This window comes from Streptomyces sp. NPDC051217 (genome assembly GCF_044455465.1).
Taxonomy (GTDB): Bacteria; Actinomycetota; Actinomycetes; order Streptomycetales; family Streptomycetaceae; genus Streptomyces.
Genome location: NZ_JBITEV010000001.1, coordinates 1 through 112,841, shown reverse-complemented (window position 1 = coordinate 112,841; position 112,841 = coordinate 1). Strand labels below are relative to the sequence as shown.

The 112,841-nt window shown below is 69.7% G+C and carries 107 protein-coding genes, 6 pseudogenes and 1 riboswitch (1 of these 114 running past the window's edge); of the genes and pseudogenes, 47 read left to right on the top strand and 66 right to left on the bottom strand.

Translation table 11 applies throughout. From position 1 onward, the window contains the following. Positions 1-442, top strand: partial view of a LysR family transcriptional regulator gene (locus ACIBBB_RS00565; protein ID WP_398977240.1) — the 3' end only. It extends 479 nt beyond the left edge of the window; the window shows 442 of its 921 coding nt (coding positions 480-921); its start codon lies off the left edge, out of view; it ends in the stop codon at positions 440-442. On the opposite strand, the gene ACIBBB_RS00560 is transcribed toward ACIBBB_RS00565, so the two are convergent. From ACIBBB_RS00560 to hemG, 3 genes are all read right to left on the bottom strand, one after another. Continuing rightward, positions 439-951 carry a DUF664 domain-containing protein gene (locus tag ACIBBB_RS00560; RefSeq protein ID WP_398977238.1) on the bottom strand — a complete coding sequence of 171 codons (513 nt, stop codon included), beginning with the start codon at positions 949-951 and terminating at the stop codon, positions 439-441. The genes ACIBBB_RS00565 and ACIBBB_RS00560 overlap by 4 nt on opposite strands. Positions 952-1,286: 335 nt before the next feature. Further along, entirely contained in the window at positions 1,287-2,003 is a 717-nt protein-coding gene (gene hemQ / locus ACIBBB_RS00555; protein WP_398977236.1) for a hydrogen peroxide-dependent heme synthase, read from the bottom strand. A 4-nt stretch (positions 2,004-2,007) separates the two neighbouring features. Continuing rightward, a complete protein-coding gene (hemG, locus tag ACIBBB_RS00550; protein ID WP_398977234.1) occupies positions 2,008-3,489 on the bottom strand; it encodes a protoporphyrinogen oxidase in 1,482 nt (493 codons plus the stop codon). Between the two features lie 159 nt (positions 3,490-3,648). On the opposite strand from hemG, the gene ACIBBB_RS00545 reads away from it, so the two are divergent. Continuing rightward, positions 3,649-4,641: a DUF4349 domain-containing protein gene (locus ACIBBB_RS00545; protein WP_398977232.1), complete on the top strand. Its 993-nt coding sequence runs from the start codon at positions 3,649-3,651 to the stop codon at positions 4,639-4,641. A 70-nt stretch (positions 4,642-4,711) separates the two neighbouring features. Continuing rightward, positions 4,712-6,094 carry an FAD-dependent oxidoreductase gene (locus ACIBBB_RS00540; RefSeq protein WP_398977230.1) on the top strand — a complete coding sequence of 461 codons (1,383 nt, stop codon included), beginning with the start codon at positions 4,712-4,714 and terminating at the stop codon, positions 6,092-6,094. A gap of 6 nt (positions 6,095-6,100) precedes the next feature. On the opposite strand, the gene hemE is transcribed toward ACIBBB_RS00540, so the two are convergent. Then, positions 6,101-7,192: a uroporphyrinogen decarboxylase gene (gene hemE, locus ACIBBB_RS00535; protein WP_398977227.1), complete on the bottom strand. Its 1,092-nt coding sequence runs from the start codon at positions 7,190-7,192 to the stop codon at positions 6,101-6,103. A gap of 91 nt (positions 7,193-7,283) precedes the next feature. On the opposite strand from hemE, the gene ACIBBB_RS00530 reads away from it, so the two are divergent. From ACIBBB_RS00530 to ACIBBB_RS00510, 5 genes are all read left to right on the top strand, one after another. Continuing rightward, a complete protein-coding gene (locus ACIBBB_RS00530) occupies positions 7,284-7,958 on the top strand; it encodes a DUF3000 domain-containing protein (protein WP_398977225.1) in 675 nt (224 codons plus the stop codon). A gap of 211 nt (positions 7,959-8,169) precedes the next feature. After that, a complete protein-coding gene (locus ACIBBB_RS00525; protein ID WP_023537917.1) occupies positions 8,170-8,829 on the top strand; it encodes a response regulator transcription factor in 660 nt (219 codons plus the stop codon). An 87-nt stretch (positions 8,830-8,916) separates the two neighbouring features. Then, positions 8,917-10,200, top strand: a complete 1,284-nt coding sequence (locus tag ACIBBB_RS00520) for an HRDC domain-containing protein (protein WP_398977223.1) — start codon at positions 8,917-8,919, stop codon at positions 10,198-10,200. Positions 10,201-10,766: 566 nt separating this feature from the next. Then, positions 10,767-11,987: a thiolase family protein gene (locus ACIBBB_RS00515; protein ID WP_398977221.1), complete on the top strand. Its 1,221-nt coding sequence runs from the start codon at positions 10,767-10,769 to the stop codon at positions 11,985-11,987. Beyond that, positions 11,984-14,110 (top strand): 3-hydroxyacyl-CoA dehydrogenase NAD-binding domain-containing protein, encoded by a 2,127-nt coding sequence (locus ACIBBB_RS00510; RefSeq protein ID WP_398977219.1) that lies wholly within the window; start codon positions 11,984-11,986, stop codon positions 14,108-14,110. The genes ACIBBB_RS00515 and ACIBBB_RS00510 overlap by 4 nt, the downstream gene beginning before the upstream one ends. Positions 14,111-14,186: 76 nt before the next feature. Here ACIBBB_RS00510 and ACIBBB_RS00505 read toward each other — a convergent pair whose 3' ends face one another. Next, complete coding sequence (locus tag ACIBBB_RS00505) at positions 14,187-15,194, bottom strand: winged helix-turn-helix domain-containing protein (protein WP_398977217.1); 1,008 nt, start codon at positions 15,192-15,194, stop codon at positions 14,187-14,189. 166 nt (positions 15,195-15,360) lie between these two features. Here ACIBBB_RS00505 and ACIBBB_RS00500 point away from each other — a divergent pair, with 166 nt between their 5' ends. Then, entirely contained in the window at positions 15,361-15,660 is a 300-nt protein-coding gene (locus tag ACIBBB_RS00500) for a hypothetical protein (protein ID WP_398977215.1), read from the top strand. Beyond that, on the top strand, positions 15,657-15,782 hold the full coding sequence (locus ACIBBB_RS00495; RefSeq protein WP_398977213.1) for a hypothetical protein: 126 nt from the start codon (positions 15,657-15,659) through the stop codon (positions 15,780-15,782). Before ACIBBB_RS00500 ends, ACIBBB_RS00495 begins: the two co-directional genes overlap by 4 nt. Positions 15,783-15,851: 69 nt before the next feature. Here ACIBBB_RS00495 and ACIBBB_RS00490 read toward each other — a convergent pair whose 3' ends face one another. Then, positions 15,852-16,895: a hypothetical protein gene (locus ACIBBB_RS00490; protein ID WP_398977211.1), complete on the bottom strand. Its 1,044-nt coding sequence runs from the start codon at positions 16,893-16,895 to the stop codon at positions 15,852-15,854. A 215-nt stretch (positions 16,896-17,110) separates the two neighbouring features. Here ACIBBB_RS00490 and ACIBBB_RS00485 point away from each other — a divergent pair, with 215 nt between their 5' ends. Further along, on the top strand, positions 17,111-17,503 hold the full coding sequence (locus ACIBBB_RS00485; RefSeq protein WP_398977209.1) for an NTP pyrophosphohydrolase: 393 nt from the start codon (positions 17,111-17,113) through the stop codon (positions 17,501-17,503). Here the strand turns inward: ACIBBB_RS00485 and ACIBBB_RS00480 are convergent. From ACIBBB_RS00480 to ngcE, 10 genes are all read right to left on the bottom strand, one after another. Next, the gene (locus ACIBBB_RS00480) at positions 17,479-19,053 is read right to left on the bottom strand and encodes a glycosyltransferase family 39 protein (RefSeq protein ID WP_398977207.1); all 1,575 of its coding nucleotides are present in this window, start codon (positions 19,051-19,053) and stop codon (positions 17,479-17,481) included. The genes ACIBBB_RS00485 and ACIBBB_RS00480 overlap by 25 nt on opposite strands. A gap of 50 nt (positions 19,054-19,103) precedes the next feature. Next, positions 19,104-20,567, bottom strand: a complete 1,464-nt coding sequence (locus ACIBBB_RS00475; RefSeq protein ID WP_398977205.1) for an amino acid permease — start codon at positions 20,565-20,567, stop codon at positions 19,104-19,106. 191 nt (positions 20,568-20,758) lie between these two features. Beyond that, complete coding sequence (gene dxs, locus ACIBBB_RS00470; RefSeq protein WP_398978742.1) at positions 20,759-22,690, bottom strand: 1-deoxy-D-xylulose-5-phosphate synthase; 1,932 nt, start codon at positions 22,688-22,690, stop codon at positions 20,759-20,761. 244 nt (positions 22,691-22,934) lie between these two features. Continuing rightward, positions 22,935-24,227, bottom strand: a complete 1,293-nt coding sequence (locus ACIBBB_RS00465) for a sugar ABC transporter permease (protein WP_398977203.1) — start codon at positions 24,225-24,227, stop codon at positions 22,935-22,937. Continuing rightward, on the bottom strand, positions 24,224-25,012 hold the full coding sequence (locus tag ACIBBB_RS00460) for an ATP-binding cassette domain-containing protein (RefSeq protein ID WP_398978740.1): 789 nt from the start codon (positions 25,010-25,012) through the stop codon (positions 24,224-24,226). Before ACIBBB_RS00460 ends, ACIBBB_RS00465 begins: the two co-directional genes overlap by 4 nt. 192 nt (positions 25,013-25,204) lie before the next feature. Beyond that, positions 25,205-26,317: a sugar ABC transporter substrate-binding protein gene (locus ACIBBB_RS00455; protein WP_398977201.1), complete on the bottom strand. Its 1,113-nt coding sequence runs from the start codon at positions 26,315-26,317 to the stop codon at positions 25,205-25,207. Between the two features lie 121 nt (positions 26,318-26,438). Then, positions 26,439-27,638, bottom strand: coding sequence for an ROK family protein (locus ACIBBB_RS00450; protein WP_398977199.1), 1,200 nt, complete (start codon positions 27,636-27,638; stop codon positions 26,439-26,441). A gap of 413 nt (positions 27,639-28,051) precedes the next feature. Beyond that, on the bottom strand, positions 28,052-28,975 hold the full coding sequence (locus tag ACIBBB_RS00445) for a carbohydrate ABC transporter permease (protein ID WP_398977198.1): 924 nt from the start codon (positions 28,973-28,975) through the stop codon (positions 28,052-28,054). After that, entirely contained in the window at positions 28,975-29,904 is a 930-nt protein-coding gene (locus ACIBBB_RS00440) for a carbohydrate ABC transporter permease (RefSeq protein WP_189106543.1), read from the bottom strand. The genes ACIBBB_RS00445 and ACIBBB_RS00440 overlap by 1 nt, the downstream gene beginning before the upstream one ends. Before the next feature lie 48 nt (positions 29,905-29,952). Beyond that, positions 29,953-31,401: an N-acetylglucosamine/diacetylchitobiose ABC transporter substrate-binding protein gene (gene ngcE / locus ACIBBB_RS00435; RefSeq protein ID WP_398977196.1), complete on the bottom strand. Its 1,449-nt coding sequence runs from the start codon at positions 31,399-31,401 to the stop codon at positions 29,953-29,955. 662 nt (positions 31,402-32,063) lie between these two features. On the opposite strand from ngcE, the gene ACIBBB_RS00430 reads away from it, so the two are divergent. From ACIBBB_RS00430 to ACIBBB_RS00415, 4 genes are all read left to right on the top strand, one after another. Further along, a complete protein-coding gene (locus ACIBBB_RS00430; RefSeq protein ID WP_398977194.1) occupies positions 32,064-35,906 on the top strand; it encodes a GH92 family glycosyl hydrolase in 3,843 nt (1,280 codons plus the stop codon). A 94-nt stretch (positions 35,907-36,000) separates the two neighbouring features. After that, on the top strand, positions 36,001-36,165 hold the full coding sequence (locus tag ACIBBB_RS00425; protein ID WP_398977193.1) for a helix-turn-helix domain-containing protein: 165 nt from the start codon (positions 36,001-36,003) through the stop codon (positions 36,163-36,165). A 3-nt stretch (positions 36,166-36,168) separates the two neighbouring features. Continuing rightward, positions 36,169-36,708 carry a DUF5753 domain-containing protein gene (locus ACIBBB_RS00420; RefSeq protein ID WP_398977191.1) on the top strand — a complete coding sequence of 180 codons (540 nt, stop codon included), beginning with the start codon at positions 36,169-36,171 and terminating at the stop codon, positions 36,706-36,708. Beyond that, positions 36,705-36,908 carry a DUF397 domain-containing protein gene (locus ACIBBB_RS00415; protein WP_398977189.1) on the top strand — a complete coding sequence of 68 codons (204 nt, stop codon included), beginning with the start codon at positions 36,705-36,707 and terminating at the stop codon, positions 36,906-36,908. The genes ACIBBB_RS00420 and ACIBBB_RS00415 overlap by 4 nt, the downstream gene beginning before the upstream one ends. Positions 36,909-36,955: 47 nt before the next feature. On the opposite strand, the gene ACIBBB_RS00410 is transcribed toward ACIBBB_RS00415, so the two are convergent. The 5 genes from ACIBBB_RS00410 to ACIBBB_RS00390 all read right to left on the bottom strand — a co-directional run bounded on the left by ACIBBB_RS00410 (position 36,956) and on the right by ACIBBB_RS00390 (position 43,533). Continuing rightward, positions 36,956-37,285, bottom strand: a complete 330-nt coding sequence (locus tag ACIBBB_RS00410; protein WP_398977187.1) for a hypothetical protein — start codon at positions 37,283-37,285, stop codon at positions 36,956-36,958. Positions 37,286-37,303: 18 nt separating this feature from the next. Next, a complete protein-coding gene (locus ACIBBB_RS00405; RefSeq protein WP_398977185.1) occupies positions 37,304-39,028 on the bottom strand; it encodes a hypothetical protein in 1,725 nt (574 codons plus the stop codon). Positions 39,029-39,296: 268 nt separating this feature from the next. Beyond that, positions 39,297-42,011, bottom strand: coding sequence for an aconitate hydratase AcnA (gene acnA / locus ACIBBB_RS00400; RefSeq protein ID WP_398978738.1), 2,715 nt, complete (start codon positions 42,009-42,011; stop codon positions 39,297-39,299). A 312-nt stretch (positions 42,012-42,323) separates the two neighbouring features. Further along, positions 42,324-42,944, bottom strand: a complete 621-nt coding sequence (locus tag ACIBBB_RS00395; protein WP_398977183.1) for a dihydrofolate reductase family protein — start codon at positions 42,942-42,944, stop codon at positions 42,324-42,326. A 91-nt stretch (positions 42,945-43,035) separates the two neighbouring features. After that, positions 43,036-43,533 (bottom strand): helix-turn-helix domain-containing protein, encoded by a 498-nt coding sequence (locus tag ACIBBB_RS00390; RefSeq protein ID WP_398977181.1) that lies wholly within the window; start codon positions 43,531-43,533, stop codon positions 43,036-43,038. A gap of 182 nt (positions 43,534-43,715) precedes the next feature. Here ACIBBB_RS00390 and ACIBBB_RS00385 point away from each other — a divergent pair, with 182 nt between their 5' ends. From ACIBBB_RS00385 to ACIBBB_RS00370, 4 genes are all read left to right on the top strand, one after another. Then, on the top strand, positions 43,716-44,468 hold the full coding sequence (locus ACIBBB_RS00385; protein ID WP_398977179.1) for an SDR family oxidoreductase: 753 nt from the start codon (positions 43,716-43,718) through the stop codon (positions 44,466-44,468). Positions 44,469-44,574: 106 nt separating this feature from the next. Continuing rightward, complete coding sequence (locus ACIBBB_RS00380) at positions 44,575-44,775, top strand: DUF4236 domain-containing protein (RefSeq protein ID WP_398977177.1); 201 nt, start codon at positions 44,575-44,577, stop codon at positions 44,773-44,775. 169 nt (positions 44,776-44,944) lie between these two features. Then, positions 44,945-46,474 carry a UDP-N-acetylglucosamine 1-carboxyvinyltransferase gene (locus tag ACIBBB_RS00375; protein ID WP_189106532.1) on the top strand — a complete coding sequence of 510 codons (1,530 nt, stop codon included), beginning with the start codon at positions 44,945-44,947 and terminating at the stop codon, positions 46,472-46,474. A gap of 371 nt (positions 46,475-46,845) precedes the next feature. Continuing rightward, complete coding sequence (locus ACIBBB_RS00370) at positions 46,846-47,301, top strand: GNAT family N-acetyltransferase (RefSeq protein ID WP_398978736.1); 456 nt, start codon at positions 46,846-46,848, stop codon at positions 47,299-47,301. A 154-nt stretch (positions 47,302-47,455) separates the two neighbouring features. Here the strand turns inward: ACIBBB_RS00370 and ACIBBB_RS00365 are convergent, their stop codons facing one another. The 6 genes from ACIBBB_RS00365 to ACIBBB_RS00340 form a co-directional block, all read right to left on the bottom strand. Continuing rightward, a complete protein-coding gene (locus tag ACIBBB_RS00365; RefSeq protein WP_398977176.1) occupies positions 47,456-48,868 on the bottom strand; it encodes an aldehyde dehydrogenase family protein in 1,413 nt (470 codons plus the stop codon). Between the two features lie 143 nt (positions 48,869-49,011). Then, positions 49,012-49,461, bottom strand: coding sequence for a nitroreductase/quinone reductase family protein (locus ACIBBB_RS00360; protein ID WP_398977174.1), 450 nt, complete (start codon positions 49,459-49,461; stop codon positions 49,012-49,014). Between the two features lie 268 nt (positions 49,462-49,729). Next, positions 49,730-50,635: an AraC family transcriptional regulator N-terminal domain-containing protein gene (locus ACIBBB_RS00355; protein WP_398977172.1), complete on the bottom strand. Its 906-nt coding sequence runs from the start codon at positions 50,633-50,635 to the stop codon at positions 49,730-49,732. 547 nt (positions 50,636-51,182) lie between these two features. Continuing rightward, on the bottom strand, positions 51,183-51,530 hold the full coding sequence (locus ACIBBB_RS00350) for a DoxX family protein (RefSeq protein WP_398977170.1): 348 nt from the start codon (positions 51,528-51,530) through the stop codon (positions 51,183-51,185). A 69-nt stretch (positions 51,531-51,599) separates the two neighbouring features. After that, the gene (locus ACIBBB_RS00345; RefSeq protein WP_398977169.1) at positions 51,600-52,916 is read right to left on the bottom strand and encodes an FAD-binding oxidoreductase; all 1,317 of its coding nucleotides are present in this window, start codon (positions 52,914-52,916) and stop codon (positions 51,600-51,602) included. Beyond that, a complete protein-coding gene (locus tag ACIBBB_RS00340) occupies positions 52,913-53,812 on the bottom strand; it encodes an LLM class flavin-dependent oxidoreductase (protein ID WP_398977167.1) in 900 nt (299 codons plus the stop codon). Before ACIBBB_RS00340 ends, ACIBBB_RS00345 begins: the two co-directional genes overlap by 4 nt. Before the next feature lie 67 nt (positions 53,813-53,879). Between ACIBBB_RS00340 and ACIBBB_RS00335 the strand changes: the two genes are divergently transcribed. Both ACIBBB_RS00335 and ACIBBB_RS00330 read left to right on the top strand, forming a co-directional pair. After that, positions 53,880-54,236, top strand: coding sequence for a winged helix-turn-helix transcriptional regulator (locus tag ACIBBB_RS00335; protein ID WP_398977165.1), 357 nt, complete (start codon positions 53,880-53,882; stop codon positions 54,234-54,236). Positions 54,237-54,719: 483 nt separating this feature from the next. After that, positions 54,720-55,007 carry a hypothetical protein gene (locus tag ACIBBB_RS00330; RefSeq protein WP_398977163.1) on the top strand — a complete coding sequence of 96 codons (288 nt, stop codon included), beginning with the start codon at positions 54,720-54,722 and terminating at the stop codon, positions 55,005-55,007. 71 nt (positions 55,008-55,078) lie between these two features. On the opposite strand, the gene ACIBBB_RS00325 is transcribed toward ACIBBB_RS00330, so the two are convergent. Beyond that, the gene (locus tag ACIBBB_RS00325; protein WP_398977161.1) at positions 55,079-56,722 is read right to left on the bottom strand and encodes a hypothetical protein; all 1,644 of its coding nucleotides are present in this window, start codon (positions 56,720-56,722) and stop codon (positions 55,079-55,081) included. Positions 56,723-57,099: 377 nt separating this feature from the next. Here ACIBBB_RS00325 and ACIBBB_RS00320 point away from each other — a divergent pair, with 377 nt between their 5' ends. Further along, positions 57,100-57,855 (top strand): class I SAM-dependent DNA methyltransferase, encoded by a 756-nt coding sequence (locus ACIBBB_RS00320; protein ID WP_398977159.1) that lies wholly within the window; start codon positions 57,100-57,102, stop codon positions 57,853-57,855. Positions 57,856-57,901: 46 nt separating this feature from the next. Here ACIBBB_RS00320 and ACIBBB_RS00315 read toward each other — a convergent pair whose 3' ends face one another. Together ACIBBB_RS00315 and ACIBBB_RS00310 are read right to left on the bottom strand one after the other, a co-directional pair. Next, a complete protein-coding gene (locus ACIBBB_RS00315; RefSeq protein ID WP_398977157.1) occupies positions 57,902-59,143 on the bottom strand; it encodes an MFS transporter in 1,242 nt (413 codons plus the stop codon). Between the two features lie 361 nt (positions 59,144-59,504). Continuing rightward, positions 59,505-60,626: a ferric reductase-like transmembrane domain-containing protein gene (locus tag ACIBBB_RS00310; RefSeq protein ID WP_398977155.1), complete on the bottom strand. Its 1,122-nt coding sequence runs from the start codon at positions 60,624-60,626 to the stop codon at positions 59,505-59,507. Positions 60,627-60,952: 326 nt separating this feature from the next. Between ACIBBB_RS00310 and ACIBBB_RS00305 the strand changes: the two genes are divergently transcribed. The 11 genes from ACIBBB_RS00305 to ACIBBB_RS00255 all read left to right on the top strand — a co-directional run bounded on the left by ACIBBB_RS00305 (position 60,953) and on the right by ACIBBB_RS00255 (position 67,223). Next, the gene (locus ACIBBB_RS00305; RefSeq protein WP_398977153.1) at positions 60,953-61,492 is read left to right on the top strand and encodes a DJ-1/PfpI family protein; all 540 of its coding nucleotides are present in this window, start codon (positions 60,953-60,955) and stop codon (positions 61,490-61,492) included. A 69-nt stretch (positions 61,493-61,561) separates the two neighbouring features. Further along, complete coding sequence (locus tag ACIBBB_RS00300) at positions 61,562-61,876, top strand: gas vesicle protein (protein ID WP_398977151.1); 315 nt, start codon at positions 61,562-61,564, stop codon at positions 61,874-61,876. Between the two features lie 64 nt (positions 61,877-61,940). Then, positions 61,941-62,408, top strand: coding sequence for a gas vesicle structural protein GvpA (locus ACIBBB_RS00295; RefSeq protein ID WP_398977149.1), 468 nt, complete (start codon positions 61,941-61,943; stop codon positions 62,406-62,408). A 3-nt stretch (positions 62,409-62,411) separates the two neighbouring features. Beyond that, a complete protein-coding gene (locus ACIBBB_RS00290; protein ID WP_398977147.1) occupies positions 62,412-63,125 on the top strand; it encodes a GvpL/GvpF family gas vesicle protein in 714 nt (237 codons plus the stop codon). 52 nt (positions 63,126-63,177) lie between these two features. Then, a complete protein-coding gene (locus ACIBBB_RS00285) occupies positions 63,178-63,435 on the top strand; it encodes a gas vesicle protein GvpG (RefSeq protein ID WP_189106506.1) in 258 nt (85 codons plus the stop codon). A gap of 26 nt (positions 63,436-63,461) precedes the next feature. Next, positions 63,462-64,061 (top strand): hypothetical protein, encoded by a 600-nt coding sequence (locus tag ACIBBB_RS00280; RefSeq protein WP_398977145.1) that lies wholly within the window; start codon positions 63,462-63,464, stop codon positions 64,059-64,061. Continuing rightward, positions 64,058-65,194 carry an SRPBCC family protein gene (locus ACIBBB_RS00275; protein WP_398977143.1) on the top strand — a complete coding sequence of 379 codons (1,137 nt, stop codon included), beginning with the start codon at positions 64,058-64,060 and terminating at the stop codon, positions 65,192-65,194. The genes ACIBBB_RS00280 and ACIBBB_RS00275 overlap by 4 nt, the downstream gene beginning before the upstream one ends. A gap of 37 nt (positions 65,195-65,231) precedes the next feature. Continuing rightward, positions 65,232-65,684 carry a gas vesicle protein gene (locus tag ACIBBB_RS00270; RefSeq protein ID WP_398977141.1) on the top strand — a complete coding sequence of 151 codons (453 nt, stop codon included), beginning with the start codon at positions 65,232-65,234 and terminating at the stop codon, positions 65,682-65,684. Next, positions 65,681-66,505, top strand: a complete 825-nt coding sequence (locus tag ACIBBB_RS00265; RefSeq protein ID WP_398977139.1) for a GvpL/GvpF family gas vesicle protein — start codon at positions 65,681-65,683, stop codon at positions 66,503-66,505. The genes ACIBBB_RS00270 and ACIBBB_RS00265 overlap by 4 nt, the downstream gene beginning before the upstream one ends. Next, positions 66,502-66,792 carry a gas vesicle protein gene (locus tag ACIBBB_RS00260; RefSeq protein ID WP_398977137.1) on the top strand — a complete coding sequence of 97 codons (291 nt, stop codon included), beginning with the start codon at positions 66,502-66,504 and terminating at the stop codon, positions 66,790-66,792. Before ACIBBB_RS00265 ends, ACIBBB_RS00260 begins: the two co-directional genes overlap by 4 nt. 47 nt (positions 66,793-66,839) lie before the next feature. Next, a complete protein-coding gene (locus tag ACIBBB_RS00255) occupies positions 66,840-67,223 on the top strand; it encodes a gas vesicle protein K (protein ID WP_398977135.1) in 384 nt (127 codons plus the stop codon). 16 nt (positions 67,224-67,239) lie between these two features. Here the strand turns inward: ACIBBB_RS00255 and ACIBBB_RS00250 are convergent, their stop codons facing one another. From ACIBBB_RS00250 to ACIBBB_RS00240, 3 genes are all read right to left on the bottom strand, one after another. Next, positions 67,240-67,683 carry an Asp23/Gls24 family envelope stress response protein gene (locus ACIBBB_RS00250; RefSeq protein ID WP_398977133.1) on the bottom strand — a complete coding sequence of 148 codons (444 nt, stop codon included), beginning with the start codon at positions 67,681-67,683 and terminating at the stop codon, positions 67,240-67,242. 153 nt (positions 67,684-67,836) lie between these two features. Further along, positions 67,837-68,379, bottom strand: coding sequence for a DUF1707 domain-containing protein (locus ACIBBB_RS00245; RefSeq protein WP_398977131.1), 543 nt, complete (start codon positions 68,377-68,379; stop codon positions 67,837-67,839). Positions 68,380-68,428: 49 nt separating this feature from the next. Next, the gene (locus tag ACIBBB_RS00240; protein ID WP_398977129.1) at positions 68,429-68,995 is read right to left on the bottom strand and encodes a hypothetical protein; all 567 of its coding nucleotides are present in this window, start codon (positions 68,993-68,995) and stop codon (positions 68,429-68,431) included. A 110-nt stretch (positions 68,996-69,105) separates the two neighbouring features. Here ACIBBB_RS00240 and ACIBBB_RS00235 point away from each other — a divergent pair, with 110 nt between their 5' ends. Then, the gene (locus tag ACIBBB_RS00235) at positions 69,106-69,339 is read left to right on the top strand and encodes a hypothetical protein (protein ID WP_398977127.1); all 234 of its coding nucleotides are present in this window, start codon (positions 69,106-69,108) and stop codon (positions 69,337-69,339) included. An 88-nt stretch (positions 69,340-69,427) separates the two neighbouring features. Here the strand turns inward: ACIBBB_RS00235 and ACIBBB_RS00230 are convergent, their stop codons facing one another. The 7 genes and pseudogenes from ACIBBB_RS00230 to ACIBBB_RS00200 all read right to left on the bottom strand — a co-directional run bounded on the left by ACIBBB_RS00230 (position 69,428) and on the right by ACIBBB_RS00200 (position 75,972). Next, positions 69,428-69,628: a ferredoxin gene (locus ACIBBB_RS00230; RefSeq protein WP_398977125.1), complete on the bottom strand. Its 201-nt coding sequence runs from the start codon at positions 69,626-69,628 to the stop codon at positions 69,428-69,430. A gap of 179 nt (positions 69,629-69,807) precedes the next feature. After that, positions 69,808-70,389, bottom strand: a complete 582-nt coding sequence (locus ACIBBB_RS00225) for a TMEM165/GDT1 family protein (protein WP_398977123.1) — start codon at positions 70,387-70,389, stop codon at positions 69,808-69,810. Positions 70,390-70,720: 331 nt separating this feature from the next. Continuing rightward, a pseudogene (locus ACIBBB_RS00220) lies at positions 70,721-71,293 on the bottom strand (DUF2252 family protein); the annotation flags it as partial. A gap of 26 nt (positions 71,294-71,319) precedes the next feature. Continuing rightward, a complete protein-coding gene (locus tag ACIBBB_RS00215; RefSeq protein WP_398977121.1) occupies positions 71,320-72,783 on the bottom strand; it encodes an MFS transporter in 1,464 nt (487 codons plus the stop codon). Between the two features lie 305 nt (positions 72,784-73,088). Further along, a complete protein-coding gene (locus tag ACIBBB_RS00210) occupies positions 73,089-73,685 on the bottom strand; it encodes a TetR/AcrR family transcriptional regulator (RefSeq protein WP_398977119.1) in 597 nt (198 codons plus the stop codon). A 72-nt stretch (positions 73,686-73,757) separates the two neighbouring features. Further along, positions 73,758-74,438 carry an ABC transporter ATP-binding protein gene (locus tag ACIBBB_RS00205; protein WP_398977117.1) on the bottom strand — a complete coding sequence of 227 codons (681 nt, stop codon included), beginning with the start codon at positions 74,436-74,438 and terminating at the stop codon, positions 73,758-73,760. A 73-nt stretch (positions 74,439-74,511) separates the two neighbouring features. After that, positions 74,512-75,972, bottom strand: a complete 1,461-nt coding sequence (locus ACIBBB_RS00200) for an ABC transporter permease (RefSeq protein WP_398977115.1) — start codon at positions 75,970-75,972, stop codon at positions 74,512-74,514. A 149-nt stretch (positions 75,973-76,121) separates the two neighbouring features. On the opposite strand from ACIBBB_RS00200, the gene ACIBBB_RS00195 reads away from it, so the two are divergent. After that, the gene (locus tag ACIBBB_RS00195) at positions 76,122-76,517 is read left to right on the top strand and encodes a nitroreductase/quinone reductase family protein (RefSeq protein WP_398977113.1); all 396 of its coding nucleotides are present in this window, start codon (positions 76,122-76,124) and stop codon (positions 76,515-76,517) included. A gap of 98 nt (positions 76,518-76,615) precedes the next feature. Here the strand turns inward: ACIBBB_RS00195 and ACIBBB_RS00190 are convergent, their stop codons facing one another. The 5 genes and pseudogenes from ACIBBB_RS00190 to ACIBBB_RS00170 form a co-directional block, all read right to left on the bottom strand. Continuing rightward, positions 76,616-76,741 carry a hypothetical protein gene (locus tag ACIBBB_RS00190; RefSeq protein WP_398977111.1) on the bottom strand — a complete coding sequence of 42 codons (126 nt, stop codon included), beginning with the start codon at positions 76,739-76,741 and terminating at the stop codon, positions 76,616-76,618. A gap of 66 nt (positions 76,742-76,807) precedes the next feature. Further along, positions 76,808-77,836, bottom strand: a complete 1,029-nt coding sequence (locus ACIBBB_RS00185; RefSeq protein WP_398977109.1) for a LacI family DNA-binding transcriptional regulator — start codon at positions 77,834-77,836, stop codon at positions 76,808-76,810. After that, positions 77,833-80,271 carry a glycoside hydrolase family 2 protein gene (locus tag ACIBBB_RS00180; protein WP_398977107.1) on the bottom strand — a complete coding sequence of 813 codons (2,439 nt, stop codon included), beginning with the start codon at positions 80,269-80,271 and terminating at the stop codon, positions 77,833-77,835. The genes ACIBBB_RS00185 and ACIBBB_RS00180 overlap by 4 nt, the downstream gene beginning before the upstream one ends. Before the next feature lie 126 nt (positions 80,272-80,397). Next, complete coding sequence (locus ACIBBB_RS00175) at positions 80,398-80,820, bottom strand: RidA family protein (RefSeq protein ID WP_398977105.1); 423 nt, start codon at positions 80,818-80,820, stop codon at positions 80,398-80,400. Further along, positions 80,817-80,984, bottom strand: a pseudogene (locus ACIBBB_RS00170) (acyl-CoA dehydrogenase family protein); the annotation flags it as partial. The pseudogene ACIBBB_RS00170 and the gene ACIBBB_RS00175, both read right to left, overlap by 4 nt. 21 nt (positions 80,985-81,005) lie before the next feature. On the opposite strand from ACIBBB_RS00170, the pseudogene ACIBBB_RS00165 reads away from it, so the two are divergent. The 3 genes and pseudogenes from ACIBBB_RS00165 to ACIBBB_RS00155 all read left to right on the top strand — a co-directional run. Further along, positions 81,006-81,497: pseudogene (locus ACIBBB_RS00165) on the top strand (2-aminobenzoate-CoA ligase); the annotation flags it as partial. Between the two features lie 43 nt (positions 81,498-81,540). Next, positions 81,541-82,371, top strand: coding sequence for a PaaX family transcriptional regulator C-terminal domain-containing protein (locus ACIBBB_RS00160; RefSeq protein WP_398977103.1), 831 nt, complete (start codon positions 81,541-81,543; stop codon positions 82,369-82,371). A 43-nt stretch (positions 82,372-82,414) separates the two neighbouring features. After that, positions 82,415-82,888 carry a hypothetical protein gene (locus ACIBBB_RS00155; protein WP_398977101.1) on the top strand — a complete coding sequence of 158 codons (474 nt, stop codon included), beginning with the start codon at positions 82,415-82,417 and terminating at the stop codon, positions 82,886-82,888. On the opposite strand, the pseudogene ACIBBB_RS00150 reads toward ACIBBB_RS00155, so the two are convergent. Both ACIBBB_RS00150 and ACIBBB_RS00145 read right to left on the bottom strand, forming a co-directional pair. Further along, positions 82,875-83,338, bottom strand: a pseudogene (locus tag ACIBBB_RS00150) (bifunctional salicylyl-CoA 5-hydroxylase/oxidoreductase); the annotation flags it as partial. The gene ACIBBB_RS00155 and the pseudogene ACIBBB_RS00150 overlap by 14 nt on opposite strands. Continuing rightward, a pseudogene (locus ACIBBB_RS00145) lies at positions 83,338-84,055 on the bottom strand (enoyl-CoA hydratase family protein); the annotation flags it as partial. The pseudogenes ACIBBB_RS00150 and ACIBBB_RS00145, both read right to left, overlap by 1 nt. 381 nt (positions 84,056-84,436) lie before the next feature. Here ACIBBB_RS00145 and ACIBBB_RS00140 point away from each other — a divergent pair. After that, the gene (locus tag ACIBBB_RS00140) at positions 84,437-84,853 is read left to right on the top strand and encodes an ATP-binding protein (protein WP_398977100.1); all 417 of its coding nucleotides are present in this window, start codon (positions 84,437-84,439) and stop codon (positions 84,851-84,853) included. Here ACIBBB_RS00140 and argF read toward each other — a convergent pair. The 10 genes from argF to ACIBBB_RS00090 all read right to left on the bottom strand — a co-directional run bounded on the left by argF (position 84,842) and on the right by ACIBBB_RS00090 (position 97,777). Continuing rightward, complete coding sequence (gene argF / locus ACIBBB_RS00135; RefSeq protein WP_398977098.1) at positions 84,842-85,903, bottom strand: ornithine carbamoyltransferase; 1,062 nt, start codon at positions 85,901-85,903, stop codon at positions 84,842-84,844. The genes ACIBBB_RS00140 and argF overlap by 12 nt on opposite strands. Before the next feature lie 186 nt (positions 85,904-86,089). Then, a complete protein-coding gene (locus ACIBBB_RS00130; protein ID WP_398977096.1) occupies positions 86,090-87,322 on the bottom strand; it encodes an arginine deiminase in 1,233 nt (410 codons plus the stop codon). A 116-nt stretch (positions 87,323-87,438) separates the two neighbouring features. After that, complete coding sequence (locus ACIBBB_RS00125; RefSeq protein WP_398977094.1) at positions 87,439-90,090, bottom strand: polynucleotide kinase-phosphatase; 2,652 nt, start codon at positions 90,088-90,090, stop codon at positions 87,439-87,441. Beyond that, positions 90,087-91,592, bottom strand: coding sequence for a 3' terminal RNA ribose 2'-O-methyltransferase Hen1 (locus ACIBBB_RS00120; protein ID WP_398977093.1), 1,506 nt, complete (start codon positions 91,590-91,592; stop codon positions 90,087-90,089). Before ACIBBB_RS00120 ends, ACIBBB_RS00125 begins: the two co-directional genes overlap by 4 nt. A 30-nt stretch (positions 91,593-91,622) precedes the next feature. Continuing rightward, on the bottom strand, positions 91,623-92,567 hold the full coding sequence (mmuM, locus tag ACIBBB_RS00115; protein WP_398977091.1) for a homocysteine S-methyltransferase: 945 nt from the start codon (positions 92,565-92,567) through the stop codon (positions 91,623-91,625). A 37-nt stretch (positions 92,568-92,604) separates the two neighbouring features. Next, the gene (locus ACIBBB_RS00110; protein WP_398977089.1) at positions 92,605-93,555 is read right to left on the bottom strand and encodes an LLM class F420-dependent oxidoreductase; all 951 of its coding nucleotides are present in this window, start codon (positions 93,553-93,555) and stop codon (positions 92,605-92,607) included. Positions 93,556-93,657: 102 nt separating this feature from the next. Beyond that, complete coding sequence (locus ACIBBB_RS00105; RefSeq protein ID WP_398977087.1) at positions 93,658-94,143, bottom strand: DUF6099 family protein; 486 nt, start codon at positions 94,141-94,143, stop codon at positions 93,658-93,660. A 176-nt stretch (positions 94,144-94,319) separates the two neighbouring features. Then, complete coding sequence (locus ACIBBB_RS00100; protein WP_398977085.1) at positions 94,320-94,751, bottom strand: nucleotide pyrophosphohydrolase; 432 nt, start codon at positions 94,749-94,751, stop codon at positions 94,320-94,322. Between the two features lie 25 nt (positions 94,752-94,776). Beyond that, positions 94,777-95,181, bottom strand: a complete 405-nt coding sequence (locus ACIBBB_RS00095) for a cell division protein SepF (protein WP_398977083.1) — start codon at positions 95,179-95,181, stop codon at positions 94,777-94,779. A gap of 130 nt (positions 95,182-95,311) precedes the next feature. Beyond that, positions 95,312-97,777, bottom strand: a complete 2,466-nt coding sequence (locus tag ACIBBB_RS00090) for an ATP-binding cassette domain-containing protein (RefSeq protein WP_398977081.1) — start codon at positions 97,775-97,777, stop codon at positions 95,312-95,314. Between the two features lie 291 nt (positions 97,778-98,068). On the opposite strand from ACIBBB_RS00090, the gene ACIBBB_RS00085 reads away from it, so the two are divergent. Then, positions 98,069-98,356 carry a hypothetical protein gene (locus tag ACIBBB_RS00085; protein ID WP_398977079.1) on the top strand — a complete coding sequence of 96 codons (288 nt, stop codon included), beginning with the start codon at positions 98,069-98,071 and terminating at the stop codon, positions 98,354-98,356. Here the strand turns inward: ACIBBB_RS00085 and ACIBBB_RS00080 are convergent. Genes ACIBBB_RS00080 through ACIBBB_RS00070 form a run of 3 tightly spaced genes read right to left on the bottom strand, consistent with a single transcriptional unit; the run spans position 98,344 to position 100,431 of the window. Further along, positions 98,344-99,291 carry an NAD-dependent epimerase/dehydratase family protein gene (locus ACIBBB_RS00080; protein WP_398977077.1) on the bottom strand — a complete coding sequence of 316 codons (948 nt, stop codon included), beginning with the start codon at positions 99,289-99,291 and terminating at the stop codon, positions 98,344-98,346. The genes ACIBBB_RS00085 and ACIBBB_RS00080 overlap by 13 nt on opposite strands. Then, positions 99,288-99,929, bottom strand: coding sequence for a TetR/AcrR family transcriptional regulator (locus ACIBBB_RS00075; RefSeq protein WP_398977076.1), 642 nt, complete (start codon positions 99,927-99,929; stop codon positions 99,288-99,290). The genes ACIBBB_RS00080 and ACIBBB_RS00075 overlap by 4 nt, the downstream gene beginning before the upstream one ends. Before the next feature lie 52 nt (positions 99,930-99,981). Beyond that, entirely contained in the window at positions 99,982-100,431 is a 450-nt protein-coding gene (locus ACIBBB_RS00070; protein ID WP_398977075.1) for an ATP-binding protein, read from the bottom strand. 166 nt (positions 100,432-100,597) lie between these two features. Here ACIBBB_RS00070 and ACIBBB_RS00065 point away from each other — a divergent pair, with 166 nt between their 5' ends. Together ACIBBB_RS00065 and ACIBBB_RS00060 are read left to right on the top strand one after the other, a co-directional pair. After that, on the top strand, positions 100,598-101,443 hold the full coding sequence (locus ACIBBB_RS00065) for a helix-turn-helix domain-containing protein (RefSeq protein WP_398977073.1): 846 nt from the start codon (positions 100,598-100,600) through the stop codon (positions 101,441-101,443). Then, positions 101,440-101,679: a DUF397 domain-containing protein gene (locus ACIBBB_RS00060; RefSeq protein WP_398977071.1), complete on the top strand. Its 240-nt coding sequence runs from the start codon at positions 101,440-101,442 to the stop codon at positions 101,677-101,679. Before ACIBBB_RS00065 ends, ACIBBB_RS00060 begins: the two co-directional genes overlap by 4 nt. A 59-nt stretch (positions 101,680-101,738) precedes the next feature. Here ACIBBB_RS00060 and ACIBBB_RS00055 read toward each other — a convergent pair whose 3' ends face one another. After that, on the bottom strand, positions 101,739-102,263 hold the full coding sequence (locus ACIBBB_RS00055) for a hypothetical protein (RefSeq protein WP_398977070.1): 525 nt from the start codon (positions 102,261-102,263) through the stop codon (positions 101,739-101,741). A gap of 218 nt (positions 102,264-102,481) precedes the next feature. Between ACIBBB_RS00055 and ACIBBB_RS00050 the strand changes: the two genes are divergently transcribed. The 5 genes and pseudogenes from ACIBBB_RS00050 (at position 102,482) to ACIBBB_RS00030 (ending at position 107,316) form a co-directional block, all read left to right on the top strand. Next, positions 102,482-103,468 carry a phosphotransferase gene (locus ACIBBB_RS00050; protein WP_398977068.1) on the top strand — a complete coding sequence of 329 codons (987 nt, stop codon included), beginning with the start codon at positions 102,482-102,484 and terminating at the stop codon, positions 103,466-103,468. 380 nt (positions 103,469-103,848) lie between these two features. Next, positions 103,849-105,126 (top strand): YeeE/YedE family protein, encoded by a 1,278-nt coding sequence (locus tag ACIBBB_RS00045; RefSeq protein ID WP_398977066.1) that lies wholly within the window; start codon positions 103,849-103,851, stop codon positions 105,124-105,126. Between the two features lie 32 nt (positions 105,127-105,158). Next, positions 105,159-106,004, top strand: coding sequence for an alpha/beta fold hydrolase (locus ACIBBB_RS00040; RefSeq protein WP_398977063.1), 846 nt, complete (start codon positions 105,159-105,161; stop codon positions 106,002-106,004). A gap of 37 nt (positions 106,005-106,041) precedes the next feature. Then, a pseudogene (locus ACIBBB_RS00035) lies at positions 106,042-106,357 on the top strand (ArsR/SmtB family transcription factor). Then, positions 106,354-107,316 carry an SRPBCC family protein gene (locus ACIBBB_RS00030; RefSeq protein WP_398977061.1) on the top strand — a complete coding sequence of 321 codons (963 nt, stop codon included), beginning with the start codon at positions 106,354-106,356 and terminating at the stop codon, positions 107,314-107,316. Before ACIBBB_RS00035 ends, ACIBBB_RS00030 begins: the two are co-directional and overlap by 4 nt. 267 nt (positions 107,317-107,583) lie before the next feature. On the opposite strand, the gene ACIBBB_RS00025 is transcribed toward ACIBBB_RS00030, so the two are convergent. The 5 genes from ACIBBB_RS00025 to ACIBBB_RS00005 form a co-directional block, all read right to left on the bottom strand. Continuing rightward, complete coding sequence (locus ACIBBB_RS00025; RefSeq protein ID WP_398977059.1) at positions 107,584-108,327, bottom strand: transglycosylase SLT domain-containing protein; 744 nt, start codon at positions 108,325-108,327, stop codon at positions 107,584-107,586. Positions 108,328-108,331: 4 nt separating this feature from the next. After that, positions 108,332-108,524, bottom strand: a riboswitch (cyclic di-AMP (ydaO/yuaA leader). Positions 108,525-109,016: 492 nt separating this feature from the next. Continuing rightward, positions 109,017-110,231 (bottom strand): ketosynthase chain-length factor, encoded by a 1,215-nt coding sequence (locus tag ACIBBB_RS00020; protein WP_398977057.1) that lies wholly within the window; start codon positions 110,229-110,231, stop codon positions 109,017-109,019. Then, complete coding sequence (locus tag ACIBBB_RS00015; RefSeq protein ID WP_398977056.1) at positions 110,228-111,499, bottom strand: beta-ketoacyl-[acyl-carrier-protein] synthase family protein; 1,272 nt, start codon at positions 111,497-111,499, stop codon at positions 110,228-110,230. Before ACIBBB_RS00015 ends, ACIBBB_RS00020 begins: the two co-directional genes overlap by 4 nt. Continuing rightward, entirely contained in the window at positions 111,496-111,825 is a 330-nt protein-coding gene (locus ACIBBB_RS00010) for a TcmI family type II polyketide cyclase (protein ID WP_398977054.1), read from the bottom strand. The genes ACIBBB_RS00015 and ACIBBB_RS00010 overlap by 4 nt, the downstream gene beginning before the upstream one ends. Positions 111,826-112,004: 179 nt before the next feature. Beyond that, on the bottom strand, positions 112,005-112,841 hold an 837-nt coding region (locus ACIBBB_RS00005; RefSeq protein ID WP_398977052.1), incomplete at its 5' end, for a biotin/lipoyl-containing protein.

The following is a 112,841-nucleotide window of genomic DNA, read 5'->3' as shown; positions in this document are numbered from 1 at the left end:
GCTGGCCGGCGAGCCGATGGTGCTGCTCTGCCACCCCGGTCACCGGCTCGCGGGCGCGGCCGAGGCGCGGTGGGCCGATCTCGCCGACGAGGTCTTCGTGGACTTCCACCAGGACTGGGGAGCCCGTGGCCTCACGGACCGCGCCTTCGAGGCCGTCGACGTCGAGCGGCGGGTCGCCCTGGAGGTCAACGACGTGCACAGTCTGATCGAACTGGTCGGGCACGGCCTCGGCATCGCCGTGGTGCCCCGCCCGATCGCCCGCAAGGACCAGGCGGCCGCGCTCAGTACGGTGCCGCTGGCCGGGGCGGAGAGCGGCCTCTGGGAGGTCTCGGCGGCCGTCCCGGAGGAACGCCGCACCGGCCCGGCGGCCCGGGAGCTGCTCTCGTACCTGACGCGCCCGGAGGCGGACGACGTGCCGGAGACCGGGGACGACACGCGCTAGGGCCGCTGCAGCCAGCCCTTGATGAAGGCGGCCTGGCCGACATGCTGGAGATCGTCGGAGATGACGCTGACCAGGCGCACGCCGAGGGTCACGGCCGGGACCCAGTTCCGGTCCACGACGCGTGCGTAGTCGGCGTCCTCAAGCGTCCCGATGTACGTGACGGTCCGCTCGTGAACGGCGTCGTGGTATTCCACCAGCGCCTCCCCCGTGATCCCGCCGACCGCCGCCACGTCCTTGGGCGAGTGCCCGTACCCCGTGGCGTGCCGCGAGAAGGGAAGTTCGAACCGGCCCGTCCAGTCCTGTGCGATCCACACCTCGTCCGTCCCCGCGGCATCGGCGACGTGATCGTCCTGGATCCGGGTGAGATGCCAGACCAGCCAGGCGATCGAGTTCGCGCCCTCGTCGATGCGTACGGCGAGCGCCTCGGGGGAGAGCCCGTCGACCACCTCGTGGACGGTGTCACGGATCCGGTCGAAGGCGTCGATGAGCAGGTCACCGCTCGTGGTCATGGCACGCTCCACTTCTGTGCATCCCGATCCCGCGCTCCCCGGAGGGCCCGTGCAAGCACAACTCCGGGCCCACCGGTCGCGATCGGCGAAGCACGGGCAACTACGGGGAAGAAAGCCGAACTTCCCCGTGATTCACCGCGTCTGCGCAGGTCGGCGACCGGTGCGACCCGGAGCCGGACCCGGTGTCGCTGGACGAGAGGTCCGGCCGCGGGCTGCCGCCGGTCGTCTGATCTTCCGGGTGGGACGACCGGGCCACCCGAGGGCGGACCCGGCCGTCATGCAGTTGTGCGATCACGCTACGCGGATCACGGTCCGCGCCTGTGGATCAAGCGTGGTCAGGCGAGTCCGTCGACCAGGTCCGCGACCGACTTCCGGCGGCCCGTGTAGAACGGCACCTCTTCCCGTACGTACAGCCGTGCCTTCGAACCCCGCAGATGACGCATCAGGTCGACGATACGGTCCAGTTCGTCGGCCTCGAAGGCGAGAATCCACTCATAGTCACCGAGCGAGAAGGATGACACGGTGTTGGCGCGGACGTCCGGATATCCACGGGCCATCTTTCCATGGTCGGCGAGCATCGTACGCCGCTCCTCGTCGGGCAGCAGATACCAGTCGTACGAGCGCACGAAGGGGTAGACGCTCACGTAGTCGCGCGCCTTCTCGTCGGCCAGGAAGGCCGGCACGTGCGACTTGTTGAACTCGGCGGGGCGGTGCAGCGCCATGTTCGACCACACGGGGTCGAGCGTCCGCCCGAGCTTCGTGCGGCGGAAGAGGTTGTACGCGCCCTGGAGCTCGTCCGCGGTCCCGGCGTGCCACCAGATCATCAGGTCGGCGTCGGCGCGCAGCCCGGACACGTCGTACGTGCCGCGCACGGTGATGTCCTTGGCGGCGAGCTGGTCGAACAGCTCCTGGACCTCGTCGGCGTAACCGGCCCGGTCCTCCGGCAGCAGATCGCGCAGCTTGAAGACGGACCACAGCGTGTAGCGGATCACGTCGTTGAGGTCCTTGGCCTTCTTGCCCGCGTTGGGGGTCTTGTCTGGTGCGGAAGTCATACGGCTATTCTCCCGCGCCCCGATCCGTGCCCCGCGCCAGGGTCGGCGTCGCCATGATCTCGTCGGCGGCGCGCCGGGCGCTCGCGATACAGGCGGGGATGCCGACACCGTCGTACGGGGCGCCGCAGACGCGCAGTCCGGGGAGTTCGGCGACGGCCTCGCGGATGCGTGCGACGCGGGCGGGGTGGCCCACCGGGTACTGGGGCAGGCCCCCGATCCACCGGGTCACCTCGGTGGCCACGGGCCGCGCGGCGAGCCCGGTGGCCGCGCCGAGGTCGCGCAGGGACGCCCCGACGAGTTCGGCGTCCTCGTGCTGGAGCCGCTCCTCCTCGCCGTACCGCCCGATGGACGTACGCAGGACGAAGAGGTCCGGCGCCGACTCGGCGACCCAGCCCCACTTACGGGTGGAGAACGTCGCGGCCTTGATGGTGCGGCCGTCGACGGGCGGCACGAGGAAGCCGCTGCCGTCGGGCAGGCCGGGCAGGTCCGTGAGGGCTGCGCGGCGGAAGGCCATCGTCACCAGCGCCATGGAGGCGTACTCGATCTCCGCGAGTCCGGCGGACGCGGCGGGTGACTCGTGCGCGAGAAGGGCGGAGGCGGACCAGGCGGGGTTGGCCAGGATCACCCCGTCGGCGGCGACGATCTCCCGCTCGGTCCGGACCGCCCAGCCGTCGGCGGTGCGGGTGAGGGCGAGGACGGGCGTCCGCGTACGGATGTCTCCTCCACGCGCCCGTACGGCATCGGCCACGGCGCCCGGCAGTCGGCCGACGCCGCCGTCGATACCGGCGAACACGGCGTCGGTGCGCGGATTTTCGGCGGCCTTGGCCTGGACGGCGCGGACGGCGTCGAGCAGTGAGCCGTGGGTGCGGAGCGCCTCGAAGAGCTGGGGGACGGCGGCGCGCATGGAGATGCGGTAGGCGTCGCCCGCGTAGACGCCACCGAGCAGCGGCTCCACCAGCCGGTCCACCACCTCGTGGCCCAGCCGCTCCGCGACGTACTCGCCGATGGACACGTCATCGCCGACGGCCACCGGGCGGAGATCCCGCTCGCGGTCGATCCTGGCGACGCCCTCTGCGGAGAGCAGACCGGCGAGGGCCGAGGCGTCGGCCGGCACGCCCATCACATGGCCCTTGGGCATGGTGTGGAGCCCGCCGCGCGACCAGACTGAGGCGGAGGTCGTGGCGGGCCGCTGGAGGCGCTCACCGAGCCCCACGGAGCGTGCGAGGGCGACGGCCTCGGGGCGGCGCGCGAGCATGGACTCGGCGCCGAGGTCGACGGGGGCGCCCTCGATCTCGCCGGCCCGGAGTTTGCCGCCGAGGCGGTCGGTCGCCTCCAGGAGCGTCACACGGGCCCCGGCGGACAGCAGCCGGTCGGCCGCGGCGAGACCGGCGATGCCGCCCCCGATGACGACGACATGGGGCGTACGCGCGGCGTCCGGCACAGATGTGGCGTCGGGTGTGGGCGCGTGATTCGGACTGCTCACCATGGCCTCCACTCTCTCAGACCACCTGCGGACCGGCCTTCACGGCCCGGTCCGTACCGAGTCCCGACCGTGACCGCTTCGCGACCGGAAAAACGCAACCCGCACCCCCGCCCGTCCGTCGAACCCCCGATATCAGCGCTCGGCTTCTTTGGGGGGACCGACATGCGTGCACTTCCCGCGTTCGCGGCAGCACTTCTCACCGTTTCACTGGCCCTGGCGGGGTGCAGTGCGGGCGGTTCGGACAGCGGAGACATGAAGGCCGACAGCCAGGCCGGACCGGCGAGGGGCGGGCAGGGGGCCGCCGCCCCGGAGGCGGCGGCCGACAAGGGAAGCGAGCAGCTGGCCGAGAAGGGGACGGAGGCCGGCGCGGACTCGGCGACGACCCATGTGATCCGCACCGCCTCCCTCTCCGTGGAGGTGAAGAGCGTGACGAAGGCGCTCGCCACGGCCCGTTCGGTCGCGCTCGGGGCGGGCGGCGAGATCGAGGACGAGACCACGGAGCGCATCGATGACACTCATGTGACCTCGAAGGTCGTGCTGCGGGTCCCGGAGGCGGAGTACGACTCCGTCCTCAAGGAACTCGCGGGCACCGGAAAGCTGTTGGCGCGCACGGCGAACGCGAAGGACGTCACCGAGCAGGTGGTCGACGTGAAGAGCCGTATCGCGACGCAGCGCGCGAGCGTGACCCGCGTACGGGATCTGATGGACCAGGCCGAGGACATCACGGACGTGGTGGCCCTGGAGACCCAACTGAACAATCGCCAGGCCGAGTTGGAATCCCTGCTGGCCAGGCAGGCGTCGCTCGCCGACCGGACGACCATGGCGACGGTCACGCTCGACCTGAGCGAGGAGACGAAGGAGAAGGAGGAGGGGGACGACGACCCGGGCTTCCTCGACGCGCTCGGCGGCGGCTGGGACGCGTTCGTGTCGATGCTGCGGTGGACCGTGGTCGTGCTGGCCGCGATCCTGCCGTTCGCGGCGGCGCTGGCGGTGCTGTACGTGCTGTGGCGGCTGTTCGGCGTGCGGCTGCTGGGCCTGGGGGCACGGCGTACGCCCGTCGCGACCCCGGCACCGGCACCGGAGCCCGCGGCGGCTCCCGCCCCGGACCCCGCACCGGCGCCGGCGCAGTCGCCGGACGCGGGCAAGCAGGACTGAACCGGCGCCTCCGCGTAGCGTCTGTGTGCGGGGTACGCGGTACCCCGCACACATCCGAAGGGGACGCGCAATGGCAGCGGAGCGCTTGGTGGTCATCGGCGGCGACGCGGCGGGAATGTCCGCCGCGTCGCAGGCCCGCAGGTTCAAGGGGCCCGAGGAGCTGGAGATCGTCGCCTTCGAGCGCGGCGACTTCGCCTCGTACTCGGCGTGCGGCATCCCGTACTGGGTCGGCGGCGACGTCGAGCGGCTGGACGACCTCATCGCCCGCACCCCCGAGGAGCACCGGGAGCGCGCGATCGATCTGCGGATGCGCACCGAGATCGTACGGATCGACACCGGGGGCGGTCGGGTCCTGGCCCGGGATCTGGACACCGGGACCGAGTCGTGGACGGGCTACGACAAGCTGGTGATCGCCACGGGCGCGCGACCGATCCGGCCCCCGCTGCCGGGCATCGACGCCCCCGGCGTGCACGGTGTGCAGACCCTCGGCGACGGACAGGCGCTGATCGAGACACTGGCCCGCGCGGACGGCGGCGGACGCGCGGTCGTCGTGGGCGCGGGATACATCGGCGTCGAGATGGCGGAGGCACTCCTCAAGCGCGGTTACGAGGTCACCGTCCTGCACCGCGACGAGCAACCGATGGCCACGCTGGACCCGGACATGGGCCGCCTGGTCCACGAGGCGATGGACGGCCTCGGCATCACGACGGTCGGCGGCGCGGCCGTCTCCAAGATCCTGACCGGCGACGACGGCCGGGTCAGGGCGGTCGTGACCGACGACGCCGAGTACCCGGCGGACGTCGTCGTCCTCGGCATCGGTGTCCGCCCGGAGACGGCGCTCGCCGAAGCCGCCGGTCTGCCGCTCGGCCCGCACCGCGGGCTCCTCACCGATCTGTCGATGCGGGTACGCGGCCACGAGAACATCTGGGCGGGCGGCGACTGCGTGGAGGTGCTGGACCTGGTCACGGGCACCACCCGCCATATCGCGCTGGGCACGCACGCCAACAAGCACGGCCAGATCATCGGCGCCAACGTGGGCGGCGACTACGGCACGTTCCCGGGCGTCGTCGGCACCGCCGTCAGCAAGGTCTGCGACCGGGAGATCGCCCGGACGGGGCTGCGCGAGAAGGACGCCCGCGCGGCGGGGCTCCAGTACGTCTCGGCGACCATCGAGTCCACCGGCACCGCCGGGTATCTGCCGGGGGCGCCGCTGATGACGGTGAAGATGCTCGCCGAACGCCGGTCGGGCCGGCTGCTCGGCGTGCAGATCGTGGGCGCCGAGGGCGCCGCGAAGCGGGTGGACATCGCGGCGGTCGCCCTCACGGCCCGGATGACGGTGGAACAGATGACGGCTCTGGACCTGGGCTACGCGCCGCCGTTCTCACCGGTCTGGGACCCGGTCCTGGTGGCGGCCCGCAAGGCGACGGCCGCCGTCAGGAAGGCGGGCTGGTGAGGCGATCTAGCGTGCGGTCCGGGTGTGGACGTACTCGACGAGGCGTGTCAGCGAGTCCGGGTCCATGGCCGGGAGCACCCCGTGCCCCAGATTGAAGATGTGCCCCTCCAACCCCTTGGCGGCGTCGAGGACTTCGTCGGTCTTCGTCTCCACGGCCCGCGTGGGGGCGAAGAGGACCGCCGGGTCGAGATTGCCCTGGAGCGCCTTGCCGGGGCCGACGCGACGGGCCGCCTCGTCCAGCGGTACGCGCCAGTCGACGCCGACGACGTCCGCGCCCGCCTCTCCCATCAGGCCGAGCAGTTCGCCCGTACCGACACCGAAGTGGATACGCGGCACGCCGTATCCGGCGATCATGTCGAAGACCTTGGCGGACGCGGGCATGGCGGAGCGCCGGTAGTCGGCGGGGGCGAGCGCGCCGACCCAGGAGTCGAAGAGCTGTACGGCGCTGGCGCCCGCCTCGATCTGCACCTTGAGGAACGCGCCGGTGATCTCCGCGAGCCGGTCGAGCAGCTCGGCCCAGAGTTCCGGGTCGCCGTAAATCATGGCCTTGGTGTTCTCGTGGTTACGGGACGGCCCGCCCTCCACGAGGTAGCTCGCGAGGGTGAACGGGGCGCCCGCGAAGCCGATGAGCGGGGTGGACCCCAGCTCGGCGGTGAGCATGCCCATCGCCTCGGTGACGTAGTGGACGTCGTCCGGCGTCAGGTCCCGCAGCTGCGCGAGGTCGGCGCGCGAGCGAATGGGATGTGCGACGACGGGGCCGACGCCCGGCTTGATGTCGAGGTCGACCCCGATGGCCTTGAGCGGGACGACGATGTCGCTGAAGTAGATCGCGGCGTCGACCCCGTGCCTGCGTACCGGCTGGAGCGTGATCTCGGTGACCATGTCGGGCCGCATACACGACTCCAGCATCGCCGTGCCCTCGCGCAGCTTGCGGTACTCGGGCAACGACCGGCCCGCCTGCCGCATGAACCACACCGGGGTGTGCGGCACGGGCTCCCGCCTGCACGCCTTCATGAAGGCGGAGTCGCGGGTGGCGAGTGTCGCCGCTGTCGGCGCGGTCTTCGTCGGCTGGCCCGAGGGGCGGTCGTTGGCGCTCACGCCCAGAATCTTCGCATGTACACAGAAGCGGCCGCCCCGGGCCGGGTGTCCTTCACCGCACGGGACGCTCGTTCCGCCTACTCTTCCCCGCATGGCTGCGGCTCAGGGACAGTTTTCTGATCATTCCAACGGCGTCGGCGATACGGGGGGTACGGAGGGGGACTCCGTCCCGTCCGCGTTCCGACTGGCCGTCGAAGCTTTGCGGACGGCGCGGCTGCGCCCCGAGATGGAGATCGACCCGACCAAGCCTCCTCAGCGGCTCGCACCGCACGCGTACGCGCTGGAGGCGGCGGTGGTCCAGGGGGACGACGACCTGGCCGACGGCAGGCTCGTCCTGCTCCACGACCCGGACGGACACGACGCCTGGCAGGGCACGTTCCGGCTGGTGACGCTCGTGCGGGCGGAGCTGGAGCCGGAGATGGCGGCGGACCCGCTGCTCCCGGAGGTCTGCTGGTCGTGGCTGACCGGGGCGCTCGAAGCGCGCGGTCTGTCGTACGGGGAGCCGAGCGGCACGGTCACCCGCGCGGGGTCGCACTACTTCGGCGGGCTCTCCGAGCGCCGTCCGGCGACCCAGATCGAGATCCGGGCCTCCTGGACGCCGCGCGAGGGCATGGGCGGAGTCCCGGACACGGCAACGCACTTGGCGGCCTGGTGCGATCTGCTGTGCCAGCTCGCGGGGCTGCCTCCGGCGGCTCCGACGGGCCCGACGGAGCCGGGGGCGGGCGTGGTCTCGCTCCCCCAGCGCCGGGGCCCCCAGGCTCGCTGAGGGGTGGCTGAAATCCGCGCTCCGGGGAGGGGCCCACTCGCAGGATGATCGATCGCGCATCCGAATTGCCCGAATTGTTACTCATCAATTCGTGATCATTCTCTAAAGGCGGGACCGGTTGCTGCCGAAGAGGTCAATGACCCTTCAAGCACGGTTCGCCCCCGGCTTCATCCCCAGAGCCGGCCCGTCCCGCACCTTCCCAGGAGGCCTGGTGTCCGTTCTCCTCGAGCAGCCCGCAAGCCTGGTCGCCTACCGCCCGAACAAGCCGACGGCCATGGTCGTCGTGGCCGACCCTCGCGTCCGCTCCACCGTCACCCGCCATCTGTGGGCTCTCGGAGTACGCGACGTCATCGAGGCTTCGTCCATCGCGGAGGCGCGTCCCCGCGTCGGCAATCCACGCGACATCTGCGTTGCCGACGTCCACCTGCCCGACGGTTCCGGGCTGACCCTGCTGTCCGAGACCCGGGCAGCAGGCTGGCCCAACGGCCTCGCCCTCTCCGCAGCCGACGACATCGGCGCGGTGCGCAACGCCCTCGCGGGCGGCGTCAAGGGCTACGTCGTGACCGGTACGCGCACGAACATCGGCCACCCCGGCCGCCCCGGCGCCGCCCCCATCGGCGCCGGACCCCGCATGCACCGCCGCCCCCCGGGTTCCCCGAGCCACCCGGGCGGCTACCGCGAGCTCTCCGGCCGTGAGGTCGAGGTGCTCAGGCTGGTCGCCGAAGGCCAGTCGAACAAGGCGATCGGCGTCTCCATGGGCCTGTCGGCCCTGACCGTCAAGAGCCACCTCGCCCGCATCGCGCGCAAGCTCGGCACGGGCGACCGGGCGGGAATGGTCGCCGTGGCCCTCCGTACCGGAATCATTCACTGACCGGTTTCACCCTCCCCACCGGCCGCATCGCCCGCCGACGGAACGTTCCGTCGGCGGGCGGCGTCCGTTCACAGATACCCTTGACACGTGACCGACGCCCAAGAGACCGCAGCAGACCCAGCACTGCGAACCACCGGGGGCGCTCCCCCGGCCGACGTCGAAACGGCGCCGATCCCTTTGTTGGAGCCTCGCGAAGGCATTCCGCCGGTGGTCGCCACCGAAGAAGCGCTCGCCGAGGTGATCGCTTCCTTCGCCGCGGGCACCGGCCCGCTGGCCGTCGACGCCGAGCGGGCGTCCGGCTACCGCTACGGGCAGAGCGCCTACCTCGTACAGCTGCGCCGCGAGGGCGCGGGCACCGCGCTGATCGATCCCGTCGGCTGCCCCGACCTCTCGGCCCTCGGCGATGTCCTCGCCGGTACGGAGTGGATCCTGCACGCCGCGACGCAGGACCTGCCGTGCCTGAGGGAAATAGGCATGCGCCCCACGCGGCTGTTCGACACCGAGCTGGCGGGACGGCTCGCGGGCTTCCCGCGCGTCGGCCTCGGCGCGATGGTCGAGAATGTTCTCGGGTTCGCCCTGGAGAAGGGCCACTCCGCCGTCGACTGGTCGACCAGACCGCTCCCCGAGCCGTGGCTGCGCTACGCCGCGCTCGACGTCGAGCTGCTGGTCGATCTGCGCAACGCGCTGGAGAAGGAGCTGGACCGGCAGAACAAGCTGGACTGGGCCTGGCAGGAGTTCGACGCGATCGCCTCCGCCCCGCCGCCGCCCCCGCGCAAGGACCCGTGGCGCCGTACGTCCGGTATGCACAAGGTCCGGCGGCGCCGGCAGATGGCCGTCGTACGGGAGCTGTGGAACGCCCGCGACCAGGCCGCGCAGCGACGCGACGTGTCCCCCGGCAAGGTCCTCAGCGACGGGGCGATCATCGAGGCCGCGCTGGCACTGCCGCTCAGCGTGCACGCCCTCACCGCGCTGCCCGGCTTCGGGCACCGGATGGGGCGGCGCCAGCTCGAACAGTGGCAGACGGCGATCGACCGGGCGAAGGCGCTGCCCGACGCGGAGCTGCCGCAGCCCGGACAGCCGCTGAACGGTCCGCCGCCGCCGCGCTCGTGGGCGGACAAGGACCCGGAGGCGGCGGCCAGGCTCTCGGCGGCCCGCGCCTCGGTGACGGCGCTGGCGGAGCGGCTGAACATGCCGCAGGAGAACCTGATCACGCCTGACACGGTGCGGCGGGTCTGCTGGGAGCCGCCGGCGGAGCGGAGCGTGGAGGCGGTGTCGGCGGCGCTGGCCGCGCACGGCGCGCGGCGGTGGCAGGTGGAGCAGGTGGCGCCGCTGCTCACGCGGGCGCTGACGGCGACGGCGTCCACGGGCTGACGGGGCGCCTCCGGCGCGGGCTGGGTCGGGGTGGGTTGCCGGGTTGCGGTTGTCGGCTGACGGGCGGGGTTCGGGGTCTCCGGAGGGGTATGTCCGGACGGCGTGATTTACGGCGCGTGCACCGCTCGTTGGACCCGAGGGGACGTTCTTGTTCACGCGCCACAAATCAGCCTGAGTGTCCGAACACACCCCTCCTACGACCCCGCCCCCTCACGCCGCCGCGTGGTGCTGTTCCCACCCGCTCCGGTCCGCGGGTTGGAGGGGACGCGCAGAGGGCGTGTCCGGACACCTGGGCAGATTTGTGCCGTGTGGACCTGCCGGTTTCCCTGGGTCCAACGAGCCTTGCCCGCGGCGTAAATCACGCTGTCCGGGCATGACCACGGAGCGGCACCCGGACACCGGCCGCGACCACCCCCAGCCCGGCCGGCGCTTGAGGCCGACCCCGGCGCACCGTGACCCGCAGAACACCCTGTCGCTCTGGGCAGTGCGGTTACCCGCAAGTAGCATAGGATTCGACAGAGCGTGCCCGCAGCAGAGCCACCCCCGCACCCTGGAGGAGAGCCATCGTGCCTCGTACCGTCAGGGATGTCGTCTTCGTCGACGGCGTCCGCACCCCGTTCGGCAAGGCGGGCCCGAAGGGCATCTACCACGAGACCCGCGCCGACGACCTGGTCGTGAAGGCGATCCGGGAGCTGCTGCGCCGCAACCCGGACCTCGACCCCGCGAAGATCGACGAGGTCGCCATCGCCGCGACCACCCAGATCGGCGACCAGGGCCTGACCATCGGCCGTACCGCCGGCATCCTCGCCGGGCTTCCGCAGTCCGTGCCCGGCTACTCGATCGACCGCATGTGCGCGGGCGCGATGACCGCCGTGACGACCACCGCCGGGTCGATCGCCTTCGGCGCGTACGACATCGTCGTCGCCGGCGGTGTCGAGCACATGGGCCGCCACCCGATGGGCGAGGGCGTCGACCCGAACCCGCGGTTCGTCTCGGAGAAGCTCGTCGACGAGTCCGCCCTCTTCATGGGCATGACCGCGGAGAACCTGCACGACCGCTTCCCGCACATCACCAAGCAGCGCGCCGACGAGTACGCCGTGCGGTCGCAGGAGAAGGCCGCCAAGGCGTACGCGAACGGCAAGATCCAGCAGGACCTCGTGCCGGTCTCGGTGCGCCGCACCAGCCCCGAGGGCGGCGAGACGGGCTGGGGCCTGGCCACCGAGGACGAGCCCATGCGCCCCGGGACGACGCTGGAGTCCCTGGCAGGGCTCAAGACCCCCTTCCGCCCGCACGGCCGTGTCACAGCCGGCAACGCGGCCGGTCTCAACGACGGCGCCACCGCCTCGCTGATCGCTTCCGAGGAGTTCGCACGCGAGGCCGGGCTGCCGGTCAAGATGCGCCTCGTGAGCTACGCGTACGTGGGTGTCGAGCCGGAGGTGATGGGCTTCGGCCCGATCCCCTCGACCGAGAAGGCGCTGGCCAAGGCCGGTCTGTCGATCGGTGACATCGGTCTGTTCGAGATCAACGAGGCCTTCGCCGTGCAGGTGCTGGCCTTCCTCGACCACTACGGCATCGCCGACGACGACCCGCGCGTCAACCAGTACGGCGGCGCCATCGCGTACGGCCACCCGCTGGCTTCGTCCGGCGTACGGCTGATGACGCAGCTGGCCCGGCAGTTCGAGGAGCAGCCGCAGGTCCGCTACGGCATCACCACCATGTGCGTCGGCTTCGGCATGGGCGCGACGGTCGTCTGGGAGAACCCGCACTTCGACGGAGGAAACAAGTGAGCACCGCTGAACTCCTGAAGGGCGCGGCCGAGCTGTTCCCGGACGAGGTCGTCACCCAGGCGCAGGTACGCCACCTCGAACTCCCGGGCAAGGTCGGCACGTTCGCGCTCATCACGCTGGACAACGGCCTGGACCACACGAAGCCGACGACGTTCGGCCCGCAGTCGCTGGCGAATGTGGACGCGGCGATCACCCAGGTCGAGGCTGAGGCTTCCGAGGGAAGGATCGTGGGTGTCGGTGTCACCGGCAAGCCGTTCATCTTCGCCGTCGGCGCCGACCTCAAGGGCGTCGAGCTGCTGAAGCGGCACGAGGACGCGCTGGCCATCGGCAAGGGCGGCCACGACGTCTTCAAGCGGCTCGCGGGCATCGCGGTGCCGACGTTCGCGTACTACAACGGCGCCGCGATGGGCGGTGGCGTCGAGATCGGGCTGCACTGCTCGTACCGCACCGTCTCAGCGGTTCTGCCCGCCTTCTCGCTGCCCGAGGTCTTCCTCGGTCTCGTCCCCGGCTGGGGCGGCTGCACGCTGCTGCCGAACCTGATCGGCGCCGACCGCGCGGTCACGGTGATCATCGAGAACTCGCTCAACCAGAACAAGCAGCTCAAGGGCGCGCAGGTCTTCGAGCTGGGCATCGCAGACGCACTGTTCGAGGGCGCGGACTTCCTGGAGCAGTCGCTGCTGTGGACCGCGTCGGTGCTGAGCGGCGAGCTGACGGTGGAGCGTCCGGAGATCGACCGGGGCGAGGCGTGGGACCAGGCCGTGGCGCGCGGCCGGTTCGTGGCCGACTCCAAGGTGCACGGCGCGGCCCCCGCCGCGTACCGCGCGCTGGACATCATCGCCGCCGCCAAGGACGGTGACCTCCAGGCCGGTTACGACGCCGAGGACACCGCTCTCGCCGATCTGATCATGGGCGGTGAACTGCGGTCCGGGATCTACGCGTTCAACCTCGTGCAGCGGCGCGCCAAGCGCCCGGCGGGCGCGCCGGACAAGGCGCTCGCGCGTCCGGTCACCAAGGTGGGCGTCGTCGGAGCCGGCCTGATGGCCTCGCAGTTGGCGCTGCTGTTCCTGCGCAGGCTCGAAGTCCCCGTCGTGCTGACGGACATCGACCAGGAGCGGATCGACAAGGGTGTGGGTTACGTCCACGCCGAGATCGACAAGCTGCTCGGCAAGGGCAGGATCAACCAGGACAAGGCCAACCGCTACAAGGGCCTGGTCACCGGAGTCCTGGAGAAGGCCGACGGTTTCGCCGACGCCGACTTCGTCATCGAGGCCGTCTTCGAGGAGATGGGCGTCAAGCAGAAGGTGTTCGCGGAGGTCGAGGCGGTCGCCCCGGCGCACGCGATCTTCGCCACCAACACCTCGTCGCTGTCGGTCTCCGAGATGGCGTCGAAGCTGAAGAACCCGGAGCGGCTCGTCGGCTTCCACTTCTTCAACCCGGTGGCGATCCTGCCGCTGCTGGAGATCGTGCGCGGTGAGCAGACGGACGACGCGTCGCTGGCGACGGCTTTCGGTGTCGCGAAGAAGCTCAAGAAGAGCGCGGTGCTGGTGAAGGACGCCCCGGCGTTCGTCGTCAACCGCATCCTCACCCGCTTCATGGGCGAGATCCAGAACGTCATCGACGAGGGCACGCCGGTCGACGTGGCGGAGCGGGCGGTTGAGCCGCTGGGTCTGCCGATGTCGCCGCTGGTGCTGCTGGAGCTGGTCGGACCCGCCATCGGTCTGCATGTGTCCGAGACCCTCCACCGCTCGTTCCCGGACCGCTTCACGGTCTCGCCGAATCTTGCGGCCGTGGTGAAGGCGGGCAAGCGGGGCTTCTACGTGCACGATTCCGGGCGGCCGGAGCTGGACCCGGAGGTCGTGGCGCTGCTCAAGCAGGGCGACAGCGTGCTGACGGAGGACCAGACCCGGGCGCGCGTGCTCGACGCCATGGCGCAGGAGATCGGTCTGATGCTGGAGGAGGGCGTCGTCGCCGAGGCCGAGGACATCGACCTGTGCCTGCTGACGGGCGCGGGCTGGCCGTTCCATCTGGGCGGCATCACGCCGTACTTGGACCGGGAGGGCGTCTCGGAGCGGGTGAACGGGAAGAAGTTCCTGGCCCCGGGTGTGGCGAGCGTCCCCGTGTAGCGGGTACGGCCAGCTGACGCGTCGGCCGGGCCGGGCGCGAGGGGTGACCTCGCGCCCGGCCCGGACTCCGTTCGTGTCAGGGGCTGTTCACGATCGTGCCGAGGAGGGAGAGGCCGAGCGAAGTCGGGCTGTGGAGTGCCGTGTTGCGGTACCGGACGGTGCGGATCAGCCCGGCTGTGCGCAGCGTGGTCGCGTGCTCGCTGGCGCTGGGAGGGGCGATCCCGGCGAAAGTGGCCAGTTCCCGGGTGGAGCAGCCGGGGCGCGCGATGACGGTGCACAGCACGGCTGCCCGCGTGTTCCCCAGCAGCGCGGCCAACGCCGGCGGTCCGGGCACTGCCGGCGTCGCTGCGGCAGCCAAGGGAGAGCCCGCCGAGGACCGGACTTCGGTGCCGGGGTACCGGACCACGGGCTGTGGCCGGGCGACGGTGTCGATCACGGGCAGGTCGACGCCGAAAAGCGACGGGACCAGCAGCAGTCCGGTGCCTTCGAGATGGAGGTCGCCGTCGATGGCGGACAGCAACGCGATCTCCAGGACGGGCGGACTCCAGCGGATACGTCTCGGGTACAGCGACGCGAGCAGGTGCTCCACGCCGCCGGTGACCGCCTGCCGCGCCCGTAAGGCCCGGTCCGACGTCGCCTGGTCGACGACGTGTGACCAATGAGGGGCGACGAGCACCTGATAGACGTGCTCCAGGCTCGCGCAGAGCTGCTGGAACAGGTCGGCGTCGTCGGCCAGGCCGTGCGCCCACCGAGGCAGGGACTGCCACTCCGCGACATGAGCGAGGTCTCTGCGGATCTCGGAGCGGGGAGTCAGACGCACCCGCTCCAACTGCTCGGCCGGGTCGCCGACGCGGGCAGCGGTGAGGAAGTCCGGCGCCATACGGCGCGGCTCGACCAGGTCGAGAACCATCCGTGCCCGGGGATCCAAGGCAGCGAAGGCGGCGCGCCGCCACGCCCCGAAGCGGATGTGCTGATGGCTGTCGCGCAACATGCGTACCGCGGCGCTCAGTTCCAGCAGTGGCGGAGGCAGCCCCACTCGAGTCCTCGCCAGGTCCTCGACGGTGAAGTGGATGCGGTAGACCACGGCTCCTCCGGAGTCCTGTACGGCATGGTCCTGGCCGATCTTTCCGGAATGCCGTGGTTCGGGCCAGACCGAATCAGGTCGAGCGCTAACTCCGCGGTACTGAAGATGAATGCGGGCCGGCGGGCACCCGCCAGGTCCTCATCACCTCACCCACAGGAGGAAATCCGTGCGCACGCACACGCGTATCGCTCCGTTCACGATGACCGCCGTACTGCTCGCGGGAGGAGTGGCCGCCTCGACGGCCGGCCCGGCCGGGGCCGCGGCACCGACGGCGAAGCCGACGGTCAAGGCCGCCTGCCTCGACACCGCCAAGAACTACACCATCACGCCGGGCAGCGCCGGCAGGAACGCACACTGGCCCCGCACCGGCAGCTATGCCTACACCACCGCCAACTGCCAGGACATCAACCTGAAAGTCAGCCAGACCCGTGATGTGAAGGCCTGCTTCAAGGCCACCCAAAGGTGAACAGCCCGCAGCGCGCCGTCGCGGGAGTGTGGATGGAGGTCGCCACGGGTGTGCTGGACGGTTCCGGTTTCTACATCCAGTTCGCGGGCCCGAGCGGGGGCACCGGCCAGATCGCCTACTGAGCGCCGAAGCCGGTGTAACACGCGGGGCGCCGGGCCGTACAGCCCGGCGCCCCGCCGGGCCCGAGTCCGTCAGACGCGCGACCACGCCTCCAGCGCGAGTCCCGGTTCGGCCTTCTGGCGGGCCACGCGCAGGGCGCCGTCCTTGCCCACCGCCGCCATCACGACACGGCCGCGGCCGTCCAGGGCCAGGGCGGGGGCGCCGACGCACTCCTCGCCTGTCGGGGTCCAGGTGACGCCCGCCGCCTCGTTCTCCGTCGGGTACGCGGCGAGCAGGGGGCGTCCGTCGAGGCCGCGTTGGGCCAGGATCGTGCAGTCGTGGCCGTCGACGGGCGTACGGAGCAGGGCGATCGGGCCAGTGCCGGGGCCGCCCAGCGGGGCGGTCTCGCCCTCGCCGAGTCGCCAGGCGTGCACCGTACGGTCGTCGGTGTCGCGCCAGTAGTGGGTGAGCCGGTCGACGCCGGTGCGTTCGGAGCTGAGCGTGCCGGGGGCGACGCGCGCCGCGAAGCTCTTCAGGTCGCGTTCGGGCTTCGCCGCCACCTTCGGCTGCCGCCAGCGCATCACCGCGTCGTCGGTCGGGGCCAGGACCTCGATCAGACCGTCCTCGCCCACGACGGCGGACGCCTCGCCGGTCATCCTGGACCCCTTGAGGTCCGCCCACGCGAACCAGGCCCCGGTGGGCTTCTGGAGCCGGGCCGACAGGCCGCGGCCCGCGTTGCGGGCGAAGATGTACAGCGAGCCGTTGGGGTCGATCACCGCCCCGGGCAGGCCCAGGAGGCCACCCCTGGCGAGGTCCTTCGGGTACGGCGTACCGAGCGCCTGCCAGTCCCGCAGCGGGCGGCCCGTCTGGAACTGGACGGCGTACACGACGTCCGTACGGATCTGCCCGTCGTCCGTGGGCGTGCGCCGCATGCCCACCAGGTGGACGTAACCCTGCGCGCCGCTGGTGATGGAGAGGTACGGCAACAGACCGGGGGCCGGGAGCAGTTCGGGGCCCGACCAGCCCGGACCGCCGAGCCGGTCCTCCGTCCACCGCAGCACACCGTCGTCGGCGGGCGCGTACGCGGTGAGCCTGCCGTCCTTGCCGCGCAGCAGCCAGCCGGTGGTCGCGGGCACCACACCGTCGGCCGTGGGAACGGGAATGGATTCAGCCGGCCGGCCACCGGTGTCCGGAGCCTCGCCGGGGCCCCGACCGGATCGTTTCGACGTCCGTGCGGACCGCAGTGCCATGACCCACTGCCACCTTCCCAGCGCATGAAATTTCCCCGACGATAGCATTCGCGGGTGACGCGGAACCGTACCGCCCTGGCTGGTTGTGGCACGCTCCTGAAGTGCGGATTCTACTGATTGTCGACGGGGCGAACGTGGTCGGTTCGGTGCCCGACGGATGGTGGCGCGACCGGCGCGGAGCTGCCGAGCGGCTGCGGGACGAACTGGCGCCGGTCGCCCGGGACGGCCTGCCGGACGCCGGTATTCCGGGGCCCCTCGAAGTGGTGCTGGCCGTGGAGGGGCGGGCGCGGGGCGTGGAGTCCGTGCCGGGCGTACGGGTGGAGGCCGCGCCCGGCAGCGGCGACGACCTGATCACCGAACTGGCCGCGGGCGCGGGAGAGCGCCCGTGTGTCGTCGTCACCGCCGACCGGGAGCTGCGGCGCCGGGTCGAGGCGTACGGGGCGCGCTGCGTCGGGCCCCGTACGGTGCGTCAACTCCCGGACGAGCGTACGTAGAAGACCGTGCCCTCGACGGTGCCGGGAAGCGGCTCGTACTGTCCGGCCAGCAGCCGGCGCAGCGTCGGGAGGCGTTCGGGGGCGTACGGCTTGCCGCGTGAGTCGTCGACGATGAGCGCGGGTGGCCGCGCTCTCATCTCGGCGGCGAAGACCCGCCAGGCGCCCCGTACCCCGTACTCCTCGCCCACCTGCGGCCCGTCCCTGCCGCCGCTGAAGTTGGTGAGGAGCCCGGCGGTCAGATAGCGGCTGGCGGGGGCCCGGTCGGCGAGGTGGTACGTCTGCGGGTGCATCCCCCACACGAGGACGCGGTCGGTCGGGTCGCTGTGTTCCCGTACGGCGGTGGCGACGCGTTCGGCGTGGGTGAGTTCGGAGCGGGGGGCGAAGACGGCCCAGACCACGAAGCACGCGCAGACCCACGCGGGTACGCGGAGGACCGTCCTGAGCCGTTCGTGGCGCAGCGAACGCAGGGCGGCGGTCGCCAACAGGGCGATGGGGGGCAGGAGTTGCAGGAAGTAGTGGCCGAAGAAGTGGAAGCCGACGGCGACGGCTCCGGCGGACGCGCCGAACCAGACCCAGAGATCGACGAGGGCCGCCCCGTCCGGCCGGCGGCCGATGCGCAGGGCTCTGCGGACCGGCGGGAGGATGCCGAGGCAGCAGAGGCCGAGGATGGAGCTGTTGACCACCGCCCGGACGAGGACGTGCAGTTCGGATCCGTCGAGGGAGAAGGCGTACGCCCCCGATCCGGTGACCGTCCAGAAGAGGAAACCCGCCGGGTCGGTCAGGAGCGCTGCCGCGACCACCGGGGCGGCGAAGCCGGCTGCCGTACGCGGGAGCCCTGTTCTTAGCGGGGAGCGGCTCGGGGCGGCTCCGTGGGTCCGCCAGAGCAGCCACAGGACCGGCACGAGGACCACGCCCCCGGTCTGCTTGGTGAGGAACGCCCCCGCGACGGCCACTCCCGCGGCGCCCCAGCGGCCCCGGTCGGCGCAGAGGACGGCCGCCGCCGTGAAGGGCAGTATGACGGCCTCGAAGGTGACGGCCTGGGTGTCCTGCGGGATGAACCCGACGGAGATCAGCAGGAAGACCACCCCGGCCGTGACACCTGAGCGGTCGCCCCAGCGGCGCCGGGCGAAGGCCGCGAGCAGGGCGGCGGTGGTGAACTGGGCGGCGACGGCGAGGAGTTTCATCGCCTGGGCGGATCCGTCGCCGAAGAGCACGAACGCCGCCTCGTACAGCCAGGGCAGCAGGGGCGGCTTGCGGTCGACGACCGTCTCGTACAGCTCTCCGCCCTCGGCCAGTATCCGGGCCTGGACGGCGAGATAGCCCTCGTCCGGGCTCCAGAAGGAGTGCAGGAAGGACGGGAGGCGGATGGCGAGGGCGACGGCGGCCAGGACGGGCAGCAGCCGTCGCCAGAAGCCGTACGGCGGTGTGCGGGCGGGTTCCGGACGGACCGGGTTCGGTCGGGTTCGCTGAGGTCTGGCGGGCCCGGGGACGGTGGGGCGGGGCCGGGTGGGCGAGAGGTGTGGCGCGGCGGACGGCGGCTCGACGGACATGCGTGACTTTCGTGCGGCGGGGGTTGTGGGGGGTGGTGGCTGATGGAGCGTCAGCCGGTCTTGCCCAGGCGGCTGTTGCGGCGCCCGTAGGTGAAGTACACGACCACACCGACGGCCATCCAGATGGCGAAGCGCAGCCAGGTCTCGGCGGGCAGGTTGAGCATGAGCCAGAGCGAGGCCAGCACGGACACGGCCGGCAGCCACGGCACCAGCGGGGCGCGGAAGGACCTCGGCAGGTCGGGGCGCGTACGGCGGAGGATGACCACGCCGATCGCGACGACGACGAAGGCGAAGAGGGTGCCGATGTTCACCAGCGACGCCAGCTCCTCGATGCTGGTGAAGCCCGCGACGATCGCGATGATCACACCGAGCAGGACCGTCGAGCGGTACGGGGTACGGAACCTGGGGTGGACGTGCGAGAAGATCCGTGGGAGCAGCCCGTCACGGCTCATCGCGAAGAACACCCGGGTCTGGCCGAGCAGCAGGATCATGCACACGGTGGTGAGGCCGACGGCGGCGCCGAAGCTGATGACACCCGCGTAGAAGGGATGCCCGGTTGCCTTGAAGGCGTCGGCGAGTGGTGCGTCCACGGTGAGTTCGGTGTAGCGCTGCATCCCGGTGACGACGATGGAGACGGCCACGTAGAGCACGGTGCAGATGAGCAGCGAGCCGATGATGCCGCGCGGCATGTCGCGCTGCGGCACTTTCGTCTCCTCGGCGGCCGTGGCGACGATGTCGAAGCCGATGAAGGCGAAGAAGACGACGGAGGCGGCGGTGAAGATGCCCATCACACCGAAGTTGGTGGGCGCGTAGCCGAACATCAGCTGGATCAGAGGGGACGCGAGTCCGGCGCCCGCGGGCTGTTCCTGGGCTTTGGGGATGAACGGCGAGTAGTTCGCGGAGTCGATGAAGAACGCGCCGGCGATGATGACGATCAGGACCACGGTCAGTTTGACGGCCACGACCACCGCGGTGACCCGCGCGGAGAGCTTCATCCCGAGGACGAGGATCGCGGTCAGCAGCAGGACGAGAAGGAACGCCAACAGGTCGAAGCCGAAGCCCGTTTCCTCGTTGGTGCCCGCGAGGGAGTCGGGCATGTGCCAGCCCGCGTTCTCGATGAGGGACTGTACGTAGCCGGACCAGCCGACGGCCACCACGGCGGTGGCGAGGGCGAATTCGAGGACCAGGTCCCAGCCGATGATCCAGGCGGGCAGCTCGCCGAGTGAGGCGTAGCTGAAGGTGTACGCGGACCCGGCCACCGGCACGGTCGACGCGAACTCCGCGTAGCAGACGGCCGCGAGGGCGCAGACGATGCCCGCGGCGACGAAGGCGAGGGCGGTGGCGGGGCCCGCGTTGTTCTTGGCGACGGCGCCGGTGAGGACGAAGATGCCGGTGCCGATGATCACGCCGACACCGAAGACCGTCAGATCCAGCGCGGAGAGCGACTTCTTGAGCGCGTGCTCGGGCTCTTCGGTGTCCTGGATGGACTGTTCGACGCTCTTCGTGCGGAACATCGAATTTCTTCTGGGCCCCGTGTCGTGCTGGGTGGTCACCGGCGTACCTCCGAGTGCGTGGTTGCCGCCATGATCGAGAGGTGCTCGGCAACGCCGGTGCCCCGGAGCGTTTTTTTCACACGGATGGGCCGGTCGGACCACCCGTACAGGGAGTCCGACCGGCCCATCCGCCGGTGCGTTTCCGGGCGGCGTCAGTCGCGGGTGATCTCCTCGGCCGAGGGCTCACCGGCCATGCGGCCGTCGATCCGCGACACGAGGCCGGTGACCTGACGCGCGATGTCCGGGGCGGTCAGCCCGATCTCGGCCAGCAACTCCTTGCGCGAGGCATGGTCGAGGAAGCGGGCCGGGATGCCGAAGTCCCGCAGGGGGATGTCGATGCCGGCGTCGCGCAGCGACTGGGCGACGGCCGAACCGACGCCGCCCGCACGGCTGTTGTCCTCGACGGTGACCACGACGCGGTGCTGCTCGGCGAGCGGCGGGAGCGCCTCGTCCACGGGCTTGACCCAGCGCGGGTCGACCACGGTGGTGGAGATGCCCTGCTTGTCGAGGAGATCGGCGATCTCCAGACACATCGGGGCGAGCGCGCCGACAGACACGAGCAGGACGTCCGCCGGGCCCTGGGACGGGCGGTGCAGCACGTCCATGCCGCCGACCTTGCCCACGGCGGCGACCGCGGGACCGACGGCTCCCTTGGAGAAGCGCACCACGGTCGGGGCGTCATCGACCGTGACGGCCTCGCGGAGTTGGGCCCGTACCTGGTCGGCGTCGCGCGGGGCGGCGATCCGCAGGTTCGGTACGCACTGGAGGATCGACATGTCCCACATGCCGTTGTGGGAGGCGCCGTCGGTGCCGGTGATGCCGGCCCGGTCGAGGACGAACGTCACGCCGCAGTTGTGCAGGGCGACGTCCATCAGGACCTGGTCGAAGGCGCGGTTGAGGAAGGTGGCGTACACGGCGAAGACGGGGTGGAGTCCGCCGGTGGCCAGACCGGCCGCCGACACCGCCCCGTGCTGCTCGGCGATCCCCACGTCGTACACCCGGTCCGGGAACGCCTTCGCGAACTTCTCCAGGCCGACGGGCTGGAGCATCGCGGCGGTGATGGCGACGATGTCCGCGCGCTCGTTGCCGAGTTTGACCATCTCCTCGCCGAACACCGAGGTCCAGTCGACGCCGGAACTGGCGATCGGCAGACCGGTGTCGGGGTGGATCTTGCCGACGGCGTGGAAGCGGTCGGCCTCGTCCTGGAGCGCGGGCTGGTAGCCGCGGCCCTTCTCGGTGAGGCAGTGGATGATGACCGGGCCGCCGAAGCGCTTGGCGCGCTGGAGGGCCGACTCCATCGCCTCCACGTCGTGTCCGTCGATCGGGCCGACGTACTTGAGGCCGAGGTCCTCGAACATGCCCTGGGGGGCGATGAAGTCCTTGAGGCCCTTCTTCGCGCCGTGCAGGGTCTCGTAGAGGGGGCGGCCGACGACGGGGGTGCGCTCCAGGATGTCCTTGCCGCGGGCCAGGAAGCGTTCGTACCCGTCGGTGGTGCGCAGGGTCGCGAGATGGTTCGCGAGGCCGCCGATGGTGGGCGCGTAGGAACGCTCGTTGTCGTTGACGACGATGACGAGCGGCCGGTCCTTGGCGGCGGCGATGTTGTTCAGCGCCTCCCAGGCCATGCCGCCGGTGAGCGCGCCGTCGCCGATGACGGCGACCACGTGGTCGTCGCGGCCCAGCACCTGGTTGGCCTTGGCGAGGCCGTCGGCCCAGCCGAGGACCGTGGAGGCGTGCGAGTTCTCGATGATGTCGTGCTCGGACTCGGCCCTGGACGGGTAGCCGGAGAGGCCGCCCTTGCTCTTGAGCCTGCCGAAGTCCTGACGTCCCGTGAGCAGCTTGTGCACATAGGACTGGTGGCCGGTGTCGAAGAGGACCTTGTCCTTGGGCGAGTGGAAGACCCGGTGGAGGGCGATCGTCAGCTCGACGACCCCGAGGTTGGGACCGAGGTGTCCGCCGGTCTTGGAGACGGCGTCGACGAGGAAGGACCGGATCTCTCCGGCGAGCTGCTCCAACTGCTCCGGGCCGAGGCGGTCCAGATCACGCGGGCCCTTGATCCGGGTCAGCAGGTCCCATCCGTCGCCCACCGCCGCCTCGGGCGGTCGCGCTGCGCGCGGCTGTGTCACCGTGCCTCCTTGCGTTGGACTGATCTGGCATACCGGTCCGCCGAGTCTAATGTTCCCGTCGCCACCGGCGTCATCGGGCGGCACGTGATTCACCGTACGAGCATCTGTGCGTATGTCAGACGTACGCCCGTCGAACGCGGCACCACCACACGAACGCGCCCGGTACCGGGCCTCCGGTACCGGGCGCGACGTGCGAGAACCGCTGTCAGGCGCGACCAGCGGTCTTCTGGGTCTTCCGGGTGACGGCGTCGATGACGACGGTGGCCAACAGCACACCACCGGTGATCATGTACTGGATCGGCGAGGCGATGCCCTGGAGGGCGAGCCCGTACTGGATCGACGTGATGACCAACACACCGAGCAGCGCGTTCCAGGTGCGGCCCCGGCCGCCGAAGAGGCTGGTGCCGCCGATGACGGCCGCCGCGATGGCGTTCATCAGCAGCTCACCGGCGCCGGCGCCCTGGTTGGCCGAGGTGATCTTCGAGGCGATGAAGAGACCGCCGATCGCGGCGAAGGTGCCCGCGATGGAGAAGACCGCGATCCGTACGCCCACGACACTGATACCGGCGCGGCGGGATGCCTCGACGCTGCCGCCGAGCGCGAAGATCTTGCGGCCGAAGCTGGTGCGACGGAGCACGAAGTCCGTCAGCACCAGCACGATCAGGAAGATCAGCACGGCCAGGGGCAGGCCCTTGTTCTGGTTGAACATGATCGCCGCGGCGAACGCCAGGACGGCGAGCAGCGCCGTACGGACGATGATCTCGCTCAGCGGGCGGGACGGGACACCGGCGGCGGCCCGGCGGCGGTTGTCGAAGAACGCCGACAGGAAGTAGCCGGCCACCGCGATCACCGCGAGCCCGTAGGCGGCGGCGACGTCGGAGAAGTAGTAGCCGGTCAGGTTGGCGACCAGGCCGTCGGGGTCCAGGTTGATGGTGCCGTCGTCGCCGAGGATCTGGAGCATGAAGCCGTTCCAGAACAGCAGACCGGCCAGAGTCACGGCGAACGCGGGCACGCCCACACGGGCGAAGAAGAAGCCGTGGATGGCGCCCGCGACGGCGCCGGTCAGGATGGCGAGGATCAGCGCCAGCCACTCCGCCATGCCGTGCGTGACGGCGAGGACCGCGAAGGCGGCACCCGCCACACCGCTGACCGAGCCGACCGACAGGTCGATCTCGCCGAGCAGCAGGACGAAGACGATGCCGACCGCGATCATGCCGGTGCCGACCATGGCGACCGCGATGTTGGAGAGGTTGCCCGCGGTGAGGAAGTTCGAGTTCAGGCCGGCGAAGATCGCCCAGATGATGATCAGGCCGATGACGACCGGTATGGACCCGAGGTCACCACCGCGCATCTTGCGCTTGAACTCCGACAGATAGCCGGCGAAGCCCTGCTCGCGGACGAGCAGCCGGGGGTCGACCGCGACCGTGGTCGCGCCGACCGCCGGGGCGGGCGCGTCGTCGGCGGTGCCGACGGGGGCGGAGGTCTTGTCGAGACTCACTTCTTAACCTCCACGTTGCGCGCCGCGCGTCGGGTCACGGCGTTGTCCGTGGCACCGGTGATCGCGGAGATGATGTCTTCCTGCGAGGTGGTGGCGACGTCGAAGAAGCCGTTGTTACGGCCCAGCCTGAGCACGGCGACCTTGTCGGCGACCGCGCGGACGTCCTCCATGTTGTGGCTGACGAGGATCACGGCGTAACCGCGCTCACGCAGCCGCTCGACCAGGTCGAGGACCTGGGCGGTCTGCTCGACGCCGAGGGCCGCGGTGGGCTCGTCGAGGATCACCAGCTTGGGCTCGCCGAGCATGGACCGGGCGATGGCCACGGTCTGGCGCTGGCCGCCGGAGAGCGAGGCGATCGGGATGCGCACGCTGGGGATACGGATCGACAGGGTGTTGAGCAGCTCGCGGGCGCGGCGCTCCATCTCGACCTCGTTGAGGACGCCCCAGGAACGGAGCTCCCGGCCGAGGTACAGATTGCCCACGACGTCGAGGTTGTCGCACAGCGCGAGGTCCTGGTACACCGTGGCGACACCGAGTTCCTGGGCGTCGTGCGGTTTGTTGATCGCGACCGAACGGCCCTCCCACTCGATGACGCCGTCATCGATGGGGTGGACTCCGGCGATCGTCTTGACGAGCGTCGATTTGCCGGCACCGTTGTCGCCCACGAGGGCGACGACCTGTCCGGCATGGACCTCAAGCTCTACGTCGGTGAGCGCCTGCACGGCACCGAACCGCTTGGAGACCCCTCGCAACGCCAGCACGGGCGTAGCGGTCACTTGAACCATCTCCTTCGCCGCCTGGCCGGCGGGGATACCGCGCCCGGGGGTGTTGAGCGCGGGGGTTGAGCAGAAGAGAGAGATACGGGACACACGAAAAGCCGTGAAGTGGTCCGTCCGGCGCCCCGCCCGATAGCGGGACAGTTGAGGGCGGGGCGCCGGACAGGCTTCAGGGCGGGTTTCCGCGGTCTGACGTGTCGGCTACTTGACGCCGAGGGTGTCGCACTTGGCCTTGAACTTCGCGGTGCAGATCTCGTCGACGGTGTAGATGCCGTCCTTGATCACCGTCTCGTTGATGTTGTCCTTGGTCAGCGAGACGACCGGGACGAGGACCGACGGGATGCCCTTGGTGGTGGCACTGTCGAGCTTCGTCTTGGCGATGGAGTCCAGGGACTCGCCCTTGGCGACCGCGACGGCCATCTCGGCGGCGATGGCGCCCTCGGTCGGGTACGGCTTGTAGACGCTCATGAACTGCTCACCGGCGACGATGCGCTGCACACCGGCGAGTTCGGCGTCCTGGCCGGTGACCGGCGGGAGCGGGCTGACGCCGGCGCTCTTGAGGGCGGCGATGATGCCGCCCGCCATGCCGTCGTTGGCGGAGTAGACGCCGACGATCTTGTCCTTGCCCAGGGCGGAGATCGCGCCTTCCATGTTGGCGTTGGCGTTCTCCGGCTTCCACTCCTTGGTGTCGTACGACTTGCCGATCGTCACCTTGCCGTCGAGGACGGACTTGGCGCCCTTCTTGAAGAGGGCGGCGTTCGGGTCGGTGATGGCACCGTTCATCATCACGATGTCACCGTCCGTCGCCTTGGTGCCCAGCTCGTCCAGGAGCGCCTGGCCCTGGACGCGGCCGACCTCTTCGTTGTCGAAGGAGACGTAGCCGTCGATGTCGCCCTCGGCGAGGCGGTCGAAGGCGATCACCGGTATGCCGGCGTCCTTGGCCTTCTTGATCGAGCTGGTGATGGCCTTGGAGTCGACGGCGTCCACGATCAGCGCGTCGACCTTGTTGGTGACCATCGTGTCGGCCTGCTGGTTCTGGGTCGACGCGTCCTGCTTGGCGTTCGCGTAGACGACCTTGCCCTTGCCGTCGGTCAGCTCGCTGACCCGCTTCTCGATGAGCGGCTTGTCGAACTTCTCGTAGCGCGCGGTCTGGTTCTCGGGCAGCAGCAGACCGATGGTCAGCGCGTCGCCCTTCTCCTTCTTCGAGTCCTTGGCGGAGTCGCCGGACTCTTTGGCGCTTCCACAGGCGGCAAGCGAGACGGCCATCGCGGTGGCAGCGGCGGCCACGGCAGCACGTCGGAGATGTGCGTTCACTTCAGAAACCTCCCTGACGAGGCCGCGACGTTGCGGCCGAGGTGGCTGGAAGTCAACTCCGCTGCGGAGGCAGCGTCAAGGAGTAAATCCTTAACGAGATGACAACGGTGCCATTCGTTATCTAAGTGAAGACAGCCGAACCGACGGGCAGGGTGCTCTCAAGCAGCGTCGAATCGCCCATTTCGCTCAGAACGAGAGCGAGTGCGCCGAGCACCTCGGCACGGCCGCCGAGGGCTCCCGGAAGCACCGAGAGCTGTCTGGCCGCACTCGGGATCGCGTACCGGGAGACCGACTCACGGATCGGGGCGAGCACCAGCTCACCAGCCTCGGCCAAATCGCCGCCGAGCACCACCCGGCTGGGGTTCAGGAGATTGCAGAGATTGGCGACGCCGCTGCCGATGTGGCGCCCGACGTCGGCGATCACCCGGCGGCAGCCCGGGTCGCCCTCCCTGGCCAGCTGCACGACCCGCTCCATGGTCAGATCCCGGCCGTGGCTGGACCTGAGCAGCGGCAGTACGTAGCGGGCGGCCGTGAAGGTCTCCAGGCAGCCGCGGTTGCCGCAGCGGCAGACGGGGCCCGACTCGTCGAGCGTGATGTGCCCGATCTCACCCGCCGTACCGCCCGGTCCGCGGTAGATCTGGCCCTCTATGACCAGGCCGGCGCCGACACCGCTGGCGACCTTGATGTAGGCGAGGTCCTTCACGCCCCGGCCGCTGCCCCAGACCAGCTCGCCGAGGGCTCCGAGGTTGGCGTCGTTGTCGACGTACACCGGTACGCCGAGCCGCCCCGCCAGTTCCTCGCTGGGGTTGATCCCCGTCCAGCCAGGCAGGATCGAGGTGGAGCCGAGCGTGCCCGAGACGACGTCGATCGGGCCGGGCACCCCGAGCCCCACGCCGATGACCTTCTGGCGGCCGATCCCGGTGGCCTCGATCAGCCTCTCCACCAGCTCTTCCGCCCGGCCGAAACCGTGCGCCGACGAGGCGTCCACGTCGAGCGGTTCGGACTCCTCCGCGAGCACCTGGTGGGCCAGGTTCCCGACGGCCACCCGCAGATGCGTATGGCCGAAGTCGACGCCGATGACGATGCCCGCGTCCCCGCTGAGCGAGACGCTGCGGGCCCTGCGGCCGCCCGCCGAGGTGGGCGTCACCTCGACGGTGCCGCCCTCCCTGAGCTCGCGGACGATGTTGGAGACCGTGGCCGCCGACAGTCCTGTGCTCCGGGCGATCTCCGCCTGGGTGAGCGAGCCCGCCATGCGCACCGCGCGCACGACACGTTCCAGATTCGCCCGGTGCAGAGACGACTGTGACCCTGGAGTCTCCACAACTGATCCACTCCTGCCCTTGGCAGGCGGCACGACCACCGCCCCCGGCCGGGGTCGCGCCTGTGAGGCCCCGGCGTATCTCCAACTTGTGAACTCTAAGCTCAGCCTTTCGGGTCGCTTCCCGTCAAGACCTTGAGCAGTGCTGGACCTGGATGGGCACGGTACGTACGCATCTGACCTGCGAACATCGGCGTTTTGATGAAATCAGGCCAGTGGTGGTGGCGAAAACTCCCCCTTCAGCTCGGGATGGATACCGAACGAACCCCCCGGACGAGGGCCCGGAACGCCGCGAACCGCCCCCCGGCGAGAGGCCGGAGGGCGGTTCGGTGAAGCGGCGGAGGGCTCCGTCGGCGGACCGGTGGAGCGCCCCGGTGTGAAGCGGCGGGACCCAGGGGCTACTTGAGACCCAGGGGCTACTTGAGCGCTCCCGCCGTCAGCCCGGCGACGACCTGGCGCTGGAAGATGATGTACGCGGCGAGCACCGGCAGCATCGCCATCACCAGTCCGGCGAAGAGCCCGGAGTAGTCGCCCTTGTAGCCCTGGCTGACCGCCAGCTGCACCAGACCCTGCGAGAGCACCTTCTTGTCCGGGTCGGTGTTGAGCACCGTCGGCAGCATGTACTGGTTCCACTGGCCGAGGAAGTTGAAGATACCCACGCTGATCAGACCCGGCTTGGCCATCGGCAGCATGATCTGGAAGAAGGTCCTCGTATGCGAGGCGCCGTCGATGATCGCCGCTTCCGCGACCGAGGTCGGCAGCGTCCTGAAGAAGGACGACAGGAAGAACACCGTGAACGGCAGCGAGTAGGCGATGTACACCAGGATCAGACCGTGCGTGGTGTTCAGCAGCCCCATGTTGTTCATGACGAAGAACAACGGGACCAGCGCCAGGATGATCGGGAAGCTCATCCCTCCGACGAAGAGGAAATAGATGAAGCGGTTCCCGGGGAAATCGAAGCGCGCCAGTACGTACGCGGCCATCGAGCCGAGCACCAGAGTGCCGATCAGCGAACCCCCCACCACCAGAATGGTGTTGAGGAAGTAGTCGCTCATGTGCGCCTGGGTCCAGGCCCGCGACCAGTTCTCGAAGTGGAGCTTGTCCGGCAGCGACCAGGGAGAACTGAAGATGGAGTCGTCGTCCTTGAAGGAGGACATCACCGCCCACAGCAGCGGCAGCACAACCAGCAGCGCCCAGATGACCAGCACACCGTGCGAGAAGACGTTGAGGACGCTGCCCCCGAACTTCTCCTTCTCCGGCGGCGCGTTCACCTTGCTCACCGGCGGCCGGTCGCGCGGCTCCTCGGGCGTCGTGGCCGGAGGCGTGTCAGTGGTCTTCATCAGAACTCCAGCCGCTCGCGCCGGCCCAGCTTCGTCACGACCGCCGCGAAGGACAGCGTGACCACGAGCAGAGCGACACCGATCGTTGTGGCATAACCGGCCTGGGCGTCCCTGAAGGCCGTTTGGTAGACGTACAGCGGCAGGACCGTGGTCGAGTAGTCGGGTCCGCCACCGCCCGGCCCCACGGTCATGATCTGTACGACCGCGAACGCCTCGGCGCCGAGCGCCAGGATGCCCATGTAGATCCAGCCGGCCTGCACCGTGTCCCAGAGCAGCGGAAGGGTGATCCGGAAGAAGGTCGTGAACCGGTCCGCACCGTCCAGCAGAGCCGCCTCGTAATAGTCCTTCGGAATAGAGGCCATTCCGGCGGAGAAGAGGACGACGAAGAAGCCGACCGTGCTCCAGATCAGGACCGCCATCACGCACCAGAGCGCGAGATCCGGGTCACCCAGCCAGAGCGGCTGGACATTGTCCAGACCCACCGCGGAGAGGGCCGCGTTGATGGCGCCGCTCTCCGGGTTGTAGGCGAACTGGAAAAGCAGCGCGACGATCGCGATGGAGAGCACCTGCGGGAAGAAATACGCGATCTTGTAGAAACCCGAACCGCGTACACCCGCGATCGTGGCGCCCTTTCGCTGCCGCCCGCCAACATTGATCATGAAGGCGAGGAACAGCGCGAGGGCGAGCGTCACCAGCGGAAGCAGCAGCACGAACAGCACGCTGTGCTGCAAGGACTTCCAGAAGATGTCGTCTTCGAACATCTTCTTGTAGTTGTCGAAGCCCACCATCTTGAAGTCGGAACTCAGCCCCGTCCAGTCCGTGAACGAGTAGTAGATGGACTGGATGAACGGCCATATGACGAAGATCGCGTACAACGCCAAGGGGGCGATCAAAAACCCCACGATGAACCGGTATTTACCGTGCTGCATGGATCCGACCCCGATCTGTGCGCGGATACCGCCGCTGGTGACGCCTGCTCACTGGTGCTTGTAGTGCTTGATGGACTGGTCCTTCGCGGCGGCATCCGCGTAGCCCTGGATCTTCTTGATGGTCTCGGCGGGGGTGAGACGCCCGGCCATCATCTCGCCGAGTCCGGCGACACCGATCTGCTCCTTCTGGAGCTTGACGTACCAGTCCTGGAGACGCGGGTTGACGACGTTCTCGCCCGCCGTGTCCAGAGCCGCGACGGCCGACTTGAGGCCCGGGGTCAGCTCGATGCCGTCCGTGCCGCCGTTGAGGGCCGTCAGCGACTTCACCTGGGAGGTGAAGTTCTTCGACGACTGCTCGCTGAGCATGATGCGCAGCAACTCCATGCCGCCCTGCGGGTTCTTGGCCTTCTGCGGGACGATGAAGGGCTCACCGCCGGACGCCCAGATGGTGCCGAAGGGCAGCTTGTCGGAGGCGTCCATGCCGGTCGGCGCGCCGACGGCGAGGTTGAAGTCGGCCGGCATCGTCTTGGCCGCCTCGTTCTCCACCCACGAGCCGTTCGGGATGAAGAGCGCCTTGCCCTTCGTCCAGGCGGTCTGCGACTGGATGTGGTCCAGGCCGGGGGTGCCCTGGAGGATGTAGCCCTTCTTGAAGAGCTCGTAGTACGCCTCGAACGCCGTCTTGACCGCCGGGTCCTTCCAGGCGTTCGGCTCCAGGTTGTCGATCTTGTCGAGAACCTCGACGCCACCGATCTTGGCGATCATCGGGTAGAGCGAGAACGGGACGTAGTACGGGTGCTTGCCCGCGTACGTCCAGCCGGCGATGCCCTTCTTCTTCGCCTTCGCGCAGAGCGCGAGCATGTCGTCCCACGTCTCGGGGTATGTCGCGTCGAGGTTCTCCAGCGCCTTCTGCGAGTACCAGACGCCGTAGACCGTGTAGGCGTAGTACATGATCCAGACGGGGTCGCCGTCGAACTGGCCCATCTCGACGATGCCGGGGCGCAGGGTGTCGCGCACCTTCTTGGCGGGGTCGTCGTACGAGGGGGCGTCCATCAGCGCCGTGAGGTCGGTGAGCTGCTTCTTGCCCACCAGCACGCCCATGTCCATCTGCTCGGCGCCGGAGTTGTCGATCAGGTCCGGCGGGGTGCCGCCGTTGAACCTCGGCTGGAGCGTGGACTGGATCTTCTCGGTCGCCGCGTGCTTGACCTTCGGGGCCTTCGGGAAAGCCGCGTTGTAACGCTTCTCCGCGTCGATGGCGTACTGCTCGCCGAAACCGCCGTTGAAGATGACGACATCGAGCTGCGCCGTCTCGTTGGCTCCGAGGGGGTTCTTCGCCGAGGTCTTGCCCTTCTCGACCTTCTCGTCGCCGCCGCTGTCGCTGCTCGCGCAGGACGCCAGGAAACTCATCGTCGGCACAGTGATCAGGCCGACCGCTGCCGAACGCTTGATCAGATCACGCCGGCCAAGGCCCTCATTGCTGTGAGCGGAGGTGGATCCCATGCTCAAGTCCTCGCCTTCTCCAGGACTCAGGCGGTGTACCGGTCGCCCGTCCTTCTCGCCTGAGGCAGAAGGGCCCCGCCACCGCGGTCAAATGAAGCTGGGTCGTGCAGGATTGTGGTGCTGATTGCGTACGAGCGGTTGTGCGTGTCGCCGTACACGTTGTTGTGCGTCGTGCGTGAAGCGAGATGTGTGATGCGTGATTACAGCAGGAACGGCCTGAATGGTTCGCGGCGGGGTGCGTCACTGCGTCACGGCACCCAACCGCCCCCCGTCTCCCGGTCCTTCGCCGTTCGAAACCTGGCGAGGCGGACGCCGACAGGTATAGTCCACTCCAGGTCGAGTGAGCAAGATCGAAAGCAGGTTTGGGCGGGAGTCTTTCCCTAGTTGAGACCTCCGGCGGGTTTCAGAAGACCCGCGTGGCATCCGTACGGATCTCACCATATTTTCCGGATCGCGGACGCCGCGATATCCGGCCCACTCGCGCGCTCTCGGCACGCATAGTTATGTGCACATTCAACGCATCGCTTTTGGCGGAATGGCCGGTTTCTGTCATCTCACACCGGCAACACCCTTGACACCATGCGCCTCTTGCATCACTACTTAACCGGCGCATGACTTTTGACAACGTTGTCCATCATGCTTTCGCAGGAGGAAGGCTCGGGATGCAGCGCACACCAAGACCCCGGCACACGCAGTACCGCAACGCCGCCCTGGTAGCGGTCGCTTCGCTGCTCGTCGTCACCGCACACTCGGCGGCTGTCGCACAGCCGTCCAGGGCCGACGCCCCCAAGGACTCGTTCGCCTCCTCCTTCGAGGAGAGCGACACGCAGCCCAACTGGCGCGACACCGTAGAGACCGGAGCCGACGGGGAGAAGCGCTCCTCGGGCGTGACCGGGGAGTTCAACGCCGGCATCCCCGGCAATGTCACCGAACGGGTCGTGGAGCTGCGTGCCAGCGACGAGAACACGGGCGGCGGCGAGGGCAAGGAGAACCTGGTCGACATCCAGTCCAGCACCAAGTGGCTGGCCTTCGAGCCGACCGCCTGGATCGAGTTCGACCTGGACGCGCCCACCAAGGTCGTGACCTACGCGCTGACGTCGGCGAACGACCACGCCGAGCGCGACCCGAAGGACTGGACGCTCCAGGGATCGACGGACGGCAAGGAGTGGAAGACCCTCGATTCCCGAGTGGACCAGACCTTCGGCGAACGATTCCAGACAAAGTCGTACGACTTCGACAATCCGACCGCGTACGCGCACTACCGGCTGGACATCACCAAGAACAACGGCGCGGGTGACGCCACCCAGCTCGCCGACGTCCAGTTCTCCGACGGCGACACGACCACGCCGCCGCCCGCCGACATGCGCAGCCATGTCGACAGCGGCCCCGGCGGTTCCCCCACGGCCAAGGCCAACGCCGGCTTCACCGGAAAGCGCGCGCTGGAGTACGCCGGTTCGCACAAGCCTGACGGCCGGGCCTACTCGTACAACAAGGTCTTCGACGTCGACACGGCCGTGCGCGCCAACACGGAGCTGTCGTACCGGATCTACCCCTCCATGCCGGAGACGGACCTGGGCTACCCGGCCACGAACGTCTCGGTGGACCTCGCCTTCACCGACGGCACGTACCTGAGCGATCTGAAGGCTCTCGACTCGCACGGCGGGCTGATGAGCCCTCAGGGCCAGGGCGAGGCCAAGCGGTTGTACGTCAACCAGTGGAACGCGGTCGCCTCCCGGATCGGCTCCGTCGCCGCCGGCAAGACGGTCGACCGGATTCTCGTCGCGTACGACTCCCCGAAGGGCCCGGCGAAGTTCCAGGGCTGGGTGGACGACATCGCGCTGGCCGTGAAGGCCCCCGAGAAGCGCCTCGCGCATCTGTCGGACTACGCGTCCACCACGCGCGGCACCAACTCCAGCGGCTCCTTCTCGCGCGGCAACAACTTCCCGGCCACGGCGGTGCCGCACGGTTTCAACTTCTGGACCCCGGTGACCGACGCCGGATCCACGAGCTGGCTGTACGAGTACGCGCGCGACAACAACAGCGACAACCTCCCCACCCTGGAGGCGCTGTCCGCGAGCCACGAGCCGAGCCCCTGGATGGGCGACCGGCAGACCTTCCAGCTGATGCCGTCGACGGCCGCGGGCACGCCGGACGCGTCGCGCTCGGCGCGCGCGCTGCCGTTCCGCCACGAGAACGAGATCGCCCGGCCGCACTATTACGGCGTCACGTTCGAGAACGGCCTCAAGACGGAGATCACCCCCACGGACCACGCGGCCGCGATGCGGTTCACCTATCCAGGTGACGACGCGAGCCTCGTCCTGGACAACGTCAACAACAACGGCGGTCTGACCATCGACGCCGCGAGCCGCTCCTTCACCGGCTACTCCGACGTGCGCAGCGGCGGATCGGCGGGCGCCACGCGGCTGTTCGTGTACGGCGTCCTCGACGCGGCGGTCAAGGACAGCGGCAAGCTGCCGGGCGGCGGCGGCAAGGACGTCACCGGATTCGTGCGCCTCGACGCGGGCCAGGACCGCACGGTCAACCTGCGGATCGCGACCTCGCTGATCAGCGTCGACCAGGCGAAGAAGAACCTGGCGGACGAGCTGCCGGCCGACCTCGGCTTCGACCGGGTCAAGAAGGACGCGCAGCGCGCCTGGGACGACATCCTGGGGAAGGTGGAGGTCGAGGGCGCGAACAAGGACCAGCTCACGACGCTCTACTCAAGCCTCTACCGGCTCTACCTGTATCCCAACTCCGGCTTCGAGAACACGGGTACGAAGAAGAAGCCGCGGCAGCAGTACGCCAGCCCCTTCGTACCGAAGATGGGCACGGACTCCCCCACGCATACGGGCGCGAAGATCGTCACGGGCGAGGTGTACGTCAACAACGGCTTCTGGGACACCTACCGGACGACCTGGCCCGCGTACTCCTTCCTGACGCCCAAGAAGGCCGGGGAGATGGTGGACGGCTTCGTCCAGCAGTACAAGGACGGCGGCTGGATCTCCCGCTGGTCCTCCCCCGGCTACGCCGACCTGATGACCGGCACCAGTTCGGACGTGGCCTTCGCGGACGCGTACGTGAAGGGTGTCGACTTCGACGCGAAGGCGGCGTACGACGCGGCGCTGAAGAACGCGACCGTGGTGCCGCCGAGTTCGGGCGTGGGCCGCAAGGGCATGGAGACGTCGCCGTTCCTCGGCTACGCCTCCACGGAGACCCATGAGGGCCTGTCGTGGTCGCTGGAGGGCTACCTCAACGACTACGGCATAGCGAAGATGGGCGAGAAGCTCTACAAGGAGACGGGCCAGAAGCGGTACAAGGACGAGTCCGAGTACTTCCTCAACCGCGCACAGAGCTACGTCTCGCTCTTCGACTCCCGGGCCGACTTCTTCCAGGGCCGGAACCTGAAGGGCGACTGGCGGGTCCCGAGCGACGAGTACGACCCGCGGGTGTGGGGTTACGACTACACCGAGACGAACGGGTGGGGCTACGCCTTCACGGCGGCGCAGGACTCACGCGGTCTCGCCAACCTGTACGGCGGGCGCGCGGGTCTCGGCGACAAGCTGGACGAGTACTTCGCGACGCCGGAGACAGCGGGCGCGGAGTTCGTGGGGTCCTACGGCGGCGTCATCCACGAGATGACGGAGGCGCGGGACGTCCGGATGGGCATGTACGGCCACTCCAACCAGGTCGCGCACCACGCCACGTACATGTACAACGCGGCCTCGCAGCCCTGGAAGACGCAGGAGAAGGTCCGCGAGGTGCTCGGCCGCCTCTACACCGGCAGCGAGATCGGGCAGGGCTACCACGGCGACGAGGACAACGGCGAGCAGTCGGCCTGGTACCTCTTCTCCGCGATGGGCTTCTACCCGCTGGTGATGGGCAGCGGGGAGTACGCGGTGGGCTCGCCGCTCTTCACGAAGACGACGGTGCACCTGGAGAACGGGAGGAAGCTCGTCGTCTCGGCGCCGGAGAACAGCGACAAGAACATCTACGTGCAGGGCCTGAAGGTCAACGGCAAGGCGTGGAACTCCACGGCGCTGCCGCACGACCTGCTCGCCAAGGGCGGCACGCTGGAGTTCGACATGGGCGCGGAGCCGTCGGCGTGGGGCACGGGCAAGGACGCGGCGCCGGTGTCGATCGCCAAGGACGACAAGGTGCCTTCGCCGAGGACCGACGCGGTGACCGGCTCGGGCGCGCTCTTCGACAACTCGTCGAAGACGGCGGGCGCGGCGGGCGGTTCGGTGGACCTGCCGGTCACGTCGGCGACGGAGGCGGTCCAGTACACGCTGACGTCCTCCAAGGCGGAGACCTCGCCGCGCGCGTGGGAGTTGCAGGGCTCGGCGGACGGCGAGACCTGGAAGACCCTGGACAAGCGGTCGGGCCAGTCGTTCAGGTGGGACCAGCAGACGAGGGCGTTCTCGGTCACCTCGCCGGGGTCGTACGAGCACTACCGTCTGATGACGAAGGGTCAGGCGGATCTGGCGGAGGTGGAGTTGCTGCGGTAGCGGTTCTGCCCGCGGACGGGGCACCGGCGTTGGCCGGTGCCCCGTTCCTCGTTTCCTGTGCGCGTTGTGGCGTTCAGTGGCTACGCTGGGTCACATGCCGCAACCCAACAGTCTCGACGCGTACTCCACCCCACGGGCCTTCTACGGAGCGGAACTTCGCCGCTTGCGGGAAGAGGCCGGTCTCACCCAGACCCAGCTCGGCGAGCGCGTGTTCTGCACCGGCTCGTACATCGGGCAGTTCGAGTCGGCGACACGGTGACCGATGGTGGACCTGTCGCGGATGATCGACGAAGTGCTGGGCAGTGGCGAGCACTTGCAGCGTCTGGCGAAGCTGGCGCGGAGCACGAGCATCGCGGACTACTTCGCGGACGCGGCGGCGCTGGAGCCGCTGGCGCGGTCGATCTGCACGTACTCACCGCTGGTGATTCCGGGACTGCTCCAGACCGAGCACTACGCACGCGCCATCACGCACGCGTCGCTGCCGCTGGGCGGTCCCGACTGCATGAGTGAACAACTGGGCCGTCTGGTCTCGCTGGGGCGAGCGCGGCGGGTGATCATGCAGGTGGTGCCGTACACCGCGTCGGCGCACGCCTTCGTGCAGGAGACGTTCCGTCTGATGACCTTCGGCGACGCGCCGGACGTGGCGTACACCGAGGGCTCGCACACGGGCCAACTCATCGACGACCCGGCGCTGGTGAGCCGCTTCCACTCGTCATACGATCTGGTCAGGGCCGCCGCGTTGTCACCGATGGCATCCCTCGACTGGCTCGAATCGACGGCGAAGGACTACACGACACCATGAGCGCGACAGCCGACATGACCAGCCTCACCTGGCGCAAGTCCTCGTACAGCAACGGCGAGGGGGGCGACTGCGTCGAGGTGGCGGACGGCCTCCCGGGAGCCGTCCCTGTCCGCGACAGCAAGGCCCCCCAGGCCGGCGCGCTCATCCTCCCCGCACCGGCCTGGACCGCATTCATCACTGGCGTCAAAACCCAGCAGTAGCCACCCCCACGGCACGCGCACCGCGGCGCGCCACCACCACCGCCGACTCAACTCATCGCGACGCGCGCGGACTTCCTGATGTCGTAATACACCACGCGAGTGCTGTCGCCCAATTCCAGTTGGAGCCGCCGCGCCAATCGCTCCCCCCTTTCCCCGAAGTCTTCCGCTTCCTGGGGAGTGCGGAATCCGGAGTCGACCGGGTTGTCCTGATCAAGGGTGGCGTCGAAATCGGCACCCCACTGGTCGAACTCTCGGGCGAGGCCGACGCTGATGGGAAGCGTGTCCGGCGCCACGTTCTCGGAGGCGTGCCCCCGATGCACCCAGGTGGGGAAGCACTGGTAGTCCGCGTGGACACGTACGGTCATCTCGTTGGACACAGTCGGCTCACCCTCGTATCAGTCATCGGGAAGACTTCGCGGATTGGCCCCCACAATGAAGCCGTTGCTGCCCACGGTAACGGCCACGCGCTGCGTCCTGCCCTGGTACGTGAGTTCATAGATGGGCCGCCCGGTCCCCGATCCCTGATATCCGACTATCTCTCCCTCGGCAGCGGCCTCGACGACGAAGTCCGCGATGTCGTCGCGGGCAATTCCCTGCTGCTCGAATTCCGGGGCGTGTTGCATCACGTGGGTCAACCCCGCCCTCTCGTTTCCCTGTTCGAGGAAAATCACCCTTCCGTCTCTGTCCCTCGCGGTTCGGACGAGATCTTCCGGACTGAACCTGACCCCGTTCTCTTCCAGCTCCGCGACATGCTCGGGGTCCACGGCCTCGCCGGGCGGCTGATCAGGGCGCTCGTCCGGCTGATCGGAGTCCGGCGCCGATTCGCCGTCGGGGACGTCCTGGTCGCTGTCCGGGGTGTCCCTGTCGCTGCCGCCGCCCAGTCGGTCCGCCCAGCGGGCCTGGCCGTAGTACGGGATGAACGACGAGCCGACGTTCCAGCCGAAGAGGCCGACAGCCTGGCCGTAGTCGCCGTTGTTCCACGCCTCGCGGACCTCGTCGCCGACGAAGCTGTCGTCCAGTACGGTCAGCCCCAGGTTGAGGGACGCCTCGCCCCAGTCCCCGATCGCACCGAGGTAGTCGCCGCCGGACCACCTGTCCGCCGCGCCCTCGGCGTCGTCCAGCCACTGCTCGCCGAGGTCGCGGCCGTAGTCCACCACGTCCTCGATCGCGGCCCCCGGATCGGTGATCGTGTCCCAGCCGTCGGAGAGGTCGCCCCCGATGCCGTCGATGACGACGCCTTCGAAGGCGCCGCCCACCTCCTCCCCGGCGCAGTCCAGGAAGGCGCCGAAGCCGGACGTACAGCTCTCCCCACCGTCGTCCCCGTCCCCGCCCTCTTCGCCGTCCTCGCGTTCGCCCCCTTCGTACGTCCCGTCCGGGTCGCGCAGGGCGGGGTCGTAGGCGCCGTCGTCGTCGTGGATGTCGGTGCGCTCGTACGGGTCGCCGGGCTCCTCGCCCGGCCCGTAAGCGCCGTCGGCGCTGTGGTCGCGGCCTGATCCCCCGGCGCCGCCCTCCGTGCCGCCTTCGGCAGCCGCCCCGGTGTCGGCCCCGTCGCCGCCGCACGCGCTTCCGGTGATCCCGCAGACCGCGGAGCGCAGGCCCCCGCTGATCTGTCCGCCGACCCCGGTGGCGACCAGCCCCGTGACGATCGCGGCGACCAGGACGATCAGCCCCACGTACTCGGTGGCGCTCTGGCCACCGTCCGTACGCCACTTGATCATCCGCGCGAGCCGGAACGGACGGCGTTCCGCCCGCTCGGACTTCGGCAGCGCGAACCACTCGCGTGACTCCCGCCGGAAGATCAGTACGGTGACCGCGACGGGCACCACCAACTGCGTGACGCCGCGCCCCGATCCCTGGCCGAGCGTCCCCAACGCGCCCACGATCAGCCACACTTGGACCGCGATCAGCGCCCATCGCACCCGTACCCCGCCGGCCCACGTCTTCCGGGCCAGCACGAGCGCGGCCACCCCGGGCGCGGACGCGTACAGCAACAGCCCGAGCGCCCAGCCGTCCACCGCGTCCACCGACGCGGCCGCCGTCAGGGCGCCGGTCGTGCCCAGCACCGTGACACCGAAAAGGAAATAGAGCAGAACCGATGCCGCGCGCAACTCCCGCGGCATCCATCGACGGCCCCCGCCGTCCCCCACCGTTACGTCAGATCCCCCAACTACGGGATCCCCCATACCCGTTGCTGACATAGCACCTGACGCTAGATCAGCGCATCCGTCCCTTCATGGGCCCTGAGGCCCGAAACGGGGCCCATTGGGGCCCGTTCTCCATTGGGGTCCCCTTTGGGCCCTTCGGGACGGAACCGCGCACGGATCCGCACACGCCGAAGGGCCGCACCCCACGCGTGTTCACGCGCGAAGTGCGGCCCCTCGGTGACGCCTACTTGCGGATCAGGCTGCGGAGCACGTACTGCATGATCCCGCCGTTGCGGTAGTAGTCCGCCTCGCCCGGGGTGTCGATGCGGACGACCGCGTCGAACTCCACGCCCGTGTCGGTCGTGACCTTGACCGTCGCGGGCGTCGTGCCGTCGTTCAGCTCGGTGACGCCCGTGAAGGTGAACGTCTCCTCGCCCGTCAGGCCGTACGCCAGCGCCGACGCGCCCTCCGGGTACTGGAGCGGCAGCACGCCCATGCCGATCAGGTTCGAGCGGTGGATGCGCTCGTACGACTCGGCGATGACGGCCCTGACACCGAGCAGCGCCGTACCCTTCGCCGCCCAGTCGCGGGACGAGCCCGAGCCGTACTCCTTGCCCGCGAGGACGACCAGCGGGGTGCCGGCCGCCTGGTAGTTCTGCGAGGCGTCGTAGATGAAGGAGACCGGTCCGTCCGGCGCCGTGAAGTCGCGGGTGTAGCCGCCCTCCGTGCCCGGCGCGATCTGGTTGCGCAGGCGGATGTTGGCGAACGTGCCGCGGATCATGACTTCGTGGTTGCCGCGGCGCGAGCCGTACGAGTTGAAGTCACGGCGCTCGACGCCGTGCTCGTTGAGGTACTTGCCCGCGGGGGTGTCCGCCTTGATCGCGCCGGCCGGGGAGATGTGGTCGGTGGTGACCGAGTCGCCCAGCATGGCGAGGACGCGCGCGCCCGTGATGTCGGCGACCGGGGTCGTCTCCATCGTCATGCCCTCGAAGTACGGGGGCTTGCGCACGTAGGTGGACTGCGGGTCCCACTCGAAGGTGTTGCCGGTCGGGATCGACAGCGCCTGCCACTGGGCGTCGCCCGCGAAGACGTCCTGGTAGGACTTGTTGAACATGTCCTCGCCGATGGCGGAGGCGACGACCTCGTTGACCTCGGCCTCGCTCGGCCAGATGTCTTCGAGGTGGACGGGCTTGCCGTCCTGGTCCACGCCGATCGCGTCGCGCGTGATGTCCACCTTCATGGAGCCGGCGATCGCGTAGGCCACGACCAGCGGCGGGGACGCCAGGTAGTTCATCTTGACGTCGGGGTTGATCCGGCCCTCGAAGTTGCGGTTGCCGGAGAGCACCGCGGCGACGGCCAGATCGTTCTCGTTGACCGCCTTGGAGATCTCCTCGTCCAGCGGACCCGAGTTGCCGATGCAGGTCGTGCAGCCGTAACCGACCAGGTTGAAGCCGAGCTTGTCCAGGTACGGCGTGAGGTTGGCCTTGTCGAAGTAGTCCGTGACGACCTTCGAGCCCGGCGCCAGGGTCGTCTTGACCCACGGCTTGCGGGTGAGGCCCTTCTCGACGGCCTTCTTGGCGACGAGCGCGGCGGCGACCATCACGTACGGGTTCGAGGTGTTGGTGCAGGAGGTGATCGCGGCGACGGTGACGGCGCCGTGGTCGATCTCGTACGTCGAACCGTCCGGCGTGATGACCAGGGTCGGGCGGGTCGGCACCCCGTTGGAGGTGGCCGGCGAGTCGGAGGCCGGGAAGGACTCCTTGCCCGCCTCCTCGTCGTCCGTCACGTAGTTGCGCACGTCGAGCGCGAACTGCTCCTTGGCGTTGGCCAGCACGATGCGGTCCTGCGGGCGCTTGGGGCCCGCGATGGACGGGACGACCGTGGCGAGGTCCAGCTCCAGCTTCTCGGAGAAGTCGGGCTCGGCGGCCGGGTCGAGCCAGAGGCCCTGTTCCTTGGCGTACGCCTCGACCAGCGCGAGCTGCTGCTCGTCGCGGCCGGTCAGCTTCAGGTACTTGATGGTCTCGGCGTCGATCGGGAAGATCGCGGCGGTGGAGCCGAACTCCGGCGACATGTTGCCGATGGTGGCGCGGTTGGCGAGCGAGGTGGCGCCGACGCCCTCGCCGTAGAACTCGACGAACTTACCGACGACGCCGTGCTTGCGCAGCATCTCGGTGATCGTGAGGACCAGGTCGGTGGCGGTGGTGCCGGGGGTCAGCTCGCCGGTCAGCTTGAAGCCGACGACGCGCGGGATGAGCATCGAGACGGGCTGCCCGAGCATCGCGGCCTCGGCCTCGATCCCGCCGACGCCCCAGCCCAGCACACCGAGGCCGTTGACCATGGTGGTGTGCGAGTCGGTGCCGACGAGGGTGTCGGGGTACGCCTGGCCGCCCCGGACCATGACGGTGCGGGCCAGGTGCTCGATGTTGACCTGGTGGACGATGCCGGTGCCGGGCGGGACGACCTTGAACTCGTCGAATGCGGTCTGGCCCCAGCGAAGGAACTGGTAACGCTCCTTGTTGCGGCCGTACTCCAGCTCCACGTTCTGCGCGAAGGACTCCGGCGTGCCGAACTTGTCGGCGATGACGGAGTGGTCGATGACCAGCTCGGCCGGGGCCAGCGGATTGATCTTCGCCGCGTCGCCGCCGAGCTCCTTGACGGCCTCACGCATGGTGGCGAGGTCCACGACGCAGGGCACGCCGGTGAAGTCCTGCATGATCACGCGGGCCGGGGTGAACTGGATCTCCCGGCTCGGCTGCGCCTGCGAGTCCCACCCACCGATCGAACGGATGTGGTCGGCGGTGATGTTCGCGCCGTCCTCGGTGCGGAGCAGGTTCTCCAGCAGCACCTTCAGGCTGTAAGGGAGGCGCGCTGAGCCCTCGACCTTGTCCAGCCTGAAGATCTCGTACGACTCGTCGCCCACGCGCAGCGTGCTGCGGGCGTCGAAGCTGTTCGCCGACACGACAGTCTCCTTCATGAATGTGCGCGTACTACCGCGCCGCGACGCATGTGCGGCTGTGACGCCGCGCGGTGCCGCCAACGGGCTGCTCGCCGATCCGCTAAGGTAAGGCTTAGTTAGGTTCGCCTTACTGCCTGGCGGCTGCGGTACGCCTTCGGCAGATATCTCGATGTCGAGATAACTCTAGTACATGACCGCTGCGAGGTCATGCCCGGGAGCCATGTGTTCGCGCCCGGATACGACGGTGTCGACCTGGCGGCGTCGCACACCGCCTGGGGGGTCCTCGCAGGGCCGGCGACAGCCGCCGCCCCTTCGCTATTTGAGGATCCGGTACTTGAGGTGGGTGGCGCCGGGAGTGTCGACCACGCGGATCGGTTCGAGGTCGTGCGAGCCCAGCCCGAGGTTGTCGAAGAGCCGGAGACCGGCGCCGAGCAGCACGGGGATCACATGCAGCTGGAGCTCGTCGACGAGGCGGGCCTTCAGATACTGCTGGACGGTATCGGCGCCGCCCGCGATGTCGACGTTACGGCCGTCCGCGGCGGCCTTGGCCTGGTCGAGCGCGCTGTGGATGCCGTCGGCGACAAAGGTGAAGGTCGTGCCGCCCTCTTTGACGAGGGTGGGCGCGGGGCGGTTGGTCAGGACGAAGACCGGGGCGCGGAACGGCGGGTTGTCCCCCCAGAAGTCCACCCCGGAGTCGTACATGAGCCGGCCCATGACCACGGAGCCGGTCGCCTCGAACCACTCGCGCATGATCTCGGAGTCGCGGTCGGCCTCACCGCCGCCGAGGCCCGCGCGCTCGCGCCAGCTGGACCGGGCGTGGATCCAGCCGCCGATCTGGTCGGCGCCGTGGCCTCCAGGGTTGGCCACGCTGTGTCCAGTACCGGCGATATAGCCGTCGAGCGACATGGTCATGTCGGCGGTGACGGTGACCGTCATGAGGGTGCTCCTTCATTTCCAGGAAAGTTCCGTACGTGGACGTCCGGCGTGAAGGCGTCGATCGGCGGACGTCGAATTCGACGTGCGCGGATCACTTGTCCGTATGACGCGCGTCACGTCGCGAGGCGTGCAGCGAGCCGAGGAGCGCGAGCGAGTCGGCGTCGGCGCCGCCGGGCGCGGCCGTGCCGACGAGCAAGTGCCGGCCGGGCGTCCCCTGGACGTCGAAGGTCTGGTACGCCAGCTCCGGGTCCACGCGGTCGCCGCGGTCGCCGCGGTCGGCGTCGGGCTCGTCCGCGGTCCGGCGCGGGGCTTTCGGGGTGAGGCCGGCCAGGCGGTACGCGTGGCCGACGGCGTCCGCGTCGAGCCGTAGGGCCTGGGCGAGGGCGTCGACCACCGGGCCGGACGGGCTGCGCTCGCGGCCCTGCTCCAGACGGGCGTAATAGTCGGCGCTGACCCCGGCGAGGACGGCGACCTCCTCACGCCGCAGCCCCGCGACCCTGCGCGCTCCGGAGCTGGGCATTCCGACGTCGGCGGGCTTGAGCCGGGCGCGCCGGGCCCGAAGGAATTCGCCCAGTCCGTGACCGTTCATGGGGCGAAGCGTACGTCGCGGCGCGCCGCGCGGAGAGCCGTGCCCGAGTGCTCCTCGGCGGGCCTGGGTGCGACACACCCAGGAAGTCCCGCCCTGCCTCACGGCCGGGATCCGGCGCATGCTCGCCGTACCCCACCCGTCCCGGCACATCTCCCGGCACATCTCCCGCGAAGGACTCCCCCGTGACCATCCCCGCCACGCCCGCCCCCTCCCCCGCCGGCAAGGTCGTCCTCATCACCGGCGCGAGCAGCGGCATCGGCGAGGCCACCGCCCGGCGGCTGGCCGCCTCCGGCCACCGGCTCGTCCTCGGGGCCCGCCGCACCGGGCTGATCGCCACCCTCGCCCGGTCCATCCGGGCGGCCGGCGGCACCGCGGACCACCACGAACTGGACGTGACGAGCCTGGAGAGCATGCGGTCGTTCGTGCGGGCGGCGCGCGAGCGGCACGGGCGCGTGGACGTCCTCGTCAACAACGCGGGCGTGATGCCGCTGTCCATGCTGGACGCGCTGAAGATCGACGAGTGGAACCACATGATCGACGTCAACATCCGGGGAGTACTGCACGGCATCGCCGCCGTACTGCCCGTGATGCGCGAGCAGGGCGCCGGGCACGTCGTGAACATCGCCTCCGTCTCCGGGCTCCGCGTCGACCCGACGGCGGCCGTCTACAGCGCGACGAAGTTCGCGGTCCGCGCCATCTCGGAGGGACTGCGGCAGGAGAGCCGCGACGTGCGCGTCACGGTGGTCAGCCCCGGTCTGACGCAGAGCGAACTGACCAACGCCATCAGCGATCCCGGCGTGCGCGAGTCGGTGCGCGACAGCATGGGGATCGCGATCCGGCCGGACGCGATCGGCGAGGCGATCGATTACGCGATCGGCCAGCCGCCGGAGGTCGACGTCAACGAGCTCGTGATCAGGCCGACGGCCCAGGGTTGAGGCGGCCACTCTCCGTCAATGTCGGCACGGGCAGACATGGATGGCGGCCCAGCGGAAACCCGTACCGCCAACAGGGCTTCACCCAGGCCGACTTGAGGAGAAGACCGTGCCGATCACCTTCCGTAAGAGCTTCCGGATCCTGCCGGGCGTACGGCTCAACATCAACAAGCGTTCGTGGTCGATCACCACCGGCGGCAGGAACGGACCGCGCCGCACGACGAGCAGCACGGGCCGACGCACCACGTCGATGGATCTGCCCGGCCCCTTCGGCTGGCGCAAGACCACGACGAAGCGGCGCGGCCACTGAGCCGCACGGCCGTACCTCGCTCGCCGATGTGCGCGAATCGGGCCATGATGGGTCACGAGGTGCGTGCGTGCGCGCCTCAACCGCACGGTCGCCGTACGGTTGCCGTCCGCTCGCACGAATGGCGTATCTCAGCAACTCTCTCATCTCACATATGAGATAGCCTGTCGCCATGGCAGACGACTACCTCGTACGCATCGGCAAGCTCATCCGTGACGCTCGTCAGCACAGAGGCTGGACACAGACCCAGCTCGCGGATGCGCTGGCCACCAGCCAGAGCGCTGTGAACCGCATCGAGCGCGGCAATCAGAACATCAGCCTTGAGATGATCGCGCGCATCGGTGAGGCGCTCGACAGCGAGATCGTGTCGCTCGGTTACGCCGGGCCGATGCACCTCCGGGTGGTCGGCGGACGCCGGCTCTCCGGCTCCATCGACGTCAAGACGAGCAAGAACGCCTGCGTGGCGCTGCTCTGCGGTTCGCTGCTCAACAAGGGGCGTACGGTCCTGCGGCGGGTGGCGCGTATCGAGGAGGTCTACCGGCTCCTCGAAGTGCTCAACTCCATCGGTGTCCGTACCCGCTGGATCAATGACGGCATGGATCTGGAGATCGTGCCGCCGGCGGAGCTGGACATGGCGGCCATGGACGCGGAGGCCGCGCGCCGCACCCGCTCGATCATCATGTTCCTCGGTCCGCTGCTGCACCGCATGGACAACTTCCTGCTGCCGTACGCGGGCGGCTGCGACCTCGGTACGCGCACCATCGAGCCGCACATGATCGCGCTGCGCCGTTTCGGCCTGGACATCACGGCGACCGAGGGGCTGTACCACGCGGTGGTCGACCGCTCGACGTCGCCGGACCGGCCCATCGTGCTGACCGAACGCGGCGACACGGTCACCGAGAACGCCCTGCTGGCCGCCGCCCGGCACGACGGCGTCACCGTCATCCGTAACGCGTCCTCGAACTACATGGTCCAGGACCTCTGCTTCTTCCTGGACGCGCTCGGGGTACGGGTCGACGGCGTCGGCACCACCACGCTCACCGTGCACGGCGTGCCGAGCATCGACACCGACGTGGACTACTCCCCTTCCGAGGACCCGGTCGAGGCGATGAGCCTGATCGCCGCCGCCGTGGTCACCGAGTCCGAGCTGACGATCCGCCGGGTGCCGATCGAGTTCCTGGAGATCGAGCTCGCGGTGCTGGAGGAGATGGGCCTGGACCACGACCGTACGCCGGAGTACCCGGCGGACAACGGCCGTACCCGGCTGGTGGATCTGACCGTGCGCCCCTCGAAGCTGGAGGCGCCGATCGACAAGATCCACCCGATGCCGTTCCCGGGCCTGAACATCGACAACGTCCCGTTCTTCGCGGCGATCGCCGCCGTCGCCCAGGGCAAGACCCTCATCCACGACTGGGTGTACGACAACCGCGCGATCTACCTGACGGACCTCAACCGCCTCGGCGGCCGCCTCCAACTCCTCGACCCCCACCGGGTCCTGGTGGAGGGCCCGACCCGCTGGCGCGCGGCGGAGATGATGTGCCCGCCGGCACTGCGGCCCGCCGTGGTCGTACTGCTGGCGATGATGGCGGCGGAGGGCACGTCGGTGCTGCGCAACGTCTATGTGATCAACCGCGGTTACGAGGACCTGGCGGAGCGGCTCAACTCGGTGGGCGCGCAGATCGAGATCTTCCGCGACATCTGATACGCGGGCGCCACCGCACCCCGTCTGACCTGCTATGCAGCGGGCCAGGACGGGGTGCGGCGGCATCTCTGGGACTTCTCTGGAACTTGTGCCCTCGGCGGGCTACGGGCCACGCTCCACGGGCTCCGCGGACCAGCCGCGGCCACGCGAAGGTCGCGTCGATGGCGGCACTGCCTCGCGCGCCGGCGCGCGAGGCAGGAAGTGGGAATACCTCCGCAGTGTGAACCCGGGATCGGAGTGTCCGCGCTCGGCTGGTTCGCCGACGCGCTTCCCGGCGAGCCGGTGGATGGCAAACTCATCGAATGACCCAAAAGCCTGGGGGACACGGTGTGACACCCCCCGGCACTGAGAGCACCGAAGGTATGCGCACAGTGGAAATCGTGGTGGACGACCTCTCCGGCCCACAGATCGCCAGGTTCCTCGACGAGCACGTCCAGCAGATGCGGTCCATCACTCCGCTGGAGAGCAAGCACGCCATGGATCTCGACGCACTCCGCGAACCCGGGATCACGTTCTGGTCGGTCATGGACGGTAACGCCGTCGTGGGCTGCGGTGCGATCAAGAGACTGGAGGCAGGCCACGCGGAACTGAAGTCGATGCGTACCACGACGACGCGCAAACGAAGCGGGATAGCGTCCCTGCTTCTGGAGCACATCGTCACCGAGGCCACGCGCATGGGCTTCACGCGGCTGAGCCTGGAAACCGGCGCGGACGAGTTCTTCCTCCCTGCCAGAAGGCTGTACGAGAAGTTCGGGTTCGGCCCCTGCGAGCCGTTCGCCAACTACCGCCCCGACCCCAAGAGCGTGTTCATGACGAGGACGCTCTGACCCGGTTCACGTGCCGCGGTGGGCCTCACGGGAGGCCGGCTGCTGGCGGCCTCTGGCGACCGCTCGACGAGAGCGCGCCGACGCACGCCGGGATTCCCCAACAACCCCTTACCGAACCCATGTTCGCAGTGCCCACAGAGGTCGGCAGGGCCGGTCATACCATCACGGACCGGGGTTCGAGGAAGCCCTCCAGACCGAAGGTTCCGTACTCCCGCCCGATGCCCGACTGCTTGAATCCCCCGAACGGGGACAGCGGCTCGTAGCCGCCGTTGATCGACACCCGGCCCGCCTCAAGCCGTGACGCGATGCGGTGTGCCCGCTCGGGATCGGAAGAGAACACGTAGGCGTGCAGGCCATAGGCCGAATCGTTGGCGATCTCGACCGCGTGGTCCTCGTCGCGGTAGGTGATGACCGACAGCACCGGTCCGAAGATCTCCTCCCGCGCGATCGCCATGTCGTTCGTGACATCTGCGAACAGGGTCGGCCGTACGAAATAGCCCTCGGGAAGCCCATCGGGACGGCCGGGTCCGCCGACGACGATCCGGGCACCGTCGTCCACACCACGGCGTATGTAGTCCTGCACACGGTTCCACTGCTGCTCGCTCACCATCGGACCGATCGCGGTCCCCGGATCGCGCGGGTCTCCGGCCGGGAAGTCACCCATCTTTTCCGTGGCGACGGCGAGGAACTCCTCCAGACGGCTTTCCGGAACGAGAATGCGGGTGCCCGCCACGCACGCCTGGCCGCTGTTGGCGAAGCCGGCCATGAGCGCGCCCGTGACGGCTTGCTGAAGGTCGGCGTCGTCGAGGATGACCGATGGGGACTTTCCTCCCAGTTCGAGCGTCACACGCTTCAACGTGTCAACCGCCTGGCTGAGGATGATCTTGCCGGTCGCGGTCGAGCCGGTGAAAGAGATCTTGGCGACCTCGGGGTGACGGCTGATGGCGGACCCGACGGTGTCGCCACGCCCCGTGACGATGTTCAGGACGCCCTTGGGCAGCCCCGCCTCGTGCAGGGCCTGGGCGATGGCGTGGGTTTGTGTCGCGCTCATCTCGCTGGGCTTGATGACGACGGTGCAGCCGGCCGCCAAGGCGGTCGCGAGCTTGTCGCAGATGAAGAACGCGTCGGAATTCCACGGCGTGATCAGGCCGGCGACACCGACCGGCGCCAACTCGACGGTTGCCCGACCGATCTGTCGCGTGAAGTCGAAACTCTCCAGCGTCTCGATCATGTCGGCGAACGCGGTGACGGTGCTGTCGACCATGTACGTGTTGCGCCGCGGCGCGCCGTACTCCGTGAGAATGGCTTCCAGGATGTCCTCGCTCCGGGCGGCGACCGCGATCTGAAGCCGGCGCAGCGCGTCGATCCGCTCTTCTTTCGATGTCGCGGACCAAGCCGGCAGGGCGCGCTTCGCCGCCGCGACGGCCGCGTTCGCGTCCACCTCGTCGGCGAGCTGGACCTGCCCGATCACCTTCCCCGTGGTGGGATTGAACAGGTCGAAGAGTTCCGTGCCGTGCGGGGTGACGAACTCACCGTCGATGTAGACGTGATTGATCAGATTCTGCATCGAAGTCTCCGTGATCTTTTACTGCCGAAGCCCTCAGAACGGGCTGACGGCTCTGAGACCGGCCACCGCGTCAATTGGGCGTGCCGGAGCCTGCCCGTACGCGGGGAGGCATGGCGCACGCGGTGCCGATCTGGGGGTCTGTGCTACTCGGACCGAGCCGAAGATGGTGCCCGCAGCTGTTCGTCGTCGAAGACGATCTCGACCAGCGGGGCGTGCTCGAACCACTCGTCGAAGGTTTGGCGCCGGCCGACCCCGGCCGCGATGTCGGGCCGGTTCCGCAGGTCGAGAACCGCGGTGATCACTCGGCGCCGCGTCGCCTCGTCCACGGGTTCGGCTGTCGCGGGCAGGTCGGCTGCTACCCCGTGCTTGAGATGCACCATGAATCGTGGGTTGGCACGCAGGTTCGCGTACCAGCTGCGGCGGACGGGCATGCCGGTCAGGTACCAGCGGTCGCCGACATGGTGGAACCAGATCTCGATGCGGCGGGGCGTTCCACTGCGGCGGCCCACGGTCGTGATGTCTATCGTGCGCTCGGCCCTGGAGGAGTCCGGCCCGATGTCGAGAGCCCGGATGACAGCGTCTTTCACGGTCACGTTTCCCTCCTCCCGCATCGCAAGGGCCCGCCACCGGGAGTGGCGGCGGTGCGCCGCGGTGCTCGGCTCCTGTCGTTCCCTCCGGGGGGCGATTGATGAACGTTGGGTGAGGGGCCGACGACCGCCATTACCCGCCTCCTCGTGTTGACCACTTGACCACTCCGGAATCAGGAACTGGCTCCGTTACCTCCATCGAAACAACTCCGCGCGTGCCCCGCCAGCAAAATCCTCTTGCGTAGTTGCACAATCCTCTTCAAGAAACGAGTCTTCACGGGAGTGCGGCCGGCGCGGGAGCGGCCACGTCGCGCATGCGCGCCGCATCGCGGCTCGGTGCCGCACCGAACAGGCGCCGGTACTCACGGCTGAACTGTGAGGAGCTGTCGTAGCCGACGCGATGGCCGACCCCGGTGATGTCGTTCGGGTGGTTCGCCAGCAGCAGTCGGGCCGCTTGGAGCCGGATGTGCTTCTGGAACTGGATCGGGGTCATCGCGGTCACGGCCTGGAAGTTCTTGTGGAACGCGGAAACGCTCGTCCCCGACAACTGGGCCAGTTCCTCGACCCGGAACGACCGGGTGTAGTTTTCCTTGATCCACCGCACCGCCCGCGTGATGTGGCTCAGGCTGCTGTCCGCGAGACCGAGCTGACGGACGATGTCACCCTGCTCGCCGGCCATAAGACGCCAGAGGATCTCACGCTTGACCAGCGGGACGAGAGTTTTTCGGTCCCGTGGCCGGTCGAGCAGACGCAGCAGCCGCACCATGGCGTCGAGCAACTCGTCGGGGGCGTCACTGACCGCGATTGCCAGTCGCGCGCCGCTGGTCGACCGCGGTAGATCACCCGGCCCGGCCTGCAACAGCAGTTCGGCGATGACCGAGGGTTCCAGGGTCATCCCGAAACCGAGCGCGGGGCGGTCCGGGACAGCGTCGACGAAGTGGCCCGTCACCGGGAGGTCGACCGAGGTGACCAGGTACTGACCAGGAGCGTAAGCGTAGACACGGTCGCCCAGCGCAAGGCTCTTGCGGCCCTGGGCGACAACCGCCAGCACGGTCCCGGACATCGAGGACCCTGACGAAACAGTATGGTCGGCCCTGCAGACCCGAACGCCGTCGATGGCCGTGGTCGAATCGGGGCGCACATGTCGTTCCAGTAGGCCGCGCAGCTCTTCCAGAGGCATACCGCAATCCCAACACACAACCTGGGGCAACCGTCGGACAGCGAAAGGATTGTGCAAGAAGAGCCCTCGGTACTGGCGGGCTCTCGTGTTCAACTGTCGCCGGTTCCCCGAGGAATCCAGCCCGCGGGTGACCTGGCGTATCCAGCCCGCGGGTGACCTGGCGTGATCACCAGCGGCGAGGCGGTCGCGTACGTGATCTGCCCGGCGGCGAAGCGGCGGACACTGGGTGTGATGTGGCTCCGCTCGGGCGTGCGAGCAAGGGCCGACCTCGACGATGACTTATCGACCTTGAGAGCTCTCCGCCAGGCGACTGCCCCGTGGCAAGCAGCGCCTCCTCCCGCTCGGTCCTTGCTGATCCAGCCCCGCTTGCGCGGCGAGGCCAGGGACTTCGTTTCGCCGGGGGCGCCGAGCTTGTCGGCGTTCAGCTTCGCCCGCCCGTTGTGCTGCACCTCGGTGGTGACCTTCGCGGCCGGTCCGGCCCCTCCGATCCGGTGGTGATGTCGCCATCCACAACAGATCGGAGGGGCCCTCACTCATGTCGTGGCCCTCAAGCGCTGAGAAGCCGCAGCGCCAGATCGGCCGCCGCGACGAGAAGAATGATCACGGGTGCGGCGATGTTGGTGTCGCGGACACGCAGATGAGCCGCGCCGGCGCCGATGAAGTAGACGATGACGCCGACGGCGGCGGCCACCCCGAGCGGCCAGACGAAAAGTCCCGCCACCAGCCCGACGGCTCCGGCAGTCTCCGCAGCCGCCAGAGACCACACTCGATCCTCGGGGAACCCGACCTGCCGCATCGTCTTCATCTGCGCGGGGTCCCGTCGTAGCTTTCCGATCGCGGAAAAGACGAGCAGAGCCGCCAGCAGGACCGAGACGATCACAGTTGCGATGAACATTTCATATCTCTCATGAGTTGGTGTGGGATGGTGCGTGTTCTCAGGGGAGTTGCCATCCGGGGCCGCTGTTCAGCGGTCAGCGGTGGCCTGGACGCGCTGGAACAGGCCCTCGGGGTCGTACCGCGCGGCCAGTTCGAGAACTCTGTCGCCGACGGGCCCAGGGAAGGCCCGGCGGAAAGTGCGGGCATCGGGTCTGCTCTCGAAGTTGCGGTAGGCGCCGTCAGCGAACGGTTCGAGGGCTTGTACGGCCGCGTCCAGCTCGGCCCCGCCCGCGGGCGGGAAGGTGCTGAAGACCGCGAGCACCTGCTGGTGCCGGTGCGCGTACGCGGTGTCGGCGGGGCCGGTTCTGTTGACCGCACCACCGACCGACCGCAGCTGGATCAGCGGCCCGCCGGGGTGAGCCGCGACGTCCATCAGGGCGCGGGCGCCGGCCTCGGTGAGCGCAGGCAGGAGTGCGTTCGTCGTGGTGGACGGCTGCTGCCCATGGTTGCCGTGCCGGTGCTCGCGGGGCAGGAGGGCGGTGTAGGGAGCAAGTCGGGCCCGCACGTCGAGCAGCCGGCCGCCGATCGCGGTGAGCGGTTCGACCAAGGCGCGGATGCGGTCGGGGTTGTCGTCCGCGACCACGGCGGTGAGCTGCAGGACGTGGTCGGGCCCGTGGGGGAGGACGATGCCGTTCACGGTAAGGGCGTCGGGTGCCTGCGCGAGATACTCCGACCAGCGGCGAAGAGTGGCGCCGCGGCGGTCGGCGGTGACGGTGATCTGGGCGATGCCGAGCGTACTCAGTGGCATGGCGTCGATCTCGAACGCCGTGACGATGCCGACTCTGTCGCCGGCGCCTCGAACCGCCCACAGGAGTTCCGGGTTCTGGTCGTGGTCGGCGCGTGTGCGCGTCCCGTCGGCGAGGACGATGTCGGCCGCGCGGACGTGGTCGACGGTCAGCCCGTACGCGCGTACCAGCCATCCGACGCCGCCCGCGGTCGCCAGGCCACCGACGCCGACGTTGCCGTGGTCGCCGGAGCTGATCGCGAGTCCGTGCGGCGCGAGGGCCGCCGCCACGTCCGCCCAGCGGGCGCCCGGCTCAATACGCACGATGCGGGCGCCCGGGTCGATGACCTCGACGGACCGCATCGCGGAGAGGTCGATGACGATGCCGCCGTTGTTGGAGGAGCGGCCGGAGAGCCCGTGACCGCCGCTGCGGACGGACACCGGCAGGCCGGTCTCCCGGGCGTGATCGACTGCGGCCGCGGCCTCCGTCGCGTTCTGCGGCATGACGACGAGCGCGGGGGAGGCGACGGCTGTGTACGTCGAGCGCAGTCGGGCGTAGCTCGGGTCCTGCGGGCGGACGACACGCTCACGCAGGACATCGGGGAGCGGCAATACGGTCATGACCTGCCGCGGCGTTCCGCCACCGCTTCCCGGACCGCGGGAACGACCTCGGAGGCGAAGAGTTCGAGCTGCGCGGCGGGGCGCGCGGTGGGCCAGAAGACGAACGTGTCGAAGCCCAGCTCGACGGCCCAGACGGTGAGGGTGTCGATCCACTTCCCGACCGTTCCGGACAGCCCCTGGCCTCGGTGCTCGGGACCGATGGCGCCAAGCACGTTGTAGACGCGCCGCACCTCGCCCGGGTCACGACCGGCCCCGCGGGCCGCATCGTCGATTCGGGCCTGGAGGGCGGCCACGTTCTCGGGAGGGACGTAGATGTTGAGCGGGCAGATCCAGCCGTCGCCGGCGCGGCCGGTGGCCGCGAGCATCCGCGGCTTCTGGCTGCCGAGCCAGACCTCGACCGGCCGCGGCGGCACGGGCCCGGCCTGATATCCCGCGATCTGGTGGTGGCGGGTAGTGGTCCGGACGGTCTCACCACGCAGCGCCTGCCGGAGAATCCGGACGGCCTCCTCGGTGAACTCGACCATGGCGCCGCCTTCGCGCGGCGCCCCTCCCATCGAGGCGATGCCCTGAGGGCTCGCCCCTCCCCCGACCCCGAGGGTGAGCCGGCCGCCGGCCATGGACGCGAGGGACGCCGCCGCCTTCGCGAGGATCGTCGGCGGCCGCAACTGCAGATCGATCACGTCGGACAGGGCGGAGATCCGGTCCGTCCGGGCGAGGAGGTAGGTCAGCATCGTCCAGACGTCGAGATGTCCCGGCTGGTACGGGTGGTCCTGTACCGCGAGGTAGTCCAGCCCGGCTTTGTCGGCCTGACGCGCGAGGGCGAGGGCCTCGGCGAAACCCGCAGCGGACGGATCGATGCTGACCCCGAATTGGAGGGGGCGTCCAAAATCTTTCATGTGGTCGATGCTCCGCAGACCGGCGGCGCCTTGCAAACAAGGGATTAGGTACTTACTATACGTAAGCATGAAAGAGAACGTCCCCGGTCATGGCGCCCACCACCTCCCCTCGATCCTCGACGAACAGGAGTGCCGGAGCTTCCAGACAGCCGTCGAACTGGTCGGCCGCCGCTGGAGCGGAGCGATCCTGCTCGCCGTGTCCCGCGGCGCGGAGCGCTTCGGTCAGATCGTCGCTTCCGTCGACGGACTCTCGGACCGCCTGCTCTCCCAGCGCCTCAAGGAGCTGGAGGCTCAAGGGCTCATCGTCCGCACTGTCGTGCCCACCACCCCCGCACACGCCGTTTACACCCTGTCCACCGACGGCAAGAAGCTGATGGCCGCCCTGCAACCCCTCGTGAACTGGGGCGTTGCCAGCAAGCGCTGATCTCTCCCCCTCCCCGCCGACGTTCTCCGCCGGTTCCTTCTGCGCGGCGGGGCGTTGAGCAGGAGAGCGACCGGGTGTCGCCGTCAACCGCAGCCGCACCGGCCCGTACGGCGTGGCCGAGGTCGCCGTGGCCGAGACGGGGGATGAAACCTCCACCGGGAGACCCAGCGGCTGTCCATCAACGGCGAAAGCCTCGCCGGCCGTCTGATCAACACCGGCACCCCCGCCAAGAAGTGGCCGGGGGCAGTCGGCCCGGGTGGCGTGGCGGCGAATCTCGAAGATCGCGCCACGGGCGTATTGCCTCTGTGTGACAGGAGACTGACGGAGTGTCAAACCTGTGTCGCGGTCATGACATCATCCGGGAAAGCTTGTTCCGCCCGAACGCTTGAGGCCATCGTCGTGGTGCGGCCTACGACTCCGTACGCCGTAACCACCCCGGCGCGTGACCATCAAGCGCGCCACCGTTCGAGGAGGACCCTCTCGATGGCAGCAGTACGCGACACCACGCGGCGGGCCGCCGTGGCGATCACCACCGCGGCGATCCTGGCGGCGGTACGGGCGTCGGGACCGGCTCCCCGAACAAGCTGCTCAGGCTCGTCCCGTAACGACAACCGCCGCACCGCCGCACGACGCACGACGACCGGGGATCCGGGCGTGGGACGGTACGTCTCCCACGCCCGGGTCCCCGGCCCGCGTCACACGCGGGGGCAGGGGCCGTACGACCGCCCTGCCGTTCGGGTCACCGAAGGCGGGCGGCTCCGCTCCGGTTGAGATGCGCGGCGCATTCGCCATGCCCCCCCACGACACCAGTCATGGGTTGTACCCGCCCCTGGTTACGCCCATTAGACGATCGGACTGGTCCGCGTGCAGTTCTTCCACTCCACCCACGGCCGCGCCCCACCGTTCTTCGGCCCCGTCGCGTACGTCGGATCCCCGGTGATGGTCTGGTTCTTCTCCTCGTGCGTGATATCGATGCCGAACAGCTTGAACCCCATCGTCACCTGACCGGCCGAGATACCGAACCCGATCCCCAGTGAGGCGTTCCACCAGTCGGTGTTGGCCTTGTAGTCCAGGCGGGACAGCTTGCCCTTGTCGTGCAGCAGCCGCTCCAGCGGGCCCGCGTCACCGCCCGGTACCTCCGCCGCCTCCGACGGCGTGGGCAGGGCGTCGCCGGCGGGGAAGTCGCCGCGGCCGCGCAGCCAGTCCTCGACCAGCTTGCTGTCCGTGTCGTTGTCCAGGACCAGCTCCGCCGACTCCGTGTGGATCTGCGACTCGATGGTGCCGCCACCGCCGCCGACGTCGATGGTCACGGGCGTACCGGGGACATTGGCGCCCGCTCCGACCTGTACGCCGCCGCCCTCGCCGTTCTCCTCGCTGGTGGTGATCACCAGCTTCTCCGGGCGGTGTTCCTTGCCGTCCTTCTGCTCCTGGTCGTAGGTGGCCGCGTCGTACGTGACGGCGACCTGCTGCATCCGGGTCGCCTTCCCCTGCGCGCCCTGACCGCTCTTGCCGTCGACGCTGAAGGTGTAGACGAAGGTGATCTTCCCCGCGTCCGGGCCGGTGTTGGTCCGCATGACCACGACGTCCTCGGTCATCGAGCCGGTGAGCCCGTCGGCCGAAACACTGCCGAGGTCCTTGGACTTGCCGTTCTCGTCCTTGCCGCCGGCGCCCTTCTTGAAGGACTTGCCGAAGCTCAGACCGCCCGACGCGTCGGTGGTGGTCTTGGTGATGTCGACGTCCGGCATCCGCTCGGGGTTGGCCGACTGCATCTGCGACACGGCGCTGTTCTTGCAGCCGACCTGGCTGATCGGCGAGACGGGTGAGCCGATCATCGCGTCGCACGTGTCCGATTGCTTGAGCGCCGCGGCGAACTCCTCGGCGTCGGCGAGGTTCGCGGCGAGGTCGGCCTGCGGGTCGTCACTCTTGTTGCTCGCGAACACCCACTGCCCACCCTGGCCCTTGCCCTTGCTGTAAGTGCCGTTCAGCGAGGCGCTGCCGCCCCAGTCCTTCAGCCCCGGAATGCCGGCCGAGACGCTGGCCGTGACACCGACACTGCTGTCCGTCACGCGCTCCAGGGTCACCGTGCCGTCCGACCACTGCTGGACCTTGAGCTGTTCCGAGCCGCTGATCTTGATGAACAGGATTTGGATCACGACCGTCGTCTTGGTCTGCTCCTGGGAGAGCAGGCACTTCGCGGGCTGGAACGGGTCGCCGGGTATCCCGCCGTCGTCGCCGTCCCCGCCGCCTCCCCCTCCGCCGTCGTCCCCGCTCCCGCCACTGGAGTCGCAACCCTCGCCGCCGTCACCCGCGTTGACGACCCGGCACACCGCGTCCTGGAGGCCCACCGCCGTGTCGGCCGGGACGGTCAGCGCCACGATCCCCGCGACGACCGCCGCGACAACGCCGATCAGCGCGACGTACTCGACACCGCCCTGGCCCCTGTCGCGAGCCCGACGCGACCTCGGTACGCACTCCGTGCCGTTCATCCGGACTCCTCGCCCAAGCCGTCACCCGTTTCCCGAGCAAAAGAAAGACTAAGGACGAGACAGGGCCCAGACGCAGGGCCTCAGGGCCCAGTTACGGGCCCACCGGAGGTGATCATTCAACTTCGTGATTTCGGACCCGGCCTCCTGGCCGGTGAGGATCCGTATCACCTCCGCGATCGGTGTTCCTTCACTCCGCTCGGCCCGGAATCAACTGACACGGTGCGAGTCGTTCAAAGGACGACGCCAGGACGTTCCCGAATCGGTCGGATTGGGGAACTCTCCCCACCGGTCGCCCGACGTGTTGAGTGGACCCTCGTCATACGGCACGGGCTCCCGGCCGTGCTCGACGGCGACTCGACCTTCCAGGAGGATTCTTCATGGAGAAGCACGGGCCGGAGACCTATGGCGAGCTGAACGCCGACGTGTACGACGAGTGGCACGACATCGACCCCACGGAAGCGGTGAGGTTCCTCGCAGAACTGATCAAGGAGGGTCCCCCGGGACCGGTCCTCGAACTGGCGGTGGGTACCGGCCGGGTGACGATCCCGTTGGCCGCGGAGGGCGTCGACCTGCGAGGAGTCGACGCCTCCGAGGCGATGGTGGCACGCATGCGCGCCAAGCCGGGTGGGAACCGTATCCCGGTGGTCATCGGCGACATGGCGGACGTCGACCCGGGCACCGACGACCAGTTCGCGATGGTGTTCGTCGTGTTCTCCACGTTCTTCTTCCTGATGACCCAGGAGGAGCAGGTGCGCTGCTTCGCCAACGTGGCCCGTCGGCTGCTTCCCGGCGGCCGGTTCGTCCTCGAATGCCCGATGCCGGACGTGGCACGGTACGACCGCGAACAGCGCGTGGAGGCACACCAGGTGGGTCTCGACCACGTACGGCTTACGGCGGTCCGTCATGACCCCGTCGAGCAGCGCTTCGAAGGCCACCACGTACTGATCACGAACGGCGGAATCCGGCTGGCGCCCGCGTTCATGCGCTACGCCTGGCCCAGCGAACTCGACCTGATGGCCCGTCTGGCGGGCCTGGAATCCAGCGGCCGGTGGGGCGGCTGGCGTGGTGAGAAGTTCAGCGGCGAGGGCAACTACGTGACCGTCTACGAGAAGCCCGCGACGCCGGCCTCCTGATCGTCCGGCGGACCGGGGCGTCGCCGAGCACTGCGACGCCCCGGCTTTACGCCGCGGTGCTCAACCCGGACTCGTTGCCGCTCAGCCGACGCGCGGCCACGAACACCAGCGGTGGCAGCAGGACGCACTGCGCGGCGACGGCCAGCCAGAACCCCGCAAGCAGCTCCGCCCGTTCGAACAGCCCGTACACGGTGCCGCCGACCACACCACTGAGCAACGCGCCCACGCCGACCGCCAGTCGCTGCTGGCCGAACGTCACCGCGGCGGAGCGTTTCGACAGCGCCAGCGCCTCCAGTTCGTTCTTCAGGAACAGCACACCGGTGCCGACGCTCATCGCGGCGGCACCGGCCGCCACACCGGCGGGACGACCGGTGGCGAACGCGGCCATGCCAACCGCCATGAAGGAGAAGCCGATCGCCATCGCCATCGAGTGGCGCGTCCGGCCGACCCATCGTGCCGCCAGCGGCTGGACCACCACCAGGCCGAACGAGTAGCCCATCATGATCGTGCCGTACAGGGCAGTGGCCAGCCGCCCCTCCGCGTATACGGACAGGTATTGGTAGAACTGCATGTAGAGATAATGAGTGAGTGCCGTCACCGCGAAAGGCACGCGGGCCAGGCCGCGCAGCACCCGCCGGAAGGGCTCCACGGCCGGCTGCCCGCCCTCGGCCGGACGCTCGGGGCACAGGAGAAAGTGGCCGGCCAGCAGCACCGAGTAGAGGGCCGTGCTGAGAGTGAACAGCAGGGCGGGTTCACGGAGGAACAGTGCCCCGGCCACCGGCCCGAGTGCGATGCCGAGGTTGCTGGCGGCGTTGCCCGCGGATACCACCTGCGGGCGCTGCTCGGCTGTCGCCGACTGCACCAAATAGGCGCGGTACGCGGGCGAGTAGAGCGCACCCGCGCCGCAGCTGAGGAAGAGGGCCACCACCATCAGCGCGGGCTCACCCATCCCGCCCAGGTATGTCAGCGCCCCCAGGGTGTACAGGCAGGTGGCGAGCACCAGGCACCGTTTCAGACCGATCCGCTCGGCGAACGCGGCGGTGAACGGTGCGCCGGCGAACTGCACCAGCGTGGCCGCGCCGAGAATGACGCCGACCTGCGCGATCCCGACGCCCAGCCGCTCACGCAGCAGAACGGCAAGGTACGGGTAGACGGCGAAGGTGCCGATATTGATGAGCAACCCGCCCACCAGCAGCGCGAGTTGTGCGCCGGTGAGGACGCGCCACGCCTGGAGCGCAGGGAAGCCCCGCCGTCGGGTGCTCGCGGAGGGTGGTGTCGACGTGGTCATCGGCGGCCGGCCCAACACCTGGCGTCTTCGCGTCCACGCACTGCCGCCTCCCTCCTTCGAACAGCCCGCCCCCTGCCTGAGAAGTCGTCGGCGACGCTCATCGAGTTCCCGGCGGGTTCGGACGGGCGCGCCGGAAGTCGGCCGTAGCTGTCGTCGTGCGCCCGCCGGGGATTACGGGACAGCCCTTGGGGGCGGAATGGCGAAGGAGCTGACGGATCCCAGTGGTAATTCTTCGGGAACCCCTTTTCGGTGCTTCGTGAGCGTCGCGCCAAGGATTCTTCGGTTTCCCTGGAAATAAGGGAGCCTTCGGTCCCGATTCTCCGAATCCACCATGCGTCCGGCGGAAAACGCCTGCGTGGCGTCAGACCCGGTCGGCCGAGTCGGTCGCGCGCTCCTCCGCGGGCGCGGGCGCGGGGGCCGCGGGCTTTGCCGGACCGGCGGCTCGGGGCCGGAGCCTGAGAACAACGGCGACGACGGCCAGCGTGAACAGCACCAGGCCCGCCCAGATCACCCACTTGTGCGGCCACGGCACAAGAGCGCCGTCCTTGGGCGAGCGGCCGCCGTCCACGCCGGTGACGACGACCGCCACGAGCCCCAGGATCGTGGCCACCACAACGATCCTGCCGAGCAGCCGCGCACTGATCGGCAACGCGACGTCACGGCGCCGGGGGCCGCGCAGTCGCAGGCGTTCGCCCGGACGGGCCGGTGCCATCAGACGGACCAGGAGCAGGACGGCGATCGGGATCTGCAAGGCCCACACCATGGTGCGGAAGGGGCCGTCGAACCACGCCTGGCTGCTGTACAGCAGCGTGTGCCAGGCGCTGAGGACGTAGACCACGATGACGAAGCGGTGCAGGGCCAGCCACATGCGCGAACCGGTCCGGTGCCGCAAGTAGAAGGCGAGACCCAGCGGGATGGCCAGGTACATGGCCAGCAGGCCGATCAGGATGGCGACACGGCCGGTGCCGGTGGCGTATCCGCCGGGGACGAAGACGTCGACGAACGCGGTCCACACACTGCGTCCGAGCGACCACTGATCCTGGTTGGTCTTGATCTGGTCGGTGAAGAAGAAGAGCGCGTGCATGAACATCAGACCGATGGTGGTCAGGCTCGTGGTGCGGTGCCACTTCTCCAGCCGGGCCGCCGGCAGCCGGTCCCAGCGGGGTCTCGGACCGGAGCGCATCAGCCCGAATATCACGGTCCCGTAGGCCCACAGCATCGCTGACCAGCCGAACGCCTGGCACATCCAGTACATCCAGTACTCGCCCGCGTCCGCCATCGCCGGCATGAGCTTGACGGTCGCCGATGTCCCGTTCTCCGCACGGACGTAGAGCAGCCAGTAGATCAACACCGTGACCACCAGGGCCAGTGAGGCGTCCGGCACCGCACCTCGCAGATCGGCGCGCAGACCGGCCCAGTCGAAACGGGCACGCTCCTTCCCCTGACGCGAAGAAGGCGTCACCGCCCCCGAGGACTTCGCCATCACTCAACTCCGGTTCCCGTACGGCGTGCCACGGGACACCGATGGTGAAAAGCCCGCGGCAACGTTGGTCTGTACCACGCTTCCTGCGGTGGAGAGTAACGATGATTTCCCCACCACGGAAGACAGCGATCCGGACTCCGCATTTCACGGGCATTCGAAAAAACATCACTATCTCCGGGAACTTATCGGGGGAGTTGAACGACTGGAGTGGCGGTCACACCGACAACGCGGACACGTCCGGGAACTGGACGCGGATTTCTCCCGACACCTTGTGCAGAGATGAATCCAGGGAGGTCGGCGGGTACACGGCCAAGGACGGGCCGGGCGTGAACCACGTCATCGCCGACCGGGGATTCCTGCGCCGGCTGGCCGCCTCGGAAGCGCTCCCGGTGGGGATCTGTACCGGCGTCATGGTGCTGTCTGCCGCAGGGCTGGCCAAGGGGCGCAATGCCACCACGCACGCGGGGGCGAAGGCGGATCTGGCCGCCCAAGGCGCGACGGTGATCAACGCACGCGTGGTCGACGACGGCGACCTGATCACCGGCGGTGGCATCACCTCCGGACTGGACGTCGCGCTCTGGCTGGTGGAGCGGTTCGTGGGCGCGGAACTCGGCGCAGCGGGTGGAGACGGTACTGGAGTACGAGCGGCGAGGGACGGTGTGGCGGCGGGCGTGAGCCTCGGGACGCCGATGCGCTCGGTCAACTGCCCGAGCGCGTCGCGAGTCCGTGATCCTCATGGAGTCGGCCCCCGCGCCCGTGGTCGAAGGCCCGGTGTCGCCGCCAGGTGGAGTGTCGGGCGGGGTCCTTCGGGGCCGGGGCATTTCGCGTCATGCATACGTTCGGATCCCACGGGCACTCGCAGTTGAAGCCACGGATGAATGGCTGACCGACGACTCCGACAGGAAGTCCCGGACGACCCACGACGGGCGGAGAACATGGCGACGACTGACAGCACCGACAGCAAGAACGGCAAGAGCGCCGAACGCGGCCAGGGGCGTATCGACGTCGCCACGGCCATGCGAAGGGCCGCCGGTCAGCTTGCGGAGTTGCTCCAGTGCGAGCCCAGTTCCGTTTCCGCGCTGAAGGCGACGGACGACGGCTGGACCGCCGACGTGGAGGTGGTCGAGATCGAGAAGATCCCGGACACCACGAGTGTGATGGCTTCCTACCGTGTTTCCCTCGACGGTCAAGGCCAACTCCTGGGCTACGAACGAATTCGCCGGTACTCGCGGGGGCAGGTCGACCACTGAGTCCGCCGCCCTTTCGTATTCGTTCCGGACCGTGTGACACAACTCATCGGAAGGAAGGCCGACCATGAGTCTCGTACAGCAGAGCAATGCCACGAACAGCACAGGCGGAAGTGGATCCGGGAACCTCTACGACGTCCTTGAGCTCATTCTCGACAGGGGGCTCGTCATCGATGCCTTCGTCCGCGTGTCCATCGTCGGAATCGAGATACTCAAGATCGACGTCCGGGTCGTCGTCGCCAGTGTCGACACCTATCTCCGATTCGCGGAGGCGTGCAACCGCCTGGACCTCGAATCGGGCCGCAAGGCTCCCACGCAGCTCACCGACATCGTCGGGGACACGGTGGAGAGCGGCGCCAAAGGCAAGTCGAAAGGAGCGCTGACGGGCGCGGTCGAAGCCTTCAGCGACTCCTTCAAGAGCGGACGCGACAGCGCCGACGAGGACTCCGAGGAGAAGGACAAGGAGCGCCGCCCGGCCCGTAAGTCCACCGCGTCCAGCAGCAGCCGCCGTACCGCGCAGCGCCGGGAGGAGTAGCCGATGCCCACGTACATCTACGCCATCACCGGGGCCGATCACCCGATGCGGCTGGAGGGCCTGAGCGGTGTCGGAGACCCGCCGTCGGACCTGCGGACCGTCAGGACCGGGGACCTCGGCGCCGTCGTCAGCGACACGCCGCCGTACCTGCGGGCCAAGCGGCGCGACCTGGTCGCCCATCAGAGCGTGCTGGAGCGGCTGATGGCCGAGGGGGCCGCCCTGCCGATGCGGTTCGGCCTCGTCGGTCCCGACGACGAACAGGTGCTGGCCGCCCTGGAGCAGGAGCGGGAGAGCTACACCGCCCGCCTCGGCGAGCTCGACGGACGGCTGGAGTACAACCTGAAGGTCTCACGCCCCGAGGAGAGCCTGCTGCGGGAAATACTCGCCGCGTCGCAGGACGTACGGCGACTCAGTGAATTCACCCGGCAGAATCCCGGGGCCCAGAAAGAGAAAATGGCTCTCGGTGAACTCGTCTCACAAGAGATCCAGGTGCGGCAGGGCACGGTGGGGAACGAGATCACCGCCGCGCTGACCGCCGAAGCGGAGCGCGTGTCCGCGGGCGAGCCCACCAAGGCGCACTTCCTCAACATCTCCTTCCTCGTGAAACGCGACGAGGCCGCGGAATTCTCGCAGGCGGTGTACGAGGAGGCCGAACGACGGGGCGACGACTACGAGTTCACACTCAACGGTCCGTTGCCGCCCTACAGCTTCGTCTGACCCCACCAGGTACGCCGGACAGCCGACACCGACACCGACCGGAGGAGTCGCGATGGGTCTCATTACGAACATCCTCACCTTTCCGCTCGCCCCGGTTCGGGGCACGGCGTGGGTACTTGATCAGGTGGTCCTCGCAGCCGAGCGTGAGCATTACGATCCTGAGCCCGTACGCGGGCAACTGGCCGCGCTGGAGAAGGAACTGCTGAGCGGTTCCATCGACGAAGAGGAATTCGACCGGCGCGAGGACGAACTGCTTGACCGGCTCGAAGAGTGCGAGTCCTACCAGAAGCGACTACGGAACAACTCCTGATCACGGGAGATTGAGGTGTACCAGAGATGACAGGCAATGCGAAGATAGGTGTCGCCCTCGTGGGCGGATACCTGTTGGGACGTACGAAGAAAGCCAAGATGGCGATCGGCTTCGGAATGTTCCTGGCCGGCAAGAAGTTGAGCTTCGACCCGAGGCAGCTCGGCAAGCTGGTGGGCAACTCCCCGGTTCTCGGCTCCCTGAACGACCAGGTCCGCAAGGAACTGGTGGGTGCCACGAAGACGGCGGCCACCAACGCCCTGACCCAACGGGCCTCGGGCCTCGCCGACTCGCTGCACCGGCGGACTCTCGAACTCGACGGCAAGGAAGAAGACAGGGAAGAACCTGCCCGGGAACGTGAGGACGACGAGCCCGAGGACCGCGAGCAGGCGGACAACTCGCGCGACTCGGAACCGGACGAGAAGCCGGACGAGGGGCCGGACGAGAAGCCGGCTCCGCGCCGTAAGCCCGCGGCGAAGGCGCCCGCCCAGTCGGCCGGCCGGTCCGCGGCCAAGGCCACGTCCGGCGCCCGCCGGACCGCCTCGGGCGGCGCCCGCAAGAAGACGGCCTCCGGGGCGCGCAAGACCGCCTCGTCCGCCGGCCGCGATGAGCGGGGTGGCCGCAAATGACCGACACCGCTTTCGGCAGGCTCAAGGACGACGTGGCGAAGAACCCCGCCACCGACCGTCTCAGGGAAGAGCTGCAGAACTACCTCCGGGCGCGCGCCCAGCACGCCGTCACCAGCCTCGGGCAGCGGCTCGGTGAGGGTGTCGGCAAGCTGGCCGACGGCAAGGACGGTCCGGGCGGGGCCGTGAAGAGCCTCGCCAAGGGCGGTCAGGCTCTCGGCGAGGCCAAGTCACCGGCGCAGGCAGCCATGGCCGCGGGGACGTCGCATCTGAAGGACACCATCAAGGAGAAGGTGAAGGGTCTGTTCGGCAAGGGACGCAAGGGCGGTGGCGGCAAGTCGAAGAGCGTCACCATCACCGAGGACATCGACGTCGGCGTGCCCGTACGCGAGGCGTACGACCAGTGGACCCAGTTCCAGGAGTTCAGCACCTTCGCCAAGGGTGTCGTCAGCGTCGAGAAGGCGGACGACACGAGCAGCAACTGGAAGGTGAAGGTCGCCAAGTCCACGCGCAGTTGGAAGGCGAACGTCACCGAGCAGGTGCCGGACGAGCGGATCACCTGGACCACCGAAGGCGCCAAGGGCACGGTGAAGGGTGTGGTGACGTTCCACGCCATCACGGACAACCTGACGCGCGTGCTGCTGGTTCTCGAATACTTCCCCAAGGGGCTGTTCGAGAAGACCGGCAACATCTGGCGCGCCCAGGGCCGCCGCGCCCGGCTCGACCTCAAGCTCTACCGCAAGTTCATCATGATGCGCGGCGAGGCCACCGACGGCTGGCGCGGCGAGATCCGCGACGGCGAGGTCGTGCTGGAGCACGACGAGGCGGTCGAGGAGGAAGAGGCCCGCGCCGAGGAGGAGTCCGCCGAGACCGAGGAGGAGCCCACGGCCTCCGAGGAGACGGAGGACGACCGCTCCCCGGAGGAAGACCCCGAGGCCGACGCCGACGCCGAGTACGCCGAGGACGAAGAGCTGCCCGAGGACGAGCGGGACGAGTACGACGAAGAAGCTCCCGCCGACGAGCCTCGCGCGGAGGACGGTCACGACGAGGAGCCCCTCGACGAGGTCGAGGAGGAAGAAGAGGAAGAGGAGCCGGCCCGGCGTTCCCGGCGCCGTACCGTCTCGGCGCGTCGCTGACCCGAGCCGCCGACTGCACAGACAGGGCTGATTCCACGTGTCCGATTCACTGGCCGGTCGTATGGGGACCTCGTCGGGAGCGTCCCCGTACGGCCCCGGCTCGCAAGGGTCGTCCGCCAATCTCGCCGACATCCTTGAGCGCGTTCTGGACAAGGGCATTGTCATCGCGGGCGATATCCAGATCAATCTGCTCGACATCGAACTGCTGACGATCAAGCTGCGACTGCTGGTCGCGTCGGTGGACAAGGCCAAGGAGATGGGCATCGACTGGTGGGAGCACGATCCCTCGCTCTCCTCCCGGGCCCGCCCCGCACAGCAGGTGAACGGCTCGCGGAACGCGTCGGCCGGCGGCGACGCCCTCGATCCGCCGGCGGATCGGCTGGCGCTGGAGAACGAGCGGTTGCGGGCCGAGATCGCGGAGTTGCGGGCGGGTGCCGGGGCCGGTGGCGCACGTAAGGAACACGCTGCGGAAAGCGAGGGCGGGCGATGATCCCGGACGCCAAGACGTCCGCGATGGTGTACGTCTACGCGGTCGGCCGCGCGGGAACACCCCTCGACGGGGCACTCCCCGGTCGCACCGGCGTCGGCGACGGCCCACTGCGGACGGTGCGTGCCGGCGGGCTCGTCGCGCTGGTCTCGTCGGTTCCGTACGACTCCTTCAGCGCCGACGGCCTGAAGGAGCAGATGGAGGATCTGACACAGCTCGAAGTGCTGGCCCGCACGCACCACGCGGTGGTCGAGGCCGCCTACGAGAGCACGACGGTCCTGCCCATGCGGCTCGCGACCGTGTATCTGGACGACGCACGCGTGATGGCGATGCTGGTCGAGCGGGACGAGGAGTTCCGTGAACTTCTCTCCCGGCTCGAAGACCATGTCGAACTCGGTGTGAAGGTCTACGCGGACCCGCGCGAGGCCGTCGTGACGGCCGAACCGGAGCAGGAGCCCGCGATGAGCCCGGGGCGGGCGTATCTGCGGCAGCGCCGCGCACAGCGGCGCAGCCACCGGGACTCCTACGCCGCTGCCGGAGCGCTCGCCGCGGAGATCCCCGAACGGGTGGCGGGCCTCGTCGCCGGCCGCGTGTCGCACCGCCCCCAGCAGGGGGATCTCGCCCAGGGGGCCGGCGAGAACATCGCCAACGAGGCGTATCTGGTGCCGGCAGCACACGTCGCCGGCTTCCGTGCCGCGCTCGCGGGGCTCGGCGAGGGGACGCCGGGCGTACGGGTCGAGATCACCGGTCCCTGGGCGCCGTACTCCTTCGCGACACCGCCGGGGGCGGCGGGCGGGGAACGCACGGACGGCGGTCTCAGGTGAACGGCGAGCTGAGCAGCGCACTGCCGAGCGTCGGATTCGCCGGGACAGCCGGGACACCGGCAGTGGCTTCCGGCGGCTCCGGCGGCTCCGGCGGCTCCGGCGACGATTCCATCGAATCCCTCGCGGGACGACAGGTGGCGCTCATCGATCTGCTCGACCGTCTCCTCAACGGCGGCGCGGTCCTCACTGGCGATCTCGTGCTGTCCGTCGCCGACGTGGATCTGGTGCACATCAATCTGAGGGCCGTCATCCGCTCCATCACGCCCGACGAACCGGCGCCGTGGTGAGCGGCCCGGTGCGCGGCCCGGACATCCCGCCGTACGAGGAGCACACCATGGCTGACGACGACGCCAAGTTCAGGGACGTGGCGCAAGCGGCGGCCCGCGCCTTCGATCTCGTACCGACGGGGCCGGACGAGCCACGCCCCAGGAGCGGGATCGCCCAACGCCTGGAAACAGACCCGGACACGGTGGAGCGCGATCTGATCAAGCTCGTTCTCACCATTGTCGAACTGCTTCGCCAGCTGATGGAGCGCACCGCGCTGCACAGGGTGGACCAGGGCGATCTCCGCGAGGACCAGGAGGAGCGCGTCGGAATGACGCTGATGATCCTCCAAGACCGCATGGCGGAACTCTGTGAGCGTTACGACCTCACGATGGAGGACCTGAATCTGGACCTCGGCCCGCTCGGTTCGCTGCTCCCCCGCGATTCCGGTTGAGGCGGGAAGCTCTCGCTCACCGTGCGCGGGGCGATTCGCCGCCTCCGTCGTCCGAGTCCGGCAGGTGTACGTCGAGGACGTCGATGTTCACCTCGGCGACCTCCAGGCCGGTCATGGTCTCGACCGCGTCGGCGATACCCGACCGGATCTCCTCGGTGGTCCTGGTGATCGGATAGCCGTACTCCACCACGACGTCCACATCCACCGCGGCCTGCTTCTCACCCACCTCGACCTGCACACCGCGCGTCACGTCGTCGGAACGGACCATCCTGTCCCGCGCGGCTCCCAGGGTCCGGGTCATACTGCCGCCCATCGCGTAGACCCCGGACGCGTCACGGGTGGCGATACCGGCTATGGAGGCGACGACCGAGTCCGCGATCGTCGTCGTTCCCTTGACATCACCGTGGTGGCGGTGACCGTTCGACATTGCTGTTGTTGACGTGGCTTCCTTGACTGCCATGACCGACTCATCTTCCTGCGACAGGGAGCGATGTCGCGAGCGACTTCACAGCCGCCGGAGATTTCCCGGGGCGGCCGTACCCCCTATCCACTGTGCTCCGCACATCTCCATCACGCCATTCGGGTGAGCCGGAGCCACCGCGCCCCGCTCCGCTCAGCGGCGTGCGTGGCGGATCCTCAGGCGGCCGAAGCCCATGGTTCCGGAGATCCGGATCGTCGGTCCGCCGGGGCCGGAGTAGCGCGAAGGCTTGTAACGCGTGTCCTTCCAGCCCGCGCCCAGGTTCTCGAACTCGACGATCGCGTCGCGAGGCACCGTGATCCTGGCCCTGCCGGTGCCGAGTTGAAGCTCGATGTCGATCACCGGATGCTCGATGACCGCCCGGGACAGATCCAGGTGCACCTTGCCGAAGGCGGACTCGACCTTGAGGGTCCGGGGTACCCGCCACGGCCCGCGCCGCTGGATCCGTCCGGCGTGGACGGCGATCGTGGACGTGGTGGCCGGCTGCTCCGCCGGGAGGGAGGACAGAGCCTGGACGAGCACGTCGTGCGTCTGGGCGGTGAGTGCCTGGTTGAGGAGCCCGTCCATCTCCTCGTGCGAGATGTGGCCTTCGGCGTACGCCTCCTGAAGGCGCCGCACGGCCGTGTCGCGGTCGTCTTCACTGATCCGTGGCGGCCGGTTCTCCGGCAGGGAAGTCACCCGTTCACTCTAATGCCGGGACCCTGCCGGTCAGGGGCCCCGGGCCAGGTCAGATCAGGCCGGAGACCTTGAAGACGGTCCTGGCCGCGTCGAGCTCGATCCGCTGTGCCAGTTGCCCCATCTCCGTGGCCCCGTACAGCAGCGTTCCCCGGCCCAGGGAGGTGCGGGCGCCCCCGTCCAGCAGGTGCCACAGCCGCGGGTTGGGGACGAGCACCCGCGGGTCCACCTCGACGCTGTCGCCGTCCAGGTCCCGCAGGATCAGCCGCTGGGAAACGCCGTCGGACCAGCGGACCGAGACAAGCCGGTCGGTGCGGACGGTCCGCTCGCGCAGCAGGCCGCGCGAGGCGATCCAGTCCCCTCCGGCGCTGACGCGTGCCGGCAGGAGTACGACGAACAGCAGGACCGCGAGCGCGGTCCAGAAAACGGCGCGCAGGACGGTGAGGTGGCCCGAGCCGCCGTCGACCACCAGGAACAGGGCGAGCAGCAGGGCGGAGCAGCGGATCGCGAACCGGCGCTCACCGGCCCAGTTCTCGTCGCACCCGGAGTCCTTGAAGGGCCCGGCACCGCCGGTGTCACGCCCCGGCGTGGCCGGAAATCGTGCATCAGGACGTTTCATGCAGCAGAGGTTAGGAAGGCCGGCGGCGGGCGGCGGACTCGTTGACGTATCGCTGATGCGGGCCACCGGGAACCCATACAGCCTCCTGACGGCCCGGCATCAAGAAACGCGTGAGGACGCGGCTCTACGCGGTCGACCCGCGTGGGATCGTGGACTCGGCGCGCGCGTTCATCGTGCCGACGGCCGTCGTCGTCGGCACGATCCCCGTCCCCATCACGGTCGGCCTGTTCCGCGACTCCCCCGCAAGCACCCCGGGCGGCGGCTTCACCATGGTGCTGACGTCGCGGCCAGCCGCCGGTCACCCGCCGACGCGCCCCGATCTGCCGGCCACGGCGGCTTCCTGAACGCGGTGTGGAGGCGGAGCCGTGGCGCGGGGCGGTCTCCGTCGGAGTGCCACCCGCTACGACTCCGCCTCTCACACGGGCGGTACGTCTACGAGTTGTCGACCACGGTGATGGCGGCCGAAGGGCAGCCGGACGCGGCCTCACGAACAGCCGCGTGCAGCTGCTCCCCGGGCTCGGCCGCCAGCAGCATGACGATCGCGTCCTCGTCACGCTGGTCGAACACCTCCGGCGCGAGCACGACGCACTGGCCGGCGCCACAGCACAGGTCCTCGTTCACGGTGATTTTCATTCGGATCCCCTTTTCCAGATGATGAGTTGTGAGCGGCGACGCGAAGAGGATCACCCTTTCACGGGCACCCCGCACCAGCCACCCGCTACGCCCGGGACGGGCCCCATGTCGCTCCGGTGGCCGGACACGTATCGCGCCCGCCGCCCCGGCGCGTCAGAGGGTGAGCTCAGAGGGTGAGCTCAGAGGGTGAACGCCTCGACGAGCGTCCAGATCGCGAGCCCGGTCATACACAGGGCGCCGATGCGCTGAACGGTCTTCAGCGGTACACGCCGGGCGATGAAGCGGCCCGCCAGCAGGGCGAGCGCGGAGACCGACATCAGCGCGAGTGCCGATCCGATCGCGGTGGGCAGCCAGCCGTTGCTCGCGGCCAGGTTGGCGGTGGTGATCTGGGTGAGGTCGCCCCACTCGCTGATGAAGACGGCCATGAAGGCGGTGGTGCAGACGGGCCAGAAGCCGGTGACGGTCCTGCCCGCGCCGTCCTCGTCGTCGTCGCCACCGCTGCGCAGCAGAACGACGGCGCCGAACGCGAACAGAGCGGCGGAGACCAGCTTGACGGCGATCTCCGGGAGCAGACCCAGCAGGCTGCCGGCGCCCACGGCGATGGCGACGTGCACGATGAACGCGGTGGAGGTGCCGAACCAGACGTACAGCGGCCGCATCCGGGTGCCCATGGCCAGTGAGGCGAACATGGTCTTGTCGGGGAGCTCCGCGAGGAAGATGAGCCCGAAGGCGGTGATGATCGCCAGGGGGTCGAAAGTCATTCCCTTGCTTTCTGCTGGGGCCGGGCCGGAGCTCGTACGGCACCCAGAGGGCGACGGGAAGAACCACTCGACCCGGCACGACGGGCGACCCGCACAGGAGCGCGGGCCGAATCATGCCTTGGTCGAAGGTCTCGTCCGCCCCGCGTGAGACGCGGTGGCCCGGTGGCCGGGACGCCCTGAGGTGTCCAGTGTGTCGACCAGCGGTTCTCGGGACTACTCCCCTTCGCTGCGATCCACCGTAACAGCCGCCGCGGCGACGGGACAGGCTGCCCCGGAGTCGAGCTTGATCAGCCATTTCTCGCGTTCCCCGCAGATCGTCGTAGGCGTACCGCTACGCCGCCTCGGCCGTGACCCGTCCTGCCTTCACCGCGGACACCAGGGCCGCGTGGTCACGCTCGTTCTGGTCGGCGTAGCTCTCGGCGAAGCCGGCCAGCGCGTTGTCGAAGACCGGGCCGCCGCCCAAGTACGCCGCGATCGCGATCCGGTCGCCCGAGCGGGCGTGGGCGCGGGCGAGCGTCGCGCCGCAGAGTTCGGCGAAGACCCGCATGCCGTTCGGGACCATGTCCTGAGGGACCAGGATGCCTTTCCAGTCGTACAACTGCCGTACGTAGAAGTCACGTTGGCGGCCGTCCAGCCCGCGTACGCGGTCCCATCCCAGGAAGACGTCGCCCACCGCCTGCATGAGCCGCTGGCCCGCGACGACGCGCCGTCCCTGGTTGCTGTACCCACTCTCCCCGGCGTGCTCGGCCAGTACGGAGTGGTCCGCCTCCTTCGCCTGGAGAATCAGCGGATCCGTGTCGTCCTTGCCCAGCAGGAGCAGGATCCAGCAGCGCGTGCCCACGCTGCCCACGCCGACGACCTTGCGGGCGATGTCGACCACGCGGTACTGCCGCAGCAGCTGTCTCATCGGCCCTCGTCGGCCGGCCGCCGTCAGGCCTTGCGGAGCCTGGCCAGCAGCGCCGGGGAGTGGTAGCCCGTCGACGTACCGGCGTGCCAGGACACCAGGTCCGGCGCCTCCGGCCGCGCGCCGCCGAGGAGGTAGAGGGTCACCAGGCTCACCGCGCCGAACACGGTGATCCCCAGCGTGATCCCCACCGACTGCCGGAACCCGTCGGCGAGCCCCTCGATGAGCGCGAAGTGCAGCAGAACGGGGCCGATCAGGAACGCCGCCTCCGAGCGCAGCAGCTCCACCAGTGCGAAGGTCGGGCCGATCTGGATGGAGGGGACGGAGAAGCCGGCCAGGAAGAGTCCCGGCGTCACGCCCGCGCCCGCGCCGAAGCCGAGGAAGAACGAGGCGAAGGGGATGGTCACGGCCGAGTTCGACGTGTCGGCGGCCAGCAGGATGGCGCCGCCGATGGCCAAGCTGACGGTGCCGCACAGGGCCAGCACCGGCGTCCAGCGGGTCGACATCAGCCGGCGGAACAGCAGAGAGGCGACGAGGACGCCGAGGATCTGGGGTGTGACGAGCGCCCCGATCCGTACCGGGGAGAAGGCTCCCTCCCTGGTCAGATAGACCTCGATCAGCTCCAGCAGGGTGGTGAAGCTCGCCCCGACGAGCATCGCGTTGAGCGTGCCGACGACGGGCAGGGTGTTACTGATGGGCCGCACCGGCATCAGCGGGTGGGCCTTCCGGTACTGCCCGCCCACCAGAAAGACCCCGCAGGCCAGTCCGACGATGACCGGTACGTAGAACTCGGGGTCGCTGAACTCGCCGCGCGTGAGCCACGAGACGCCGAAGAACGGCAGCGCCGTGGTGCCGAGCGCGAGCGGGATGGCGGTCCAGTCGAACCTCGCGCGGCGGTCCGGCGGCTCGTTGCGCTCGAAGGTCAGCGAGCCGACGATCAGTCCGATCAGCGCCAGGGTGCCGATGCCCGCGAACAGTGGCCGCCAGCCGCCGAACGAGCCGACGATCCCGCCCACCAGCGGCCCGAAGGCCACCATGCCGAAGAGCCCGAGACTGACGACGACGGCGGTCGTCCGGAGCCTCTCGATGGGGTGTCCGATGATCAGCGGCGGGAGCGCCGCGACCAGCAGCATCCCGGTGAACAGCCCTTGGAACACGACTCCGGTGGAGAACATGCCGAGGTTCTGCGCGCTGAGGGCCAGCACCGTGGCCAGTACGAATCCGCATTCGCAGACGAGATAGACCAGACGCCGCGCCAGCCGCTGCACGAGGTCGGCGCAGGCGACGGCACCGAAGGCGTACCCCGCGTTCGACATGCCGCTGGTGAGCTGGAGTTCGTACGGCGTGGCGCCGATGTCCCGCATGATCTGCGGCTCCATCAGGGCGGTGGCGGTGGTGAGGATCAGATACGGGCTCAGCGCGAGCAGCGCCAGAGTGACAGCCGCCGGGTAGTTCCCGGCCAGCGGAATCCGGGTGAACAGACTCGGCAAAGGTGAGCGGGACGGCAAGAACGCCTCCGGGGCCGGCGTGGGGGACGCGGGGTGAGCAGGGAGAACAGGCGAAGCGGCAGTGACGGGAGAGCGCGGCGGGGAGGGGCCGCGAACCGGCTCAGCGTACGGTCGGACGCCGCCCGCCCCGGCCTGACACGCCCGCCCCGTGCACGAGACGTCCGGCCGCACGCCCCTTCCACACATACCCCATAGGGGTATGCGGGTGGTCGGGACGCCCGCCGCCATCACGGAGGGGGAATCGGGATGAACGTCGAAGGAAGGGCGGGCCGGGCGTCGTCGTGGGGTCAGGAGCCCGCTTCTTGTTCACTGGACGGGGGCCAGTGAACAAGGAGAGTGTGCAGGGCGTCGAGGGCGCGGACCCAGGAGTCCTGCGTCGCACGCGCGTGCGCGAACCCGCCCGCCGCCTCCAGGGCGACGAACCCGTGGAACGTGCTGCGCAGCAAGCGCACCGCGTCGGTGAGGTCGGGCTCGGCCAGCCCGTAGCCGCGCAGCATGCCGTAAGCCAGCTCGACCGCCCGCCGGGGTCCGGTCGCCTTCGCCGCCAGCTCCGGGTCGATCCGGATCGCGGCCTGGGTCGCGGTGTAGCGGCCCGGGTGCTTGTGGGCGTACTCCCGCCAGGCGTCGGCGTACGCGACCAGCGCGTCCTTGCCCGCCCGCCCGGCGGTGGCTTCCGCGACACGGATGCTCTTCTCGTCCGCCGCCAGCAGCGCGATCCGGCCGCGCAGATCCTCCAGACCGCGGACATGCGCGTAAAGGCTCGCGTCCTTGACGCCGAGCCGCCGAGCCACCCGCGACATGGAGATCCGGTCGAGCCCGACCTCGTCCGCAAGCTCGGCGCCCGCGACCGTCACCCGCTGCGCCGTCAGCCCGGCCCGCGCCATGCGCCCACCTCTCGCCGTTCCCGGGATCCCTGATCCCAACCTAGGCCCCAGGAACGGCGAGTCGGATGCGGGCTACTCCGGGCGTTCGGTGATCGTGAGCTTCCCGCGCTTGATGGTGGCCAGGCGGGTCGCGCGGCGGGCGATGGCGCTGTCGTGGGTGACCATGACGAACGTCAGCCCGTGCTCCTTCCAGAGCCCTTCGAGCAGATCCATGATCTCGTCGCGCATGGACTCGTCGAGATTGCCCGTGGGTTCGTCGGCGAGCAGCACCTTGGGCTGTTTGACCAGCGCCCGCGCGATGGCCACGCGCTGCTGCTGACCACCGGACATCTCGGAGGGCACATGGTGGAGGCGCTCCCCCAGGCCGACCGAGCGCAGGGCCTCGGCCGCCCGCTCGCGGCGCTCCTTGGCCTTCGTACCGAGCGGGACGAGCGCCGTCTCGACGTTCTCCTGCGCGGACAGGGTGGGGATGAGGTTGAAGCTCTGGAAGACGAAGCCGATGGTCCGGCCGCGTACGGCGGTGAGTTTCGCCTCGCCGAGCCGGGCGAGGTCGGTGCCGTCGAGCATGACGCTGCCGGCGGTGGGGCGGTCGAGGCCGCCGAGCATCTGGAGGAGGGTGGATTTGCCGCCGCCGGTGGGGCCCTTGATGACGAGCCGGTCCCCTTCCCCGATGGTCAGGTCGACCCCGGCGAGCGCGTCGACGGTGTCCTTGCCTCTGCGGTACTGCTTGGTGACGCCGCTGAGTTCATACATGGTGCGACTCCTGGGCTGCTGACTCTGCTGAACGCTGTCCGCTGACTGGTGGGCGCCGGCTGCCGGCCGCTCGCTACTCGACACGGCGCAGCGCGTCGGCCGGCCGGAGCCGGGAGGCGCGCCAGCCGCCGAAGGCGCCGGCGATCAGTCCTCCGGTCACCGCGAGGCCGACCGCCAGGGCGATGGTGGCGGCGGAGATGGGGGCGGTGAGGGCGATCTCGATGGCCTTGTCGGCGGCCTGCCCGGCCGGGCCGCCGCCCGCACGGACGGCGCCGCCGCCCCCGCCCCCGCCGCCACCGGGGCCCCCGCCCACGGCGCCGAGCTGGGCGGTCAGGGACGGGCTGACAGCGGTCAGCGCGTAGGCACCCGCCACGCCGACGGCGATGCCGAGCACTCCGCCGACCAGACCGTTGACCATCGCCTCGCCGACGACCTGCCGGGTGACGCGTCCGCTCTTCCAGCCGAGGGCCTTGAGCGTGCCGAACTCCTGTACGCGGCGGCCGACGGCCGACATCGTGAGCAGACCCGCGACGACGAAGGCCGCGATGAGAACGGCGATGGACAGCCACTTGCCGACGTTCGTGGCCAGGTCGGACGCCGTGGAGAGGGAGCCCGAGACGGTGTCCGCGAGGTCGGCGGACGTGGTGACGGTGGTGCCCGAGACGTTCTTCTGGATGGCCGACTTGACGGCGTCGATCTGCTGCGAGTCGTCGGCCTGGACGTAGACCGTGGTGACCTTGTCCTTGGAGTCGGACAGGGTCTGCGCCTGCTTCAGCGGTACGTACAGATTCGCCGCCGCGTCACCGCTGTCTGCGGTGGCTATGCCGACGATCTCGAACTTCGTTCCCTTGACGGTGACTTCGGTGCCGACCTTGTACTTCTTCTCCTTCGCGTACGCGGAGTCGACGACGGCCACCTTGGCATCGGTCTCGGTCGTCTTGAACGCGCGGCCGTCGGTGATCTTGGAGGAGGTCAGCGGGCCGAGGTCCTGCTGCGCGGTGTCGGTGCCGTAGACCGTGTAGGAGTTGACGTCGAACGCGGCTCCGCCGCCCCGTACTTCACCCTGCGGTCCGCCGCCGCCCCCGCCACCGCCGCTCGCGCCGCCCTCCCTCGGCTTGAACTCACCCGGCTTGAACTCCCCGTCGACCTTGAGGACCGAGAGGCTGAGGCCGCCCACGGCGTCGGACACACCGGACTGGCCGGCGACCTTGTCCACGGTGCTGGACGCGAGGGTCTGGAAGCCCTGCGGCATGACGATGTCGCTGCTCTGCGTCTCGTCGCCGTCCTGCGCGTCGAACTTGAAGCGAGGTCCCGCGCGGCCGCCCTCGGAAGCGGGCGGGGCGGCCTTGGTGACGGTCATGTCCGTGCCGAGTCCGTACAGCGACTCCAGCACCTTCCCCTGGGCCTGCTGCATGCCCGAGGAGACGGAGTTGACGACGATGACCAGCGCGATACCGAGTGCGAGCCCCGAGGCGACGACGAGCGCGGCCTTTCGGCGGCGGCGCAATTCGCGCCTGAGGTAGGTGAAGAACATGGCCCGAAAAATATGTACGGCGCGTGATGACAGCATATGAGCGACGTAAGAGAAGGATGAGAAGCCGTCACACGGCGGGCCGCGACCCGCCGTGTGACGGCTTCTCAGGGAACACGGCCAAGAGACGATCGAGCACGGGAGAGTCACGGATGTCGCGCTACGACGAGATCAAACACCGGGCCGTCACGACGTTGCAGAGGTGGGTCGCCAATCCGCTCTCCAGGCGGATTCCGCAGCAGGTGCTGCTGGAGACCACGGGGCGTACGTCCGGACAGCCCCGGCGGACCCCGGTCGGCGGGACCAGGGTCGGCCAGGAGTTCTGGCTGGTGTCCGAGTACGGCGACAAGTCGCAGTACGTCCGGAACATCCTGGCCGACCCGAGGGTCCGCGTCCGGATCAAGGGCACATGGCACACCGGGACCGCCCACCCCGTGCCGGAGGACGATCCGCGTGCGCGGCTCAAGAGCCTGCCGAAGGGCAACAGCGCGATGGTCCGGCTGGTGGGCACGAACCTGCTGACGGTGCGCGTCGACCTCGACAGCTGACCCTAGGTGTATTGCCCTGTGAGGTTGAGGACGCGTGGGTGGAAGTAGCCCGCCTGGATCTCGGCGTTTGAGTTGGATCTTGCCCATTGGTTCGGCACCTACTGCTTGGGGGTGGCCGGGAACGCCTGGGCGGGGGCGGGCGCGGCGGTGAGGGACATGACCGCCGTGGTGAGTGCCGCCGTGGCAACGGCGACGAGCCGGGATCGGTTCAGGGATCGGTTCACGGATCGGGATCGGGTTCCGGATCGGGTTCCGCGCACGGCGAAGCGAACCTTCCTCTTCGGTGGGGGTTACGGGGACGGTGGGCCGGTCGAGCCGCGTGGGGTCAGGGTCGGGGTGGCGACCTGCCGGGCGGCGACGCGTTTGCCGCCGATGACGTCGTACATCGCCCGCGCCACCTCGGCGCCGAACGCGTGGATGTCGTGGCTCATCGCGGACAGCGACGGGTGCGTGAGCCGGCACAGCTGCGAGTCGTCCCAGGCCAGCAGGGAGACGTCCGCCGGGACGCGGAGCCCCATCTCGGCGGCGACGGACAGTCCGGCGACGGCCATGAGGTCGTTGTCGTACATGATCGCCGTGGGGCGCCCGGCGGAGGCGAGCAGCGAGCGGGTGGCGCGGGCGCCCGCGCCGCCGGAGTAGTCGGTGGCGCTCTGCCGCCCTTCCGGCAGGCCGAGTTCGGTCATGGCCGCCGTGAACGCCTCCCGGCGCAGGGCGCTGTGGCCCAGTCCGGCCGGTCCGCCGACGCGGGCGATGGAGCGGTGGCCGAGGGCCGCGAGGTAGCGGACGGCCTCCGTGACGGCCGTAGCATCGTCCGTCCACCGGGCGGTGAACGGCCCGGCCAGCGACGGGTGGCCGACGGCGATCACCGGCATGCCGAGCTTGGCGAGGGCGGGGACGCGCGGGTCGTCGCGCCGGAGGTCGACCAGGACGGAGCCGGCGACCTGGCCTGATCTCCACCAGTGGTGCTGGAGTTCGATCTCCTCGTCCATGTCCCGCACCAAGCGCAGCAGCAGGGCCCCGGAGTGCTCGGTGAGGACGCTGCCGATGCCGGAGATGAAGTCCATGTAGAAGGGTTCCAGGCCCAGTTGGCGGGCCGGGCGCCAGATCGCGAGCCCTACCGTGCCGGTCCCGCGCGGTCCTCGCGCGCGGGCCGAGCGGTTGGGCTCCCAGCCCATGGCCCTGGCGGTCTCAAGGATGCGCGCCCGCGTGGCCTCGGACACGCCCGGCTTGTCGTTGAAGGCGAGGGAGACGGCGGCGCGCGAGACGCCGGCGCGGGCGGCGACGTCCCTGATGGTCAGCCGCTGCCCGGCCGCGTTCACGCGGGCTCCACCATGAAGAGCGCGGCCCGGACGGAGGCCGGCCCTTCGGCCCCGGCGCCGTCCCAGCCGCGTACCCGGATGGTGGCGCTCTCGCCGGGCAGCAGCGTGAGCAGCCCCTGGTCGGCGACGGCGGTGGGCGTGAGCCGGTCCGCCTGGAGCAGCAGATCGCGCAGCAGCGTACGGGCGGTGACGACGACGTCCACGACATCGGCCTCGTCGCCGTGGGGGACTGTCTCCACGTCGTAGCGCGGGGCGGGGAAGGCGAACTCCCGGTCACGTACGGGGAAGTGCACCGCCCGCAGCTCTCCCGCGTCGGCGACCAGGAACTCCTTCGCCGAATCGGCGTCCGGCAGGAGTTCGTCGGGCACCGACGCGACCGCGACCGAGCGCGCCCCGGCGCGCACCGTCACCGTCGTCTCGGCGAGGGTCCGGCCGTCGGCGGCCGTGCGGCGCAGCCGTACTTCCGCGTCCCAGGGGGCCGGGGACTGGTTGTCGGCGACGACGGCCGGCCGGCCGCCGCGTTTCTGTACGGTGAGGAGCCGGTCCGCGTACAGCCGCCGCAGCGTGTAGTAGAGCGGCTTGAGGCGTTCGTCGCCGTCGACGGCGGCCCAGGAGGTCACCGGCCAGCAGTCGTTGAGCTGCCACAGGACGGTACCCGCGCAGACCGGCCAGTGCGAGCGCCAGTGTTCGATGCCGGTGGCGATGGCGCGCGCCTGGTTGAGCTGGGTGAGGTAGTGCCAGCGGTCGAAGTTCTCCGGTCCGGGCCCGGGTACGGCGAAGTGGTGGGCGAGGCCGCGCTCCAGTTTGCCGTTGCCGTCGTGGGCCTTCTGGTGGTGCAGCATGCCGGGCGACGTGGCCGACAATTCCTCCCCCGGCAGCGCTCGGCGCAGGGTGGCGTGGGCGGGCGGTGCCTGCCAGCCGAACTCGGCGACGAAGCGGGGCACGGCGTCGAGGTAGTCCGTGTAGTCGGTGCGGTTCCAGACGTCCCAGGAGTGCGCGGGGCCGTGCGCCGGGTCGTTGGGGTGGTGGTCCCAGGAGCCGGACCAGGGGCTGCCCGCCCAGTACGGCCGCGTGGGGTCGGTCTCGGCGACGACGCGGGGCAGCAGGCCCAGGTAGTAGCCCTCGCCCCAGGAGTCGCCGTCGAGTGCGGGCTCCCAGTCCCAGTCGCGGAAGCCCCACAGGTTCTCGTTGTTGCCGTTCCACAGGACGAGGGAGGCGTGCGGCATGAGGCGGGTGACGTTCTCGCGGGCCTCGGCCTCGATCTCCGAGCGCAGCGGCTGCTCCTCGGGGTAGGCGGCGCAGGCGAAGAGGAAGTCCTGCCAGACCATCAGGCCGAGTTCGTCGCAGACGTCGTAGAAATCGTCGCTCTCGTAGATGCCGCCGCCCCAGACCCGTACGAGATTGACGCCCGCGTCGGCGGCCTGGGTGAGCCGGGTGCGGTAGCGCTCGGGGGTGACGCGGGAGGGGAAGACGTCGTCGGGGATCCAGTTGACGCCGCGTGCGAAGAGCGGCTCGCCGTTGACGGCCAGGGTGAAGGCGGTGCCGTGCGCGTCGGTGCCGGTGTCGAGGGTGACCGTGCGGAATCCGATCCGGCGCTCCCAGCGGTCGAGGACCGTGCCGTCGGTGTCGAGCAGCTCCAACTCCGCTTCGTACAGGCTCTGTTCGCCGTAGCCGCGGGGCCACCACAGCGCGGCGTGGGGGACCTCGACGGTGAGTGTGGTGTGTGAGCCGTCGAAGTCGACGGAGGCGGTGTGGTCGCCGACGCGGGCGCGGGCGGTGAGCCGTCGCCCGGCGCCCGTGCCGGTGCGTTCGACGTCGACGCGCAGCTCGGCCAGGCCGGTCGGGCCGTCGACCGTCATGAGCGGGCGGACGGTGGCGAGCCGGGCGGTGGACCAGTGCTCCAGGCGGACGGGCTTCCACATGCCGGCGGTGACGAGGGTCGGTCCCCAGTCCCAGCCGAAGGAGCAGGCCATCTTGCGGATGTACTGGAACGGTTCGGGATAGGCGTTGGGCCGCTCGCCCAGCAGGGCGCGTACCGCCTCGGCCTCGGTGTAGGCGGAGGTGAACTCCACGCGCAGCGGTGTCGGGGCGGCGAGGTCCAGCCGGTCCGTGACGTCGAAGCGGTAACTCCGGTGCATGTTGCGGGTGTTGGCGACGCGTTCACCGCCGACGCTGATGGTGGCGACGGTGTCGAGGCCGTCGAAGACGAGGTCGGTGCGCTCGTGCTCGGTGTCGCGGGGGGCGAGCACGGTGTCGTAACACCAGTCGGTACGGCCCACCCAGGCCACGGCGCTCTCGTTCCGGGAGAGGAACGGGTCCTCGATCAGCCCCGCGTCGAGCAGGTCGGTGTGGACGCAGCCGGGAACCGCCGCCGGTATGTCGGTCCGCTCGTGGCGCAGCGTCCAGCCCTCGGTCAGGGGGGTGACGTCCTTCATGCGGATGCTCCGTTCTCGCCACGGCGTGCCGCTCAACGCAGAGGCGGTCACGTGGTCCGGTCCATAGACCGGTCAAGCATATTTCCGCAGTGTGGGTAAGGGAGTTGGTGTCGGATTACTTAACCCTTACTCAACTCGGCCGTCCGGCACCATCGCGATGCCGTCCAGCTCCACCAGTGCGCTCTCGTCCCAGAGCCGGACCGTGCCGATCAGGGCCATCGCCGGGTAGTCGCGGCCCGCGAGCCGCTTCCACACCCGGCCCAGTTCGGCGGCGTGGGCGCGGTAGTCCGCGACGTCGGTCGCGTAGACGGTGACGCGCGCGAGATGCGCCGGGCCGCCGCCTGTCGCGGCCAGCGCGGCGACGAGGTTGCCGAGGGCGGTCTCGAACTGCTCGACCAGGGTCTCCCCCACGATCGTGCCCGTCCGGTCGAGCGCGGTCTGGCCGGCCAGGAAGACCAGCCGGCCGTCCGTCGCCGTCACGCTCACCGCGTGCGAGAAGCCGGAGGGCGGCGCGAGTGCGCCGGGGTTGGTCCGCTCAAGGCTGCTCATCCGTACAACTCCTTCGCGATGACGGTGCGTTGGACCTCTGTCGCGCCCTCGTAGATACGGGGCGCGCGGACCTCCCGGTAGAGGTGTTCCAGCAGATGCCCCCGTTGCGCGGCGCGTGCGCCGTGGAGCTGGACGGCGGCGTCGACCACGTACCGCGCGGTCTCCTGGCAGGACTGGTACGAATCGACGAGTCCGGGGACCCGCTGCCCGACGGGGAGCCGGGGCTGCTGGCCGTCCGGGGCCCGGTGGGCTGCCGCAATCTCGCCGATCCGCGGCAGTCCGCCTACGTACGCGACGGCTGGAACCTCACCGGAGACACCTATGTGCGGGAGCCCGACGGCTACTTCCGCTATGTCGCGCGCGCGGACGACATGATCATCTCGGCCGGGTACAACATCGCCGGCCCCCAGGTCGAGGAGGCGCTGCTGGCGCATCCCGACGTGGCGGAGGCGGCGGTGGTGGGCCACCCCGACGAGTTGCGGGGCCGGATAGTGGCGGCGTACATGGTGCTCCACGAGGGGGCGCCGCCCGGCGAGGAGGCGCAGGAAGCGCTCCGCGCGTTCGTCACGTCGCGGCTGGTGCCGTACAAATGCCCGCGCGTCTTCGAGTTCCTGGACGCGCTCCCCCGTACGCCGACGGGCAAACTCCAGCGCTTCCGGCTTCGTCCGGGCGCCTGAACACGGCTCAGGAGCCGCCCTGTCCACCCCTTAGAGTGATCACGTGGTCGAGCAGCACACCCCGCGATCCCTGATCGTCACCCTCTACGGCGCGTACGGCCGGACGCCGGACGGCGCCCCGCTCGCCGTGGCCGAGCTGGTCCGGCTGCTCGGCGCGCTCGGGGTCGACGCGCCGTCGGTGCGGTCGTCGGTGTCGCGGCTCAAGCGCCGGGGGCTGCTGATCGCCGAGCGCACGCCCGAGGGCGCGGCGGGTTACGCGCTCTCGGCCGACGCGCGGCAACTTCTCGACGACGGCGACCGGCGTATCTACGGCCGTCCCGTGCCCCGGCTGTCGGACGGCTGGGTGCTGGCGGTGTTCTCCGTCCCGGAGGCCGAGCGGCACAAGCGTCATCAACTGCGGTCCCGGCTGGCCCGGCTGGGCTTCGGGACCGCCGCGCCGGGTGTGTGGATCGCGCCCGGCCATCTGTACGAGGAGACGCGGCACGCGCTGGAGCGGCTGCGGCTCGATCCGTACGTCGACCTGTTCCGCGGCGAGTATCTGGGCTTCGCGGCGACGGCCGAGGCGGTGGGGCGGTGGTGGGACCTCGGGGAGATCGCCACGCTGCACACGGAGTTCCTGAAGGCGCACGAGCCGGTGCTGCGGCGGTGGGAGGCACACGGCCCTCAGGACGGGCCCGGCGCGGACTCCGCCGAGGACGCCTACCGGGACTATCTGCTCGCTCTCGACTCCTGGCGCCAACTCCCCTACGCGGACCCGGGGTTGCCGGTGGAGCTGCTGCCGCGGGGGTGGCCCGGCGGGCGTTCGGCGAAGGTCTTCACGGCGCTGCACGCCCAACTGCGGGAGGCGGGCGCGGAGTTCGTACGCCCGGCATGAAATGAGGTGACTCGCCGGGGCGGGCTCGGCCATCATCGGGAGCATGGACGGGACACCGGATCCGCAGTGGATGGTCGTCGCCAACGTCGTGCGATGGCGCCGTTACGGCGACGGCGGCCAGGAGTTGCGGCCCGGCACGAAGGCGTACAAGGGCGGCGCCCGGGTCTTCGTCGTCCTTGACTACCCCGGCATGGGTCATATGGAGGTGACCACGATCGGCCAGGCACGCAACACCGGTCACTGGATCACCATCGCCACCGCGACCCGGCATCTGCACACCTTCCGGCCCAAGCTCGTGCACTCCCCCGCCGTGCTGCGCCGCGCCCACCCGGAGGGGCATGACGAGGAGTGTGCGCGGCAGCGGGCCACCAGCCTGGAACGGCTGGCGGCGATGTACCGCGCCGAGGTCTTCGCCGGCGCGCACCACCCGGAGGGCTGCCTCTGTCACGAGTGTCTGAACGGTGCGTACGGCGCGCGCGGCGAGGACGGCGCCGAGCGCCCGGTCACGTCAGGCTGAGCCTCGGTTTCGGGCCGTCGGTGCGGGGCCCGCCGGGGGTGTGCGGCTGCCCGCCCGGTACGGCGGCGGCCATGACGCGGCCGGACCGCTGTAGCCCTGGTCGGCCGCCGCGTGCAGGGTCCAGTGCGGGTCGTGGAGGTGGGGGCGGGCCAGCGCGCACAGATCGGCGCGGCCGGCCAGCAGCAGTGAATTGACGTCGTCCCACGACGAGATGGCGCCGACGGCGACCACCGGGACCGACAGGGTGTTACGGATCCGGTCGGCGAACGGTGTCTGGTACGAGCGGCCGAACTCGGGGCGTTCCTCGGAGACGACCTGCCCGGTCGACACGTCGATCGCGTCGGCGCCGTGCGCGACGAACGCGCGGGCGATCTCGACCGCCTCCTCGGCGGTGTTGCCGCCGGCGGCCCAGTCGGTGGCCGAGATCCGTACCGTCACCGGCCGGTCGTCGCGGCGAGCGGCATGTCCAGCTCGGCGGTGAGCAGCGCCTTGGTCTGCGCGTACGCGAGGGCCGGGCCGTCGGCGAGCCGGCGGGCCAGTTCGGCGGCGCGGCTGTCGGCGGCGCCTTCGTCGGTCAACTCGCTGATGAGGCCGATCCGTTCGGCCTCGGCCGCACGCACCGGCTCGCCCGGCATCAGCAGCCGGGTGGCGTGTCCGAGGCCGACGACACGCGGCAGCGGATAAGCCGCGCCCATGTCGCCCCCGGAGAGACCGACGCGGGTGAAGAGGAACGCGAAGCGCGCGGTGGGGTCGGCGACCCGGAAGTCGGCGGCCGGCGCAAGGACCGCACCGGCCCCCGCGGCGACCCCGTGCACGGCGGCGATCACCGGGAACGGGCATTCGCGTACGGCCCCGACCACCTGCCCGGTCATCCGGTTGAAGTCGAGGAGCTGGGCGGTGTCCATCGAGAGCGTGGCACCGATGATCTCGTCCACGTCACCGCCCGAGCAGAAGCCGCGTCCCTCGCCCGCGAGCACGAGTGCGCGGACGGACCGCTCCCTGGACAGCTCGGCGAGCAGGTCGCGCAGGTCGGCATAGGCGCCGAAGGTGAGGGGCGTTGAGCTTGTCGGGGCGGGCGAGGGTGACGGTCGCGACGCCGTCCTCGCGCGCCAGCCGCAGATGCCGCCACTCCTCGGTGCGGGGCGTGGAGCCGGAGAACGGGCTCATGGGGCGCGGCCTCCTTCAGCTCGATGCTGTGTGCCGGTCGCCCGGAGCGCCGGGACGCCGGGGGCGGACCCTCGGGAGCAAGATATCACCTGTCCGTGACTGCCGTCACGAGTACGCGACAAGGTGCGCGGCACCACGCACCACGCACCACGCACCGGGCCCCGTACGGCTCCCGTACAGGAGCCGCATGAGTCTCGTCGGTGCGGCCAAAGGTCCCGGGTGATATGTGGCGGAGGTCCTATTTCCGGCAGTCCGCTGCCCCTTGTGAACCTGTTTACGCTCCGTAAAGCTGACCCCAGGCCCACCCGTGCGGGGAGACCCCCCGACTTCCCGCACAGGACCTCGTGGCATCTCCACAGCACCTCGAACGGAATCTCCGCCTTGCCCGAAAGACCGGACACCGCCTTCTGGCGCATCACGCTGCCGCACAGCGCGGCGGCTGTGCCGATGGCGCGTGCCCTGATCCGTACGGCGCTGGCCGACATCGGGCCGGCGGCGGACAGCGACACGGCGGAGCTGCTGACGGCGGAGCTGGTCGCCAACGCCGTCGAGCACACGAATCCGGCCGTCCCCATAGAGCTCGTGGTCGAACTGCTGCCCTCGGGCTGTCAGATCGAGGTCCACGACGGCGACCCGGGCCCGCCGGGCGACCTGTCCGCGCCGCTGCCCGGTCATATGCCGGACCCCTGGCAGGAGCACGGCCGGGGACTGGTCCTGATCCGTACGCTGAGCGCCGACTGCGGTCACCGCACGACGGATCAGGGCAAGGCGGTCTGGTTCACCCTGTCAGCGCGCTGAGCCGCCCGGCGTGACCGGGTCGGGCGCGGCGGCCAGGCCGGGGGCCAGGTCCGGGGCCAGCGTCGCGACGAGGACGGCCTTGATGGTGTGCAGCCGGTTCTCCGCCTCGTCGAAGACCACGGAGTGCGCGGACTCGAAGACCTCGTCGGTCACTTCGAGTTCCGTGAGCCCGTGGCGTTCGTGGATCTCCCACCCGACGACCGTCCCGAGGTCGTGGAAGGCCGGGAGACAGTGCAGGAACCTCACGTCCGGATTCCCGGTCGCGCCCAGCACGTCCATGGTCACGCTGTACGGGCCGAGGGCCGCGATGCGCTCGTCCCAGACCTCCTGCGGCTCCCCCATCGACACCCACACGTCCGTGGCCACGAAGTCGGCGCCGCTGACACCCTCCGCGATGGACTCGGTGAGCGTGATGCGGGCGCCGCTGATCTCCGCGGCCTTGCGTGCCACGGCGACGACGTCGTCCGCCGGCCAGTACGCGCGGGGCCCGACGATCCGTACGTCCATGCCCAGCAGCGCGCCGGTGACGAGGTAGGAGTTGCCCATGTTGTAGCGGGCGTCGCCGAGGTAGGCGAAGACGATCCGGTCCAGCGGCTTGTCGGTGTACTCGGTCATCGTGAGCACGTCGGCGAGCATCTGGGTGGGGTGCCAGTCGGCCGTGAGCCCGTTGAAGACGGGCACTCCGGCGTGCGCGGCCAGTTCCTCGACGGTCGACTGCTCGTCGCCGCGGAACTCGATGCCGTCGAACATCCGGCCGAGCACACGGGCGGTGTCCTTCGCGGACTCCTTCTTCCCGATGTGCGAGCCGGCCGGGTCGATGTACGTCGTGGAGGCGCCCTGGTCGGCGGCGGCCACCTCGAAGGCGCAGCGGGTGCGGGTGGAGGCCTTCTCGAAGATGAGGGCGATGTTCTTGCCCCGCAGGAGCTGGACCTCATTGCCCGCCTTCTTCGCGGCCTTGAGCCCGGCGGCCAGCTCGACCAGCCCACGGAACTCCTCGGCGGTGAAGTCGAGCTCCTTGAGGAAGTGGCGGCCTGCGAGTTGTATCGCCATGGTGGCTGCTCCTGCTTCACGAATACGGGGACCTGTACGGGACCGATACAGAGACCTTGGAACTATATACGCTATGCCGTATTGATATACAGAGGGCCTGGGGCTGCGGAGTGGGCCCGGTGCCTCGTCAGACCAAACAGTCCGAAGGTCCGATCAGACGGTCCGATCGGACGACGTCCCCTTCGATCAGACCGCTTCCCTCTCGATCGGGCAGCTCATACAGCGCGGCCCGCCCCGCCCCCGGCCCAGCTCACTGCCACGGATCTCGATCACCTCGATCCCCTGCTTGCGCAGAAACGTGTTGGTGGTGGCGTTGCGCTCGTACGCCACGACCACGCCCGGCTCCACGGCCAGCACGTTGCAGCCGTCGTCCCACTGCTCGCGCTCGGCCGCGTGCACGTCCTGCGTCGCCGTCAGGACACGGACCTTGTCCAGACCCAGCGCGGCGGCGATCGCGCGGTGCATGTGCTCCGGCGGATGGTCGGTCACCTTGAGTTCGTTCCCGCCCGCGCCCGGCTCGATCGTGTACGAGCGGAGCATGCCGAGGCCCGCGTACTGGGTGAAGACGTCGCGGTCGACCATCGTCATCACCGTGTCGAGATGCATGAAGGCGCGCCGCTTCGGCATGTCGAGCGCCACGATCGTCCGGGCCGAGCCGGCCTCGAACATCCCGCGCGCCAGCATTTCGACCGCCTGCGGCGTGGTGCGCTCGCTCATCCCGATCAGCACGGCGCCCTCACCGATGACCAGGACGTCGCCGCCCTCGATGGTGGAGGGATAGTCGCCCTGCCCCTCCGACCAGTGGTGGAAAGGCCCGGCATCGGGTCCGGTGAAGAGCGGGTGGTGCTTGTAGATCGCCTCGAAGTGGACGGTCTCGCGCTGCCGGGCCGGCCAGCGCATGGCGTTGATGGAGACCCCGTCGTAGATCCAGGCGGAGGTGTCGCGGGTGAAGATGTGATTCGGCAGGGGGTCGAGCAGGAAGTCGTCCAGGTCCATGACATGGAAGCGGACAGAGGTCGGTTCGGCGTGGCTGTCCAGGAACTCCCGCTTGGTCATCCCGCCGACCAGCGCCTCCGCGAGATCGTCTGTCGGAAGCGCGTCGAAGACCGAGCGAAGGTGATCGGTGGCGAGCGGGCCGTACTCCTTCTCGTCGAAGACGCGGTCCAGGACGAGTGCGCGTGCCGCCGGGAGGTCGAGGGACTCGCGCAGCAGGTCACCGAAGAGATGGACCTTGACCCCCCGGTCGCGCAGGACATCGGCGAAGCCGTCGTGCTCCTCGCGAGCGCGGCGCACCCAGAGCACGTCGTCGAAGAGCAACATGTCCTTGTTGCTGGGCGTGAGCCGCTTGAGCTCCAGGTCAGGGCGGTGCAGTATGACGCGGCGCAGCCGCCCGGTCTCGGAGTCGACATGGAATCCCATAACCCCATCCTCGCGGATCGGGCGGCTTTCACGCTGCGAATGACTCAGAGACCGGGTGACCGCGTGCCCGGAGGACCGGGGCGTGCGATTGGCGCGTCGCGCGGTGCGACCCGGGCCTACAGGCGGGGGTCGACCGGCTCCGACTCCAGGGCGAGCACCGCGAACACCGCCTCGTGGACGCGCCACAGCGGCTCGTCGTCCGCCAGCCGGTCCAGCGCTTCGAGCCCGAGCGCGTACTCCCGCAGCGCCAACGACCTCTTGTGCCCCAGGAACCGCCCGCGCAGCCGCTCCAGATTCTCCGGCCGGGTGTACTCGGGGCCGTAGATGATCCGCAGGTACTCCCGCCCGCGCACCTTGATGCCCGGCTGCACCAGGCGCCCCTTGCCGTCCCGTGCGAGGGCCTGGAGCGGCTTGACGACCATGCCCTCGCCGCCGCGCCCGGTCATCTCCAGCCACCAGTCGACCCCGGACCGTACCGACGCCTCGTCGCCCGTCTCCACGATCAGCCGCCGGGTGACCTGGAGCAGACCGGTCGGGTCGTGCTCGGTCAGGCGGTCGAGCCAGGCCAGCTGCCGGTCGTGCGGGACGGAGGCCAGGCTCCGGCCGCGCGCGGCGAGGATCTGGAACGGCGCGAGCCGTACACCCGCCAGGCCGTCCGTCTCCCAGCAGTAACGGCGGTACGCCCGCGTGAACGCCGTCGCGTCCGCCGCCCGTTCCCGCTGGCCGGTCAGCAGCGCGCCCACATCGACGCCCCGGCCGAGGGCCGCTTCGAGCGCGCTCGTCACGGCCGGGAAGGCGGCACCCGCCGCCGCGCCGACCGCCGCGTACTGCGTACGCAGCAGACCGGTGGCCTTCAGCGACCAGGGCATCAGCTCGGCGTCGAGCAGCAGCCAGTCCGTTTCGAGCTCGTCCCAGAGACCGGCGGCGCCAATGGCCGTACGGAGGCGGCCCAGGATCTCCTCGGTGACGGACGGGTCGTCGAAGAAGGGACGCCCGGTGCGCGTGTGCAGCGCGCCGGTGGGTGCACCAACGCGGTCGCCGGTGCGGGATTCGGTGCCGATCCCGGTGCCTGCCTCAGCGCCCGCGTCAGTGCCTGCGTCGACCTCGCCGATGCCGAAGCGCTCGCGCGCCACGGTCGCGTCGCGGCAGACCAGCGCCACCGCGCGCGAGCCCATGTGTTTCTCCTCGCACACGACCCGCGCCACGCCGTCGTCGCGGTAGTGCGCGAACGCCTCGGCCGGGTGCTCCAGAAAGCCGTCCTCGCGTGAGGTCGCGGTGGGCGCCATGGTCGGCGGCAGGTAGGCGAGCAGCCGCGGGTCGACCGCGAAGCGGCTCATCACCTCAAGGGCGGCCGCCGCGTTCTCCTCGCGCACCGCGAGCCGGCCCATATGACGGGTCTCCACGACACGCCGGCCGTGCACGTCGGCGAGGTCGAGCGGCCGGCCCTCACGGCTGCCGGGCGCCGCCGTGTGCAGCGGCTTCGTCGGCTCGTACCAGACGCGCTCCGCCGGTACGTCGACCAGTTCGCGCTCGGGCCAGCGCAGCGCCGTCATCCTGCCGCCGAAGACGGCGCCGGTGTCCAGGCAGATGGTGTTGTTGATCCAGGAGGTGTTCGGTACGGGGGTGTGCCCGTACACGACCGCCGCCCGGCCCCGGTAGTCCTCGGCCCACGGATAGCGGACGGGCAGGCCGAACTCGTCCGTCTCGCCGGTCGTGTCGCCGTAGAGGGCATGCGAACGGACCCGGCCCGAGGTACGGCCGTGGTACTTCTCCGGCAGTCCGGCGTGGCAGACGACCAGCTTGCCGCCGTCCAGGACGTAGTGGGAGACAAGACCGTCGATGAAGGCCAGTACCTCCTCGCGGAAGGCGTCGTCCTCCTTCCCCAACTGCTCGACGGTCTCGGCGAGTCCGTGGGTCAGCTGGACCTTGCGGCCCTTGAGCCAGCGGCCGAGCTTGTTCTCGTGGTTGCCCGGCACGCAGAGCGCGTTGCCCGCGCCGGCCATGCGCATCACGCGGCGCAGCACGCCGGGGCTGTCGGGGCCCCGGTCGACGAGGTCGCCGACGAAGACCGCCGTACGGCCTTCGGGGTGTGCGCCGTCGCCGTCCGCGTAACCGAGCCGGGACAGCAGTGTGTCCAGCTCGGAGCGGCAGCCGTGGATGTCGCCGATGATGTCGAAGGGACCGGTGAGGTGGGTGAGGTCGTTGTAGCGGCGCTCGGTGACAACCTCGGCGCGCTCGACCTCCTCGACGCCGCGCAGGATGTGGACCTTGCGGAAGCCCTCACGTTCGAGCCCTCGGAGCGAACGGCGCAGTTCCCGCTGGTGGCGCTTGATGACATGGCGGGGCATGCCGGCGCGGTCGGGGCGGGCGGCATTGCGTTCGGCGCAGACCGCCTCGGGGAGATCGAGGACGATCGCGATGGGCAGGACGTCGTGTTCCCTGGCGAGCCGCACGAGCTGCCCGCGGCTCTCCGGCTGGACGTTGGTCGCGTCGACGACCGTGCGCCGGCCGGCGGCGAGGCGCTTGCCGGCGATGTAGTGGAGTACATCGAAGGCGTCGCCGCTGGCGCTCTGGTCGTTCTCGTCGTCGGCGACGAGGCCGCGGCAGAAGTCGGAGGAGATGACCTCGGTGGGCTTGAAGTGGGCGCGCGCGAAGGTCGACTTGCCGGAGCCGGTGGCGCCGATCAGGACGACGAGGGAGAGGTCGGTGACGGGAAGGGCACGGGTCCCGGTGGTCCCGGTGGTCCCGGTGGTCTCGTTGTCGGTCATGCGGCCTTCTCCTCCTTCACGGTCGTGGTCCTCGCGCTGTCGGTGACGGTGAACACCGCCATCTGTGTGGGCGGCCCCACCTCGGGGTCGTCCGGTCCCACCGGTATGTGGCGCACGGCGTACCCGTGGAGCGACGCCACCCTCGAAGCCCAGGCGCGGAACTCCGCGCGTGTCCACTCGAAGCGGTGGTCGCGGTGGCGCACGTGTCCCGCGGGCAGCGTCTCCCAGCGGACGTTGTACTCGACGTTCGGCGTCGTCACCACGACGGTCGTCGGCCGGGCCGTACCGAACACCGCGTACTCCAGCGCGGGCAGCCTCGGCAGATCCAGGTGCTCGATCACCTCGCTGAGGACGGCCGCGTCGTAACCCTTGAGCCGTTTGTCGGTGTACGTGAGCGAGCCCTGCATCAGCGCGACACGCTCGGCCTGGCGCTCGCTCATCCGCTCCACCTTGAGCCGGCGGGCGGCGACGGTGAGCGCGCGGACGGACACGTCGACGCCCACGACCCTGGTGAAGCGCACGTCCTTCAACAGCGCCTGTACGAGCTGGCCCTGGCCGCAGCCGAGGTCGAGCACGCGGCCGGCGCCCGCGTCGCGCAGGGCGGTGAGGATCGCCTCGCGGCGCTGCTCGGCGAGCGAGACGGTCTTCTCGGCCTTCTCGGCCTCCCCCGTCTCCTCGTCCGGGGCCGGGTCCTCGACGGCGTTGTCGATCGCCTCGACGCCGAGGTCGTCGGCCTCGGCGAGGCGGACGAGTTCGAGCCGTTCAGTGGCCTCCCTGGTCAGACCCCAACGGCGGGACAGATAACGGCTGGTGATGAGCCGCCGCTCCGGGTGGTCCGCCAGCCAGCCGTCACCGGCCCGCAGCAGCTTCTCGACCTCGTCGGGCGCGACCCAGTAGTGCTTGGCGTCGTCGAGCACCGGCAGGAGCACATACAACTGCCGCAGCGCGTCGGCGAGTCGCAGCTCCCCCTCCAGTGCCAGCGTCACGTAACGCGAGTCACCCCACGCGGGAAACGTCTCGTCCAACGCCACCGGCCGCACATCGACCGTCGTCCACCCCAGCGGCCCGAAGAGAGAGCGGACCAGGTCGGCGCCACCACGCGCGGGCACGGCGGGCACCTCGATCCGCAGGGGCAGAGGCTCGGCGGCGCGCTCGGGCAGCGCTTTGCACACCCCGTGCAGCGCGGTCTTGAAGACGGTGCTCAGGGCGACGGCGAGCAACGAGGAAGCCGCGTACGGCCGGTCGTTGACGTACTGCGCGAGCGCCGCGTCGGGCGCGCCGCCGCGCCCTTTGCTCTTGCCCCGCCGAACGAGGGCCACCGGATCGACCTCCAGCAGAAGAGCCGCCGTACAGCGCTCGACGGACGCCTCGGGGTAGAGGACGTGCGCGATGCCGTGCGAGGTCGAGAACGTCTGCGCCCTGTCGGGATGCTTGTGCAGCAGAAACCCGAGGTCGGTGGCGGGGCGTTCAGGGGTGCCGGTAGTACTGATCGTAAGGAACACCTGACCGAGTATGGCCCGTTCGACCAGCGGCTACGAGGGAGTTTCGGCGGGGCCGTCCTTCTCCGCGCCCAGCAGGGCCGCGACCTCCGCGATGCGGGCCGGGCCGACGCGGCAGCAGCCGCCCAGGAGTCGGGCCCCGGCTGCCTGCCAGGTGTGGAGACGGGCCGCGGGGAGGGGGCCCTCCCCCCTCCCCTCCCCCACCCACCCCTTCGTCTTCGCGTCCCACGCCTCCCCGCTGTTCGGGTAGACCACCACCGGTTTGTGGGTGATCGAGGCCGCGAGTGCGACCGCCGCGTCCGCGTCCGACGGGTCGCAGCAGTTGACGCCCACCGCGATCACGTCGTCCTTGTCCGCCGCCAGGGCGAACGCCTCGGCCAGTGGCTGGCCCGCGCGCGTGCGGTCGCCCCTGATCGTGTACGAGAGCCAGACCGGGACTCCGAGGCCCTCCGCCGCCCTGAGCAGCGCCTCCGCCTCGTCGGTGTCCGGCACCGTCTCCAGCGCGAGGACGTCCGGGCCGGCCGCCGCGAGCGTCTCGATCCTCGGGCGGTGGAACCGCTCCAACTCCCGGACCGACAGCCCGTACCGTCCCCGGTACTCACCACCGTCCGCGAGCATCGCCCCGTACGGGCCGACCGAGGCCGCCACCCAGATCTCCCGCGCCACCTCGGCCCCCGCCCGCCGGGCCAGGGTCACGCTGTCGGCCAGCAGCTGGGACACCCGGGCCCGGCCGACGCCCCGGCGGGCGAAGCCCTCGTACGTCGCCTGGTAGCCGGCGGTGATCAGCACCTGGGCGCCGGCCCGTACGTAGGCGGCGTGCGCCGCCTCGATCTGCTCCGGTCCGTCGTCCAGGAGCCGCGCCGACCACAGCTCGCCCGACAAGTCGCATCCCTGCGCCCGGAGTTGGTCGGAGAGCCCGCCGTCGAGGACAAGGCTGCCCTCGGCGAGCGCGGCGGCGAGTGTGCGGGCGGGCCTCACGGACACCTCCTCGTCCTCGATCGGCCGACCGGCCCGTTCAGCGGGAGGACTGCTCGATCAGGCCGCTGCCCAGCTGGGACTGGACCTGGGAGGAGAGCAGTTCCAGATGGTCGAGGTCGTCGAGATCCAGCATCTGGCAGTAGATGCGGGACGCGCCGATCGCCCCGTAACGGCCGATCTTGTCGACGACCTCGGCGGGCGAACCCGCGAGTCCGTTCGCCTTCAGTTCCTCCACCTCCCGTCCGATGGACGCGGCCCGGCGGGCCACCTCCGCGTCGGTCCTGCCCACGCATGCCACCAGCGCGGTCGAATACACCAGGTCGTCGGCCTTCCGTCCGGCCTTGTCCGCCGCCTCCCGCACCCGGCCGAACTGCCTCTCGCTGTCGCCGATCGAGGCGAACGGGATGTTGAACTCGTCCGCGTACTGCGCGGCGAGGCGCGGGGTGCGCGTCGCGCCGTGTCCGCCGATCAGCATCGGGACCTTGGACTGGGCCGGCTTGGGCAGCGCGGGTGAGTCGGCCAGTTGGTAGTACGTCCCGTCGTACGAGAACTTCTCGCCGGGCGGTGTGCTCCACAGCCCCGTGACGATGGCCAGCTGCTCCTCCAGGCGGGCGAACTTCTCCGTGGGGAACGGAATGCCGTACGCCTTGTGCTCCTCCTCGAACCAGCCTGCGCCCAGGCCCAGTTCGACCCGGCCGCCCGACATCTGGTCGACCTGGGCGACCTGGATGGCGAGCACGCCCGGCAGCCGGAAAGTGCCTGCCGTCATGAGGGTGCCGAGCCTGATGCGCTTGGTCTCGCGCGCGAGACCGGCCAGTGTGATCCAGGCGTCGGTGGGGCCGGGAAGACCGTCGGCGGAGCCCATCCGCAGATAGTGGTCGGAGCGGAAAAAGGCGTCGAAGCCAAGGTCTTCCGTCGCCTTGGCAACGGTCAGCAGTGTCTCGTAGCTCGCCCCTTGCTGGGGCTCGGTGAAGATTCGAAGATCCATGCATCCATCCTGCACCTTCGAGCCCCCGTCGACGGCGCCTCCTCGCCGGGGCCCCCGCATTCCCCTCTCAGTCGTCTTCCGAGCCGTCCCCTCGGCCGCGTCTCACCCCATTTCCTTCTCCGTCTCCCAGCCCCGCTCACGGATCTCGTCCCGCATGGTGAGCTTTCGCAGCATTCCGTGCACCCGGTCGTTCGATTCGTCGGCCGCGTCGATCGCCTCGATGCACTGCCAGTACAACCCCTCCTCGTCCGTCCCGCAGGCCACCGAGACCAACGCGATCCCCGCCTCGCCGAGGAGCATGCCCAGACCCGTCAGCGCACTGCGCGCGTCGGTCACCGTCGTGAGCTGTGCCGCCCGTATCCCCCCGGCGCGCAGCGAGGGGTGGTCGGGTGACGCGCCGCCCCGCGCGCCTGTCTCAGCGAGGTCCCGTGCTTCCGTCCTCAGCTCTTTCGGTCCGTGCAGGGCCAGTTGGTCCCCTATCGCCTGGGCGAGTGCCTGTGCCTGCCAGGCTTCCGCCACGACGTCCAACGCCGCGCCGCTCCGGGCCAAGGCAACCCGGCCGGCCGCGATGAGCCTCTCCGCGTCCATTCGCCATCCCCGTCTCCGTCTGTCCGAACTGTCCGTCTGTCCCCGTCTGTCGAACACCCTGCCCACTTACTCATTACCCAGAGTGAGGTATCGGCAACAGAAAGACCAGAGGAATTCGGAAATCTGTGGACAGGAAGCCGGTTGTGGATAACTCGGCCACTCCGCAGAGTGACGAATCAGTCGGATGTAGACCCGGACGCGGAGCCCGACGCGGAGCCCGACGCGGAGCCCGACGCGGACCCGGACGACGAGGACGCCGAGGGTGCCGATGAGGCGCCGGGGGCGCTGCGCGGGAAGCGCAGCTCGTTCCGGTCGATCTTCTCGGCGAGCGCGCTCAGCGCGTCGACCCCCAACACGTCGCAGAACTGCAGCAGATACGCCAGCACATCCGCGACCTCGTCCCGCACGCGGTGCGCCGCCCCGGGGTCCTCCATCACCCGCGCCGACTGCTCGGGGGTCAACCACTGGAAGATCTCCAGCAGTTCGGAAGCCTCGACGCTCAGCGCCGCGGCCAGGTTCTTCGGTGTGTGGTACGGCTCCCACTCCCGCGCCGCCGCGAACTCCACCAGTCTGCGCTGCAACCCCTGTACATCCAGTTGTTCCGTCACGGACCCAGATGTATCAGGGTTCTGGTCACGGCTGCTGGGCCGCCGCAGCCGCGATCCCCTCGACCTCGGTGCCGACCGGCGCGAGCAGGAAGACGTTGCGCTCGACCCGGTGCATTCCGCTGCCGAGCCCGAAGACGACACCGCTGCTGAAGTCCAGGATCCGCTTGGCCACGTCCGTGTCCGCGCCGGTCAGGTCGAGAAGCACCGGGATCTGCGCGATCAGATACTCCGCGACCTCACGCGCGTCGGCGAAGACCTGCACCCGCAGGACCACGAATCGCCGCTGCTCGGCCGCGTAGTCCTCCGGGATCGTGCGGTGGTCGACGCGCGAGGGCCATTCGTTGCGGCCCCGCAGTGGGACGACCTGAGCCAGGCCCTCCCACTGCTCATCCGTGGCGTCGTACCTGTCGTAACCGCCGTATCTGCTCACCGGATCACCCCGCCCGCGCGCTGTGTCTGCATCCGGCCATACTCCCGCCCCTCACCCGTTCGGCCCAACAGCGACACGGGCCAGTTCGTAAACACCGGGCCGGTTACGCGAAGGGGCGTGGGGAGGCCGGTCAGGCGCCGACGTACGCCGCGAGGTGTTCGCCGGTGAGGGTGGAGCGGTCCGCCACGAGGTCGGCGGGTGTGCCCTCGAAGACGATCCGGCCGCCGTCGTGGCCGGCGCCGGGGCCGAGGTCGATGATCCAGTCGGCGTGCGCCATCACCGCCTGATGGTGTTCGACCACGATGACCGACTTGCCGGACTCGACGAGCCGGTCGAGCAGGCCGAGCAGTTGCTCGACGTCGGCGAGGTGCAGCCCGGCGGTCGGCTCGTCGAGCACGTAGACGCCACCCTTGTCGGCCATGTGCGTGGCCAGTTTGAGGCGCTGCCGCTCGCCGCCGGACAGCGTGGTGAGGGGCTGGCCGATGGTGAGGTAGCCGAGCCCGACGTCGTCGAGCCGCCCGAGGACGCGGTGCGCGGCCGGTGTGTGCGCCTCGCCGGAGCCGAAGAACTCCTCGGCCTCGGCCACCGACATCGCGAGCACCTCGCTGATGTCGCGTCCGCCGAGGTGGTGGTCCAGCACCGCCGCCTGGAACCGCTTGCCCTCGCACTCCTCGCAGACGGTGGAGACGCCCGCCATCATCCCGAGGTCGGTGTAGACGACGCCGGCGCCGTTGCAGTTGGGGCAGGCGCCTTCGGAGTTGGCGCTGAACAGCGCCGGCTTCACGCCGTTGGCCTTGGCGAACGCCTTGCGGATCGGGTCGAGCAGTCCGGTGTACGTCGCGGGGTTGCTCCGCCGCGAGCCGCGGATCGCGCCCTGCCCGACCGACACCACACCCGAGTCGCCCGTGCCCGCCGAGCCCCCCGCGCCCCCCGCGCCGCCCGCGCCGCCCGCGCCGCCCGTGCCGTTGCCCAGTGACCCGTGCACGAGCGAGCTCTTGCCGGAGCCCGCGACGCCGGTGACGACCGTCAGCACGCCAAGCGGGATGTCGACGTCCACGGAGCGCAGGTTGTGCGTCGTCGCCCCGCGGATCTCCAGCGCGCCGGTGGGCTTGCGCACCGTCTCCTTGAGGACGGCCCGGTCGTCGAAGTGGCGGCCGGTGACCGTCCCCGCACCCCGCAGCCCGTCCACCGTCCCCTCGAAGCAGACGGTGCCGCCCTCCGAACCGGCCCCGGGCCCGAGGTCGACGACATGGTCGGCGATCGCGATCGTCTCCGGCTTGTGCTCCACGACGAGCACCGTGTTGCCCTTGTCGCGCAGCCGCAGCAGCAGGTCGTTCATCCGGCTGATGTCGTGGGGGTGCAGCCCGATCGTCGGCTCGTCGAAGACGTACGTGACGTCGGTGAGCGAGGAGCCGAGGTGGCGGATCATCTTGACGCGCTGCGCCTCGCCGCCCGACAGGGTGCCCGACGCGCGGTCGAGGCCGAGATAGCCGAGTCCGATCTCGACGAACGAGTCGAGCGTCCCTCCCAGCGACTCCAGCAGCGGCGCGACCGACGGTTCGTCCAGCGCTCGTACCCACTCCGCGAGATCGCTGATCTGCATCGCGCAGGCGTCGGCGATGCTGATGCCCTCGATCTTCGAGGATCTCGCCTCCTCGCTGAGCCGGGTGCCGTCGCACTCGGGGCAGGTGGTGAAGGTGACCGCCCGGTCCACGAAGTCCCGGATGTGCGGCTGCATCGCCTCCCGGTCCTTGGAGAGGAATGACTTCTGGATCTTGGGGATCAGTCCCTCGAAGGTGAGGTTCACCCCCTCGACCTTGACCTTGGTCGGCTCCCGGTAGAGGAAGTCCCGCATCTCCTTCTTCGTGAACTTGGCGATCGGCTTGTGCGGATCGAGGAGCCCCGACTCCGCGTAGACGCGCACGGTGAAGAAGCTGTCCGACTTCCAGCCGGGGATGGTGAACGCGCCCTCGGCGAGCGACTTCGTGTCGTCGTAGAGCTGGGCGAGGTCGATGTCCGAGACCGATCCCCGCCCCTCGCAGCGGGTGCACATGCCGCCGGTGCGGTTGAAGGTCGCTTTCACGGTCTTGCGGTTGCCGCGTTCGACCGTGATCGCACCGCTCGCCCGGACGGAGGCGACGTTGAAGGCGAACGCGCCGGGCGACCCGATGTGCGGCGTGCCGATCCGGCTGAAGAGGATGCGGAGCATCGCGTTGGCGTCGGTGGCGGTGCCGACCGTGGAGCGCGGGTCGGAGCCCATCCGCTGCTGATCGACGATGATCGCGGTCGTCAGCCCTTCGAGTACGTCCACCTCCGGCCTGGCCTGCGTCGGCATGAAGCCTTGTACGAAGGTGCTGTACGTCTCGTTGATCAGCCGCTGCGATTCGGCGGCGACGGTGCCGAAGACCAGGGAGCTCTTGCCCGAACCGGAGACACCGGTGAAGACCGTCAGTTGGCGTTTCGGGATCTCGACGCTGACGTCCTTGAGGTTGTTCACGCGCGCGCCGTGCACCCGGATCACCCCGTGGCTGCCGACCACGTGCCGTGCGTCCGTCCCGGACTCGGCCCGTGCGTCCGTCCCCGTGTTCCTGCTCATCGTCGCTCCGTCCGTGAGGCGCGTTCGTCCATGCCCCTCACGCTAGTGCGGCCGGATGACCGGCGCTTCTCCGATCCTGATCGGTGTGCGGACCGCGCGGTGAACCGCCTCAGCTCGCGAGCGTCTCCCGCGACACCACCCACAGCCGGGCCGCGGCCTCCGGGTCCAGCGCGTAGTCGGCGACGCCGTCATTGGCCGGCGGCACGTTCGGCCCGGCCTCGGCGGACGCCGCGACCGACGAGCGGCCGACCAGTTCGATCGGGGCGACCGATACGAAGGGGGTTGCCGGTCGTGGCGGTGATGTCGGCGGCCGTACGCTCCCCGGCCCCGATGTCGCGTACGGCGCAGCGTGACCTCGGTGCCCGCGGACGCCAGCGCGCGTGCGGTCTCGACACCGATACCGGAGGCACCGCCGGTGACAACGGCGCGCCTGCCGGTCAGGTCGACTCCGACGACATCCTGGTCAGCGTCAGCGTCAGCGTCAGCGGCGTCGCCCTCGCCGCGGGCGAGAAGAGCATGCGCGAGCAGGCCGGCCGCCTGCTGGACCTGCTGCTGGACGGTCTGCGCTACACGCCGTGACCGCCGGCGGTGGCCATGTTGGCCGCCAGACCCTCCCGGTATCCCGGGAAGCGCGGCGTCCAGTCCAGCTCCGTACGCGCCCGCTCGTTGGAGACCCGCACGTTGACGCGGGTCATCACCTGGCCGACGTACGGCGCGGCGAGCCGGATCAGTCCGGCGGGCAGGACGATCGGCCTGGGCGTACGGGTCGTACGGGCGATCTCCTCCATCAACTCGCGCCACGTGGCAGGGGTGTTGTCCACGACGTTGTAGACCCGCCCGCCGGCTCCCCGCTCCAGCGCGGCGACGGTCGCGGACGCCGCGTCCTCGTGGTGGATCAGCGCGAGCGTCCCCCCGCGCCCGAACGGCACCGGCAGCCGGCGCCTGCTCATCATCGCGGCGAAGAGCTCGGTGTCGCCTCCGTAGAAGAGGCCGTAGCGCAGGGCCATGCCCTCGATCCCGGGCCCGGCACCGAGCACCTGGTCCTCGGTGGACTTCAGCGCCGCGAGCACCGGGTCCGTCTTGGCACCCGTGGGCACGGCGAACGGCGCGTCCTCCGTGAGCGGTTCGGACCCCAGGTCCCGGAAGCCGTACCCGAGGAACATCGACTGCGTCAGAAAGCGACTCGCGCCCATCCGCCGCCCCGCGTCCAGCAGGTTGCGGGTCCCTTCCGCCCGAAGCCGGTTGGTCGGCTCCAGGTCGGAGTACCGCAGTGGCGCCTTGGTCAGCGCGGTGAGTTCATGGACGACGGCGTCCGCGTTCAGTCCCTCCACGGCGGCCAGCAGCGCGCTCCGGTCGAGCACATCGGCCAGTAGGGCACTCGCGCCCCTCCGCCTGAGCCGCTCTGCGGAGTCCGGGAAGCGGGTGACGGCGATGAGCTCGTGTCCCGCCTCCATGAGCTGGGGTACGAGGAAGTGGCCGAGGGTGCCGGAGGCTCCGGCGAGGAGAACCTTCATGACTCCTCCTTCGGAAGAGGCGGGTTGGGAATGAGGGCGAGGGCCAGGTCGGTGAGCGTGTCCAGATAGGCGTCCTCGGTGACGCCGGTCGGATGGGCGCCGCCGTAGATGTCGGCCATCAGCCAGTAGTGCGAGAGCGCGTCCTGAAGGATGGCGGCGACGGCCGACCAGTCCGTCTGCGGGGCGAGGGCCTGGGCCTGGGCCTGGGCCTGGGCTTCGAGGAGTTGGGTGAGCGCGGCGTGGTTCCGCGCGACCTCGGCGGTACGGAACTCCTCCAGCAGCTCCGGGAACGCGGCCAGGTCCCGGACCAGGATGCGGTTGACGTCCCGCTCGTAAGCCAGCCGTTCAAGCCCGGACTTGGCGACGGCACGCAGCAGCACGCGCGGGGCCGCCGAAGCGGTTACGGGTGCCGGGTCCTCCGTACTGAGAAGCGTGGTGAGCGCGTCCTTCGTACGGATGCGCTCCCTTAGCCCGACGCTCAGGATGTCCTTCTTACTGCGGAAGTGCTTGTACAGCGCGCCGGACCCCGGGGAGAGCCCGGCAGCCGCCTCGATCTTCGCGATCGTGGTGCCGGTGTAGCCGAGCTCTCCGAACAGACGCATCGCCTCGCTCAATATCCGCGAGCGGGTGTCCGACATCGGCACTCCAGAGGGGCGCAGCAAGTAAGTACTTGCTTTCCACCGTAGTGCCTCAGGTCCCCTCGTGCGAAGCCAGTACGTACGCCCACACCGTCTTGCCCGGCCCCGACCGCCCGCTGACCCCCCACCGCACGGCGATCGCGTCCACGAGCACGAGCCCACGGCCATGCTCGCCATCGGCGGCGGCTCCGCGCGGCGCCCTCACCGGGAGCGCTCCGTGAGTGTCGGTCACCTCGATCCGTACGAGTTCCTTGCCCGTGTTGTACGACAGCCGCAACGCGAAGTCCCGTCCGGGCACCCGCCCATGGAGCACGGCGTTCGCCGCCAGCTCGGCCACCACGAGGGCGGCGGCTTCCGACGGCTCGGAGCCGTACGGAATGCCCCACGAGTCGAGCTGCTGAGTGGCGAGTCTCCGCGCGAGCCGCGCGCCGCGCCGGGTGGCGGAGAACCGCTGGGTGAACACACGTACGGTGACGGCCTCTTGGGCTTGGGGGGATGGCATATGCCCAGCGTCCGGGCCGGATTGGCCGCTTTACCAGGGACTACGCCAGTACACCGATCCGCTGTACTGGTTCACCCTCTGGACTGGGTGAGTAACTACCAGTGATGCTGGACCAGTTGTGCGGGGTACGCATCAAGCCGAGCGGGGCCACGGAAAGGCGAACGGTATGACGGCGGACGGCAGCGGTGGCATGAGCAGTGAACCCGAGACGTCGGACAGTCTCAAGACCTTCGGGGCGGTCCTGAAGGCGCTGCGGGAGGAAGCGGGCCTGACGCAGGAGCAGTTCGCACCACGTGTGCAGTACTCGTCGCACTACATCGCGAAGATCGAGCAGGGGAAGCGTTTCCCTCCGAAGGACCTGCCGGTCCGGTCCGAGCCGGTGCTGGGGCTGCCCGCGAGACGAATCATCGAGGCTGCGGTCAGGACACTGACGAAGGGAGCGGGGCTGGCGTCATGGTTCAAGAAGTGGGCGATCATCGAGGAGACGGCGATCTCGTTGTACGCGTACGAGTGCCGGGTGATTCCGGGGCTGTTGCAGCCGGAGGCGTACGTCAGGGCCCTCTTCGAGCGGAGGCTGCCGCCACTGGCGGAGGAGGAGCTCGAAGAGAAAGTGGCTGCTCGTCTGGAGCGCCAACGGCTCCTGATGGAGCGCCCCAACACCTCGTTCAGCTTCATCATTGAACAGGCGCTCCTGGAGAGGAGGCTGGGAGGTCGAGACGTCACCATGGCAGTTGTTGATCGGCTGCTCGAAGTGGGTTCCTGGCGCAATGTCGAGATCCAGCTGATGCCATTGCGCCAGGAAGATCACAGCGGCTCCGGTGGCCAGATGTACCTGGCGGAGACTCCAGATCACCAGTGGGTCGGCTACTTCGAAGGACACGACAGCAGCACCCTCTTGACGAGCCCGAAACTGGCGAGTTCCATGCTTCAGCGCTATGGGAAGATGCGGTCACAGGCCCTGAGCCGTCAGGCCACCGCGAGCCTGCTGGAGCAGATGCGAGGAGCGCAATGACCACCACTGAACTGAACTGGTTCAAGAGCAGCTACAGCGGCAGCGGCGGCGACAACTGCGTCGAAGTCGCATGGTTCAAGAGCAGCTACAGCGGCGACGGGGGCGACAACTGCGTCGAGGTCGCCGCAGGCGAAGACGCCGTCCTCGTACGGGACTCCAAAGACCCCCGCATCGGCCGGCTCACCCTCACCCCCACCGCCTGGGCCGCCTTCACCGCACACCTCGCCGCGCACTGAAACGCTTTGACGGGGCGGCCCGAGCGTTCTCTGGCCGCCCCATCCGCGTCAGACCCGCGTCAGCACATCTTCTGGCTGGCCGCCTGGCCCGCGAGGGGGTCGCCCGCCCTGCGGAGGGAGCCGACCGCCGACGTGCAGTCGTTCACCGTGTCCGCGCCCAGTGACCAGAACTCCTGGGCGTTGTGGTCGGTCCAGGCCTGCCCGCCGAAGAAGTCGTCCTGGCTGTAGCTGTAGACCGCGACGCTCACGTCGTAATCCTTGTTGACGTTACGGAATGAATCCCAGACCCAGAGATACCCGTAATTCTCGTTGCAGGACTTCGAGTAGAACTGCTTGACCGACGCGATGTGCGCACCGGCCCTGTCGATGTACGCTGTCTTTCCGACCTGGTACGCATCGGCGCAGACTCCCGCCACGCGCGCTTTCGCGCTCGCCGGGTTTCCCGCCTCACTGGGTGCGGTCGACTTCGCCTTGGCCGACTTCGACGGCTGCGGTGCCGGGCCGTCACCCGCGAACGCCGCGCCCGCCGGGATCAGGGCGAATGCGCAGGCGGCAGCCACAACCGCGCGCTTGGTGTAGCGCATAAGAACACCTTTCTCTGAGCACAGGGGCGCAGTAAACCCACGGGCCCGCCAGTGGCGGCTACCGCTCGGCTATTGGGCCCGATGCTGTCTGCTGGAATTACTTCCGAACACATAGGCAGACACGGGATCTTGCCCGAGGGTTGCACGACTTCTCGGGATTTATTTCGGGCGGGTAAACGGAATTCACGCCTCGACTCCATTTCGACCTCAGGAGACACATGACGACCCATAACAACGCTTTCGCTTCCGGTTCCACGCCCGCGTCCACCGGCAGCCGGCGCCTGCCGTGGCATGCGCTCCCCTCCTCCGTGCGGACGGGCATCGAGGACGTGCTCGGGGGGCGGGTGGTGGAGGCGAGGAGCCAGCCGGGCGGGTTCTCCGACGGGCTCGCGGCGCGGCTGGAGTTGGCCGACGGGCGCAGGGCGTTCGCCAAGGCCGTCGACGTGGCGGCGGCGCCGGGTGTGGCGGCGTTCCACCGGCGGGAGGCCGTGGTGAACGGCGGGCTGCCGCAGGGGGTTGCCGTACCGAGGCTGCTGGGGTCGTACGACGATCGGGGGTGGGTGGCGCTTGTCTTCGGGGACGTGGAGGGGGCGTTGCCCGTACAGCCGTGGCGGGAGGAGGAGTTGGAGCGGGTGCTCCGGGCGTTGACCGGTCTCGCGGAGCGGCTGACGCCTTCACCGGGACTCAACTCCCCCGGCGTGTCACCCCGGTTGGGTGGTTGGGCACGACTGGCGGAGGGCTCTCGGTCGGTGGCGAGGTTGGGCGTGGTGGCGCCGGGCGCGGTGCGTGAGTTGGACCGGCATCTCGCGCTTGAGGAGCGGCTGCCGGAGGTGATCGTCGGGGAGACGCTGACGCACGGGGATCTGTATCCGTTCAACGTCCTTCTTACGGACGAGCGCGTCGTGGTCGTGGACTGGCCGCACGCCTGGGTCGGGCCGGCGTACGCGGATCTGGTGATGCTGCTCGGCAGCGTGGCGCAGAGCGGGCTCGACCCGGAGCCGTACGCCGCGCGCCATCCGCTGCTGCGCGGTGTCGATCCGGCGGCGGTGGACGTGCTCATCTCGGCGCAGGCGGGGTTTCTGCTGGCGGCGGCGTGCTCGATGGACTCGGCGGATCCGGGCACGGACCCGAGGCTGGAGCGCATGATGACGGCGCTCGGCCTCGCCTCCCTGCGCTGGCTGTCGCTGCGCCCGCGCCGGTCCTGAACTGTCCGTTCGGCGAGACCTCCTGCCCAGGGGGCCTCACCGAACGAGTCCTCGCACGTTCGGTCCCCCTCATTTGAAGCATCCGGTGAGGCTGACGTGAGACCTGCTGCTCCCGGCACTGCCCATGGGGGCGACACCTCCACACCCGACCCCCACGTGTCGGATCATGGACGCACTGTCCAATATATGAGATACGTGTGCACGGAATCGAATGCCCGCGCTAGTCTCGCCGCCATGTCCGCACCCGCCCGCCTCCTCTGTCTCGCGTGCTTCGCGAACTCGGTGTGGTGCGTCGACGACAACCTCTGTTGTCGCTGAGTCGAGCCCCGCGCCCCGAGCCTCCGAGCCCCGCCGCCGACCACCGACTCCGGAGAACAGTCGTGACCACCACCGCTCCCCCGCGCCGGGCGATCCCCGCCGCGCTGCTCGTTCCCTCCCCGACCTCCTCCCCCGCACCGGAAGCAGACCCCGCGCCTCCCGTGCGTCGCGTGCCGCTCGCCATATCCGGGCTGCTGGCCGTCGCGCTCACCGCGTACGTGTGGTCGACGCACGGCGCCAAGCCCGGCTCCCTCCTGCTGCTCGGGCTGGGGCTGGGTCTCGCGCTCTTCCACTCGCGCTTCGGATTCACCTCCGCCTGGCGGCAGTTGGTCGCCGTCGGCAACGGGCAGGGGCTGCGCGCCCATGCCCTGCTCCTCGGCACCACCGCCACCCTTTTCGCGCTGATCATCGGCAGCGGCACGGGGCTGTTCGGCTCCGTGCCCGCGCCGTCGGCGGGGCCGCTCGGCATCGGGCTGCTCGTCGGGGCGTTCGTCTTCGCCGTCGGCATGCAGCTCGGTGGCGCGTGTGCGTCGGGCACGCTGTTCGCCGTGGGGTCGGGGCAGTCGTCCATCGTGCTCACGCTCGGTGGGTTCATCGTCGGATCGACCCTCGCCGCCTGGCAGTTCGACCTCTGGAAGGACCTGCCCGCGCTCGACCCGGTGGTTCTGTCCGACCACGTCGGCTGGTTCGGTTCGTGGGCGGTGACCATCGCCGTACTGGGCCTCATCGTGCTGGTGAGCCGCCGTGTGCAGGCCCGCCGCAACCCGCCGCCCATCAGCACCCCGCCCAGTGCCAAGGGCGCTGCCCGGGTACTGCGCGGCTCGTGGCCGCTGGTCGCCGGCGCGCTGGCGCTGGCCGTGCTGGGCGCGGGGGTGCTGCTGGTGTCCGGCGGTGCCTGGGGTGTCACGAGTGCGTTCAGCCTGTGGGGGTCGAGGGTCGTCGACGCGCTCGGCGGGAACCCCGCCAATTGGTCCTTCTGGCAGCAGCCGGGCAACGCCGAGATGTTCGACGGGCCCGTACTGAAGGACAAGAACAGCCTCACCGACATCGGCATCATGATCGGCGCGGCGGTCGCCGCCTCGCTCGGCGGGACCTGGGCGCTGCACCGGGGCATCCCCGGCCGTACCGCCGTGGCCGCCGTGCTCGGCGGCGTACTCATGGGGATCGGCGCCCGGCTGGCGGGCGGCTGCAACATCGGCGCGTACCTCGCGGGCATCGCGTCGGGCAGTCTGCACGGCTGGATCTGGGGCGCCACCGCGCTCCTGGGGACCTGGGCGGGGATACGGCTGCGCCCGCTGTTCGCGCTGGGCAACCCCAAGCCCGGGGACGGGATCTGCTGAGCCGGGCGGGCCGTGCGCCGTAAGCTGGGACGGTGGTCATCGAACAGGACGTGAAGCTGAGCGACGGGCGCACCCTGCGGACGTACGACAGCGGTGAGGGTGTCGACGGGCGCGGGCCGACCGTCGTCTGGCACCACGGCTCGCCCCAGACCGGCGCCCCGCTGGAGCCGCTGCTCACCGCAGCCGCGGCACGCGGCGTCCGGCTGGTGTCGTACGGCCGTCCCAGCTACGGAGGTTCGAGCCCGCAGCCGGGCCGGAACGTGGCCGCCGCGGCGGACGACGTGGCCCGGATCGCCGACGCGCTCGGTGTCGGGCCGTTCGCGGTGATGGGGGCGTCCGGTGGCGGGCCGCACGCGCTGGCGTGCGCCGCGCTGCTGCCGGACCGGGTGACGGGAGCCGTCTGCCTCGCGGGCCTCGCGCCGTACACGGAGGGCTTCGACTGGTACGCGGGGATGGTGTCGCCCGGCGGTCTGCGGGCCGCCGCCGACGGGCGCGAGGCGCGCGAACTGTACGCGGCGACGGACGAGTTCGACCCCGCGAGCTTCACCTCCGCCGACTTCGCCGCGCTGGAGGGCGCGTGGACGTCGCTGGGCGCCGACGCGGTGAAGGCGGGCCGGGCCGGGCCGGACGGACTGATCGACGACGACGTGGCCTTCGCGACCGCGTGGGGCTTCGACCTGGCGGAGGTGACCGCGCCCGTACTGCTCGTGCAGGGCAGCCTCGACCGGGTCGTACCGTCCACGCACGCCGGGTGGATGCTCGCCGGGCTCCCCCGGGCGGAGCTGTGGGTACGGCCCGAGGACGGGCACGTCTCGGTCCTCGACACGTGTCCGGCGGCGATGGACTGGCTGATGGCGCTGGGCACACCCCTTACATAGCCTTGCGGTTATATAATCGGGTGGGTATGGTCGGTGTATGCCCATACCGTTCGACGTGCTCGCGGAGCCGAGCAGGCGCAAGATCCTCGATCTCCTCCTGGAGCGCCCGCATCTGGTCGGTGAGCTGACCGACCGGCTCGGACTGAGCCAGCCCGGGACGTCCAAGCATCTGCGGGTGCTGAGGGACGCGGGGCTGGTGCGGGTCCGGCAGGACGCCCAGCGCCGGTGGTACGAACTCACCCCGGAGCCGCTGGCAGAACTCGACGCCTGGCTCGCGCACTACCGGCATCTGTGGACCGTCTCTCGACGCGCTCGAACGGCATCTCGACGCGATGGAGGACGACTCCTCATGACTCCGCACACCGACGGTCCGCACGATTCCGGCGGTCCCGAGGGCCCCGAGGGCCCCGAGGGCCCCGCCTCGCCCGACGATCAAGGCTTCTCCTCCTCCCTCTCCGGCACCGGCGACGGGCGGACCGCGCTGCGCATGGAGCGACGGCTCGCGCATCCGCCGCAGCGGGTCTGGGACGCGATCACGCAGCCCGCGCACCTCGCGCGGTGGTTTCCCTCCGAGGTGAGCGTCGACCTGCGGCCGGGCGGCGAGATCGGCTTCCACTTCCCCGGCGACTCCGGCCCCGGCATGAGCGGGGAGGTCACCGACGCCGACGAGCCGCGCCTCTTCGCCTTCACCTGGGGCGAGGACCATCTGAGCTGGGAGATCACCCCTGACGGGGACGGCTCGCGGCTCCTCCTCGTCCACACCTTCGGCGACCGGTTCGGGGCCGCCAGCTTCGCGTCCGGCTGGCAGATCTGCGTCACCGCGCTGGGGCAGGTGCTGGACGGCGGCCCCGTCGACGTCGAGCAGGACACGCGCGGGGCGCTGCACGAGGCGTATCTGGCCCGGTTCGACGAGCTGACCCGGGGCCGGGTCGAGGAGACCGGGGGCGGCGGGCGACGGGTCCGGTTCGAGCGTCAGCTGGTGCGGCCCGCCGAGACGGTCTGGGACCAACTGACCGGCGGCGCCGAGCCGTTGACGGGTTCACCGGTGCCTCCGGGCTTCACCGCCGACAAGGTCCCGGCGGGCCCGGTCACGGCCGTACGCGCGCCGGAGCTCCTTACGTACTCCTGGCATCCGGAGGGCGAGGTCCGCTGGGAGCTGGGCGCGGGGACGGGGCACGGGCCCCGGCTGGTGCTCACCCAGACCGGGCCGCGCGACTTCGACACGGATGCGGCGCTCGCGGCGTGGCGGGTACGTGTGGAGGAACTGGCGGCGGGGCTGGTGGACGCGCCGGAGGGCGGGGCCCACACGTAGTGGCGTCCGCGTGGGGCCTCGGGTGGCCCGGCTCGACCCGGCGCTGACCGGTCCGCGCCTGGTCGCGGCCGGTGGTAGCGCCGGCTCGGGCGGTGGACGCCGTCCCTTGGGCTGGGCCACGAAGGCTCCGCCCGGATCCCCCGGGCCGACCGGCGGGACCGACCGGGCGGGCGCACTCCGTCAGGTGACGGCGGCTCTCACGCCGAACGCCGGCCGGGCCGCGTGTGCGGCCCGGCCGGCGGCCGGTGAGATGACGGACGCCGCCGATCAGTAGGGACCGTTCACGTTGTCGATCGAGCCGTAACGGTCGGCCGCGTAGTTGCACGCCGCGGTGATGTTGGCGACCGGGTCGTAGCTGTCGGTCGACGTGCCGGGCACGTGGTACGCCTGGAATGTCGGGTCGATGACCTGGAGCAGGCCCTTCGACGGGGTGCCGGCCGCCGCGTTGGAGTCCCAGTTGTTGATGGCCTGGGGGTTGCCCGCGGACTCGCGCATGATGTTGCGGTGGATGCCGTCGTACGAGCCGGGTATGCCGTTCTGCGCCATGACGTCCAGCGCCTCCCGGATCCAGCCGTCGAGGTCGTTGGTGTAGGTCTTGGCGGCGGTCTCGACGGCCTCGGTGGTCTTGCCCGCCGACGCGCTCTCGGTCGAGGCGGTCCCGGCGGCCTTCGGTTTCCCGGCGAGCTTCAGCTTGAGGCCGGGGTGGATGAGCGAGGGGTTGTCGCCGACGGCGGCGCGGTTGGTCTTGTACAGCGCTTCCCAGCCACCGCTCACGGAACGGGCGTGCGCGATCTTGGCCAGCGAGTCACCCTTGACGACGGTGTGGGTCACCTTCTGGACGGCGGTCGAGGCGGCCGGGGCCGACTTGACGTGCTCCGGAGCGGGCGCGGCGCCCGCCGTGGTGGCGGTCACCAGGGGAAGGGCGAGTGCGGCACCGCCCGTGCCGACGGCGATGAGACGGCGGGCGAGCGGGCTGGTGCGGGAACGGCGGTGCTTACCCTGTGCGGGCATGACGAAATCCTCTCCGTCGCCTGCGAGGTGAGCTGTCGGGTTCGGGCGGGAGATGCCCGGCCGCGCTGGGTGCGCGACTTCACCCCAAGCCGGTCCGTTGTGCCGGATCGGCGACTTACCTGGGTCCCCCGCTCCTGCCGTACGTGAGTTGTTGGGTGCGGTTTCCGGACAGCGGCAGGATTCGGCGTTCCGCCCGGAATGACGAGAACGTAAGCGAGAAGGTCCGGGCGAAACAAGTCCTGAATTCACAGCGCCATGCCATCCACGGATCCGGCGCCGGGAAATTCAAATTCCGGCGAGGCTGTACAGGGCTCAACTTTCTTTTGCAGCAGGGGAGGTGGGGTGGGACCGCGAGACACCGAGGCCACCGAAGCTGTGACACACATCACGAGCGTTCGGTGCAACCACCCGAACACAACACCACCCAGAAAGGGACAAGTTATGCGTGACGCACCCATAACAACCCGCACCGCAAAATGGACAAATGATTATTTTTTCTCAACTGGCGCCAAGCGGAAGCACACGGTCCACGACGGGGTGAATTCGCCGCCAACGGCCTTTGTCCGCAACTGAATTCACCGAACTCCGGAGAGCGAATGTCATAGGTGTTCGCTTTCCCGACGGGCCGGCCGTGCCGTATGTCGGCCGCGGGGGACGGGGCACGACGACGACACGGCCGGGGAGCGGATCTAGTCGACGGCGCGTACGACCATCGCGGAGTTGAAGCCGCCCTGGCCCCGCGCCAGCACCAGCGCCGTCCGTACCTCGGCGGTGCGGGGCTGGGACGTGACGAGGTCCAGACCGTGCTCGGGAGCCGGCTCGACGTTGACCGTGGGCGGGATCAGCCCCTCCTCGATGGCCAGCAGCGCCGCCGCGACATCCAGCGGGGCCGCGCCGGAGTAGAGCCGGCCGGTCATCGTCTTGGGCGCGGTGACCGGGACGCCGCGCGGGCCGAAGACCGCGGTGATCGCCTCGGCCTCCGTACGGTCCAGCTCCGGCACGGCCGCCGCGTCGGCGAACACCACGTCGACGTCGCCGGGCTCCACGCCCGCGTCCGCCAGGGCGATTTCGATCGCCTTGCGCTGTCCCGGCTCGCGGTCGCTGCCCGGCCGGGGGTCGATCGTCGCGCCGTACCCGGAGATCTCGCCGTAGATCTTCGCGCCACGGCCACGCGCGGCCACCGCGTCCTCCAGGATGAGGATCGCGCCGCCCTCGCCCGGCACATGCCCCCGCGCGTCGGCATCGAACGGCACGTACGCGCGGGCCGGTTCGTCGCTCGTGCTCAGCCGGCCGCCCGCGATCTGCGCGACCCAGCCCCAGGGGCAGATCGACGCGTCGACGGCGCCGGAGACGACCAGCCGGGTGCCCTTACGGATCTGCCTGCGCGCCTGCGCCATGGCGTCGAGCCCGCCTGCCTGGTCGCTGACGACCACGCCGCTGGGGCCCTTCATACCGTTACGGATGGAGATCTGGCCGCTGTTGACCGCGTAGAACCAGGCGAAGGACTGGTAGGCGCTGACGTGCTGACTGCCCTTGCTCCACAGCTTCTGGAGCTCGTTCTGGCCGAACTCGAAGCCGCCCGACGAACTGGCCGTGATGACGCCCATGTCGAACTCCGGCAGATCCTCCGGCTTCACCCCGGCGTCGGCGAGCGCCCAGTCCGTGGCCACCAGGGCGAGCCTGGTCATGCGGTCGGTCTGGGAGAGCAGCCTGCTCGGCAGATGGTCCTTGGCCGTGAAGCCGGGAACCTCGCCCGCCAGCCGGGACGGGTACTGCGACGGGTCGAAGCGGGTGACGCGGCCGATGCCGCTCCTGCCGCCGCGGATCGCCGACCAGTACTCGCGCACGCCGAGGCCGTTGGGGGCCACCACGCCCAGGCCGGTCACTACCACCGAGGTGGTCATGCGGGGCTCCTCTCGGGTCGGGCCAGCACTATCGCGCTCTGGAATCCACCGAAGCCGCTGCCGACGGAGAGCACCGCATCGGTCAGCTGGTCGCGAGCCGTCACCGGCACATAGTCGAGATCGCACTCGGGGTCCGGTGTCTGAAGGTTCGCGGTGGGCGGCACCACGTTGTGCTCCATCGCGAGGGCGGATGCGGCGATCTCGATCGAGCCGATGGCGCCGAGCGAATGCCCGACCATCGACTTGATGGAGCTCACCGGGGTCCGGTAGGCGTGATCGCCGAGGCTCTTCTTGAACGCGGCGGTCTCGTGCCGGTCGTTCTGCTTCGTACCGGAGCCATGGGCGTTGATGTAGTCGATCTCCGTCGGATTCATCCGGGCCTCGTCGAGCGCGACCCGGATCGCCTCGGCCATCTCCAGGCCGTCGGGGCGCAGACCGGTCATGTGGTACGCGTTGCTGCGCGTGGCGTATCCCGCGATCTCGGCGTAGATGTGCGCCCCTCGCCGCCGCGCGCTCTCCAGCTCCTCCAGGACGAACACCGCGGCGCCCTCGCCGAGTACGAACCCGTTACGGGTGTTGTCGAAGGGCCGCGAGGCGCGCTCCGGCTCGTCGTGGCGCGGTGTGGTCGCCTTGATCGCGTCGAAACAGGCCATGGTGATGGGTGAGATCGGCGCGTCGGACGAACCCGCGATCACCACGTCGGCCGTGCCCTCGCGGATCAGCTCGACGGCGTGGCCGACCGAATCGATGCCGGAGGTGCAGCCCGTGGAGACCACGGTGCTCGGCCCCTCGGCGCCGACGGCCCACGCGACCTCGGTCGCGAAGGAGCTGGGCACCAGATGGTTGTAGAGGTGCGGGACGGCGTAGTGGTGGTCGACCAGGTCGAGCCGGCCGCCGTCGCTGACGACCCGGTACTCGTCGTCGAGCCCCATCGTCGCGCCGACGGCGCTGCCGATGGTGACACCGATGCGGTACGGGTCGAGCTCGTCCAGTTCGATACCGCTGTCCGCGACGGCGCCGCGCGCGGCGACGACGGCGAACTGCGCGGCCCGGTCCATACGGCGCACCTCCTGCGGACGCAGGCCGTGCTCCTCCGGGTCGAAGTCGATCTCGGCCGCCACCCGCGAGCGGAACGGCGCGGGGTCGAAGAAGGTGATTCCCCTGGTCGCTGTACGGCCCTCACTCAGCAGGCTCCAGAAGCTCTTCGCCCCGATGCCGCCGGGCGCCAGGACCTCGATGCCCGTGATGACGACGCGTCGGCCGGTCACGCGGACGCCTCCCAGTTGTAGAAACGCGTGGCCATCGCGTCGGCGGGCGAGCGCCAGGTCGCGGGGTCGTACGCCTCGATGAAGGGTTTCAGGTCCTCGCTGATGCCGACGAAGCGCGGGTCGGTCTTCGCGCCCTCGATCAGCTCGCCGCCGTTGTCGGCGTCGAAGTCCTGGAGGTGGAAGTAGAGGCCCCGGTAGGAGAACAGCTGGCGGCGCCGAGTGCCCATGAGGTGCGGCATTTCGGTGGCGTCGAAATTCGTGAAGAGCTTCGCGACATCAACATTCGACTCAGGGTCCATCCGAGCCACAATCAGGGTGCTGTGCATGTGGTTTCTCTCCTCCACGACCGAATTGCTCGGGCAGCAGAGCCCTGAGCGCGGAATATACAGAACAGCAGAACAAGGGTCTCCGCCTTGGGAGTTGCTTTCAAGGGGGGCCGATGTCAGGGAATGGTCAGATCGCGTCAGAATTCGGATTCTCTCAGCGACCTGTTCCACCGTGCGGGTCAGTCCTTGATTTCGCAGATGGTGGCGCCGGAGGTGAGTGAGGCGCCGATCTCGGCGGTGAGGCCCTTGATGGTGCCGGAGCGGTGGGCGTTGAGGGGCTGTTCCATCTTCATGGCTTCGAGTACGACGACGAGGTCGCCCTCCTCGACCTGCTGGCCCTCCTCGACCGCCACCTTCACGATCGTGCCCTGCATGGGAGAGGCCAGGGTGTCGCCGGATGCCACGGCGGTGGAGCGCCGGGTGCTCCGTCGCCTGGGGAGTGAGCCGGCGCCAACTCCCGTACGGCTCAAGCTCATTCCCAGCGAGGAGGGGATGACGACCTCCAGCCGCCTCCCGCCCACTTCGACGACGACGGTGCCACGGCCGGGTTCGTCGTCGGTGTCGGTGTCGCCGGGGGTGGTGAAGGCGGGGATGGTGTTGACGAACTCGGTCTCGATCCAGCGGGTGTGGATCGTGAACGGGTCGGCGGTGAACGCCGGGTCGGTGACAACGGCGCGGTGGAAGGGAATGGCGGTGGCCATGCCTTCGACCTGGAACTCGCCCAACGCACGCGCGGCGCGCTGGAGTGCCTGCTGCCGGGTGGCGCCGGTGACGACCAGTTTGGCGAGCAGGGAGTCCCAGGCGGGGCCGATGACCGAGCCGGTTTCGACGCCGGCGTCCAGACGCACGCCGGGGCCGGTGGGGGGCCGGAAGAGGGTGACGGTGCCGGGGGCGGGGAGGAAGCCCCGGCCGGGGTCCTCACCGTTGATGCGGAACTCGATCGAGTGGCCGCGTACCGGCGGGTCGCCGTAGCCCAGCTCCTCGCCGTCGGCGATGCGGAACATCTCCCGCACGAG

Coding starts and splice junctions, on each gene's coding strand:
- ACIBBB_RS00560 (WP_398977238.1), bottom strand. CDS start 951: ATGACCACGAGCGGTGACCTGCTCATCGACGCCTTCGACCGGATCCGT.
- hemQ (WP_398977236.1), bottom strand. CDS start 2,003: ATGACTTCCGCACCAGACAAGACCCCCAACGCGGGCAAGAAGGCCAAG.
- hemG (WP_398977234.1), bottom strand. CDS start 3,489: ATGGTGAGCAGTCCGAATCACGCGCCCACACCCGACGCCACATCTGTG.
- ACIBBB_RS00545 (WP_398977232.1), top strand. CDS start 3,649: ATGCGTGCACTTCCCGCGTTCGCGGCAGCACTTCTCACCGTTTCACTG.
- ACIBBB_RS00540 (WP_398977230.1), top strand. CDS start 4,712: ATGGCAGCGGAGCGCTTGGTGGTCATCGGCGGCGACGCGGCGGGAATG.
- ACIBBB_RS00530 (WP_398977225.1), top strand. CDS start 7,284: ATGGCTGCGGCTCAGGGACAGTTTTCTGATCATTCCAACGGCGTCGGC.
- ACIBBB_RS00480 (WP_398977207.1), bottom strand. CDS start 19,053: ATGTCCGTCGAGCCGCCGTCCGCCGCGCCACACCTCTCGCCCACCCGG.
- ACIBBB_RS00475 (WP_398977205.1), bottom strand. CDS start 20,567: ATGTTCCGCACGAAGAGCGTCGAACAGTCCATCCAGGACACCGAAGAG.
- ACIBBB_RS00460 (WP_398978740.1), bottom strand. CDS start 25,012: ATGGTTCAAGTGACCGCTACGCCCGTGCTGGCGTTGCGAGGGGTCTCC.
- ACIBBB_RS00445 (WP_398977198.1), bottom strand. CDS start 28,975: ATGAAGACCACTGACACGCCTCCGGCCACGACGCCCGAGGAGCCGCGC.
- ACIBBB_RS00440 (WP_189106543.1), bottom strand. CDS start 29,904: ATGCAGCACGGTAAATACCGGTTCATCGTGGGGTTTTTGATCGCCCCC.
- ngcE (WP_398977196.1), bottom strand. CDS start 31,401: ATGGGATCCACCTCCGCTCACAGCAATGAGGGCCTTGGCCGGCGTGAT.
- ACIBBB_RS00430 (WP_398977194.1), top strand. CDS start 32,064: ATGCAGCGCACACCAAGACCCCGGCACACGCAGTACCGCAACGCCGCC.
- ACIBBB_RS00425 (WP_398977193.1), top strand. CDS start 36,001: ATGCCGCAACCCAACAGTCTCGACGCGTACTCCACCCCACGGGCCTTC.
- ACIBBB_RS00420 (WP_398977191.1), top strand. CDS start 36,169: ATGGTGGACCTGTCGCGGATGATCGACGAAGTGCTGGGCAGTGGCGAG.
- ACIBBB_RS00415 (WP_398977189.1), top strand. CDS start 36,705: ATGAGCGCGACAGCCGACATGACCAGCCTCACCTGGCGCAAGTCCTCG.
- ACIBBB_RS00405 (WP_398977185.1), bottom strand. CDS start 39,028: ATGCCGCGGGAGTTGCGCGCGGCATCGGTTCTGCTCTATTTCCTTTTC.
- ACIBBB_RS00395 (WP_398977183.1), bottom strand. CDS start 42,944: ATGACGGTCACCGTCACCGCCGACATGACCATGTCGCTCGACGGCTAT.
- ACIBBB_RS00390 (WP_398977181.1), bottom strand. CDS start 43,533: ATGAACGGTCACGGACTGGGCGAATTCCTTCGGGCCCGGCGCGCCCGG.
- ACIBBB_RS00375 (WP_189106532.1), top strand. CDS start 44,945: ATGGCAGACGACTACCTCGTACGCATCGGCAAGCTCATCCGTGACGCT.
- ACIBBB_RS00365 (WP_398977176.1), bottom strand. CDS start 48,868: ATGCAGAATCTGATCAATCACGTCTACATCGACGGTGAGTTCGTCACC.
- ACIBBB_RS00355 (WP_398977172.1), bottom strand. CDS start 50,635: ATGCCTCTGGAAGAGCTGCGCGGCCTACTGGAACGACATGTGCGCCCC.
- ACIBBB_RS00350 (WP_398977170.1), bottom strand. CDS start 51,530: ATGTTCATCGCAACTGTGATCGTCTCGGTCCTGCTGGCGGCTCTGCTC.
- ACIBBB_RS00345 (WP_398977169.1), bottom strand. CDS start 52,916: ATGACCGTATTGCCGCTCCCCGATGTCCTGCGTGAGCGTGTCGTCCGC.
- ACIBBB_RS00340 (WP_398977167.1), bottom strand. CDS start 53,812: ATGAAAGATTTTGGACGCCCCCTCCAATTCGGGGTCAGCATCGATCCG.
- ACIBBB_RS00335 (WP_398977165.1), top strand. CDS start 53,880: ATGAAAGAGAACGTCCCCGGTCATGGCGCCCACCACCTCCCCTCGATC.
- ACIBBB_RS00330 (WP_398977163.1), top strand. CDS start 54,720: ATGGCAGCAGTACGCGACACCACGCGGCGGGCCGCCGTGGCGATCACC.
- ACIBBB_RS00325 (WP_398977161.1), bottom strand. CDS start 56,722: ATGAACGGCACGGAGTGCGTACCGAGGTCGCGTCGGGCTCGCGACAGG.
- ACIBBB_RS00320 (WP_398977159.1), top strand. CDS start 57,100: ATGGAGAAGCACGGGCCGGAGACCTATGGCGAGCTGAACGCCGACGTG.
- ACIBBB_RS00315 (WP_398977157.1), bottom strand. CDS start 59,143: ATGACCACGTCGACACCACCCTCCGCGAGCACCCGACGGCGGGGCTTC.
- ACIBBB_RS00310 (WP_398977155.1), bottom strand. CDS start 60,626: ATGGCGAAGTCCTCGGGGGCGGTGACGCCTTCTTCGCGTCAGGGGAAG.
- ACIBBB_RS00300 (WP_398977151.1), top strand. CDS start 61,562: ATGGCGACGACTGACAGCACCGACAGCAAGAACGGCAAGAGCGCCGAA.
- ACIBBB_RS00295 (WP_398977149.1), top strand. CDS start 61,941: ATGAGTCTCGTACAGCAGAGCAATGCCACGAACAGCACAGGCGGAAGT.
- ACIBBB_RS00290 (WP_398977147.1), top strand. CDS start 62,412: ATGCCCACGTACATCTACGCCATCACCGGGGCCGATCACCCGATGCGG.
- ACIBBB_RS00285 (WP_189106506.1), top strand. CDS start 63,178: ATGGGTCTCATTACGAACATCCTCACCTTTCCGCTCGCCCCGGTTCGG.
- ACIBBB_RS00280 (WP_398977145.1), top strand. CDS start 63,462: ATGACAGGCAATGCGAAGATAGGTGTCGCCCTCGTGGGCGGATACCTG.
- ACIBBB_RS00275 (WP_398977143.1), top strand. CDS start 64,058: ATGACCGACACCGCTTTCGGCAGGCTCAAGGACGACGTGGCGAAGAAC.
- ACIBBB_RS00265 (WP_398977139.1), top strand. CDS start 65,681: ATGATCCCGGACGCCAAGACGTCCGCGATGGTGTACGTCTACGCGGTC.
- ACIBBB_RS00255 (WP_398977135.1), top strand. CDS start 66,840: ATGGCTGACGACGACGCCAAGTTCAGGGACGTGGCGCAAGCGGCGGCC.
- ACIBBB_RS00250 (WP_398977133.1), bottom strand. CDS start 67,683: ATGGCAGTCAAGGAAGCCACGTCAACAACAGCAATGTCGAACGGTCAC.
- ACIBBB_RS00240 (WP_398977129.1), bottom strand. CDS start 68,995: ATGAAACGTCCTGATGCACGATTTCCGGCCACGCCGGGGCGTGACACC.
- ACIBBB_RS00230 (WP_398977125.1), bottom strand. CDS start 69,628: ATGAAAATCACCGTGAACGAGGACCTGTGCTGTGGCGCCGGCCAGTGC.
- ACIBBB_RS00225 (WP_398977123.1), bottom strand. CDS start 70,389: ATGACTTTCGACCCCCTGGCGATCATCACCGCCTTCGGGCTCATCTTC.
- ACIBBB_RS00210 (WP_398977119.1), bottom strand. CDS start 73,685: ATGGCGCGGGCCGGGCTGACGGCGCAGCGGGTGACGGTCGCGGGCGCC.
- ACIBBB_RS00205 (WP_398977117.1), bottom strand. CDS start 74,438: ATGTATGAACTCAGCGGCGTCACCAAGCAGTACCGCAGAGGCAAGGAC.
- ACIBBB_RS00200 (WP_398977115.1), bottom strand. CDS start 75,972: ATGTTCTTCACCTACCTCAGGCGCGAATTGCGCCGCCGCCGAAAGGCC.
- ACIBBB_RS00195 (WP_398977113.1), top strand. CDS start 76,122: ATGTCGCGCTACGACGAGATCAAACACCGGGCCGTCACGACGTTGCAG.
- ACIBBB_RS00180 (WP_398977107.1), bottom strand. CDS start 80,271: ATGAAGGACGTCACCCCCCTGACCGAGGGCTGGACGCTGCGCCACGAG.
- ACIBBB_RS00175 (WP_398977105.1), bottom strand. CDS start 80,820: ATGAGCAGCCTTGAGCGGACCAACCCCGGCGCACTCGCGCCGCCCTCC.
- ACIBBB_RS00155 (WP_398977101.1), top strand. CDS start 82,415: ATGGACGGGACACCGGATCCGCAGTGGATGGTCGTCGCCAACGTCGTG.
- argF (WP_398977098.1), bottom strand. CDS start 85,903: ATGGCGATACAACTCGCAGGCCGCCACTTCCTCAAGGAGCTCGACTTC.
- ACIBBB_RS00130 (WP_398977096.1), bottom strand. CDS start 87,322: ATGGGATTCCATGTCGACTCCGAGACCGGGCGGCTGCGCCGCGTCATA.
- ACIBBB_RS00125 (WP_398977094.1), bottom strand. CDS start 90,090: ATGACCGACAACGAGACCACCGGGACCACCGGGACCACCGGGACCCGT.
- ACIBBB_RS00110 (WP_398977089.1), bottom strand. CDS start 93,555: ATGGATCTTCGAATCTTCACCGAGCCCCAGCAAGGGGCGAGCTACGAG.
- ACIBBB_RS00105 (WP_398977087.1), bottom strand. CDS start 94,143: ATGGACGCGGAGAGGCTCATCGCGGCCGGCCGGGTTGCCTTGGCCCGG.
- ACIBBB_RS00090 (WP_398977081.1), bottom strand. CDS start 97,777: ATGAGCAGGAACACGGGGACGGACGCACGGGCCGAGTCCGGGACGGAC.
- ACIBBB_RS00080 (WP_398977077.1), bottom strand. CDS start 99,291: ATGAAGGTTCTCCTCGCCGGAGCCTCCGGCACCCTCGGCCACTTCCTC.
- ACIBBB_RS00075 (WP_398977076.1), bottom strand. CDS start 99,929: ATGTCGGACACCCGCTCGCGGATATTGAGCGAGGCGATGCGTCTGTTC.
- ACIBBB_RS00070 (WP_398977075.1), bottom strand. CDS start 100,431: ATGCCATCCCCCCAAGCCCAAGAGGCCGTCACCGTACGTGTGTTCACC.
- ACIBBB_RS00065 (WP_398977073.1), top strand. CDS start 100,598: ATGACGGCGGACGGCAGCGGTGGCATGAGCAGTGAACCCGAGACGTCG.
- ACIBBB_RS00060 (WP_398977071.1), top strand. CDS start 101,440: ATGACCACCACTGAACTGAACTGGTTCAAGAGCAGCTACAGCGGCAGC.
- ACIBBB_RS00055 (WP_398977070.1), bottom strand. CDS start 102,263: ATGCGCTACACCAAGCGCGCGGTTGTGGCTGCCGCCTGCGCATTCGCC.
- ACIBBB_RS00050 (WP_398977068.1), top strand. CDS start 102,482: ATGACGACCCATAACAACGCTTTCGCTTCCGGTTCCACGCCCGCGTCC.
- ACIBBB_RS00030 (WP_398977061.1), top strand. CDS start 106,354: ATGACTCCGCACACCGACGGTCCGCACGATTCCGGCGGTCCCGAGGGC.
- ACIBBB_RS00025 (WP_398977059.1), bottom strand. CDS start 108,327: ATGCCCGCACAGGGTAAGCACCGCCGTTCCCGCACCAGCCCGCTCGCC.
- ACIBBB_RS00020 (WP_398977057.1), bottom strand. CDS start 110,231: ATGACCACCTCGGTGGTAGTGACCGGCCTGGGCGTGGTGGCCCCCAAC.
- ACIBBB_RS00010 (WP_398977054.1), bottom strand. CDS start 111,825: ATGCACAGCACCCTGATTGTGGCTCGGATGGACCCTGAGTCGAATGTT.